The sequence below is a fragment of the Streptomyces sp. NPDC012637 genome (assembly GCF_042954805.1).
Classification (GTDB): Bacteria; Actinomycetota; Actinomycetes; order Streptomycetales; family Streptomycetaceae; genus Streptomyces.
Genome location: NZ_JBIBDS010000011.1, coordinates 1 through 112,965 on the forward strand (window position 1 = coordinate 1; position 112,965 = coordinate 112,965).

Here is a 112,965-nt window from a genome sequence, read left to right on the forward strand (position 1 = left end):
AGATCCGCCGCCATGGCCAGCACTGACACGACCGCCACCACCACCGCCACCGCCGGCACACCCGGCACCGCCACCGCGGGCAAGGCCGACGACCTCGCGGGCCTGGAGGCCGGGCTCGACGCGCTGGACAGCGTGCAGGTGCGCCGGGCCCCGGTGCGCGAGGTGCTCCTGAAGAAGGTCCTGCCCCCGGTCCTGGCGGTCGTCCTGGTCGTCGCGGTGTGGCAGCTCCTGGTGACGCTGGAGGTCGCCGACGAGGGCAAGCTGCCGTCGCCCGGTGCCGTGTGGGACAGCCTGGCCACCATGTGGCTGGAGGGAACCCTCTTCGGCATCCTGTGGACGAGCGTGTCCCGGGCGCTGCTCGGTTTCCTGCTCGCCCTCGCCATCGGTACCCCGCTCGGCCTGCTCGTCGCCCGCGTGGGCGTCGTACGCACCGCGATCGGACCCATCCTCTCCGGCCTGCAGTCCCTGCCCTCCGTCGCCTGGGTCGCCCCCGCCGTCCTGTGGCTGGGCCTGAACGACTCGATGATGTACGCCGTCATCCTCCTCGGAGCCGTCCCCTCCATCGCCAACGGCCTGGTCGCCGGCGTCGACCAGGTCCCGCCCCTGTTCCTGCGCGCCGGACGCACCCTCGGCGCCACCGGCCTCAAAGGCGCCTGGCACATCGTCATGCCCGCCGCACTCCCCGGCTACCTCGCCGGCCTCAAGCAGGGCTGGGCCTTCTCCTGGCGCTCCCTCATGGCCGCCGAGATCATCGCCTCCTCCCCCGACCTCGGCCTCGGCCTCGGCCAGCTCCTCGAAAACGGCCGCAACAACTTCGACATGCCCGGCATCTTCCTCGCGATCATCCTCATCCTCCTCGTCGGCGTCGCCATCGACCTGCTCCTCTTCAGCCCCCTCGAACGCGCCGTCCTGCGCCGCCGCGGCCTGCTGGTGAAGGGCTGATCCGCCGTGAGCGCCCCCGTCCTGCTCGTCATCGCCCACGGCAGCCGTGACCCGCGGCACGCGGCGACCGTCCAGGCCCTGGTGGCCCGGGCCGCCGCGCAGCGGCCGGGGCTGCGGGTGGAGACGGCGTTCCTGGACTTCAACCTGCCGTCCGTGACGGGGGTGCTCGACCGGCTCGCCGCCGAAGGGGTGCGCGAGGTGGTGGCCCTGCCGCTCCTCCTCACCCGCGCCTTCCACGCGAAGGCCGACATCCCCGCCGTACTGCGCCAGGCCCCGGCCTCGCTGCGGATCCGGCAGGCGGAGGTCCTGGGCCCGTCCCCGCTGCTGGTCGCGGCGGTGGAACGGCGCCTGTACGAGGCCGGGCTGCGGCCCGGCGACAAGAGCACGACCGGGGTCGTCCTGGCCTCGGCGGGCTCCACCGACCCGGAGGCGATCGCAGTGATCGCAGAAACGGCGCGGGAGCTGCGGAACACCGGTTGGTGCTCCGTGCGGCCTGCGTTCGCCTCCGCATCTCTTCCCCGCACGGACGAGGCCGTACGGGCGCTCCGCGCCGAGCCGGGCGTCCGCCGGGTGGCCGTGGCCCCGTACGTCATCGCCCCGGGCCGCCTCCCCGACCGCATCGCCGCCGGCGGGGCGGACGCCGACGTCCTCGCGGACGTCCTGGGCCCGGCACCGGAACTGGCCTGGCTGCTGGTCGAACGCTACGAGGAAGCCGTGCGTGCCCCGGAGCGGGTGGCGGTCGCCGGTTAGGGCGTGCGGCCGCTGGCCGCGAGGGCCCGGGTGAAGGCCGCGGCCCCGGCGGGGACGACGACCGGGGCGGCGAAGCCCTCGTACTCACGGTAGACGTCCGCGTACCGCTCGACGACGTCGAGCAGGTAGCCCCCGGTCCCGTCGGGGACGGTGAAGTCCTGTCCCGTGGCGCGGGCCAGGTCCCAGCCGTGGAGGGCGAGTTCGGCGACGAGCATGCCGGCGATCTCGGGGGCGGGCAGTGCGCTGCCGCCGAGGTCGACGTCGCCCTCCCACGCCTCGGGCCCGGCCCAGGCGGCGAGGGCGCGGTCGAGCTGGGCCGCGTACCGCCCGGCCCAGTCGGCGTCGGCGGTGAAGTCGCGCTGGACGGTCTCGGTGGGGAGCTCGGTGCGCAGGGCGCGGTGTTCGAGGCCGTGGGCGGTGTAGAGGACGATGTGGTTGACGAGCTCGCGGACGGTCCAGTCCGTGCAGCCGGTGGGTCCGGCGAGCTGCTCGGGAGTGATCCCGCGGGTGACGCGGGAGGCTTCGGCGGCGCAGGCGGTGAGGTGTGCGTGGATCTCGTTCATGGGGGCCACGCTAGGGATCGCCGTGGAACCGGTCTTGACGTTTCGCGACACGGGGCCGGCGCTGCGGGCGCCGGGCGGTCGGCCGTCGGTCAGCCGAAGTCGAGGGCTCCCGTGCGGGTGCGCTTGATCTCGAAGAGGTCGGGGTGGGCGGCCAGGACGCGGAAGCTGTCGAAGAGTTCGGCGGCGCGTTCGCCGCGCGGGATGGCGCGAAGTACCGGGCCGAACCAGGCGGTGCCGTCGACGTGGATCGTGGGCGTGCCGACGTACGCCTCGGCGTCGGGGTCCTTGCCGGCGTCGTGGCTGCGGCGGACGGTCTCGTCGTACGCGGGGTCCTGGGCCGCCCGGGCGAGTTCGGCGGGGAGGCCGAGTTCGGCGAGGGACTCGGCGATCACGGCGTCGAAGTCCTTGTTCTTCTGCTCGTGGATGCGGGTGCCGTAGGCGGTGTAGAGCGGGCGCAGGATCTCCTCGCCGTGCTTCTCGGCGGCCGCGGCGGCGACCCGGACCGGGCCGATGGAGTCGTCGACGAGGGTCCGGTACCAGTCGGGCAGTTCGTTGCCCTCGTTGTGGAAGTACAGGCTCATCACCCGGAAGCGCAGGTCGATCTCGCGGTGCCGTTCGACCTCCAGCATCCAGCGGGAGGTGATCCAGGCGAAGGGGCAGGCGGGGTCGAAGTAGAAGTCCACGGTGGTCACGGGTGTCGTCTCGGTCGTCATGACAGGAACTCTAGGCCCGGGATGGCCCGTCGGGGCGGGCCATTCACCTCTTGTCGGACTGGGCCACTTCGGTGAGCTCGACGAGCTTGCGGACGGTGTTCCAGTTGCGGGCGGTGACGGTGACGCCCTTGAAGAGGGCGGGCCGGGACAGGGCCTCGCCGAGCTTGGAGCGGCCGAGGCCGTCGGGCGCGTAGAGGTAGAGGACCCGGTCGCCGAGCGCGAAGGCCTCGGGGCGGAACGCCTCCCGGTCGAGCCCGGCGAAGCGCTCCTCGTCGACGGGGCCGGAGAGGTAGAAGGCGTGGAGCTGCTTGCCCTCGAGCTCCGCGGCGGGGAAGGGGCAGTCCCGCTCGACCGCGGCGAGGTAGTCGTGGTCGCGGACGAGGCAGTCGACGGTGAAGCCGAAGTGCTTCTCGATCGCCGCTTCGACGGCCTGCCGGACGGCCTCGTCGGAGTGTGCGGCGCCGGTGACGGTGAAGGCGGCGTTGCCGCTCTGGAGGTAGGTCTTCACGTCCCGGTGTCCGAGGCCTTCGAGGACGGCGCGGAGTTCCGCCATGGGGACCTTGCGGTGTCCCCCGACGTTGATGCCGCGGAGCAGCAGGGCGTAGGTCGTCGTCATGGGCACACCATAAGGCGGCCGCCGTGCCCCGTGGGGGAGGGCACGGCGGCCGCCGTTCAGGGGTTCCGCGTCGTTACTCGACGATCTTCAGGAGCTTGTTGGCGGTGCCCTCCGACGGGTTGGAGATCTTGTCGGGGGTGGCTCCGTCGACCAGCGCCTGGGCCACCTGGGCCGGCGTGGCGTCGGTGTGGCCCGCGAGGTAGACGGCGGCGGCGCCGACCACGTGCGGGGTGGCCATCGACGTGCCGGAGATGGTCTTCGTGCCGGTGTCGCTGTCGTTCCAGGCGGAGGTGATCTCCGAGCCCGGGGCGTAGAGGTCCACGACCGAGCCGAAGTTGGAGAAGCTGGACTGCTCGTCGTCCTTGGTCGAGGAGGCGACGGTGATCGCCTCGGTGACCCGGGAAGGCGAGCCCTGGCCTGCGTCGGAGGACTCGTTTCCGGCCGCGACGCCGAAGGTCACGCCGGACGCGATGGCCTTCTTGACCGCGTCGTCGAGGGCCGGGTCGGCGCCTCCGCCGAGGCTCATGTTGGCGACGGACGGGCCCTGGTGGTTCTGGGTGACCCAGTCGATGCCGGCGACGACCTGCTCGGTGGTTCCCGAGCCGTTGTCGTCGAGGACGCGGACGGCGACGATCTTCGCCTTCTTGGCGACGCCGTGCTCCGTTCCGGCGATGGTGCCGGCCACGTGGGTGCCGTGGCCGTTGCCGTCCTGGGCGGTGTCGTCGTTGTCGACGGCGTCGAAGCCGTTCGAGGCACGCCCGCCGAAGTCCTTGTGGGTGATGCGGACTCCGGTGTCGATGACGTACGCGGTGACGCCCTCGCCGCCGCTGTCGGGGTAGGTGTACTTGGAGTCGCCGGCCGTGTCGGTCTGGTCGACCCGGTCGAGGCCCCACGAAGGCGGGTTCTCCTGGGTGGCGTTGATGGTGAAGCGGCGGTTCTGGACCACCTTGGCGACGGCCGGGTCGGCGGCGAGGCGCTTGGCCTCGGTCTCGGTGAGGTTGTTGACCGAGAAGCCGTTGACGGCGGAGTCGTAGCTGCGGCGCAGGGTGCCGCCGTACTCCTTCGCCAGGTCGGCCTTGTTCGCCTGCTCGTCGAGCAGCACGACGTAGCTGCCGGCGACGGCGCCTTCGACACCGAGTCCGTAGACCGTGCCTTCGGCGGGCGCGGGTGCCGCGCCGGCGAACTGGCCGGTAAGGACGGTGACTCCGGCAGCCGCGGCGATCGCGGTCGTGACGGCGATGTAACGGGTCCGGCGGACACGCTTGTGTATGGCCATGAAGAGGGGTCTCCTCGTCAGGATTTGTGGGGGGTTGGGCCACCGGACGCAAACTTTCCGGTCGCTCGTTCGAAACCCTGACTCATTGACGAGTGCAAATCAAGGCCTTCACACACCTGTGACTTTTTCAACAAGCTTTCTTAAAGAGAAAAGGGGCGAGTCTCCCCAACTCGCCCCTTGCGCTGGGTGACTTACGCGTGCGGTAGCTCCGCCTCGATCAGGTCCGCGGCGCGCGTCGTACCGCCCTCCTTCGCCATCTGCTCCTGGATCTCCCGTGCCCTGCGGGCGACTTCGGGGTCGCCGGCGAGTGCGAGCACGGCCTCGCGCAGCCGCTCGGGGGTGACCTGATCCATCGGCAGATGGCGGGCGACGCCGAGCGACCGGAGCATGTCGGCGTTGCCGAACTGGTCGGTGGCCTGCGGCACGGCGACCATCGGCGTCGCGGTGGCGAGACCCTCCTGGCTGCCGCCCGCGCCCGCGTGGGTGACGAAGGCGTCGGCCTCGCGGAGGATCGCCTGCTGCGGCACCCACGAGTGCACCTCGATGTTGTCCGGGAGCTCGCCCAGCTCGGCGGGGTCGACGAACTTCCCGATCTGCAGCACGACATGCCAGCCGTCGAGCCCGCCGAAGGCCTCGACGCAGTCCCGGTAGAAGGCCGGCTGCTTGGTGTAGGCCGAGCCGAGCGAGACCAGGAGCACCTTGTCGGCCGTCGCGGGCCGCCGCCACTCCCCCGGGTCGGTCCGCTCGCTCCGGCACGAGCCGACGAAGGTGAAGACGGACTCGTCGACGCGGTCGGCGTGCGGCTGGAGCGCGCGCGGGATGAGCACGATGCCGCGGCGCGGTCGCCCGACGAACGGGTCGGGGTGGGTGTCGATGCCGTGGGCGCCGAGCCACTCCTCGAAGCGCGCGTAGTACGCCTTGCCGCGGGGCGAGGCCTTGAGCTCCTCGTACATCGGCTCGGCGACCTCCTCCTCGTAGCCCTCCCAGGGAACGAGGTTCGGCCAGAGCGAGACGGCGGGGACGCCCCAGGTGTGGGCGAGGACGCGGGCCGGGTACGAGGTGATGTCGTGCAGGACGAGGTCGGGACGGTCGCCGTCGAAGGCAGCGGCGAGCTGCGGCAGCGCCTGGACGGCGTCCGCCAGGAACGGCTCGAGGTTGTCGATGAGCTCGGTGCCCCAGGCGTCGGGGTCGTCGTCCGTCGGCAGGGTGGAGGTGTAGACGACGGGAGTGGCGCCGGTGGTGGCGACCTTGTCGGCGAGGGCGGCCGGGATCGCGTAGCTCACGCGGTGTCCCCGGTCCACGAGTTCGCGGATGACGTCCAGGCTGGGGTTCACATGGCCGTGGGCGGCGATGGAGAACATGGCGATGTGGCGTGGGGTGGCGTTCATGAGCACCACCGTACGTAAGACGAAACGTCTCGTCTACTTGATTTCAGTCGCGCTGGTAGCGGGCGAGCACCCGGTTGCCGTCCTCCACCAGGCGCCGTCTCAGCTCGGCGGCGCCGATCGCGCCGCTGTAGTACTCCTGGAAGGCGGGCGTGGCGACCTTGTCCTTCCACTCGGGGTAGCCGCGCACCGACTGCGCGGGCGCCGGCCGCAGCTCCCGCGCGACCGCGGCGCCGGTGGCCCAGCCGAACTCCGCGGTGTGCAGGGCGGGATCGGCGAGCGCGGCGGTGGAGGTGGGCAGCATCCAGTCGCCGAGGGCGAGCCGGACCTGGTTGCGGGGCGCGAGGAAGAAGTCCAGGAAGGCGACGGCCTCCTCCTTGTGCGGGCTGTCCTCGGCGATGGAGAGCGTCTGCGGGCTGACGCCCTGTGCCAGCCCGCCCGACCCGGCGGGCGCCGGCAGCACGATCCAGTCGAAGCCCTCGGGCGCCTGCTGGACGATCTGCTGCCGGTACGAGAAGCCCAGCGGGACCATCGCGTACTTCCCGCCGAAGAAGCCGGGCAGCGTGTCCGAACCGCCGCTGCCGAGAGTGGCCCGGGAGGCGGTCCGGTCGGTGTCGGTCATGGCCCGGACGGTGTCGGGCACGACGGCGTCTCCGTCCTCGAAGCGCAGGGCGACCTTGCCGTCGGGCGCGCGGTGGAAGAGCCGGCCGCCGGCCGACAGGCCGAGGTTGAGCGAGACGGAGACCGGTTCCTTGAGCGGCCAGGCGACCGCGTACCCGCCCTCGCCCATCGTCGCCGTCAGGTCCCGGGCCACGGCCCGGAACTCTTCCCAGGTCCAGGGCCGTTCGGCGGTCGGGACGCGGACACCCGCCTCGGCGAGCAGCTTCCGGTTCGCCATGATCATGCGCGGTTCCTGGAGGAAGGGCACCCCGTAGACACCGTCGCCGAAGGTGGTGCTGCGCCAGCTGTGCTCGGGGATGCCGGCCCGCAGCCGCTCGGGCAGCAGGCTGCGCAGATCGGCCAGATAGCCACCGTAGGCGAAGTCCGCGAGGTCGTCGGAGGCGTCGTGGACGATGTCGGGCGCCTCGCCGCCCTCGAAGGAGGTCAGCAGCTGGTCGTGGACGGAGTCCCAGCTGCCCTGGACGTAGTCGACCTGGATGCCTGGGTGGGCGGCGTTCCACTCGCGCACCAGTTCCCTGTTGGCGTCGACGGACTCCTTCTGCCAGGCCAGCGACTGGAAGCGGAGGCGTACCACCCCGTCGTCGCGGCCGTCGTCCGCGGTGCAGGCCGCGCCGCTGAGGAGCAGGGCGAGGGCGGCGAGCGAGGCCACGAACCGCCGTGCCCGGCTCATGACTTCACCGCCCCGGCCAGCATGCCGCCGGTGATCCGACGCTGGATGACGGCGAAGACCAGGAGGGAGGGCAGGGTGGCGAGGAAGGCCGCGGCGGCGAGCGGTCCGAGGTCGGCCACGCCCTCCGCGCCGAGGAAGTGGGTGAGGACCACGGGCAGGGTCTGTTTCTCGGGAGTCTTGAGCAGGACGAGGGCGAAGAAGAACTCGTTCCACGCCGTGATGAAGGCGAACAGCGCGGTGGCGACGAGGCCCGGCGCGAGCAGCGGGGCGGTGACCGAGACGAGGGTCCGCAGCCGTCCGGCGCCGTCGACGGCTGCGGCCTCCTCCAGCTCGACGGGCACGGCCCGTACGTATCCGGTGAGCATCCACAGCGCGAAGGGCAGCGACCACACCACGTACACCAGGACCAGACCCGGAAGGCTGTTGACCAGGTGGAGGTTCTTGAGGACCAGGAACAGCGGGATGATCAGGAGCACGAACGGGAAGGCCTGGCTGACCACGACCCAGCCGGTGGCGGCGGCGGTGAGCCGGGACCGGTGCCGGGCCAGGACGTAGGCCATGGGAGTGGCCACGGCGACCGCGACGAGGGCGGCGGCGAGCGCGGCGAGCAGGCTGTTCCCGGCGGCCCTGAGCAGCGGCTGTTCGTCGAAGGCCTGCCGGAAGTTGTCGAGGGTGGGGTCCCGGGGGATCCAGGTGGGGTGCAGGGAGCCCAGTTCCGTGGCCGGTTTGAAGGCGGTGGAGACCAGCCAGAGGAACGGGAAGGCGAGGAAGACCAGATACGCGAGGAGCGCGGCGTACTGGGCTGCGCGGGCGGGCCCGCGGCTGCGGAAGGCGCTCACCGGTCTCTCCCTCAACGTTCCTCCTTCAGCCGTCCGACGAGATACAGGGCGAGGAGTACCGAGACGACGGCGACGAGCACGCAGCCCATGGCGGCGGCGTAGCCGAACTGCCCGTAGCGGAATGCCTCCTCGTACGCGAAGAGCATGGGCAGCCGGGTACGGCCGCCGGGTCCGCCGTTGGTCAGCACGTAGACCAGGGCGAAGGAGTTGAGGTTCCAGATGAAGTTGAGCGCGGTGATGGCGAGGGCGACGGGTCGGAGGGCCGGCCAGGTGACGGTGCGGAAGCGGCGCCACGCGCCTGCGCCGTCGAGTGCGGCGGCCTCGTGGAGTTCGCGCGGCGTGTTCTGGACGCCGGCGAGCAGCGCGACCGTGGTCTGCGGCATCCCGGCCCACACGCCGACCACGATCACGGCCGGCAGCGCGGTGCCGAGGCCGCTGAGCCAGGCCCGCCCGTCGCCGAGGCCGAGGTCGCTCAGGGTCTCGTTGAGGATGCCCGCGTCCGGGTTGTAGACGAGCCGCCACATGATGCCGACGACGACCTCGGGCATCGCCCAGGGCACGATCGCCAGCGCGCGGGCGAGCCAGCGCAGCCGCAGGTCCTGGTTCAGCAGCAGCGCGAGGCCGAGGGCGAGCAGGAACTGCGGGACGGTGACGCCGACCGCCCACAGCAGGCCGATGCGGAAGGAGTCCCAGAAGAGGGTGTCGTGGAGGAGGTCCTGGAAGTTGAGGGTGCCGATCCAGCCGGTGGCCTGGGTGCGGCCGGACTGGGCGTCGGTGAAGGCGAGCGCGATGCCGTAGAGCAGCGGGCCGACGCTGAGCAGCAGGATCGGGAGCAGGGCGGGCAGGACCAGGAACCAGGCGCCGTGGTCGCGGCCCGGACCGCCGCAGGGCCGGCCGGGGGCGGTGCGGCCCGCGGACCGCTTCGGCGCCGTCACCACACTCGCCAATGCTCCCCCTTTGCCCGGTTTGCCACCTTGCCTGGGACTCGGTCATCGTCCTGACGTGCCGTCGGTTCGTCAAGGTGACCAGCACGGATGCGAGACTTTGGCGAAATCGCACTGCCGTGGGGAGAGAACGATGGACGAGGCGCGGGCACGGGAGATCCTGGCCGCGGCGGGACTGCGGGGCGGGGACGCGACGCTGCTCGCGTTCGGCGAGAACGCGGTCTTCGCCCTCGGCGACCTGGTCGTCAAGGTCGGCCGCGACCCGGAGCTGCTGCCTCGCGCCGAGCGGGAGCTGGCCCTGGCCGGCTGGCTCGAGGCGAGCGGCGTCCCGGCCGTACGGGCCGCGGAGGCGAAGCCACTGGTGGCCGAGGGCCACCCGGTCACCGTGTGGCACCGGCTGCCCGAGGCCGTCCGGCCCGCCGAACCGCGCGACCTGGCCCCGCTCCTGAAGGCCGTGCACGCCCTGCCGGAGCCGGAGGGCTTCACCCTTCCACGGCGGGAACTGCTCGGCGGGGTCGAGCGCTGGCTGCGGCTCGCGGGAGACGCGATCGACCCGGCCGACGCCGCGTTCCTGCGCGAGCGGCGCGACTCCTTCGCGCCGGCGGCCGCCGCGCTCACACCGCACCTCACGCCCGGACCGATCCACGGCGACGCGCTCCCGCGCAACGTCCACGTCGGCCCCGACGGGCCGGTCCTGGTGGACCTGGAGACCTTCTCCTCCGACCTGCGCGAGCACGACCTGGTGGTGCTCGCCCTCTCCCGGGACCGCTACGGCCTCGACCCGGCCGCCTACGACGCCTTCACCGCCGCGTACGGCTGGGACGTGCGCGCGTGGGAGGGCTGTGCGGTGCTGCGCGGGGCACGGGAGACCGCGAGCTGCGCCTGGGTGGCCCAGCACGCGCCGTCGAACCCGAAGGCACGGGCCGAGTTCGAGCGGCGGGTGGCGTCGCTGCGGGACGGCGATCCCGAGACGCGCTGGTATCCCTTCTGACGGCCGGCCTCCCCACAAGCCGGCCGGCCTGCCTGCAGCCGGCCCCCAGGCAGATGGCCTCCGGGCAGTCGCCCTACAGGCGGCCGGCCCACGGGCAGTCGGCCTTACAGCAGCCGGTCTGCCTGCAGCAGCGTTTGCGCCAGGCGCCTTTCACACAGCCGTCCGTCCACCGGGACCTGACATCATGAGCTCGTCGAACCGACCGGTGACGAACGGGGTGTTGGGATGCGCATGGAACTGTCGGACGTGACGCTGGACGTCGAGGTCAGCGGTGAGGGCCCGGCCGTGCTGCTCGTGCACGGCTTCCCGGACTCGCACGACCTGTGGCGCCACCAGGTCCCGGCCCTGAACGCGGCCGGGTACCGCACGATCGCGCCGACCCTGCGCGGCTTCGGCGGCTCGGACCGGCCGGAGGGCGGACCGGAGGCGTACCACCCGGCGAAGCACGTGGGCGACCTGGTGCAGGTGCTCGACCGGCTGGAGATCGAGCAGGCCCATCTCGTCGGCCACGACTGGGGCTCCGGCATCGTCCAGGGCTTCGCCCACGCGCTGCCGGACCGGGTGCGCAGCCTGAGCATCCTGTCGGTCGGGCACATCGGCGCGGTCCGCGACGCGGGCTGGGAGCAGAAGCAGCGGTCCTGGTACATGCTGCTGTTCCAGCTGCCGGAGGTGGCCGAGAACTGGCTGTCGCACGACGACCACGCCAACCTCCACGAGATGCTCGCCGAGCACCCCGACCGGGAGGCGGTCCTCAAGCCGCTGAAGGAGCCGGGCGGGCTGACGGCGGCGCTCAACATCTACCGCGCCGGCCTGCCGGCGGAGGTGCAGTTCGCCCCGGTGCTTCCGGTGCCGCCGCTGCCCGCGCCGGTACCGGTGCTGGGCGTCTGGTCCACCGGCGACCGCTTCCTCACCGAGCAGTCGATGGCGGACACCGGCAAGCACGTGGCCGGATCCTGGCGCTACGAGCGCGTCGAGGACGCGGGCCACTGGCTCCAGCTGGACCAGCCGGAGAAGGTCAACGGGCTGCTGCTCGACTTCCTCGCGGCGAACCGCTAGGTCCTGTCGTCAAACTCCCGTCGTCGCCCGGAGGGCGGCCCTGCGGCGTCAGGTGCGTGCTCTCGGCGTGCCGGGCGCAAGGCCTCGTACGGGACGTACTCGGGCTTGTGCCCGGTGCGGCGAGAGCGCGTGCATGGCGTCGCGGGGCAGGCGGGAGTTTGACGACAGGGCCTAGGGGACCACGGGCCCGGGCGATCCCTCAGCCGACGACCGGGGCCGGCTCGCGCAGCGGCCACGTCGGGTCGACGACCGCGTCCTCCTCGCCCTTGCGGCGCAGGAAGGACTGGAAGTCCTCGGCCCACGCCCGGTACCAGACGATCTGACGCTCGTGCAGCTCGGCCGGGTCGAGCGCGGCGACGGCGGCGTGCCGCTCGGCTATCGCGACGGCGACCCGGACCGCGGCCAGCGCGTCGGCGGACGCCTGGTGGGCACGGGTGAGCACGACCCCGTACTCGGCGCAGACCGCTTCCAGGGTGCGCTTGCCACGCCGGTAGCGGTCGACGGCGCGGTCGATGGTGTACGGGTCGACGACCGGGCCGGTCGGCGCGCCGCCGAGCCGCTCGCCGAGCGAGGGCAGTCCGTGCCGCCGCAGTTCGGCCGAGAGCAGGCTGAGGTCGAAGGAGGCGTTGTACGCGACGACCGGGACGCCGCGCGACCAGTAGCCGGTCAGGGTGTCGGCGATCTCGTCGGCGACCTCGCGCACCGGGCGTCCCTCGGCGGCGGCGCGCTCGCTGCTGATGCCGTGGATCGCGGACGCCTGTGCCGGGATGCGGATGCCCGGGTCGGCGAGCCAGTCCTGTTGGCGCACCACCTCGCCGCCGCGGACGCCGACGACGGAGGCGGTGACGATGCGGGCCTCCAGCGGGTCCGTACCGGTCGTCTCCAGGTCGAAGCCGGCCAGCTCTTCCCCGTACCAAGCCATCGGGTCCTCCTTACGTGATCTCCCCCGTTGGTGTGCACACCCTCGCACGCCGCACTGACAATCCGGTCGCGAGGGCGTCGGACAGGCGTCTGACGGACGGCGGACGGACGGCGGCGGAGTGCCGGAAGGGCTCCGGAAGGGCTTCGGAAAGGCGTCAGGAGACCGGGCGGGAGTCGAGCCAGACCGACTCGAACTCCTCCCGGTATGTCGCGAAAAGTCCGTGTTCGCCGGTGCTGTCGTACCCCTGCCCGGCCCGGACCACGTTCCGCCCGCCGCCCCGCAGCACGAGCACCGGTGCCTCCATGCCACGGGCCTTGCGCAGGTACGACTGGACGACGGCGACCCCGTCGGGGCCGTCGCCGTCGACGAGATAGGCGGTGAAGCGCGGCGTCTCGTCGAAGACGTGGATCTGGAAGGCGCCGGGGTCGCGCAGCTTGGAGCGGACCCGGCGCATGTGCAGGATGTTCATCTCGACCGAGCGGCTCAGCTCGCCCTTCTTCAGGCCGAGCTCCCGTTCGCGCCGCTTGACGGCGCTGCTCGCCGGGTTGAGGAAGAGGAGTCGTATCCGGCAGCCCGACTCGGCGAGCCGCACCATGCGCCGCCCGGAGAAGTTCTGCACCAGCAGGTTCAGGCCTATGCCGGTGGCGTCGAGCCGGCGGGCGCCGCCGAACAGGTCCTCGGCGGGCAGCTGCCGCTGGAGCCTGACCCGGTCGGGGTGGACGGAGACCACGTCCGCGTACCGGTCGCCGACCAGGTCCTCGACGGCGTCGACCGGCAGCCGGTCGGCCGAGGGCACCCCGGCCCCGCTCCCGAGGATCTCCAGGAGCCGGGCGGAGGCCCGCTCGGACTGGGCGAGCACGGTCAGCGAGAGGGCCCTGTTGCGGGAGACGACGTTGCGGGTCACCTCCAGCTCGTCCAGTGCGAGTTCGACCTCGCGCCGGTCGTCGAAGTACGGCTCGAAGCACGGCCAGTGCTGCACCATCAGCTCCCGCAGCTGCGGGAGGGTGAGGAAGCTGAGCACGTTGTCGTCGGCCGGGTCGAGCAGATAGCCCTTGCGGCGCGAGACCTCACGGACGGCCACCGCCCGCTGGACCCACTCCTGTCCGGCGGGCCCGGCCGCGGCCACCACCCACTCCTCGCCGTGCACCGGCTCGTACACCGGGCGCAGCACGGCGGCGACGACGGCCCGCAGCCGCTGTTCGACGAGGTTCAGCCAGATGTAGGCGCGGCCGGCCCGCTGGGCCCGGGTGCGCACCTCGCTCCACGCCTCCGCACCCCAGTCCAGCTCGGCGCCGATCTCGACGGGCCGGGCGACGGAGACCGCACCGGGCGGCGCCTCCGCGGGCTCGGCCGGTCCCCCGTCGTGACCCGCCTCGCCTGGGGGCAGCTCCAGACCTCCCGAGCTCACCCGCGCACCGCCTTCTGCTCCCGGACACCCGTTCCGGCCGACTGGGACACCGGCAGGAACACCATCTGACAATGATCGGCAACGATCAAGGAAGGGTACTCCGGTAGCGGGAGGCGGTGCAGCAGGATCGTCCGGCCCGTTGCTCAACTGCCCAGATTGGGCGCCCCGTTCTGGCCGGCGAGATCGGCCGGAGTGAGCGGATTCATAGCGGTTACGTCCCTGGGCGCGAGCTGGAATCCCTGCCAGTGGACCGGCATCGGCTGCTGGTCCTCGTCACGGGCGACGTGGTGGAACCCGATGTTGACCCAGACCGCCGGATTCTTCAGGGTCTCGCCGTTCACCCACTTGTCCACGCTGGTGGGCGCGTTGCGCCCGCAGTCCAGGATGTTGTTGCTGGCGAACTGCTCGCAGGCGCGGGCCTGGGTGAAGTAGACGTCGTGCTTGGTGTAGGGACGTCCGGCGTACGTGTTGGTGTGACCCGGCACGATCTCGTACGAGCGCGCGTGGCCGTCCTTGTTCTTGCCGGTCTCGCTGACCACCCGCCACCAGCGCATGTTCCTGGCGTCCCCGGCGAGTTCCTTGGTGACGACGGTCCGGGTGGTCTTCACCGTCGGGCTGCCGTCCCGGGCGGGCGGCGTGACCTTGGAGTCGAACTGCTCGATGCGGCCCTTGTTGCTGCCGTCGAGCCCGAAGTCCAGCTTCCAGAAGACGTTGTGGGCGTGGCTGGTGGCGTAGTCGCGGGCGCCCTTGCCGATGGGCCAGCCGCGGCCGTCGGTGGCGTTGTAGTCCACGGGCGAGAGGCTGCCGGTGGCACCGACGTTCATGCCGATGGTGCCGTCGGAGGAGAACCGCCACTCGCTGATGTACTCGTACCAGCCGACCTTGTTGACGGTGTAGACGAGCAGGTCCTTGCCCTGGGCCTGCCACACCTTGCTGCCGGTGTCGGCGGCCATCCGGTAGGCGTGGCCGCGGGCCCGGGTGGTGGTGCACAGGCCGTTGATCCTGCCGACGTCGGGGACCTTCACGGAGGTGATGGTGCCGCCGGGGCACTCGCCGGGCTTGAGGTTCTGCAGGCCCATGCCGAAGCCGGCGCCGGTGAGGTCGTCGTACTCGGCGTTGCCGTCGTCGTACGGCACGTGGATCTGGGCGAGCTTGGCGCTGTTCAGGACCCGGATCGGGGCCGGCTCGCCGGGCGGCTGGTAGGTGACCTTGTCCAGGATCAGCCCGGAGTCGGTCGAGTAGCGCCAGCACATGCGCCAGACGGTGCCGCCGTCGAGCTTCTGTTCGACGCGGTAGGCGGCGGAGCAGTCGGCGGGCGCCGGTGCGGAAGGCGCGGCGGGCGCGGCGGCGGCCGCGGTGGCGCCGGTGGTGGTGGCGACGGTGCCGAGCAGGGCACCGGCGGCGAGGACGGCACCCGCGTTGCGGGCGTGCCGAAGTCGCGAAGAGGACATGGATGCGTACTCCCTCGGTACGGGTGGAGCGCGTCGGTGGTCAGCCGACGCGGGTGACGGTCCTGGCGCTGAGGTCGACGATCAGGCCGCGGGTGTCGATCCAGGCACCGTTCAGCACCTTGGTGACGAGCCGGACGCACCGGTGCTCGCCGCACTTCTTCAGCTGCTGCGGCACGTCCTTCTCGCGGTAGGTGCGGTAGACGTCGCCGTTGAACCAGAGCTGGTCGGTGGAGGTGAGCTCCTTGCCGGTGGCGTCCTTGTAGTCCTCCTTGACGCCCTTGCCGAGCGGGCTGTCCAGGATCAGGCGCAGGGCGGCGCGGAGCTCCTCGGGATGGGCCGAGGGCTGTACGCCGCGCTGGGCGCCGGACTGCTCGACCTTGCCGGTGTCGAGGTTGACGGTGCGGGTGACGAGCTCGTCGCGGCCGTAGTCGTAGAAGCGGACCAGGGCGCGGCGCGGGCCGCCGGTCTCCTCGCCGGGCGCCGGGTCGGCGAGTTCGGTCGCCAGGTGCTGCGGTCCTCGGCCGCCCCCGGCGTTCCTCCCCCAGCCTCCGGCCGGGGGCACCCCCGGCGCGTCGGTCCGGGGGGCGGCGGCCGGCGGGGTCAGCGCCAGGGCCTCGGCCCGCTTCAGCTCGTCGTCGGTGAGCGGATCGGTGCCCACGCCCTTCGCGCCCTCGGGCGGCGGAGAGGCCAGGGTCGCGGGCCCCGGCGCCGGGCCGTCGCCCTCCCGCGCGTCCGGCGTGCCGGACGCGGTCGAGCCCGGGGCGGCCGAGCCGCCGGACGGGGCTTCGTCGGCTCCGGCGCTGCCCGGCAGGGCGACGGCGACGGCGACCGCGGTCCCGGTCACCGCCATGGCGGTGCCGGCCACCACCTTGCCCAGGTGGCGGCGCACTATTTCGTACACACTTCCCCCCAATTCCTCAATTTTTCCCCCTATGAGGTGTGGTCACCCGGTAGGACGGGTCGAAGTCCTAGGAGGTTGCCCCTCTTTCGGGCAGGATCTGGCCGAGTCACCACCCTTGCCCCCGGATCAGAAGTGGAAGAGTTTCGCCTATGCAGGTCTGGCCGGGACAGGCGTACCCCCTGGGCGCCACCTACGACGGTGCCGGTACCAATTTCGCGGTCTTCTCGGAGGCCGCCCACCGGATCGAGCTGTGTCTGCTCGACGACGACGGCACGGAGACGGCCGTCGAGCTGCGCGAGACCGACGCGTTCGTGCGGCATGCCTATCTGCCGGGCGTGATGCCCGGCCAGCGGTACGGATTCCGGGTGCACGGACCGTACGCGCCCGAGCACGGGCAGCGCTGCAACCCCGCGAAGCTGCTGCTCGATCCGTACGCGCGTGCGATCTCGGGCGAGGTGTCGTGGGGAGAGGCGGTGTACGGATATCCGTTCGGACGGCCCGACGCCCGCAACGACCTCGACTCCGGCCCGCACACCATGACCTCGGTCGTGGTCAACCCGTACTTCGACTGGGGCGACGACCGGCGTCCGCGCACCGAGTACCACCACACGGTGATCTACGAGGCCCACGTGAAGGGCCTGACGATGCTGCACCCGGACCTGCCGGAGGAGCTGCGCGGCACCTACGCGGGGCTCGCGCACCCGGCGGTCATCGGACACCTGAAGGAACTGGGCGTCACGGCACTGGAGTTGATGCCGGTCCACCAGTTCGTCAACGACCACCGGCTGGTCGACGCGGGCCTGTCGAACTACTGGGGCTACAACACCATCGGCTTCTTCGCCCCGCACAACGCCTACGCCTCGTGGGGTGACCGGGGCCAGCAGGTCCTGGAGTTCAAGTCGGCGGTGCGGGCACTGCACCAGGCCGGCATCGAGGTGATCCTCGACGTGGTCTACAACCACACCGCCGAGGGCAACCACCTGGGCCCCACGCTGTCCTTCCGGGGCCTGGACAACCCCTCGTACTACCGGCTCGGCAACGACCCGCGGTACTACACGGACACCACCGGTACCGGGAACTCGCTGCTCATGCGGTCCCCGCACGTGCTCCAGTTGATCATGGACAGTCTGCGGTACTGGGTGACCGAGATGCACGTGGACGGCTTCCGCTTCGACCTGGCGGCCACCCTGGCCCGCCAGTTCCACGAGGTGGACCGGCTGTCCTCGTTCTTCGACCTGGTGCAGCAGGACCCGGTGGTCAGCCAGGTGAAGCTGATCGCCGAGCCGTGGGACCTGGGCGAGGGCGGTTACCAGGTGGGCAACTTCCCACCGCAGTGGGCCGAGTGGAACGGCAAGTACCGGGACTGCGTGCGCGACCTGTGGCGCGGCGAGCCGCGCACGCTCGCCGAGTTCGCCTCCCGGCTCACCGGTTCCTCCGACCTGTACCAGGACGACGGGCGGCGCCCGCTCGCCTCGGTCAACTTCGTGACCTGCCACGACGGCTTCACACTGCACGACCTCGTCTCGTACAACGAGAAGCACAACGAGGCCAACGGCGAGGGCAACCGGGACGGCGAGAGCCACAACCGCTCCTGGAACTGCGGCGCCGAGGGCGACACCGACGACATCGGCATCCGCGAGCTGCGCGCCCGCCAGACGCGCAACTTCCTGGCCACGCTGATGCTGTCGCAGGGCGTGCCGATGCTCAGCCACGGCGACGAGTTCGGCCGCAGCCAGGGCGGCAACAACAACGCGTACTGCCAGGACAGCGAGATCTCCTGGGTGCGCTGGCCGAAGCCGGGGAGCGAACCGGAGGCCACGCTCCTGGAGTTCACCCGGGCGATGGTGCGGCTGCGCCGCGACCACCCGGTCTTCCGGCGCCGCCGCTTCTTCCACGGCCGTCCCGTGGAAGGCACTCACGACGAGCTGACCGACATCGCCTGGTTCACGCCGCAGGGCGAGGAGATGACGGCCCGGGACTGGCAGGCGGCGCACGCCCGGGCGCTGACCGTCTTCCTCAACGGCAACGCGATCTCCGAGCCGGGCCCGCAGGGCGAGCGGATCTCCGACGACTCCTTCCTGCTGATGTTCAACGCCTCTTCGCAGGAGCTGGAGTTCGAGGTGCCGGACAGCCACGGCGAGTGCTGGAAGGTCGTCGTGGACACCTCCCACCCGGAGGGCATGCCGCCCGAGGAGGGCCCGCGGATGGCGGCCGGCGAGCGGGTGACGCTCGCCCCGCTCACACTGACGGTGCTGCGGCGGCCGGCCTGACCCCGGCCGGCTCCGCGCCCTGGGTACGGGGGAAGCGCACGACCCAGGAGAGCACCGCGCACGCCACGGCCGCCCCGGCCGCCACTCCGAAGGCGGCCGGGGCGCCGTGCGTCTCGGCGAGCCGGCCCGAGACGGCGAGCGCGAGGGCCTGGCCGCCGACGATGCCGCTGGTGAGGAAGGCCATGCACTCGGCGAGCCGGCCGGGCGGCGCGGTCCGCTCGGTGAGACCGAACACGGTGATGAGGTGTGGGGCGTAGGCGACGCCGAGGACGACGACGCCCGCGTACAGCCACCCCAGCGTGTCGACGAGGACCAGCGGGGCGGCGAGCACCACGAGCACGGCGGTCGCCGCCCGCCAGCGGGTGGTGAGCCCGATCCGGGCCGGCACGGCGGCCGTCGCGAAGCCCGCGGCGGCGCTCGTCACACCCATCGCCGCGTACACGAGACCGGCCTGGTCGGGCACGCCGAGGCGTCCGGTGAGGGCCGTGATCCCGGCCTGCGAGGCACCGAACATGGCGCCCTGGAGCACCATCGTGCCGCGCAGGGCGTACGTCGCCGCGGGCAGGCGCGTCCGTTCGGCGGCACTCGAACGGGTGGGCTTGGGCACCGCCGCCGACCGTGCGGTCGGGTGCAGGGCGAACGCGGTGCCGCAGCTCGCCAGCAGCGCGGCGGCGGCCAGCAGGGCCGCGGCCGGGTGGGCGGCGGAGGCCGCGAGGCCGACCAGGGCGGGGCCGAGGACGAAGGAGACCTCGTCGAGGGTGCCCTCGAAGGAGAGCACGGTCGCCACCGTCCGGTCGTCGGCACCCGCCCGCCGGGCCAGGGTCACCGAGCGGGTCCTGGACAGCGGGCCGACCTGCGGGACGGTCGCGCCGGCGAGCGCGCCGAGCGGCATCAGCAGGGCCGTGGCGGCGTCGCCCAGCGCGGCGAGCACCAGGGCGGTGACGGCGCCGGCGTTGGCGAGCGAGGCCGCGAGGACGACCGGCCGCTGGCCGTGCCGGTCCGCGAGCCGCCCGACGAGCGGCCCGGCGACCGTCTGCCCCGCGGCGAGCGCCCCCGCGACCAGGCCCGCGGTGGCGAGCGAGCCGCTGGTCCGGGCGACCAGGAGGAGGCTGCCGAGCTGGCACATGGCCGTCGGCAGCCGGCCGAGGAAGGAGACGGCCGGCAGGACCGCGCCGAGCAGCGACAGCGTGTCGCGATACATCCGGAGCATCACGCGAACGTAACGCGATGCACACGAACGGGCGCATGGGGCGATGACACAGAAGCCTCCGCGCGGGGTACGTACGTTCGCATGACGTCCTTCTCACCGGGCTCGTCCTCGGAACGCGCGCTGCCCTCCGCGACCTACCGGCTCCAGCTCCAGCCGGAGTTCCCGTTCGCCGCCGCCGAGCGGGCCGTGCCGCACCTGGCCGCTCTCGGCGTCTCGCACCTCCATCTGTCGCCGGTCCTCGAAGCGGTGCCCGGCTCGACCCACGGCTACGACGTGACCGACCACCGTTCCGTACGCACGGAACTCGGCGGCGAGGAAGGGCTGCGGGCCCTCGCCGCGACGGCCCGGGCCCACGGGCTCGGCATCGTCCTCGACCTCGTGCCCAACCACATGGCCGCCTCGCCCCGGCACAACCACGCACTGCGGGAGGTGCTGCGCGAGGGCCCGGACTCGCCGTACGCCCGCTGGTTCGACGTCGACTGGGCTGCGGGCGACGGGCGGATGCTGCTGCCGGTGCTGCCCGCCCGCCTCTCCGAGGTCCGGGACCGGATGCGGGTCACGGACGGCGTGCTCACCCTCGACGGCCAGGAGTTCCCGCTGCGCCCGGGCACCGAGGGCCTGCCGCTGGACGAGCTCCTGGACGCCCAGTGGTACCGCCTCGCGTGGTGGCGGCTGGCCCGCACCGATCTCAACTACCGGCGGTTCTTCACCATCTCGGACCTGATCGGGGTCCGGGTCGAGGACCCCGAGGTGTTCGACGCGACCCACGCGAAGATCGTCGAGCTGGTGGCGGACGGCGTCGTCGACGGACTGCGGATCGACCACCCCGACGGGCTCGCCGACCCGGAGGGCTACCTGGAGCGGCTCGCCGAGGCGACCGGCGGGCGGTGCTGGACGGTCGTGGAGAAGATCCTCACCGGCACCGAACCGCTGCCCGCCTCCTGGCCCGTGGCCGGCACCACCGGCTACGACGCGCTCCGCTACGTGGACGGACTCTTCACCGACCCGGTGGGCGCCGACGAACTGGCCGACGTCTACCGGGAGTTCGCGGGACGAGCCGGGGACAGGGGCGGCTACTGGGAGGCGACCGCGCGCCGCGCCGCGTACAAGGTGGTGACGCACGAACTGGCCGCGGAGACCGCCGCGCTGACCCGGCTCGCGGACCGGATCTGCGCCACCGACCCACGGCTGCGCGACCACGCGCCCTGGGCACTGCACACCGCGATCCTCGAACTCCTCGTCCGGGTACCGGTCTACCGGACCTACCGCACCGGCGGCGAACAGGTCCTCACCCCCGAGGCCGCGCGCGGCGCCAAGGCGGCGTTCGCCGTGCCGGAGGAGGCGACGGCGGTCGACGTGGTCCGCGACCTGGCACTCGGCGCACTCGGCGACGGGCCCGGACACCGGGCGTTCCGCGCCCGGTTCGCCCAGACCTCGTCCGCACTGCGTGCCAAGTCCGTCGAGGACACCGCCTTCTACCGCTACACCCCGCTGCTCTCGGCCAACGAGGTCGGCGGCGACCCGGGCCGGCCCGCGGTCACGCCGGACGAGTTCCACGCCTTCTGCGCCCGGCTCGCCCGCGACTGGCCCGCCACCGGCACCGTCCTCACCACCCATGACACCAAGCGCAGCGCGGACGTACGGGCCGGGATCGCCGTCCTGTCCCAGTGCCCGCGGCGCTGGGCGGAGCTCCTGGAGGAGGTCGCCGGAGTCCCGGCTCCCGATCCGCACCTGGCGTGGACCGCCTGGCAGACCGCCTTCGGCTTCGGCACGCCGGACCCGGACCGGCTCGGGCCCGCCGTCCTCAAGTCCGTGCGCGAGGCGGGGCTGCACACCTGCTGGACCGAGCCGGACCCGGCGTACGAGCGGGCGGTGACCGAGTTCGTGGCGGCGGGCCCGGGCCGGATCCCGCTGCGCACCGCCTCCGAGTCGGCCTTCGCCCTGGAGCCGCACATCCGCGCCCATGTCCTCGGCGCCGCCCTCGTCCAGTTGACCATGCCGGGCGTGCCCGAGCTGTACCAGAACACCGAGCGGGAGTACCGCGCTCTCGTCGACCCGGACAACCGTGCGCCCTTCGCGCCCGGCCCGGACGACGACAAGACGGCGCTGGTACGGGCGGCCCTGCGGCTGCGCCGCGAACATCCGGACGCGTTCGGCCCCGGCGGCGGCTACCACCCGCTGGCGGCGACCGGCCCGGCCGCCCCGCACTGCCTGGCCTTCCGCCGCGCGGACCGGGTCCTGACGGCGGTGACCCGGCTGCCGCTGCGCCTCGCGGAGGCGGGCGGCTGGCAGGACACGGCGCTCTCGCTGCCGGACGGCCGCTGGCTCGATGTCCTGGACGGGGTAAGGGAGTTCACCGGCGGCACGGACACGCCGGTGAAGCTGGCCGAGCTGTTCGAGGCGCGGCCGGTGGCCCTGCTGGTGAGGGCCTGACGACGCCGTGAGGCGCCCGAGGCACCGACGGCGCGAGGCCTCCCGAAGGGGAAGGAGAAGAGTGGGTGGGGCGAGGAGAGCGAACGGACTACAGACGATGTGGATTCGTTGTGAGAAGGAAGCCCGTTCATGGCCTCGCCCCGGGAAGAACCTAACACTCAGGCCGGGACCAGGTCGCGCAGGTTTTCCGGCGTGATCACCCGCGAGCCCGCGGGCAGGCCCTCCGGCCGCTCCAGACCGATGAAGGTGACCGGCTTCTCCGGCAGGCTCCGGCCGTCCCACGCCTCGGTCCGCGCACCCGCCCGCGTCATCAGCTCCGTCAGGTGCCGGACGGTCAGCGGGGTGCGCTCGACCAGGCCACGGACCAGGACCGCGAAGGTCACCAGGTTCTCCTCGACCCGGTTCTCCGCCGGCTCGCCCCTGAGGTACAGGTGCAGCCAACGGGCGTGCCAGCGGCCCTCGTCGTCGCGCTGGAACGCGAGCGGCAGGGCGATCCGTCCCGGCCCGCGCAGGTCCGACTTCATGCGCACGGTGCGCGGTTCGAAGGGCCGGCCGCCCTGGTCGGCCTCGCGCAGCATGAAGCCGAAGAACGACTCCTCGACGGACTCGAAGTCCTCACCGCTGTAGACGTGCACCTGCGGCACGATGAAGTCGCCGCGGACCAAGCCGAGCCGCAGGTCGATGAACTCGGTGGCGCCGTCGGGAGCTTGGACGAGGTCGCCGGAGTGGCTGCCTTCGACGTCGGTCAGCGACGTGTACGACAGCCAGGTGACGGCGTCGTAGTCGGCGTCCAGGACGAGCGCGGACAGGTCGTGGTCGGTGGTCCGGCTCCGCTCCTTCCAGTACGTGAAGAAGCGCAGCAGATCGCCCTCGACCGGCGAGACGGAGCCGCGCGGCAGGACGCCGAGACCGGCCGAGGCGGTCCGGCCGCTCAGCGGCAGCGCCACGTCCAGGACGGCCGGGTCGACGAGCAGCCGCTCCGGCACGTCGAGCCGGCGCCGGGTCTCCGTGTCGAGCAGCGCGACGAGCCGCTCGCGGACGGCGGGCGGCAGCGGCCGACGGCGGTCCTCGGTGACCCACGCACCGCCGCGCCGGTTCACGAACACCCGGCGCGGCCCGCCCCGCCCCGTACGGTTCTGGACGTGCTCGCGCACGGAGAGCACGACACGGCCCGACACGCGCGGCGCCGCCCGCTCGGCGGCGGTGAGGACGGCCTCGCGCTGCTCGCCCTCCGCGGCCGTCCTCAGCAGCCGGTCCAGGGAACGGAACAGAGCGCCGGGCGCGACGCCGGCCAGCAGCTCGGCCGCCCCGGGGACGTCGTCCTCGCCGAGGAGCTCCTCCACGCGCCGGGCGAGCGAGGGTGCCTTGCGCTCGCCGCGGGCGACGGCGAACACGTCGGCCGCGTGCGGCCACTGCGGGTACTCGTGCGGGTGCAGCCGTTCCCCGAGCCGCTTCCACGCCTCCCGGTGCGGGGGCACGTCGGCGAGCTTGGCCGGGTTCGCGGCCACGACCGCGTCGAGGGCCGCGAGCAGGGCACGGCGGTCCGGCCGGGACGGCGCGCGGAACCGCGTCGGCTCACGCAGCCCGACGTCGCCGCCCGAGAGGGCGCAGGCGAGGCGCAGGACGTCGGTGACGGTGTCGACGAGCAGTCCGGCACCGGCCCGGAGGCGGGCCCGGTTGATCACCGCACGGTTCTCCCGGACCGGGATCCGCTCGGGCTGCGGGCCGTGGGCACGATGCCGGGCGAGCACGGCGAGGTCGGCGAGGTGCTCCTCGCCGAGCGGGGTGCGGCTGCCGGCGAGCGCCAGGTAGAGGGCGGTGACCTCGTCGGCCAGGGTGCCGCCGAGGTGCAGCAGCGTGACGCGGTCGCCGACCGAGGCGACCAGCTCGTCGTGGGCGGCGAGCAGCTCCTCGTAGGAGTGCTGGTAGCGGCCGTACGTCGGCAGGGTCAGCAGGTCGAGGACGCCGTCCCCGAGCCGGGCGAGCACGGTGGGGCGCGCCGCGTCGTCCGACAGTGCCTTGACGAGGCACTCGGCCCAGAAGGCGGCGGTGTCGGGCACGTTGGCGGGGAAGTCGACGAAGTACGTGTTGTGGCGGACGTGGTCGCCGACGAGCTCGCGGACGGAGAGCAGGGTGCGGGCGGCGAGTGCGGCGACCGTCTTCTCGTCGTACGACGAGAGCGCGGCGAACAGTTCGGCCGAGAGCTTGAACCCGACGGACATCAGGGCCACGTCGAACTGCCGTGCCGCGGCGGCCCCGTCACCGGCGGGTCCGGCGGGGGCGGGAAGACGGAGGGCATGCCGGACGACCAGGCGTTCGAGAGTGTGGACCATCCGCGCATGTTCCCAGGGCCGCGCGCTGCGGCGCACACGGATTTCGCCGGATACACGTCCGGCACGCATGGGTCGGCCGACAGCGGTCAGACGCAGAGAAGGCAGACGTGCAGAAGACAGCCGGACAGCCGGACAGTCAGACCAGAGACGGCACAGGCAAGAGGCAGACGGCAGTTCGCAGACGCCAGACGGCTCACAGCAGACACACGGACACACGGACAGACAGACACGCGGCCTCCGCAGGCGCAGAGAGGAGAGCGACATGTCCGAACCCCGCCGGAGCGACGGGAGGACCGGGCACGCGGCCGGACCCGGGGCGGACCCGAGGGCCGACGCGACGGCCGACGCGTGGGTCGAACCCTGGGTCGAACCCTGGCGGACGGTCGGTCGCAGGGTGCACGCCGACCTGGAGTTCCCGATCGAGGTGGCGTTCTCCTACGATCCCGACGACCCGTGGGCGGTCCTGGTCACCTTCGGCCGGTCCGACCACGCGGTCGACTGGACCCTCTCCCGCGAGCTGCTGCACCGCGGCACCCGCACGCCGTGCGGCGAGGGCGACGTCCAGCTGTGGCCACTGCGGCAGGGCGGCCGGAAGGGCCGGCTGCGGATCCGGCTCGGCGGCACGGGAGTTCCGGTGCTCGTCGACGTCGACCGCTCCGCGCTCCGCGCCTGGCTGACGACCACCTTCGATGCGGTCCCGGCCGGGACGGAGGCGACGCGCATCGACTGGACGGCGGAGGCGGCGCACATAGGCCCGGGCGTCAGGCCGGGCCGGGAGCCCGGCGCCTAGGTGTGTTGTCCGTCTCGGGCCGCGACGCCGGCAGGATCCGGAGGGCACGCCCTAGCCTCCGGGCAGGACGATCAGGGTGCGCGGGGCGCGGGTGACGACGCCCGAGCGCTCCGGCCGGAAGCCGTCGGCGAGGCGGAGGCGCGGCATGGCCTGGAAGAGGGCGCGCAGGGCGTACTCGGCCTCCAGGGCGGCGAGGGTGACGGCGGGGCACGGACCGGGACCGTAGGTGAGCTGGCCGGGGTCGTCGCGCAGGAGGTCGAAGCGGTCCGGGTCGCGGAACCGGTCCGGGTCGCGGCCCGCGGCGCCGACGAGCAGGGCGACCGGGGCCCCGGCCGGGAGGACGCCGCCGCTGACGTGGATCTCGCCGCGGGTGCGGCGCACCATGATCTGGACCGGCGGCTCGCGGCGCAGCGACTCGGCCCAGGCGCGGGCGACGAGCCCGGCGGGGGCGTCGCGCAGGGCCTCGACCAGGTCGGCGTCGCCCAGCACGTCAGCGAGGAAGCCGGCCAGGGCCTTCTCGCGCACCGAGATCTGGGCCGTGCACTGCCCGGCGAGCGCGGAGGCGGCCCGGCCGCGCACGAGCCGCATCATGTCCCGGTACGGCACGCCCACGGCGGCGGCGACGGTGCCGGCGGGCAGCCAGTGGCAGAAGTCGGCGACCAGGTCGGCGCGCGGCCGGTCGGCGATCCGGCGCGCGAGGACGAACGCGGTGCGTTCGGCCACGGCCCGCAGCTCGGCCTCGTCGACGTCCGTGTGGGTCTCGGCGCACGGCGGGTCGCCGGGCCGGTGGCCGTGGGTGAAGCGCGCGTCGGTGAGGGCGCTCGCCACGTCGGCGTACCGGCTGAGCACCCAGGCCCGCAGCAGCGGGTCATGGGTGAGCGGGAACTCCTCGCGCAGCACCCGGTAGGTGCGGTACGGGTCCCGGGTGGAGCCGGGCTCCAGCGGGCTGGGAGCGACCCGGCGGGCGGGGCGCTCGTTGGCGGCGGTGGCGGCCGCCGACCCGGCGCGCGCCATCGCGGGCAGCGCGTTCCAGTGGTCCCGCCAGGACGTCCGCCCGGCGGTCACGTACTTCGGCTCCTCGCCCTTCGGCTCACTGCTCTTCGGCTCGCTTCCCTTGGGCTCGCTTCCCTTGGGCTCGCTGCTCTTCGGCTCGCTGCCCTCGGGCTCGCTGCTCGTCGGCTCGTCGCTCATCTGGCCCCCTACGTCGGTCAGCGGCGCGCATCACCTCAGCCCACCACCGGGGGGGCCGGGTCGCAGCAGGTACACCGCCGAACGGGTGAATCGGGATGCGAGGGGGCGGGGAGGGGATGGGGAGTACGGGTCCCGATCCGCCGCTCAGCGGGGTTCCGGTCCGCCGCTCAGTTCAGCGACAGCCGGAAGGACATCTGGCCGAAGCCCACCGCGTCCCCGGCCCGGACCACCACCGCGCCCGTGACACGGCGGCCGTTGACCGTGGTGCCGTTCGTGGAGCCGAGGTCGCGCAGGATCCAGGTGCCGTCCTGCGAGGACAGCTCTGCGTGCAGCCGTGAGACCGTCTCGTGGCTGAGCCGCAGCCCGTTCACCGGGTCGCGGCCGATCCGCAGCGGGTACGGTCCGGGGTGCGGCAGCAGCAGCTTCGGCAGGCGTTCGGCCTGCCAGGCCCGGCCGATCCTGGCCGTGAACGCCGACATCTTCTCGACCACGCCGACCACCCGCCGGGTCCAGGTCGACTCGGTCGCGAGATCGGCGGTGAGCAGGGCGAGTTCGTCGGAGCGCCGGGCGACCAGCGCCCGCTCCATGCGGAAGAGGAACGTGTCGTGCGACAGACGTCCCTGCGCCGCGCCCTCGCGGAGCACCGCGAGCGCGCGCTCCCGCTCGGCGTCGGTGAGCCGAGGGGTGTCCGGCGGTCCGGCCGGCAGCTCGTAAGGGGTCGTCACATCCGTGATTGTCCGCCGCGAGGCCCCGGGGTGTCCAGAAGGGTCCCGCGCCCCGCAGGCACCCGTACCCCGGGCTCCTGTTCCGGGCCGGGTCCGGCCCCGGCCACGCGGAACCGGAGGCGGGGTGCCGGCCGGGAACTCGCATGCCTCACGGCCCGATTGTTGCTAGGGTCGGCCGCCGCATCGCACACGTCGGTCGAACCTCCGTGATCAACGACCTTGATCGGCCAGCGTCGGCCCACCCTCGTTCGACCACCGTCGGCCCACTACCTCGTTCGACACACCGTCGGCCGACCACTCCGATCGACCACCGCCGGCCGGCCACCCCGATCGACCACCGTCGGCCGGCCACCCCGATCGACCACATCTGATCGACACCCTTGATCGACAACCCCTGGGGGACCCCTTACATGACGCCTGACCCTGCGCTCGTCGTCCGGCCGCTCTCCGGACCGCAGGAGCTCGACCTCTTCGACCGCCTCGACTACGTGCTCGACCACGAGCTCGCCGACGACCTCGCCACCGGCCGCCGCCGCCCCGAGTGGATGTGGGTCGCCCTGCGCGGCGACCGGCTCGTCGGCCGGATCAGCTGGTGGACCGGACGGCCCGGCACCGAGCCGCAGGCCCTGGACTTCTTCGACCTCGCCCCGGACCTGTCGCCCGAGGAGGCCGCGACGACCGGGCTGCGCCTGCTGCGGACGGCGAGCGCCGCCGTGCTCCGGGGCGGGCCGCGACCCGAGTACGGGCGGTTCATGCCGGCCGACTGGCGCGAGGTGCCGGAGACCCGGGCGTACCTGGAGACGCTCTTCGGCATCCTCGAGTCGACCGGCGCGCGCCCGCTCGTCGAACGGCTGCGCCTGGAGTGGCGGCCGGGCACGCCCGTACCGGAGCCGACCGGCCGCCTGGCCTTCCGGCCGGTCCGCGACCGCGAGGACCTGCTGGCGCTGATGACGCCGGTGATGGAGGGCACGCTCGACGCCCACGGCCAGGCGGACCTCGCCTCGGGGCTCTCGTCGCGAGAGGCGGCCGAACTGCACTACGACGAGGAACTCGCGCACTTCACGACGCCCCGCGAGTGGTGGCGGATCGCCGAGCTGCCCGGGACGGGTGAGCCGGTCGGCTTCGTCGTCCCCGCGCGCAACAACTACCACCCGATCATCGCGTACATCGGCGTGCTGCCCGCCCACCGTGGCCGCGGCCACGTCGACGAGATCCTCGCCGAGGGCACCCAGGTGCTGGCCGCACAGGACGGCGTGGAGCGGATCAGGGCGGCCACGGACCTCGGCAACGTGCCGATGGCGAAGTCCTTCGCCCGGGCGGGGTACGTGAACTTCGAGCGCTCGGTCAACTTCGTGTGGGACGCGCCGGGCACGCAGGGCGACTGACTGCCAGGATGGTCCTGTAGCTGTACGTCCGTGGCCGTACGTCCGTGACCGTACGCCGGTGGCCGTACGACCGGCCGTACGTCCGTCGTCGACGAGGGGACCGTCGAGTGCTGTTCGAGGTGTGGGCGCCCCGCGCCCGTGACCGGGTGACGCTGGAGCTGAACGGCGTCCGGCATCCGCTGGAGCGGGACGCCGAGCGGCCCGGCTGGTGGACCGGGGTGGTCCCGGCCGCCGACGGCGACCGCTACGGCTTCGCCCTCGACGACGGACCCCTTCTGCCCGATCCCCGGGCCCGGCGCCTCCCGGACGGCCCGGACGGTCTCGCGGCGGTCGTCGACCACGACGCGTACGCCTGGCGCCACGACACGCCGAGACTGCGGATGCGCAGCGGCGTCCTGTACGAGCTGCACGTCGGCACCTTCACGCCCGAGGGCACCCTCGACGCGGCGGCCGAGCGCCTCGGGGAGCTCGCGGGCCTCGGCATCACCCATGTGGAGCTGATGCCGCTGTGCCCGTTCCCCGGCGTGAACGGCTGGGGCTACGACGGGGTCGCGCCGTGGGCGGTGCACGAGCCGTACGGTGGGCCCGAGGCGCTGAAGCGCTTCGTGGACACCGCGCACGGCCTCGGCCTCGGCGTGGTCCTGGACGTGGTGCACAACCATCTGGGGCCGTCCGGGAACCATCTGCCGTCGTTCGGACCGTACTTCACCGAGACCCACCACACGCCGTGGGGCGCGGCGGTCAACCTGGACGCGCCGGGCTCGGACGAGGTCCGGGCGTACTTCCTGGGCAGCGCGCTGGCCTGGCTGCAGGACTACCGGATCGACGGCCTGCGGCTCGACGCGGTGCACGCGCTCGCCGACACCCGGGCGCTGACGTTCCTGGAGGAGCTGTCGGCGGCGGTGGACGAACTGGCCAAGGAGCAGGGCCGGCAGCACTTCCTGATCGCCGAGTCCGACCTCGCCGACCCACGCACGACCGCACCGCGCACGGTCGGCGGGATCGGCGTCCACGCCCAGTGGAACGACGACTTCCACCACGCCCTGCACACGGCGCTGACCGGCGAGTCCCAGGGCTACTACGAGGACTTCGCGCGCGCTCCGATGGCCGCGCTCGCCAAGACCCTGACCCGGGTCTTCTTCCACGACGGCACGTACTCCTCCTTCCGCGGCCGGCACCACGGCCGCCCGGTCGACCGGGAGCGCACGCCGGCGCACCGCTTCCTCGGCTACGCGCAGACCCACGACCAGATCGGCAACCGGGCGACGGGCGACCGCCTTTCGGCCTCCTGCTCCCCCGGCCTCCTCGCCTGCGCGGCGGCGCTCGTGCTGACCGGACCGTCGGTGCCGATGCTGTTCATGGGCGAGGAGTGGGGCGCGACGACGCCGTGGATGTACTTCACCGACCACACGGATCCGGAGCTCGCGGAGGCGGTACGGCGCGGCCGGCGGCGTGAGTTCGCGACGCACGGCTGGGCCGAGGAGGACGTGCCCGACCCGCAGGAACAGGCCACCCGAGACCGCTCGGTCCTGGACCGCGCCGAACGCGAACGCGAACCCCACAAGCGCCTGCTCGCCTGGCACCGCGAACTGATCGCCCTGCGCCGCACCCTCCCCGATCTCACCGACCCGGACCTGGCCGGCGTGAAGGTGGCGTACGACGAGGAGGCCCGCTGGCTCGTGTTCCGCCGCGGGGACATCAGGGTCGCGGTCAACCTGGGCAAGCAGCCGGCGGACATCGCCCTCGGCTCCAACGGCCGCGACCGCGTGCTGGCCGCCTGGGACAGTACGGAACCCCCCGGCCGGGACGGCCTGCTGAGCCTGCCGGCGGAATCGGCGGTGGTACTGACGGACGGCTGAGGCTGCCGGTACGCGGAGCGCTGCCCTCACGAAGCGTCAGGTCATGGCCGGATCGCTCCCTTGTGTCCCGTTCGTGTACGTGTCACACAGTTGAAGGGCGAGTGATCGGGCGGAGGGGGCGCTGCATGTCCGTGTTGGGTCGCGAACCGTCGGCACCGTCGGACTGGGCCGTCAAGCGGTTCGGTCGGCATGCCGGCGCGATCGCCGCTGCGGTTCCGCTGCAACTGGCCAAGGCGCACGCCAAGGCTCATGCGGCGCACACGGCGGCGGGGCTGAAGAAGTGGAGCCCCTACGGTGTCGCTCTCGCAGGAGCTGTGCGCGAGGGGCTGGCAGATGCGGCGCGGGAGCTGGGGGAGTCCGTGCGGGACGTACGGGGATACGAGTACGCCGTGATCAACGAGCACGCGCTCTTCCCCTTCAGGTACGCGGACAAGCCGCGCCCCCTCGACCGCGCGCGGCTGCCTGCCAACGCGTCGCCCACCCGCCGGCGGCTGATCCGAGCACACGGGCCGCAGCCGCCCGAGGCACTCTTCGAGGTCGACGCCGACCTGGCGACGGATGAGTACCTGGGGCTGCACGAGACGTTCGAGGAGCTGGGGGCCTCCACAAGGCTCGTCTGCGTGTTCTTCACGGCCGATCCGGAGAACGGCGTCCACGTCATTCACTGGGGAGAGGCCCACCTGGAACCGGATCGCACGTTCACCTGGCCTGCTCGGGAGCAGCTCCCCGTCGCCGCGTTGCCGATCGAGTGACACGGCCGCTCCGACACCAGCCGGCCCAGCGGTCGAGGTGACCGGGCAGGCGTCACTCCACGATCGCCAGCTCGCGCGGGGTGTTGTTGAAGCGGTGGCCCGTGCCGGCCTCCGTCAGGGTCACGATGTCCTCGATGCGGACGCCGAAGCGGCCCGGGAGGTACACGCCCGGCTCGATCGAGAAGCACATGCCCGGGACGATCGGGCGGGCCTCGCCCTCGATCATGTACGGGGGTTCGTGGGTGGTGACGCCGATGCCGTGGCCGGTGCGGTGGATGAAGTACTCGCCGTAGCCCGCGTCCGTGATGACCTTGCGGGCCGCGCGGTCCACGTCCTGGCAGGCGGCCCCGGTGCGTACGGCCTCGAAGCCGGCCTGCTGGGCCTCGCGGACGAGGTCGTGGACGCGGCGCTCCTCGTCCGTCGGCTCGCCCACGTGGACGGTGCGGGTGGTGTCGGAGCCGTAGCCGTGCTTGAGGCCGCCGAAGTCGAGGACGACCATGTCGCCGTGCTCGATGGTGCGGTCACCGGCCTCGTGGTGCGGGTTGGCGCCGTTGGGGCCCGAGCCGACGACCGTGAAGTCGACCTGGGAGTGGCCGAAGTCCATGAGCAGTGCGGCCAGGTCGGCGGCCACCTCGGTCTCCTTGCGGCCGGCGAAGCGGACCTTCAGGATCTCGCCGTACGCCTGGTCGGCGGCGGCTCCGGCTGCGGCGATCCGGGCCAGTTCGTGCTCGTCCTTGACGGCGCGGAGCATCGGCAGTGCCTCGGTGAGGGAGACGTACGAGGTGCCGGGCAGCGTCTGCTGGAGGCCGAGCAGGTGCATGGCCCAGGCGTTGTCGCTGACGCCGAAGCGGCCGTCGATGTCGAGCAGCGGAGCCGTGACGGCGTACGGGTCCTTGCCGTCGGTCCAGTCGCGCAGGGTGAGCGCTGCGGCGCCCGGGGCCTTCTCCGCGTCCGGCGCCTCCAAGGTGGGGACGACGAGGACCGGGTCCTGGCCCGGGGCGATCACCAGCACGGTGAGCCGTTCGGTGATCGCGGTGGGCTGGTAGCCAGTGAGGTAGACCAGGTCGGGGCCCGGCGCGACCAGGACGCCGGCCAGCCCCGCCTCCGCGGCGGAGTCGGCCGCGCGGGCCATCCGGGCCCGGTAGTCGTCGGCGGTGAAGGCTGCGGGCGCGGTGCTCTCGGACATGGTGGTCTCCTCGTCGACGTACAGCATCCTGATCCTGCCGGGCGCGGGCGGGTGCCGCGACCGGGCGGAGAGGGTCTCGGCCCGGGTCTCGGATCCGGTCTCCGATCGGGTCTCGGACCGCGGCTCGGCTCGGGTCCGGGTTCGGGTCTGGGCGCGCGTCTCGGCTCTGGTCGGGGTCCGGGTCTGGGCGCGCGTCTCGGCTCGGGTCTCGGCCAGCGGCTCGGCCCGTGCCCCGGCTCGGGTCTCGGACCGCGGCTCGGCTCACGGCCCGGCTCGGGTCTCGGGCCGCGTCTCGGCCCCCGGCTCGGCTCGGCTCTGGTTTCAGCCCTGGTCCGGGTTCCGGACGATCAGGCGTTCGAGGAGGGCCTGGAACTCGTCGCCGACGACGATCCGCAGCTGGCCGTCCTCCTCGGCGTGCTCGCTAAGCTGGGTGAGCGTCCCGGCCCGCCACCAGAAGACGTACGGGCTGATCGCTCCGGGCGTGTCCTCGTAGCCGGAGGCGGCGAATGAGGCCATGGCACCGAGCGCCGGCACGATCGTGGTGTCCCTGATGGCGTGGAAGGCGAGCTGGTGCCGGAAGGGCATGGCGACCAGGGCGCCGTCCTCGCCGAGTGGGCGTCCGGTCACGCGGCGGACGACGGCGTCGAGGTCGAGGACCCGGCTCGCGGTGTAGAAGGAGTCGCCGAGGATGACCTCGAAGCGCATCCCGTCGGCGTCCTTGACGGTCTCGTGGCCCTCGACGGGCAGTCCGCGCAGGTTGTCGATGGCCCGCTCGCGCAGCCGTACGGGGTCGCCGAGGCGTTCCAGTGCCTCGTCGGTGAGTGTCATGACGCTTTCCGGCAGGTCGAGCGCGAGGACCTCGTAGAGGCCGGGCGCGACGGTCCGCGCGTACCCGAACGTGCCGGGGTCGATGCCCTCGCCACTGACGACCCGCGGGTAGAGCTGGGCGCGGATCTGTTCGGGCGGCAGCGTGTCGAGAGCGGAGGGCCCCTCCAGGGCGCGGACCACCAGCCGTACGTGACGGTCGATCAGCCGGGGCCAGATGCGGGTGCCGCGCGGGTCCTGGTGACAGACGGCGGCGAGGTTGCCGAGGCCGAAGCGCCGGCCGGCGTCGTCGGTCACGGATTCGGCGTAGACGGTGACCTCGAGCCCCAGCTCGGCGAAGGCCTCGCGGACCTGCCTCCGGAAGAGCGCGGCCTCGCGCTCGGAGAAGTACGTGAACTCGGGGTCCCGCGGCGCGTCCTCGTGGTCACGCCTGGGCCCTCGCCGGAACCACCCCACGTCGTCCCGCCTTTCGTCGCCGTTCCCGCCGTTTCGGTCCCTGCGTGGCCAGATTAGCGACCGGCCGCCGTACGGGTGCCGAGTCTCCTGGTCAACTCGGCTGCGGGCCCGCTCGGTTCGCGTCCGCCGTGCAGCAGCTCGGTGCGGTGGACCAGGCGTGGCGCGGCGAGCGGGACGAAGGCGGCACCGGGGACCCCGAGGCCCGCGGCGGAGGCGGGCAGGAGGGCGAGGCCGTGTCCCGCGGCGGCCAGCGCGGTGAGGGTGCGGGCGTCGGTGCCCTCGTAGCGCAGGGCGGTGCGGAAGCCGCGCCCGGCGGGGCCGCCGTGGGCGGCGCGCAGCCGGTCGAGCGGGAAGCCGGCGTCGGGGGCGTCGAGCCAGCGGGCGTCGGCCAGGTCGGCGAGGTCGAGGCCGGGGTGGGTGGGGTGGGTGGGGTGGGTGGGATGGAAGGGAGGTTCGGGAACTCCCGGGACTCCGAGGACTCCTGGTACTCCCGCTGCTCCTGGTACTCCCGCTGCTCCTGGTACTCCTGGTACTCCGAAGGCTCCTGGTATTCCGGGGGCTCCAGCGCCTCCGGTTGCTCCCGGGGCTCCTGAACTGCCTGGTCGGTCTGCCAGCGGATGGCCGGCGGGCAGGACCACGACCAGGTGTTCCTCTGCGACCGGCCGGGCGGTGAGCGGGGCGACATCAGGGAGCCGCAGTGGGTCGCTGGGTGCCGCGAGGCCGTCGACCAGGCCGAGGTCTGCGGCACCGGTGGCGACGGCGGCCGGCACCTCGTCGCGCGGCAGGGTGCGCAAGGTGACCCCGGTGGCCGGCAGGGCGGCGAGCACGCGCGGGTGGAGCGCGAGCGGCGCCGCGGCGAGCGTGAGCGTCTCGCGCGGCGGGGCGGCGAACCGGGCGAGGTCGGTGCGGGCCGCGTCGAGCCGCAGCAGCAGCGAACCGGCGTGTTCGAGCAGCCGCTCGCCGGCCGGCGTGGGTGCGACGGGCCGGCGGCTGAGCAGCGGCATGCCGAGGTCGGCCTCGAGCGCGGCGACGTGCTGGGAGACGGCCGACTGGGTGTAGCCGAGTTCCCGGGCCGCCGCGGAGAAGGAGGCGAGCCGGGCCACGGAGACGTACGTACGGAGCAGGTGCGGGTCCACCGGTGGAGCCGGCCCTCTCAGGAGCCCTGCCGCGTCTTCAGCAGGTCCTTGGCGTAGTGGGCGAGGGACCGGTTGTAGCGGGGCAGCAGCGGGGCGAGGGCGCCGAGCGCGAGGGACGCGGCCTCGCGCTCGCGGCCGGTGTCGGCGAGGGCGAGGGCGAGGAACGCGTCGACGGCGGCGGTCAGGGCGGTCTCGTCCGCGTCGAGCCGGTCGGCGGGGATCGCCCGTTCCTCGGTGAGGAGTTCGACGCTGACGTCGGGGCGGCCCAGGTTGCGCAGGCTGCTGGCGAGCTGGATGACGGCGCGGCGGCGGCGCAGCCCCGTGAGGCCGCCGTCGAGGGCCCGCCGGTAAAGGCGCACGGCCTGTTCCGGCTCTCCGGTGGAGTCGTGGGCGGCGCCCTGCTCGAAGAGGGCGACGGGGTCGTTCTCGGGCCGCTCGGCGGCGAGTTCGGCGATCCGCGCGCGGAAGCCGGCCGGGTCGGTCTCGTACGCGTCCGGCTCGGCCCAGAGGGCGGCGAGGCGCTGCTCCCAGCCGTTGGTGTCGTTGGCGTCGTTGGTGCCGCCGTTGCCGCCGGTGCTGCTGGCGCTGCCGTTGTCGCCGCTGTCGGTGGAGGTCATGCCCCACAGCCTATCGAGGTCGAGATAAGTGATCGTGATGGACGATGCAGTGTTCATCGTTGGACGTGAACGGCCGGAGCCGCCCAGGATGGTCGCCATGAACGAGCACACCACTCACCGTTCCCCCGTCACCTCCCCAGTCACCCACGTCCCGCGGATCGCCCTGGTCGGCGACCGTTCCCCGCACGTGAAGTCCCACGTCCGCATCCCGATGCTGCTCGACGCGCTGGCGGAGCGGGACGGGCTGGTCCTCGACGCGTACTGGATCCGCAGCGGCGACGCGGAGGCGCCGGGCGCGGTCGAGGGCTTCGACGCCGTGTGGCTGCTGCCGGGCAGCCCGTACGCGAGCGAGGCGGGCGCGCTGGCCGCGATCCGCACGGCGCGCGAGGGCGGGATCCCGTTCCTCGGGACCTGCGCGGGCTTCCAGCACGCGCTGCTCGAGTTCGCGCGGAACGTCTGCGGTCTGGAGCGTGCGGCGCACGCCGAGAACGACCCGGCTGCGGACGAGGCGGACCTGCTGCTCGCACCGCTCGCCTGCTCGCTGGTGGGTCACGAGGGCGGGGTACGGGTGACGACCGGCTCCCTCGCGGAGTCGGTCCTGGGCGCCGAGCTGACGACCGAGCGCTACCACTGCAACTACGGCCCCGACAGCCGCCATCTGGACACGCTGGAGGCGCACGGCCTGCGGTTCACGGGCGCGGACGAGGACGGCCAGGTGCGGATCGCGGAACTGCCCGGCCACCCGTTCTTCCTGGCGACCCTCTTCCAGCCGGAACTGGCGGGCGACGGCACCCGGCCGCACCCGGTCGTCCGGGCCCTGGCGCGTGCGGCGGTCACGCGGGCGGACGTCGCGCGAGCCGGTGTCACGCGGGCCGGTGTCACGCGGGCGGACGTCGCGCCCTCGGCGGCCTGAAGTCCACGTCGGCGCCCGGCAGTACGCGGATGCTGCGGCCGGGGAAGTCCAGGTTGCGGAAGATCTCGTTGTGGTGGGCGACGGACGCGTCGGGCTCGGCGTAGGGGCCACCGCCCGCCTCCCGTACGGACGTGGTGTGGCCGTCGGCGACGAGGACGAGGTCGTAGCGGCGGCTGAGGGCCTGGCGGGCGGTGGTGTCGACGCAGATCTCGGTGGCGAAGCCGGTGACCAGGAGCTCGGTGGTGCCGAGCGCCGTGAGCGTGGCGTCGAGGCCGGTGTCGAGGAAGCTGTCGGCGCTGGTCTTGGAGATGACCGACTCGCCGTCGTCGGGGGCGAGTTCGGGCACGACGCGCCAGCCGTCGGTGCCGGGTTCGAGGCCGTTGCCGTGGTGCTGGACGGTGATGACGGGAACGCCGGCGGCGCGGGCGCGGGCCTGGAGCCCGGCGATGACGGCGACGGTCTCGCGGGCCCGGTGGGCGATCGCGGCGAGGGCGTTCTGCATGTCGATGACGAGGAGCGCCGGCGCGTGCTTCATGGCGCACACGCTAGCCGCCCCGCGGCCGGCGGCGCCTCTCAGTCCATCCGTACGACGAGATGGGCGCGGTCCCGGCCGGGCGCCACGAGGCGGGCGTTGCTCTCGTCGGACCCGGCGACCCAGCGCTCGGCGTGGGCCTGCTCCTTGCCGAAGCGGACGTGCCGCGCGACCAGCCGGGGCACGCGGCGCCGGTCGTCCAGGTCCAGGTACCAGGCCTCGTCGAGGAGGGGACGGACGGCGGCCCACTGGCCCTCGTCGTGGAGCAGGTAGTTCCCCTCCGTGATCACGAGCGGGACCTCGGGCGGCACGGGTATCGCCCCGGCGACCGGCTCTTCGAGGCCGCGGTCGAAGGCGGGCGCGTAGACGGTGACGCCGGGTTCGGCGGCGCGCAGCCGCGCGAGCAGGGCGGTGTAGCCGGCGGCGTCGAAGGTGTCGGGCGCGCCTTTCCGCCCGGCGCGCCCGAGGCGTTCCAGCTCGGCCTGGGCGAGGTGGAAGCCGTCCATGGGCACGAGCGCGGCGAGCCCGTCGAGCCGCGCGACGAGCCGCGCGGCCAGCGTCGACTTCCCGGCGCCGGGAGGCCCGGCGATCCCGAGCACCCGCCGCCGCCCGTCCGCCACGAGCCCCCGCGCCCGCCCGACGAGCCGCTCCACTTCCCGCGCGTCCATGCGGGGCATTCTCCCACCGGGAGGGCGGGCCCGGCAGGTCGCCGCGCGTCCGTTGGCGCCGCTTCGTCATACGTATTACCTTGATCTCATGTCCACCACTCCCCCGCCCCGGCCCACCGAGCCCGCGCCTCCGGCGCTCCCCGCGCTCGCGCTCGTCACCCTCGTCGTCCGCGACTACGACGAGGCCGTCGACTTCTACACCCGCGCCCTCGGCTTCGAGCTCGTCGAGGACACCGACCGGGGCGACGGCAGTCGCTGGGTGGTCGTGCGGCCGCGGGGCGGGCACGGGACGGGGCTGCTGCTGGCGCGGGCCAAGGGCGACGCCCAGGCGGCGGCTGTCGGGGCGCAGACCGGGGGGCGGGTCGGGTTCTTCCTGCACACCGACGACTTCGGCCGCGACCACGCCCGGATGACCGCCGCCGGCGTGCGCTTCCTGGAGGAGCCGCGCCACGAGCCGTACGGCTCGGTCGCCGTCTTCGAGGATCTCTACGGCAACCGCTGGGACCTGCTCCAGCCCGCCTGACCCGCCTGAAATCCCGTGGCCCCGGCCCCGGGGCCACGGATACGGTCACGGCTCCACCCTCCGTACTCACGGCAAGAGAGCGAAGCCATGACCAGCCGCCGCGCGACCACCACCCTCTGGCGACCCACGGGTCCCCAGGAGCTGGAGCTCGTGCGCGCGTCGGCGTGGCGGGCCTGGCCACCGCGGCTGCCGGAGCAGCCGATCTTCTACCCGGTCCTCAACGAGGACTACGCGATCCGGATCGCCCGGGACTGGAACGTGAAGCACAGCGGCGTCGGCTACGTGACCCGCTTCGAGGTCGACACCGCCTTCCTGGCCCGCTATCCGGTCCGGCAGGCCGGCGGCAGGACGATCCTGGAGCTGTGGGTGCCCGCGGAGGAGCTGGACGAGTTCAACGCGCACATCGTCGGCACGATCGACGTCGTCCACGAGTTCCGCTAGGCGGACACCACGCGGCGCCGCGACCCCGGCGCCGCGCCCCGTGGACACCACCGGCGACACACCAGACGGTCGCCAATCCGCGGACAGCACCCGGCGTACGCGGTGGCGGCGCCCACCGCAGGGCAACCGTGTCACGGCAGCCGGTCGGCGAAGGCCGGCCCGGGCGTCGCCGCGCCCGGACGGCTCATGGGCCGTTCAGTGACGGCTCATGATCCGTTCAGTGCCTGCCTCACCTCGTCCTGGGTTCTCGCGAACCGGCCTCCGTACGCCTGCGCCTCCTCGCTCCGCCAGTTCGGGCCGCCGTTGTAGCGGGCCGCCAGTTCCCGGTACTGCTCGGGCGTCATCTGTTCCGGCGGCACCAGGGCGAACTCGCTCTCCGCCTTCAACTGCGCCAGGTACTCGGCCGCGATGTAGATGTTGGTGCCCGGGTTCTGGGTGGCGCGCTCGATCTCCGCCCGCTGGGTCTCCGTCAGGTTCTGCGGGTCGTAGCCGAGGACCTCGGCCGAACGCCGGATCTGGATGGCGATCGGCCCCATCGAGGTGGTGTCCGCGTCCCCGCTCCTCCCCATCTGCTCCGCCGCCCACTGGATCCAGGGACTGAAGTGCTCCTGGTACTGCCGGTAGGTGTCGACGAGGTCGTCCACGATCTTCGGAGCGCCCTCGACCTCCTGCCAGGCGATGCCGGCCAGCACGTCCGGCGGGATGCCGGTGAAGGCGGCGGCGTCCAGCAGATAGCCCCGGTTGGCTTCGATCCACTCGCGGCGCGCGGCGTCGGAGTCGGACGGCAACCACTTGTTGTGGTCCTTGGCCGACGGCAGCCCCAGCCCCTCGATCCGGGCCCGGATCTCCGCCAGCTTCGGGGACACCTTGTCGGTGCCCGGGAGCGAGGAGATGTCCTCCGCCTTCGGCCCGGTGCCCGCCAGCTGGACGCGGGGGTCCAGCCGGGCCTGCGCGGCCTCGGCGGCGAAGGAGGGCATCCCCGCGAGCAGGGTCGCCGGGTCGGGGACCGCGCCCCGGTAGACGGGAACGGACGTCCGCGCCTGTCCCAGGTCGGCGACGCAGACCGCCCGCGCCTCCCGCTCGATCCGCTCGGCGTCGCCGTACGCCTGCCGGGTCTGCGCGTAGTAGCTCTCCGCCTCGTCCCGTATGGAGTCCACGTCGGCGGTGAACTCGGCGATCGTGTCGAGGATTCCGGTCCGTTTCCGCAGGTCCTCCCACTGCCGCAGCGGCTCCGCCCGGCGCGCCCGGTCGGTGGCGGCCTCGGCGACCCGGGCCATCGTCTGCGAGAGCAGCCCCTCGGTGTGCCGGCCGTCCTCGTACCGCCGCTTCGCCGCGGCCACGCCGTCGGAGTACGTCACCAGCGCCTGCCAGGCCGTCTTGTACGCGCTCAGGAGCGAGACGAGCAGGTCGTGGGCCTCGTCGAGCCGTTGCCCGTAGCGCTCCGCCGCCTTGCTGTCCCAGCCGCTGCCGGACGCCTCGAACATCCCGCCGTCCACGGAGGCGATCAGCAGGTGCATCCGGCGGAACTCCTCCCCGTTCTGCTCGATCAGGGCCGGATTGCACAGCTCCAGGAACTCCACGTCCTCCCGGTACGTCACTGGGCCGGCCTCCATCTCTCGGGGGCGGGAACGTACGTGCCGAAGTCCAGGAGCGCGTCCAGCGCGGCCCTGGTCTGGAGGTCGACCTCGACGTAGGCGCCCTTGGCGACCCGGAGTTTGGTGGAGAGGGCGGCGATCAGCGAGACCGCCCTGAGGAACTGCTCGCGGCTGTCGCGCGCGAAGAACTCCACGGCGTGCCCGACCTCGTAGTGGGCCCTCGGCTTGCGGGCCAGGACCGAGAGTTCTCCGTCGGGCCTGCCTTCGTGGAGCAGGACTGCGATCTCGAAGAGGAGGTGCGAACTTCTGTCGAGCGAGGCGGGCTGAACCCCGTATCCCTCACCGTCGATTGTCATGTTTCCCCCAAGCAGACAGTCCCCCGAGCATAGGGCCGCGACCCACGCCCGCATCAGGGTGCGAACGGCGCACGAAGGCCGGGGGCCGGGCGTCCCTCTGCACGCCGACCCCCGTGCCGAACGGCGCCCGGCAGAGCCGGGGAGCGGTCAGGGAGTCGAGCGCGTCGCCAGGAAGTCCTCGAACGAGCCCCGTCCCACCGCCCGGCCGGGCGTCAGGTGGCCGCCCTCACGGAAGCCCGCGAAGGCCTTGCCCGGCAGGCGGACGGGCAGGAGGAGTCGGCGGCGGCCGGTCGTGGTCAGGTAGGTGCGGGCCAGGTCGGTGAAGGTGCGGACCTCGGGGCCGCCCATGTCCGGGACGCGGCCCGCGGGCTCGCCGGCGGCCAGCTCGCACAGCCGGTCGGCGACCTCCGCCACCTCGATCGGCTGGTCGGACATCCCGGACGGCACCGGCATCACCGGCATCTTCGCCAGGGTCTCCAGGATCCGGAGGACCAGGTCGTGGAACTGGGTGGTGCGCAGGACCGTCCAGCCGAGACCCGACTCCTCGACGATCCGCTCGACGCCGAGCTTCGCCCGGTAGTACGGGAGCGGCACCCGGTCGACGCCGACGATCGAGATGTACACCAGGTGCCGCACCCCGGCCCTGCGGGCCGCCTCGACGAGCACGTGCGCCGCCTTCTCGTCCCCGCCGCCCGGCGTGGACGCGCAGTGCACGACGGTGTCCACGCCGTCCAGGGCTGCGTCGAGCACCCGCCCGCCCTTGCGCAGGTCGACGGCGTACGGCTGGGTGCGCCGGCTCAGCACCCGCACCTGGTGCCCGTCCGCGCGCAGTCGCTCGCTGACGAGCCGGCCGAGGGTGCCGGTGCCGCCGGTCACCAGGATCGTGGTCGGGGTCGTGGTCATCGTGTGATCGCCTCTTCTCTCTCGCACCGTCGCGCAGTTCACGTCCTTGCGCAGTACGCGTCCTTGCGCAGTACGCGTCGTCGCGCAGTACGCGTCGTCGCGTCCTCGCGCAGTTCGCGTCCTCGTGCAGTTCGTGTCCTCGCGCCGTCATGCAGTCCGCGTCGTGGACTCGCCTCGTCGTGAAAGGGGACGGGTGCGACAGCCCGAACTGTGACATCGCCACGAGCGTGCCCCGGATCTTCGTGCCTTCTGCCAGTACGGGCGTCCCCCGCGCCACGTAGAGACTGCCGACACGAGTCGGACACGGCACGACGACCGAACACGGGGAGGCGGCACCATGAGCGTGCAGCAGTACGACGAGATCGGTGAGGCGTTCGAGGGCTTCAACTCCCTGCCACTGACACAGTACGGAGAGGTGCCGAGCTTCCTCGCGATGGTCGGGAACGTGCGCGGCAAGTCGGTGCTCGACCTGGCGTCCGGCACCGGCTTCTACAGCCGGGAGTTCAAGAGGCGCGGCGCCACGGAGGTGTTCGGCGTCGACATCTCCGGCGAAATGGTGGCCGCGGCACGGGCGTTCGAGCAGGAGGTGCCGCTCGGCATCACCTACGCGGTGGGCGACGTCGCCGAACTTCCGACGCTCGACCGGGCGTTCGACATCGCCCTCGCCGTCCAGTGTCTCAACTACGCGCCTGACGTCGCCGCCATGGAGCGGATGTGCCGCAACGTGCACGAGAACCTGAAGCCCGGCGGCGAGTTCTTCGTCTTCGCCCAGTCGCCCGACTTCCGTTTCGACGGGCCGCCGTTGGACAAGTACGGCTTCCGCTGCGAGCCGACCGGCGAGGCGATCGAGACCGGACCGCGCGTGCGGATCACGGCCCTCCTCGACCCGCCGATCTCGTTCGTCGGCGCCGCGCCGCGCCGCGAGGTGTACGAACACAGCCTGCGCACGGCCGGGTTCACGGATCTGACCTGGGTCCCGCTGACCATCTCCGAGGCCGGCGTGCGCGCGTTCGGCGAGGAATTCTGGGCGGACTTCCACGGCAACCCGCCCCTGGAGATGCTGCGCTGCCGCCGCGCCGCCGCCTGACGGCCCGACCTTGCGGACCCTGCGGTCGCGGGCCGGCGGAGCGGCCCGCCCCGTAGGCCGGGCGGCTCGCGGTCGGCCACCCGGTACTCGGGGGCGGGGGCCATGTCGGACCGTACCGGTAGCGTGCCCGCATGGCTGACGACGATCTGACCGCCCGCATGGCGGAGCCTGACTTCTGGCCCCTGTACCTCTTCGACGACCAGGCGTTGGAGGCGTACGAGGAGGAACGGCAGGGCGAGGAGGAGGACGAGGAAGGAGAGGGAGGAGAGGGCGAGGAGGCGGAGGACGAGGTCTTCCGGGCGGAGTTCCTGCTGGACCACGGCCTCGGGCTGCGGCTCGAGTTCGAACCGGGCGTGAGCTACGTCGACCTGGCCGTCGTGTCGCCGGAGTCCGCGGAGCCCGAGACCGTGGGCTGGGACGACATGGCGCACTTCCACCCCCACGTCATGACCTGGCCGGAACTCGACCTGCTGTGCCGCGCGGCGGCCCTGCACGACCCGGGGCTGCGGCATCCGGGCCCGATGCTGGCGTTGCTGCTGCGCTTCGCCTTCCTCTCCGAGGACGAGGACCTGGATGCGATCACCCCGCTGACGGACGCCGCCTTCGCCGCGGTGCGGCCCACGGGGGCGAGCGGCGGTGCGGTCTCCGGAACGGTGGGCGTGCGGGAGGAAACGCGGGACTGGTTCGACCTGCGGGATCTTCGCGGCGCGGGCGTCGAGTGGTCGGTCCGCCCCGACGGCTGCCGGGCGGTGACGCAGCACGACCGGGACGAGGTGCCGCTGTACTCCCTGCGGGAGCCCGCATCGGACGACTTCCCCTTCACGACGTGGTCCAGGCTGCTGGTTCGCGCGGCGGAGCTGCTGGACGCCGTACGGTCGGACCCCGCCGTCCACACCGCCGAGGTCCAGGAAGCACTCGACCGCTGCGCCGGACCGGACGGCCACCGGCATCTCGGCCCGCTCTCCGATGCGCTGTCCGAAGCGGGCTTCACCGGGAGCGTCCTGATGCGCGCGGTGTCCGAGCCGGTCGCGCCGGCGGAAGCGGCTTGGGCCGTGGAGGCCCTGGCGGGGCTGGAGCAGGGCGAGCTGACGGCCGCCTGGTTCGGCCGCAGCCCGCTGGCCGGCAGTCGTTCATGGCAGCTGTCCCTCACCCTGCCTGCCGCTGGGCGTCCGTGGCGCTTCGCTCAGGAGGTCGCCGAGGAACTCTCCACCGCGCTCCGGGAAGCCGGTCTGGGCCGCGCGGAGATCGACGGCAGCACATCCGTACAGGGCGAGCATGGCGAGTACGTCCGTCACGCCGACCACCTCGACGTGCTGGTCCGTGACGACCTGCCGCGCGGTGTGCGCGTCGTCTCGCAGGTGCTGCACCGCCATCAGGCGGCGGCGACAGCCGTACTCAAACACGCCGAGAAGCCGTACGCGGACATCCCTCTCGTTGTTCCGTCGACCTGACGGGCGGGCACCACCTCGAAAGGAAAGGTGACGCGAAGGCGGCTCGCCGAGCGGCGCGAAGCCGGGCGCCTTGTGCCGGGCGGAGGCCGGCGCCGCGTTGCCCGCCCGGCCCGGTCAGCCCGGCCGGCTCCCCCGCCACCGCCTCCGCCCCGCCTCCGGGGCCGTCCCCGCCACCAGGGCCGCCCCCGGCACCGGGCCGCCCGGCCGCCCGGGTCGGAGTCCCGTCCTCACCCGGTGAAGGACTCCGGCCCGAAGCGGCCCCACGCCACGAAGAGCAGCAGGACCAGGTACGCCAGGTCCACGACCACCAGCGTGAACTCCCGTCGGCGCAGCCGTACGACCGCCGCTCCGACCATGACCAGCGCGAGCCCGGTCGCGGCCACCGGTACGAGGCCCGGTGCGACGTCCAGCACGGCGGGGAGGATCAGGCCAAGCGCGCCCAGCACCTCCAGGGCGCCGATGCCCTTGATGCTCGCCGCGGTGAAATCCTCCACCCACGCCGAGGCGGCGCCGTGGGAGGCTATCTTCTCCTTCGTCATGATCAGCTTCAGAGCGCCGCCGGCGGCGAAGGCGGTGGCGAGCAGTCCGGTCACGATCCACAGCGCGATGTTCATGGGAGTTCACTCTCTTCCGGAGCCGTTGTCGCCCTTACAGACAGAGCGGCCCCGCGCGCTGTGACAGATCGGGCCCCGAGGTGAGGAAAAAGTGGTGGAGACGCAGGACGACACTGCCGTGGTGGCGGTGGCCGCGGGATACCGGCCGCTGCTGTTCTCCCTCGCGTACGGCATGACCGGCTCGGTCGGCGACGCCGAGGACATCGTCCAGGACGCCTTCCTCGGCATGACCCGCGCCCACAACGCGGGCACGGCCATCGCCGCGCCCAAGGCGTATCTGACGACGGCCGTGACCCGCCTCGGCATCAACCACCTCGGCTCGGCCCGTGTCCGTCGCGAGACGTACGTGGGCGACTGGCTGCCCGAGCCGGTCGTCGTGCCCGCCGACGGGCCGGACGGCCCGGGACCGGCCGAGCACGCCGAGCTGGCCGACACGCTCTCGATGGCGTTCCTCGTGCTCCTCGAAGCGCTGTCACCCGTCGAACGTGCCGTGTTCGTGCTGCGCGAGGTCTTCGGCCACGACTACGCGGACATCGCCCGCATCACCGACAAGAGCGAGGCGAACTGCCGCCAGATCTTCGCCCGCGCCCGCCGTCGCATCCCGGCTGACGCCGAGGCCCGCGCCCGGACCGGGGCCGGGGCCCACGAGGGCTCGGCGCTCTCCCGTGAACGACGTGCCGAGGGTGCCGAGCTCGCCCGCCGTTTCTTCACCGCCGCCCAGGGCGGCGACCTCGACGCGCTGCTCGGCATGCTCGCGCCCGACGTCGTCTTCCACGGCGACGGCGGCGGCAAGGCCCAGGCCATCAGCCGTACGGTGCGCGAGGCCGGGCAGGCCGCCCGGATGCTGCTCGGCGGCTTCCGCCGCATCCGCTCGCTCGGCGCGACCCTCCGGGCCGCCTGGATCAACGGCAACCCGGGCGCGGTCCTCTACGACGCCGAGGACCGCGTCCTCAGCGTCATCGAACTCCACCTCGTCGACGGCGAGATCCGGACGATCCACTCCCTCACCAACCCCGACAAGCTCACGCACCTGGGGCCGGTCTCCGACCAGGGCCTCCTGCCCGGCCGCACCACGTGATCCCAGGAGCGCCGCGCGCCGCCTACGAGGACAGCACGCCGAACCACTGCTCGGCGCCGTACTCCTCGAACCTCTCCGCCTCCGCGAACCCCAGCTTCGCCGCGAGCCGCATCGCGCGGTCGTTGGCGAGCCGGGTGGAGAGCACCAGCGGCTCGCCGGGACGCGCGGCGGCGAACCAGTCGAGCACCGCCGCGCACGCCTCGGCGGCGTACCCGTGTCCCCACGCCACCGGCAGGAACATGTAGCCGAGTTCGAACTCCCCGCCCTCCGGGCGGACGTGCCCGGGACGCCCGGGGTCGCGCCGGTCGAGCGTGATCATGCCGATCATCGCTCCGTCGAGCTCGACCACGAAGAGGCCTGGGCGCCGCCCGGGGACCTCGGGCATCGCCTGCTGGAGCTCGTCACGCGGTCGGGCGCCGCCTATGTGGGTGCCGACCTCCGGCGAGGCGAACAGCTCGACGAACGCCGCGCGGTCCCGGGCCTCGGACTCGCGGAGCACGAGCCGTTCGGTCTTCAGCGGGGCGGGCGGCCAGGCGGTGAGGGGTCCGGGTTCGGTCATGGCGGGCAACCTATCCCGTCACTTGGACATGATGAAGTCCAGGGCGGCGCCCTCGGCAGTCGTCCAGTACGTGACGAGCTGGCCGTCGTCCGCGTACAGCGTCGGGACGGGCATGGGCACGTCGACCGGCTTGCCCGCCTTGGTGCCGGGCTTGCGGCCCTGGAGGGTCAGGGTGATGCTGCGCGCCTCGTACTCGTCCCTCTTGCCGCCGGCGACGAGGAGAGCGGCATAGGCCTCCTCGCCCGGAGCGATCGTGACGGGCCTGCCCGGGTCCGGGTCGCTGTCCTTGATCACGGGGACCGTGGTCCGGGCGTCCGCGCCGAGCCGCACGTACGGGTAGGCGTGGAGGTTGCAGGACGCGTCGCCGGCGTTCTGGACGGTGATGAGGAGGTGCCTGGACTCCTTGCTGTCCGCGGGCTCCTTGACGGCGGAGACCCCGAGGTCCGCCACGGCGCAGTCGGCGACGGCGCCGCTCCCGCCACCGCTGCCGGTCGGCTTCGCCGAGGCCGTCGCGCTCGGCCCGGCCGAACCGGTCGCGCTCGGCGGCGCGCTCGTGGGGCCCGTCGGGCTCGTCGCGCTCGGCCGGTCCGAGGGCTTCCCCTCGCCCGCGCCCTCCGACCCGCCCGATCCGTTCGGTCCGCACGCCGTGGCCGTGAGCAGCCCGGCGACCACCGCGGCGCCGACTGCGTAGGACTTCCAGCCAGTGTTCATGTCCACTTCCCCCGTGGTCGAACTGCTTGTCGAGCAGAGTGTGCACGCGGAAGCGCCAGGACATGCCCGTCGTACGGGGCTGTTACCAAGGACGTACAAGGACGCGGCGGTTCCGGGGTCCATGGCCCGGAAAGGCGCTAGGTGACCGCGTGGCCGGCGCGGCCCGCCGCGCGGACCACCGCCGTCAGGGGGCCGTCCGGGCGCAGTGTGGCGGCGAAGACCGGGGCGGGAGCGGGGACGAGCAACTCCGGTACGTAGGAGGGGAGTACCGCCTCCAGCAGGGTCTCCATCTCCAGCAGGGAGAACTGGCGTCCCAGGCAGACCCGGGGACCGAGCCCGAAGGGCAGGTGCGTGTCGTGCGCCGGGCGGTCGCCGCCGAGGAACCGGGTCGGGTCGAAGGTGTCGGGGTCGGGGACGCGCTCCGGGTCGCGCTGGGTGAGGTACGGGCAGGCCAGGACGCGTGTTCCGGACTCGATGTCCACGGTGCCGAGCGGGCCGTCGGTCGCGGCGTGGCGGGGCAGGAGCCAGACGGGCGGGTAGAGCCGCAGGGTCTCGGAGACGAGGGCCTGGAGGGCCCGGCCGCGTTCCCGGGAGCCCGCCGGGCCGCTGTCGAGTGCCCAGGCGCGCCACCGCGGGTGCCGGTCGAGCAGGAGGTGGAGCCAGGTGAGGGCGGTGGCCGTGGTCTCGTACCCGGCCACGACCAGGGTGACGAGTTCGTCGCGGACCAGTCCGTCGGGGTAGGGGCCGCTCTCGTCGGCGAGGGCCGGGTCGAGCAGGTCGTGCAGGATGCCCCGGGGTGCGCCTGGTCCCGAGCCGAGTTCCCGTCGTGCCGCCGCGATCACCTCGCGGGCTACCTCCTCGATGTCGGCGAGCCGGTCCGCGAGGACGGAGTCCGTGGCGGGGTCGGTCCCCATCGTCGGGAGGGCGGCCACGACGTCGTCGATCGTGGCCAGCCTGCGCGCCGTCGTCCCGTCGAGCTCCCGGCCGGTCAGCACGCGCCAGATCGCGTCCAGGGCGAAGGAGCGCATGTCCTCGCCGATGTCCGTGGTCGCGCCGTCCTCGGCCGCGAGCGCGGCCCACCGGTCGGCGGTCCGGCGGGCGGCCGCGGTGAGGTGCGGGAGGCTGTCCCGGAGTCCGGCTCCACTGAAGTAGCCCTGGAGTCGGCGGCGTTGGCGCTTCCACCGGTCCCCCGAGACCGAGATGAGACCGTCGCCGAGGAGCACGCGGGCACGGTGCGAGTGCTTGGTGAAGCGTGCGGAGCCGTCGACGAGCAGGGCGCGGACCATCTCGGCCCCGGTGACCAGCACGACGCTCTGCCCGTCGAGTTCGAGGCGGGCGACCGGCCCGAGGCGCTGCGCCGACCCGAGCCGTTCGACGAAGGTGGGGGCTGGTTCGGGGGCCGGGCCGTCGGGTCGGGGTGGTACCCGGGTTGCGCGCAACGGAGCTCCGCGAGGCAGGGGCGGCGAGGTCGACCCCACCGCCTTTGACATTACGTTACGTATCGTATTCGATACCGAGCGTGATGAATCCGCCTGCCGGGACGGCATCGGGTGAGCTTGTGGATCATGTGGACCGGGCCGACCGTCCGGTGTCCACGGGTCTCCGTGGTCTCGCACCGGCGGGCGGACTGCTGCACCGGATCACGGCGACGGTCGTGCACGACGGGCACGGTCGCGTCCTCGTCTACCGGCGCCCCGCGTCGGCCCGCGTGCTGCCCGGCCACCACGACGTGCTGGTGGGCGGCTCCGTTCGGTCCGGTGAGACCTACCGCGACGCCGCCGTACGGGAGTTGGCCGAGGAGTTCGCCCTCACGGCCCTGCCGTACGAGGCGTGGCGGGAGCGGCGTTCCTCGCCCGACGGGCCGTGCTGGCTGGCCGTGCACCACTGGCGGCTTCCCGCCGGTGCCCGGCTGGTCGCCCTGGAGGCCGAGGTGGCGTGGCACGCGCTGGTGCCGCTCGACGACCTGCTCGGCCGTCCCCCGCAGCCGTTCAACCCGACGGGCGGGGAGGCCCTGGAGCGCCTCGCCGGCCTCATCGCCGCCGGTGATCCCGAACGACCGTGACCGACCGATAGGAACGCATGATCACCGCCGGGTTCCCTCCCGCCCTCTCCCCCTTGACCGCCTCCCCGGAGCAGCGCCGCTGCCGCGACCGGCTGAGCCGCCGGGTGACAGGGCTCTTCGGGAGCGACGGGCTGGTGCGGGCGCCGGTCGAGAGCCGGGTGCTCGAATCGTCCCTGCTGCTGGTCCTCGTCGACGACCTGGTGCCGGCCCATCGCGCCCGCGACCGGCTGGCCCGCTATCTGAAGCACACCCTGGACACCGCGCCGCCCGACGGCGTGCAGGTCGCCGTCGCGCGGGCCGCGCTGGACGGTGGTGCCGCCGGCGCGGCCGGGGTGGACGCCGAGCTCGACCGGTTCGGCCACTTCACCGCCGCACGCAAGCGCCTCATGTTCCGGACCCTGCTGGCCGCGCTCGGCGCCGTGCCCTGGCCCCGTGTGTCGTGGGATTCGTACGCGGCCCGTGGTGAACAGTCCTGGCTGCAGGTGGAGATGACGGCGCTGAAGGCGGTCGCGGCCCACGGCCGGGGGTGCCCCGAGCGCATCACCGACGCCGAGTGGTCGACGCTGGAGACGGTCGCGTGCGGTGAGCGGATCTGGGAGGGCAACCATCTGGCGCGGCTTATGGCCCTGCTGGCCCTGCGGCACCACCCGGTGCTGCGGGCGGCGGCCGTGCGCGGGACGGAGCACACGGTGCGGCATCTGCGGGCCGACGGCGGACTGCCCTTCATCACCGGCATGGACGTGTTCACCACCGCCCTCGCGGGCCTGGCCCTCACCGCCACCGGGCAGACGGAGCACCCCGTGCTCGATGCCGCCGCACGGGCGCTCGCCGCGCTGCAGCACGACGACGGCGGGTTCGGCTTCACGCGCGGCGTGCTGCAGAGCGACACCGACGACACCGCCTACTGCCTGGAGTTCCTGCGGGCCTGCGCACCCGGCCGGTACGCGGAGACCGTGCGCCGGGCCGAGGACTTCCTGCTCGCGCAGCAGAACGACGACGGCGGGTTCCCCACCTTCGCCCACGGCGTGGCCTCCGAGCGGACCATGACCGCGGCCGCGGTCAACGCACTGGCGCCGAGCCTGCGTTGCCGACCGGCCCTCACCTACGCGCTGCGCCACCTCACCGACCCCGACCGGCTCGCCCTGCCTCCGGAGAGCAGCTGGAGCCGGAACACCACCAACGCGGTGTTCCGGACGGTGCTCGCCTGCCGGGCCGTGGGTTCTCCGCCCGGAGCGACCGCCCCGCTGCGCGAGCGGATGCTCGGCCACCTGACCGCCGGGAGGCGTGGCGACGGCGGTTACGGGCACGGCGGCGCGGAGCCGAGCGATCCCATCAGCACCGCGTACGCGGCCGTCGCGCTCGCCCACATGCCCCACGGGGCACCGGGCGCGGCGACCGCCCTGCGCGGGGCCGTCGACTTCCTGGTCGCCCACCAGCGTCCGGACGGCGGCTTCACCTCGGTGCCCGACCAGGCCGGTCCCCGTCCGCTGCTGTACGACGCCCCCGCCCTCGCGGACGTGTGCGTGCTGCTCGGACTCGCTCACGCCCTCGACTGCGTGCCGTCCGAGCCGGGCGGGACGCCGGTGCCCGGCGGCGCGGGTCGGACGCCCGGGCCCGGCGGCACGGGCCGGACGCCCGGCGCGGCGGAGTGACCGAGAAGCCCGCGAGACCAAGGAACCACACCCGTATGGACGTCCTCCCTCCGGTCGCCCCCGGCGGCCTTCCCCTCATCGGCCACGCGGCACGGCTGACGCGCGACCGCCTCGGCTTCCTCGAAGAACTCCGTGCATCGGGACCGGCGGTGCGGATCCGGCTCGGCCGGCAGCAGGTGCTCGTGCTCAACGACCACCGGCCGATCCGTGAGCTCCTGACCCGGCGAGCAGGCGACTTCGGGCTCAGCCCGCACTTCCGGGTCATGAAGAGGATCATCGGCAACGGTCTCCTCGCCACGGACGGCCCCTTCCACCGCCGGCAGCGCCGGATCATGATGCCGGTCCTCGCCCAGTCGCGCATGCCGCACCACGCGCGGACCATGACCGCCCTGACCGAGCGGCGTCTCGCGCGCTGGCGTCCGGGTCAGGAGCTCGACCTGGACCGGGAGTTCACGCACCTGGCGACGGAGACCGTCGTCCGCTGCCTCTTCGGCGCCGACGTCACCGAGCGGGAGCTCGACTCGGTCGTCGACGCCCTCCCCGACCTGATGGCCTGGGCCGGCACCCACGGCATGGACCCGACCGGACTGCTGTCCCGGCTGCCCACGCCGCTCAACCGGCGCTTCCGCCGCGGCATGTCGGACCTGACCCGCCTCGTCGGCTCGCTCGTGTCACGCCGACTGGCGTGCCCGGCACCAGGGGCGGCGACGGGGACGGGGACAGCAGCGGCGTCCCAGTGGCCGTACGAGGGCGACCTGCTCACCGCCCTGCTGGAGGCCAGGGACCCGGAGAGCGGAGCACCGCTGGCGTACCAGCAGGTCCACGACGAGATCATGACCTTCCTCATCGCGGCCGTCGAGTCGGTCTCCCGCACCCTGGCCTGGACGGTCCACCGGCTCTCCGCGGACCCGGAGGTCCGGGAGGCGCTGCACCGGGAGGTGGACGACCGGCTGGCCGGCCGGTGCGCCACCGCGGAGGACCTGCCCCACCTGCCCCTCACCCGGCGGATCCTCACGGAGGTGCTGCGCCTGTACCCGCCGGGTTACCTGATCTCCCGGACCGCGCGGCGCGACACCCGGCTCGACATCCGGCTCGACGGCCGGCTCGACGGCGAGCGGAACGGCGACCGGATCGCCGTCCCCGCCGGGACGATGGTGATGTTCTCGTACTACGCCCTGCAGCGGGATCCCCGGCTGTTCCCCGAGCCCGAGGAGTTCCGCCCCGACCGCTGGGCGGGGACGCCCGAGGGACCGGCCTGCGAGGCGTACCTGCCCTTCGGTCTCGGAGCGCACGGCTGCCTGGGCGAGTCCTTCGCCTGGACGGAGATGGCCATCGTGCTGGCCTCGATCGCGGCGCGGTGGGAGCTGCGTGCCCTGACTCCCGGACCCCCGGTGCCCGTTCCCGCGTTCTCCCTGACCCTCACGGACACCCGGGTGACCGTCCGGGCCCGCTCCCGGTCCGTCGAGCGCACACCGGACACACCGGACGCTCCCCCGACCGCCGCCCCGGCCTCCGCCCCCTCCCCCGCCCTGACCACCGCGCAGAAAGCCGTGTGACCCCATGACCGTCGACGAACTGAAGGCCGTGCTCGCCACCTTGGGCACGGACGGTGACCTCCACGAGGACACCCTGCGCGAGGAGGTGGGACTCGACTCCCTGGGCCTCGCCGAACTGGCCGAGGTCCTGCGCGAGCGGCACGGCATCACCGTCTCCGACGCGGCCCTGGGCGAGGCCGTCACCCTCGGCGACCTCGCGGCGCTCGCCACGGCGGCCGGGGCAGCCCGTTGACGCCGGTACCGGGCCCCGTCGCCGTCACCGGCCTGGGGCTGTTCACCCCGGCGGGAGACGGTGCGGCCGCCACCTGGGACCGGGTGCTCAAGGCGGTGCCCACCGCCGTGGTCACCCCGGTCCCCGTCCCGCGCGACCCCGTCCCGTACGACCCCGCCCGTCCGGCGCCGACGGCGGCGGTGACGCGGGCCGCCCCGGCAGCGGAAGCCTCCCCGGCGACGGGGGCACACGAGCGGGCCTACCTCACCTGCCCGGCGCCGCCCTTCGCCCCGGAACGGCTCGGCACCGCCCGATACCGCCGCCCCGACCTCAGCGGACAGTTCGCCCTGCTCGCCGCCGTCGAGGCCGTGCGGGACGCCGGGTTCGCCGTCGACCCGGCCACCCTGTCGGCCGGGTGGGACGAGGAGCGCGCCGCCGTGCTCGTCGGGAGCGGCGCCGGCTGCGTCACCGCGTACGACACGCACCACCGGAAGCTCCGCGCGGGCGGACCGGACGCGGTGTCGCCGTACGCCGTCCCCACGACGCTGCCGAACTCCCTCGCCGCCCAGCTGTCCATCGCCCTGCGGGCCGGCGGGCCGAGCGCCATGGTCGGCACCGCCTGCGCCGCGGGCGCCACCGCCCTGTGCGTGGCCGCCGACATGATCCGCCTCGGCCGCTGCGACACCGCCGTGGTCGTCGGCACCGAGGCGCCCCTGAACGCCTTCCACCTCGCGGGCTTCGACCGCATCGGCGCGCTCTCGCACCGCCTGGACGATCCCTCCGGCGCGTCCAGGCCCTTCGACAGCGGCCGGGACGGTTTCGTCGCGGCCGAAGGAGCGGGTGCCCTGGTCCTCGAACGGGTCGAGCACGCCGCGGCCCGCGGGGCCCGCGCGCACGCGCTGCTCCTCGGCCACGGCTCCTCCAGCGACGCGTACAACGCGGTGCGCCCACGGGACGACGGACACGGCGTCGCCGCCGCGGTGCGCGCCGCCCTCGCCGACTCGGGACTCGCCGCGGCCGACATCGGGTACGTCAACGCGCACGCCACCGGGACGCCGCTGGGAGACGCGGCGGAGGCCCGGGTCCTGGCCCGGCTGCTGCCGCACCGGCCGCCGGTCTCCTCGACCAAGGGCGTCACCGGCCACCTGTTCGGAGCGGCCGGGACGGTCGAGGCGGCGCTCACCGCGCTCGCGGTCGCGCATCGCGTCGCCCCGCCGACCGCGAACCTCACGCACCCGTCCCCCGACATCGACCTCGACCTGCCGACCGCCCCGCGGGCGCTGCCGACCGGACCGGGGCAGGCGGCGCTCTCCGTCTCCGTCGGCTTCGGCGGGCACAACACCGTCCTCGTCCTCGCCCCCGCCCAGGACTCCCCTTCATGGCTCTGACGTACACCGCCGGCCCTCCCGCCGCACAGCCCTTCTCGTCACGCGACCGGCTGATCACGGAGATCGCGGGCCTCGGCCCCGACCCGCTGCTCCACCTCGGCTGCGTTCTCGTCTTCGACGGCGGCCCGCCCGCCCCGGAGCTGCTCGCGGACCACGTCCGGACCCGGCTGCCCGCCCTGCGGGAGCTGACGCTCCGGCCGGACCCCGGGCAGCGGCGGTGGGTCCCCGTGGACCGCCCCGACATCGACGCCCACGTGCACACCCTCACCGTGTCCGGGGACCTCCTCCGCGACCCCTCCCTCGCCGTCGACGCCGTCCTCGACCAGCCGCTCGACCACTCCCGGCCGTTGTGGGGCCTGTGGATCGTCGCCTCCGCCACGGGCGACGGCTTCGCCCTTGCCTACCGCGCCCACCACGCCTTCCAGGACGGGCGCGCCGCGGCCGAGACCGTCGACCGGCTCTTCGGGCCCGCCGGCACCGGTGCGGACGGACGCGGCACCGGCGCGCTCACCGCACGCGGCGGTGCCGCCGCGTCGCTCTCCGCCGCGCTCCTCCGGGACCTGCTGCCCACCGCCCGCCCTCGTGCGGTCGACTGGCCGCCCGCCCGGCACCCGGCGGCGGGCACACGCCACGCCGCCGTCGGCTCGTACGAGCTGCGCCGCCTCCACGGCCTCATCCGCGGCACCGGTGCCGGCATCAGCCACATCGCGCTGGCCGCCCTCACCGGCGCCCTGCGCGCCTGGCACCCGGACACCTGGCGCGACGCGGCCTCCCCGCTGCCCGCGACCTTCGCCCTGAGCGTCCGTACCGCCGACGACCCGTACCGGCTGCTGGGCAACCGCGGCGCGGTCGCCGTGCTTCCGCTGCCCTGTCACGACCCGTCACCGGCCGCACGTCTCGAAACGCTGCGCGCCGAGGCCTCCCCGGCCCGGCTCGCGGACCTGGCCGGGCGGCACACCGCGCTCTTCGACCGCATGCCGTACTGGTGCGCCAGGAAAGGGCTACGCCGCACCATCGACGCGCGCCGGGTCCCGCTCGCCCTCGCCGACGTACGGTTCCGCGCCGACCTGTCGTGGCAGGGACGGCGCCCCGAAGCCGTCCACCTCCTGCCGCCGTCGGTACCCGGGCAGCCGCTCTTCGCCGCGTGGACGACGCACGGGGGGCGGCTCCGGATCACCTTCGTCGCCGACACCGGCGTGCCCGGGCTGGACGCGCTGCCCGGCCACTTCGACGACGCGCTCGACCGGTTGACCGGTTGACCGGGCGTCCGGCACCGGCACCCGCGCCGTGCCCGGCCCCCTGAGCGACTTCCCTCCTCACGACCCGTTCTCCGAGGACCTCCCCGTGCCCCACTCCCTGGCGCCCCTCGCCCCGGGCGCCGTGCCGTTCGCCGGCCACGCCCTCACGCTGCTGCGCGACCCCGCCGACTGGCTGCGGCGCTGCACCGAGGCCGGGCATCCCGTGCAGCAGTTCCGGATCTGGAACCGGCCCGGCGTCCTCGTCACCGCCCCGGAACTCGCCCACGAGGTCCTCGTGACCGAGGCGGACACGTACGACAAGACCGGGCGCGTCTACGACAACACCCGCGCGATCCTCGGAGACATCTTCGGCGTCGCGGACGGCAGGCGGAACGCCGTGCTGCGCCGTCGCATCCAGCCGGCGTTCCGCCGGGCCCGGATCGTCGAGGCGGTCCCCACCATGAGCCTGGAGGCCAGGCGCCTGTCGGGGCGGTGGCGGTCCGGGACCGAGATCGACGTCGCACGGGCGACGGCCCCGTACGTCCACAGGAGCGCGGTGCGGACGATGCTGCCCGTGGTGCCGGCCGCCGAGATCGACCGGCTCGCCGCGGCCTCCAGCCGCCTGTTCTCCGGTCTCTACCTGTGCGCCCTCCTGCCCACGGCCGCCATGCCGCTGCTCGCGCGGCGGCTCAGGCCCGCCCTCGACACCCTGCGCCGGGCCCAGGCGGACGCCCTTCCCAAGTACCGTGAGGATCCCGGGTGTTCCGGGCTGCTGGCCGCTCTGACGGAGACCAGCGGCGAGGACTCCCCCGGCCCCGCCTCCGAGGGCGAGGTCGGCGACTACTTCGTCTCCCTCCTCCTGGCGAGCGGCGACAACACGCACAGCGCCGTCGCCTGGCTCCTGCACCACCTGGCCCAGGACCAGGAGATGCAGCAGCGGCTCGCCGACGAGGTCGCGGCCGTGGCCCCCGAGGGGCCTGCCACCCACGCCGAACTCGCCCGCATGCCCCTGCTCAGGAACACGATCGCGGAGACGCTGCGCGTGAGGCCACCCACGTGGATGGTCGTGCGCTCCGCGGTCCGGGCGGCGGAACTCGGCGGCCACCGCCTCCCCGCCGGCACGGACGTCTACGTCAGCCCGCACCTGTTGCACCACGACCCCGCGGCGTTCCCGGACTCCGGCGACTTCGCTCCCGGACGCTGGCCCGAGGGCGGACCGGCGGCCCGCGACCACACGTACCTGCCCTTCGGGGCGGGCCCGCGCAAGTGCCCGGGCGACCACTTCGGCATGACCTCGGTCGCCGTGGTCACCGCCACGCTCCTGGCGACATGGCGGCTCCTCCCCGCGGGCCCCGCCCCACGGACCCGCTTCCGGACGGTCCAGATGCCCGTACGGTGCCGGCTGACGGTCCTGGCACGCCGCCCGGGGAAGCCGCCCCGCTAGAGGTCGAGTTCGGCACGGACCGTCTTGCCGACGGGCAGCCGGTCCAGGACCTCCCAGCGGCTCGCGAGCGCGGCAACGAGGAGCAGACCGCGCCCGGAGTCCGGGAGCGGGACGCCCGGCGGTACGAGGGCGGGCAGGCGTTCCGTACGCGTGTCGGCGACGTCGATGCGGAGCCGGACGTCCGGGTCGCACGAGAGCGTCAGCTCGAAGTCCCGGCCGGGCACGCGGCCGTGGGTGACGGCGTTCGCGGCGAGCTCGGCGACGATCTGGCCGACCGCGTCGGAGAGCGCGCCACCGTGCCCGAATCCCCAGCGGTCGAGCTGTTACAGCGCGAACCGGCGGGCGAGGCGGGCGCCCCGCGGCGTCGAGCTGAAGCGCTGGGTGAACGCACGTACGGTCACGGTCTGTTGGCGGGTCTGCTGGGTGCTCATGGGACCAATGTGGCGGTGGTCGGGGCGGGTTCCCAGGTCAGCAACTCGTACGCTCCGTAAGCGTACGAGCTCGGAGGGTGGACAGTGATGACAGATGGTGATGCGGAACCGGAGACCTCGGACAGCCTGAAGGCCTTCGGGGAAGTGCTCAAGGCGTTCCGCAGGCGGGCTCGGCTCACACAGGAGGAGTTCGCGCCGGCGGTGGACTACTCGGTGGAGACGGGGGCGACGCGGAGATCGAGGAGAACCTGGTCGCCCGCATGAAGCGGAAGAAGTTGCTCACCGAGCGGCCCACCACCGCGTACAGCTTCATCATCGAGGAGCACGTGCTGGAGAGGGGAACGGGCGGTCCCGATACCCACCGGGCGCAGATCGAGCACATCCTGCGGATGTCCGAGCGGCGCAACATCGAGATCCAGGTGATGGGGCAGAGTCGGCGCCATCACGCGGGACTCGGCGGGCCCATGCAGTTACTGGAGACGCCCGAGAACCGCTGGTACGGCTACTGCGAAGCCCAGCGCGGTGCGCTGCTCATCAGCGACGCGAAAGAGGTCGGCATCCTCCAGATGCGGTATGCCAGGATGCGGTCACAGGCTCTTACCCTGGAAGACTCCCCGAGCCTGTTGCGGCAGATGCGAGGAGCTATATGAGCACCACAGACCTGGCCTGGTTCAAGAGCAGCTACAGCAGCAGCGGTGACGGTGACTGCGTCGAGGTCGCCCTCTCCTGGCACAAGTCCACCTACAGCAGCGGCGGCAGTGGCGACTGCGTCGAAGTCGCCGCCTGCCCCACCACCGTCCACGTCCGGGACTCCAAGCGCCCCGAGGACGCGCGGCTCGCCCTCGCGCCCGCCGCCTGGGGTGCGTTCGTCGCCGGCTGCGAGCAGCTGTAATGGCCTACCTGGACGACCTGTTCTCCCTCTCCGGGCGCACCGCCCTCGTCACCGGCGGCAGTTCCGGGATCGGAAGAGCCGTCGCCCGGGCGCTCGCCCGGGCCGGTGCGTCCGTCGTCGTCCTCGCGCGGCGCGAGGCGGAGCTGAAGGAGACGGTCGACGAGCTGACCGGGCTCGGTGCCACGGCGGCCTGGGTGAGCGGGGACCTCTCCACCCGGGACGGCGTACGGGCGGCCGCCGAGGGAGCCGTTCAGGAGCTCGGCGGCGAGCCGGACATCGTCGTCAACTCGGCCGGGATCAACCTGCGTCCGCCGATGTCCGAGCTCGCGGACGAGGTGTGGGACCGGACGATGGCCGTGAACCTGGAGGCGCCGTTCCTGCTCGGGCAGCGCTTCGGGCCCGGGATGGCCGAGCGGGGCTTCGGGCGGATCATCCACGTGACCTCCCAGCAGGCGCACCGCGCGTTCGTGCGGTCCGGGGCGTACGGGGTGTCGAAGGGCGGCCTGGAGTCCCTGGCGCGTTCGCAGGCCGAGGCCTGGTCGCCGTACGGCGTCACCGTGAACACCCTCGTGCCCGGCTTCGTTGTGACTCCGCTCAACGAGCAGCTGTCCTCCGACCCGGCCAAGGTCGCCGAGCTGGCCGCCCGCACGATGGTCGGGCGGAACGGGCTCGCCGGGGACTTCGAGGGCGCGGCCGTCTTCCTGGCGAGCCGCGCCTCGGCGTACGTCACGGGGCAGGCGGTCTTCGTGGACGGCGGGCTGTCCGTCCACTGACGGCGCCCCGCCCCGGGACCGCCGGGGGCCGGTGGCGCTACTGCTCCGGCTCTCCCGGCGTCGGCCCGCCCGAGAACCACTGCTCGCCGGCGGGGTCGACGTCCTGCGCGGCGGGGGCCGCCTCGACCGGCATCTCCTGGGGCGGTACGGCCGCCGCCGGCACCGGGGCCGGCACCGGGGCCGCCAGGCGTGCCTTGAGGTCGGCGTTCTCGGCCTCCAGGGCCACGATGCGCTTGCGCGCGAAGTAGAGCTCGACGACCGCGTCCTGGAACTCGGCTATCAGCTGGTCAGGGGTGAGCTGCACCATCGGTTGTTCTTCCTCTTCCTATGCGGGTGCGATGCGCGTGGGGGTGCCGGCGGGGCCGCGCCACCACAGTTCGCCGTTCTGCGCGTACAGGACGCCGCCGCCGGCCGCCGAGACGGTGCCGGTGGGCGGTGTGGTGGTGTTGCCGATCTCGACGGTGCCGTCGACGAGGAGCCCCGGCTTCTCCGTACGTTGCACGATGTGGACCTGGGCACGCGGGGTTGCGCCACGGTCGATGCCGATGCCGATGAGTCCGGTGCCCTTGACGGTGAGGTCCTCCAGGCCGGGGTTGTTGCGCAGGACGATCAGGGCGCCGGTGGTGGGTCCGTTGGTCGCGGTGACGTAGATGCCCTGGGAGGCGGTGCCCTGCGTCTGGAGGTCGATGGACAGGGCGGAGGCGCCGGTGTCGGACCCGTCGGCGTATCCGACGTGCGCGATCTTCAGCGTGCCGCGGCTGGTCCGCTCCGTGCCCTTGAGATACATGGCCGAGCTGTTCGGGTTGTTCGAGCGGACGTTGAGCGCGGAGCCGTCGCCCTGGGTGGCGTCCAGGAAGACGGTCGCCGCATGGTCGACGGTGTTCGTGGACTTCACGTACAAGCCCTCGCCGGTCGTCGTCGCGTAGAACCTCGGCGCGGTCACCTGGCCCTGGGCGACGACCGGGCCGGTGAACGTGGTGGTCTCCCCCGCCGCCTCGGCCTCCGGCGCCGTCGCCCCGACGGCCACGGTCACGGCCCCCGCCGTGAAGCCGCCCACGAACAGTCTTCTGCTGACGCTCATGCGTCGTCCCTCCCCGATCGACGATCTCTGGACGTCATTCAACCTGATCCGGAGATCCTCGATGGCGCGGGTCACTCCGGGCCCGTGGCACCGTTCAGGCAGTGGTCGAGGAGTGCGTGCATGCGAGGGAGGGGGAGGGACGGGTTGGCTGCGGCGCCTTCTGCGGTGCGAGGGTCGTCGAGGAGGGTTTCCAGGGTCTCCGGTGTCAGGTTCGGGTTGGCGACGGCTGCCCGGCGTACCGCGTCGTCGGGGTCTGCCACCGGAGGTTCGGGCAGGGCGGGGTCGGCCGCGGCCAGGGCGCGAACGTCGGGGTCCGGGTGGCCGACGAGGTGGGTGAGGCCGGTGCGGGGAAACGCGGGCAGGCTCAGCAGGTGCGGACGGTGGACCGGGCGGGTGACGAAGACGTCCACGAGGAGGTGTGGCGGAGCCAGCGGGTGGTGACAGGCCAGCCGGATCCGCACCTCCTCGTCGTCGTCCTGTGCGAGGGTCGCGACGAGTTCCGCGGGCAGGCCGGGCCAACTCGCCGCCACCCTGCGGAGCACCGGCTCCTCGGACACCGCGCAGGCGGCGAACCAGTCCGGGGCAGGCTGGGTGGCCGGCTCGGTGATCGGACACACGCAGTCCGGGCCGTGCCCTACGACCGCGTGGATCGCCCAGTACTCGGCCCAGGTACGGGGGAAGGGATGGAGGCGTGCGCGCATCCGCACGCCCTCGTCCGGGTCCTCCCTCAGCTCCGCGACCAGGTCCGGTCCCGGGTCAGGCCGGGCGGCGACCATCTCGCGGACCTTCGGCTCGGCGTGGCGGGCGAGCCGGGTGACGGCGTCGGCCGGGGTGTGGCGGTTCCAGGTCAGGGGATGCACCGTGCCGTCCGCGAAGCACTGCTCGACCAGCCCGGGCGACAGGGCGCACGTGCCGAGTACGTGCGGCTTGCCGTGCGAGCCGATGGACGGCAGCTTGGCCTCCACCGCTTCCGGGTCCAGCTCCCAGCTGCTCTTCTGTGCCGCTTCCCGTACCGCGGGGTCGGGGTCGTCGAGCAGTGCCTCCCGCTGCGCGGGGGTGAGCGACTGCCACCGATAGGTGGCGATCACGCGGAGTCCGGGGCGTTCGTGACCTGCCAGGGAGCGGTGGAAGGACAGCGGGATCTGCCGGGAGCAGCCGAGTTCCTGGACGATCTCGTGTTCGGTCAGCATGCCGTCCTCACCCCCGTCCCGGGCGGTCATGAGTGTGACGAGGATGTCGTCCGGCAGCGGTCGGACCGAGCGTGGGTGGGGCCGGGGGCCGCCGGCGAGCGCCCCGCGGACGATCCCCGACGGGTCCGCCGCCAAGGGGGCGAGCCGCGCGGGGTCGACGTACCCGTTACGGGCGAGCGCGCGGCGGATCCCCCTGGCCGGATGGTGGAGGGCCGCGTCGATGACGGCGTCGGGCAGGTCACGGCCCGCGCACATCAGCAGGCCGGCCTCACCGGCCGCTTCGTCCACCAGGCGTACCAGTACGTCGGAGGGCGCCGCCGGATTGAAGGCGATGCCGCGCAGCCACGGATCGTGCAGGGAGTCGGACACCGCGTCATCCTGCCACCTCGCCTCCTGCGCCGGGCCGCCTGCCGGCTCCGCGCCCGCCCCCGCCACCGCCGGTGGGCGCGGGGAGCCGCAGCCGTCAGCTGTCAGCGGTCTCTCGTCAGGATCCAGTGGGGCGTTCAAGCCCGTTCACGCAGGAGGCAGCACGGACGGGGAGTTGGCCCCGGGGACCAGCATCCTCGGGCGGCCGGTGCCGTCCGCCGCGGCGGTCCAGACGTCGTTGGTGCCGTCGCCGCGCTGGAGGGCGTAGGCGACCGTGCGGTCGTCGAGCCAGGCCGCCTGGTCGTCGACGTTCCGGGTCTCGGACAGTTCCGTACGGCGGAGGGTGGCCAGGTCCAGGACGGCGAGGCGCCAGCCCTTGGCGGGGTCGGCGTCGACGGCCTGCTTGAACGCGATCCGCCTGCCGTCGGGCGACAGTGAGGGGCACTCGACGTTGTCCGCGAGCGTCCGCAGTGTCCCGGCGGCGAAGTCGCCTTCCACCAGGGAGCGGACGCCGGCGCTGGAGACGGTCGCGTAGAAGCGGTTGTCGTCGGCGGCGAAGGTGACGCCCCAGACGTTGATGTCCGCGGCCCGGTAGCGGCGGCCCTGCTTGTAGACGGCGAACTCCTCCAGGGAGGTGACCAGTCGGCCGGTGCGCGTGTCGAGGATGCCGGTCCGGGTGGAGAAGCCGCCGCCGGCGTACGAGTCGCCGCCCACGAACAGCGTCCACGCGATCATGCGGCCGTCGGCCGAGACCCGGGTCCGGTTGGGCAGGCCGGTGAGCGGGACGGTGCGGCGGGTGCGGTGGTTCTCGTCGAGGACGAGGAGGCGGGGGCCGCTGAGCGCTCCGGTGGGCGTCAGGCAGGCGGTGGTGCCGCCCGCCGTGTAGGCGCGGTCGCAGCGCTGCTCGGTGACGGTGCGGGGGCCGGTGGGGTCGGCGAGGGACAGCGTGGACAGCAGGCCGTTGCTGAGCACCCGCAGGCGCGGCCCGGCGGCGGGCTTCCGGCCGTCAAACTCCGCCGGATCGGCGGCGGCCGTGGGTGCGCCGGTGCCGGTGTCGCCGGAGGCGGCGCGGGCCCTGACGACGGCGGTCGTCGCCAGGGCCGCGAGCAGGACGGCGGCGATCGCGGTGACGAGGATCCTGGTGCGCCGGGAGGTACCGCTGGTTTCGTTCGAACCGTTCACGAGGACGTACCGGTTCCTTCCTTGTCGAGGCCGAGCAGGAGCACCGTCGCCAGGGCCGCCGCCACCGCTATGGCCGCGGCGACCAGGACCGCCGTCCCGGAGCCCCAGAGCTGCCAGGCGACGCCGAAGAGGGCGGAGGAGCCGAGGTAGGCGAGCGCCTGGCCGCTCTGGACGAGGGCGATCCCGGTGGTGCGGAGCCGCTCGGGCAGGACGGGGCCCGCGAGGGCCATGAGGACGCCTTCGGTAGCGGCGTAGAACAGCCCGTAGAGGCCGAGGACGGCGACGAGCAGGGGCGTCCCGTGCAGCGGGCCGTCGAGGAGCACGTAGACCAGGACCAGGGCCGCGTAGCCGCCGAGCATGACGGGCACTCTGCCGATCCGGTCGGCCAGCGCGCCCAGCGGCGCCGCCAGGACGAGGTAGGCGAGGCTGGTGCCGACGGCGAGCAGCGGGAACCAGCCGACGGACAGGTCCTCGCGCCGCTGGAGCAGCAGGTAGACGAAGCCGTCGCCGATGGTGGCGAAGCCCAGGAGGCAGGCGGCGCCCACGAGCCGGCGGACGGGCGCGGTCCGCAGCAGGCCGCCGACGGCCTTCACCGAGACGCTTCCGGCGGGTGGCCGCGGGGCGCGGTGGTCGCGGACGAAGAGGAGCAGGATCACGACGCCGAGCGCCGCGACCGAGAAGCTGGTGACGAAGACGGCGTCGAAGGACTGGCCGGCGAGCGCGAGCACGGCGAGCGCCGCGAGCGGGCCCGCGAAGGCGCCGACGCTGTCCATGGCGCGGTGCACGCCGAAGGCGCGGCCGAGGGCGTGGGGGGGCGCGGACAGGGTGATCAGGGCGTCGCGGGGCGCGGTCCGCAGGCCCTTGCCGGCCCGGTCGGCGGCGAGGACCAGTGCGATCGGGGTGGCGGAGCCGCCGGCCGCGGGCAGGGCGAGCTTGGTGAGGGCCGAGAGGCCGTAGCCGACCGCGGCGACCGCCTTGCGCCGGCTGATCCGGTCCGCGACGTATCCGCCGACGATCCTGAGCAGGGCCGTGGCGCCGGTGTTGAGGCCGTCGAGGAGGCCGTAGGCCGCCGGCGACAGGCCGAGGCCGACGACGAGGTAGAGCGGGAGGACGGCGGTGACCATCTCCGCGGAGACGTCGGTGACGAGGCTGACGGTGCCGAGCGCGAGGACGTTGCCGCCCACCGCCTTCCACCGGCCCCGGCGGCCCGGCCCTTCGGGGCCGGCCGCCGAGGAGGCCTGCCTGCCGATGGTGGAGAGATACACGGGGGAACGACCTCCGGACCGAGGGGCGGGGACCGGCCCCGTACGGGCGGGTGCGCGTACGGGTACGGGGCCGGTCGGACGGGCGTGGCTCAGTGGCAGGTGCCGGTGCCGCTGTCGTTGTAGGTCTTGCCCGACTGCGGGACGAACTGCCAGTCGTAGCTGCCCGCGTGGAGGGTGAGCTTCAGGACGCCGAAGGTGTCGTTGTTGCGGGCCTCGCTGTTCGGCTGGATGGTGCCGAAGCCGTAGAGGCTCGCGCCGCCCATGCCGGCGACGAACTGCCGCAGGCCGCGCGCGGTGTCGAGCTGTCCGCTCGGGTTCTGCGGGGCGAAGCGCTCGTACTGGTGGTTGTGGCCGGTGAGGATGACCTCGGCGTTGTTGTCGTACAGCGCCTGCACCAGCGGCCCGGTGGAGCTGTCGGGGCCGTGGGCGGAGCTGGAGGTCCAGCGCGGCCGGTGCCAGTAGGCGAGGGTGCAGGACTTGCCGCTGGCGGCGAGGTCGGCGCGCAGCCACTGCTCCTGGGCCGATCCGGCGGCCATGCTGATCTCGGAGTTGAGCGCGACGACGTGCCAGGCGCCGAGGTCGTACGAGTAGTAGCCCTTGCCGGCCGTGCCGGCGTTGGCCCCGAAGTAGTTGTAGTAGGCCGAGGCGCCCGAGGTGAGGTAGTCGTGGTTGCCCGGGGCCGGCTTGGTGCGGGCCTTGTGGCGGCCCCAGGTCGGCTCGTAGTACGTGCTGAAGTCGGAGGCGCTGCCGTTCGGGTAGGCGTTGTCGCCGAGGGTGAACACGGTGCCGGGGATGCCGTCGAGCAGGTTGGCGGTGGCGCTGTCGCCGGAGCCGGAGGTGGCGACGTCGCCGGCGCCGACGAGGACCGGGTCGCCGGTCGGCGGCGGCGTGGTGGTCGTCGGGGTGGGCGTGGGCCCGGTGCCGGTCTCGAGGACGAGCTGGGGCCCGGTGGCACCGGTCTCGCGGGAGTCGTAGTCGGCGCCGTTGCTGCTGGTGGACGTGACGCCGATGGCGAACGTGCCGTTGCCCTTGACGTACGAGGTGACGTCGACCTCGTACCAGGCGTTGCGGGCGACCGAGCCGAGCGAGCCGAGGACGGCCCCGTCGATGGCCGGCTTGTTGTTGTACGTGACGGCGGTCTCGGACCAGCTGGTGTCGGACATGGCCCGGAAGGTGCCGCCGTTGCTGCTCTCCGCGCCGAGCACGTCGTCGGTGTGGAGGCGGAGCGTCGCGCGGGTCACCGGCTGGGTGACGCCGGAGACGTCGAACTTCAGCATCGTCTGCTTGACGGGGCTGTTGTCGACGCCGAGCTGCTGGGACGCGCCGTGGTTCGTCGAGGTCAGGCTGCTGTCGACGTAGGTGTCGGCGGTGGCCGTGAAGGTGGTGCTCGCGGCCGCGGCCGTGGGCGCCACGTCGGTCAGTGCCGTGGCGAGCACGGCGGCCGAGGTGAGCACACCGAGCAGGGCCACCGTGGTGGTGGCCTTCCGAGTGGGCATGAGATCCCCTTCTCATGAGGGACGAGGGCGCCACGCAAGGTAAGGGTGCCGGGGTGCCGTCGCGTGTTGCCCCGACGTGGTGGGGGTTGCGCGCCGGTGAACGTCTGGCCATGAGCACATCAAACACATGAGCGGGGACACGACGACGACATGACGAGGGCGCGACACGGGCATGGCTAAGGCATGAACACGTCAAGACGGTACCGGCCACCGCATCCTGACGATCCGTCACGCCGTCCGGAAGGCGAAATCGCGCCAGCCCCCCGGCGGAATCCCGGCGGGGGGCTGGCAGAGGGCAACTCCTGCCGGTCGGCGCGGGCGCCGACCGGGCGCATCAGCGCAGGTCGAACCGGTCCAGGTCCATGACCTTGGCCCAGGCCGCGACGAAGTCCGTCACGAACTTCTCCTTCGCGTCGTCCGAGGCGTACACCTCGGCCACGGCGCGCAGCTCGGAGTTCGAGCCGAAGACCAGGTCGGCACGGGTACCGGTCCACTTGACCGCACCGGTGGCCAGGTCGCGGCCCTCGAAGGTGGTCTGGTCCTCGGAGGTGGACGACCAGGCCGTGCCGAGGTCGAGCAGGTTGACGAAGAAGTCGTTCGTCAGCTTGCCCGGGGTCTCGGTGAACACGCCCAGCGAGGTCTGCGGCTGGGTCACGCCCAGGGCGCGCAGACCGCCGACGAGGACCGTCGTCTCGGGCGCGGAGAGGGTGAGCAGGTTCGCCTTGTCGAGCAGCAGGTACTCGGCGGGGAGGCGGTGCCCCTTGCCGAGGTGGTTGCGGAAGCCGTCGGCGGTGGGCTCCAGGGCGGCGAAGGACTCGACGTCCGTCTGCTCGGCCGTGGCGTCCACTCGGCCGGCCGAGAACGGCACCTCGACGGCGATTCCGGCGTCCTTGGCCGCCTTCTCGACGGCCGCGCTGCCCGCGAGGACGACGAGGTCGGCGAGGGAGACCTGCTTGCCGTCGGTGCGGCCCGCGTTGAAGGACTCCTGCACGCCCTCCAGGACACGGAGCACCTGGGCGAGCTCGTCCGGGTTGTTGACCTCCCAGTTGCGCTGCGGCTCCAGGCGGATGCGGCCGCCGTTGGCGCCGCCGCGCTTGTCGCTGCCGCGGAAGGAGGAGGCGGCGGCCCAGGCGGCGGAGACCAGCTGGGTGACGGTGAGGTCCGAGCCGAGGATCTGCTCCTTGAGGGAGGCGATGTCGGCGGCGTCGACCAGCTCGTACGTGCGGGCCGGCAGCGGGTCCTGCCAGATGAGCTCCTCGGAGGGGACCTCGGGACCCAGGTAGCGCACGACCGGACCGAGGTCACGGTGCGTCAGCTTGAACCAGGCGCGGGCGAAGGCGTCCGCGAACTGGTCGGGGTTCTCGTGGAAGCGGCGCGAGATCTGCTCGTAGACCGGGTCGAAGCGCAGCGCCAGGTCGGTGGTGAGCATCGTCGGGCGGTGCTTCTTCGACGCGTCGTGGGCGTCGGGGATGATCTCCTCGGAGTCCTTGGCGACCCACTGGTGGGCGCCGGCCGGGCTCTTGGTGAGCTCGTAGTCGTACTCGAAGAGGTGCTTGAAGAAGTCGTGGCTCCACCGGGCCGGCGTGGTGGTCCAGGTGACCTCGAGGCCGGAGGTGATCGTGTCGCCGCCCTTGCCGGTGCCGTACGCGTTCTTCCAGCCGAGGCCCTGCTGCTCCAGCGGGGCGGCCTCGGGGTCGGCGCCGACGTTGTCCGCCGGGCCGGCGCCGTGGGCCTTGCCGAAGGTGTGGCCACCGGCGATGAGCGCGACGGTCTCCTCGTCGTTCATCGCCATGCGGCGGAAGGTCTCGCGGATGTCGCGGGCCGCGGCGATCGGGTCCGGGTTGCCGTTGGGGCCCTCCGGGTTGACGTAGATGAGGCCCATCTGCACGGCGCCGAGCGGGTTCTCGAGCTCGCGGTCGCCGGTGTAGCGCTCGTCGCCGAGCCAGGTGGTCTCGGGGCCCCAGTAGACGTCCTCGTCCGGCTCCCACACGTCGGCACGGCCGCCGGCGAAGCCGAAGGTCTCGAAGCCCATGGTCTCCAGGGCGACGTTGCCGGTGAGGATCATGAGGTCGGCCCAGGAGATGCTCTGGCCGTACTTCTTCTTGACCGGCCACAGCAGACGGCGGGCCTTGTCGAGGTTGCCGTTGTCCGGCCAGCTGTTCAGCGGGGCGAAGCGCTGCTGACCGGCGCCGGCGCCGCCGCGGCCGTCGCTGATGCGGTAGGTGCCGGCGCTGTGCCAGGCCATGCGGACCATGAGCGGGCCGTAGTGGCCGAAGTCGGCGGGCCACCATTCCTGCGAGGTGGTGAGCACCTCGGCGATGTCCCGCTTCACGGCGGCCAGGTCGAGGGCCTCGAAGGCCGCGGCGTAGTCGAACTCCTCGCCGAGCGGGTTGGCCACGGCGGGGTTCTTGGCGAGGATCTTCAGGTTGAGCCGCTCCGGCCACCACTGGCGGTTGCCGCCGCCCTGCGTCGGGTGCGCGGCCCGGCCGTGCGCGACCGGGCAGCCGCCCTTCGCCGCCTCGTCCTCGGTGACCAGGGGATCGTGCTTCTGCTCAGACATCGGTCTTTCCTTCCGGGCCCACCCTCTTGGCTACTACTGGAGTCGATCCTATAGTGGACTCAGTCCAAGTCAATACGACAGCCGGACTCGTACGGATTACTCGCGCGGGGTACTCGCAGGACTACCCGCACAGCAAGGCTGGTGACCATGAGCGATCTGCTGGAACGGCTGCGCCGACGCGGCTGGCGGATGACCGCACAGCGGCGGGTGGTCGCCGAGGTGCTCGACGGCGAGCACATCCACCTCACGGCGGACGAGGTGCTGGCCCGGGCCACCGCGAGGCTGCCCGAGATCTCGCGGGCGACGGTCTACAACACGCTGGGCGAGCTGGTCTCGCTCGGCGAGGTGATCGAGGTGTCCAGCGTGGGCCGGGCCAAGCGCTACGACCCGAACGCCCACCGGGCCCACCAGCACCTGGTCTGCGCGGGTTGCGGCACGGTCCGTGACGTCCACCCGGAGGGCGACCCGCTGGCGGGCCTGCCGGAGGCGGAACGCTTCGGCTTCACGGTGACGGCGGTGGAGGTCACGTACCGGGGGCTTTGTCCGGTGTGCGGCGCCGAGGCGGTGGCCGGAAACGACTGAGCCGACCGGCGCTTCGGGCGCCGGTCGGCTCGGGTCGTGCGGGGTCGTGCTCAGCTCTCGTCCGGCTCCAGCCGCAGCGAGATCGAGTTGATGCAGTACCGCTGGTCGGTCGGGGTCGGGTAGCCCTCGCCCTCGAAGACATGTCCGAGGTGGGAACCGCAGCGTGCGCAGCGGACCTCGGTGCGGATCATGCCGTGGGAGGTGTCGGCGACCAGCTCGACGGCGGAGCTGTCCTTCGGGTCGTAGAAGGACGGCCAGCCGCAGTGCGACTCGAACTTCTCGCGCGACGTGAAGAGCTCGGCGCCGCACGCCCGGCACGAGTAGACACCCTTGGTCGTGGTGTCCGTGTACTCACCGCGGAAGGCGGGCTCGGTGCCGGCCAGCCGGAGCACCTGGTACTCCGAAGGCTTCAGCTCCGCCTGCCATTCCTCGTCGGTCTTCTCGACCTCGTACGCCATCGCTCGCTCCTCAGCTCGACAGGCGGGCCAGGATCTCCGGACCCAGGTCCGTGACGTCGCCCGCACCCATGGTGAGAACCAGATCGCCGGGCTTCGCCATTCCCGCGATCACGTCCGGCACCTCGGACTTGTCGTGGACGGCGGTGACGTCGGCGCCGGCCGCGCGGGCGGCGTCGATGATCAGCTCGCTGGTGACGCCCGGGACCGGGTCCTCGCGGGCCGGGTAGATGTCCAGGACCACGGAACCGTCGGCGAGCGTCAGCGCCTCGCCCATCTCGCGGCCCAGCTCCTGGGTGCGGGAGAACAGGTGCGGCTGGAAGACGACCAGGAGGCGGGAGGCCCCGGCGGCGCCGCGCATGGCCTCCAGGTCGGCCGTCATCTCGGTCGGGTGGTGCGCGTACGAGTCGATGACCTGGACGCCCGCGGCCTCGCCCTTGAGCTGGAGGCGGCGGCCGACGCCGGTGTACGCGGTGAGGGCCTGGGCCAGCTCGGCCGGGTCGACGCCCGCGCGGGAGCCGGCGGCGAGCGCGGCGGCGGCGTTGTGGGCGTAGTGGCGGCCGGGCACGGAGACGGTGAAGACGTGCTCGGCGCCGTCCATCACCACGGCGACCTCGCTGGTCATGCCCTTCGGCGTGATCCGGCGGATCCACACGTCGGCGGTCTCGTCCTCGCCGACGGTCAGCACGTGCAGGTCCTTGTTGCCCGAGACCCGCCCGGCCAGCTCGCGGGCGCCCGCGTGCTCGCCGACGACGAGGGTGCCGCCGGGGCGGATCTTGGCGGCGAAGGCCTCGAAGGACTCGTAGATCTCGTCCATGGAGGCATAGTTGGCGTGGTGGTCCAGCTCGACGTTGAGGACGATCGCCACGGCCGGGTCGTACTTCTGGAAGCTGCGGTCGCTCTCGTCGGCCTCGGCGACGAAGATCGCGCCCTCGCCGTGCCGGGCGTTGGTGCCGGGGCCCGCGAGGTCGCCGCCGATGGCGTACGAGGGGTCGAGGCCGAGCTCGGTGAGCGCGACGGCCAGCATCGAGGTCGTCGTGGTCTTGCCGTGCGTGCCGGCGACCGCGACGGCGCTCAGGCCGTCCATGAGCGAGGCGAGCGCGTCGGAGCGGTGCACGACCGGGACGCCCAGCTCGGCCGCGCGGGCCAGCTCGGGGTTGTCGGCGCGGATGGCGCTGGAGACGACGACGGCGGAGGCGTCGTCGGCGAGGTGCTCGGCGGCGTGGCCGATGTGCACGGTGACGCCCAGGGCGCGCAGGGACTCGGCGGTCGCCGACTCCTTGGCGTCGCTGCCGGCGACCTTGGCGCCGCGCTGGGCGAGGATCTTCGCGATGCCCGACATTCCGGCACCGCCGATGCCGATGAAGTGCGGCCGTTCCATGGCGGCAGGGATGGCGGGTGCCATGCGGTTCTCTCCCCTGGTACGTGACGGTGGTGAGGCTCCAGCCTAGTGGTTCGGGCCGGCCGGACCGGGCACGGCGCCCGGCCCGGCCTCGCCGCCGCCCGTCACTCGCCGTGTCCGGCGCGGGTCACCCGCCACGGGTGGCCCGCCGCGGGCGGACCCACCGCGGGCGGACCCGTGGCGGGCGGACCGACTGCGGGCGGACCCGTCGTGGGTGGACCCCCTGCGGGCGGACCCGTCGTGGGTGGACCCGTCGTGGGTGGACCCGCTGCGGGCTGCCCGTCGTGAGTGGACCACCGCGGGCGGACCCACCGCGCGTGGCCCGTCGTGGGCGGACCCACCGCGGGTCGACCCGTGGCGGGCGGACCCACCGCGCGTGGCCCGTCACGTCACTCGCTGTGAGCGAAGAGCTTCAGGACGGGCACGCCGACCTTGTGGCGGGCCCGGGACGCCCAGTCGCGGTGGAAGAACTCCTCCACGTAGTGCGGCGCGGTCAGCACGATCACCTCGTCGGCCTCCGACTCCTCGACCACGGTCTTCATCTTGTTCAGCGGATGGTCCTCGACCACCTGTCCGACGGCCTCGCAGCCGGCGTTTCTCAGCGCCTGCAGGGAGACCTCCAGGGCCTGCTCGGCGAGCGGCCTCGCCTCCTTGCCCTCGGGTTCGTCGCCCTCGTGCGCCGCTTCCTTCAGCTCGCCCATGGCGACGTCGTCGATGGCACGCAGCAGTACATCGGCCTGGTCACCGCGCGGCTGCATCAACACGATGAACGCGACCCGCTCGTCACCGTGCAGGGTGGTGACGAAATCCACGTCGACGGACGTGAGGGGCTTCTCGATCATCAGAACGCTTGTGAACACCTCAGGAGCCCTTCTGCGGAAACCATCCTTCCCCGTGGCCCCACGGGGACTGCGAGAGTAAGTGTGCCCAGCGGACGCTAAGCGGAACGACAAATTCCGCCGATTGTCAGATCCGACGGTAGCGGGTGAAGAGGAAGCCGTCCTGCTCCAGCACGGATGCCACGGCGAAGCGCTTCGGAACCCCCACCGAGGGGCCTCCGGCGATCCGCTGCGCGGTGCCCGCCGTCATGGTCGGGGAGACCGTCAGACACAACTCGTCGAGCACCCCCGCGGCCACGAACTGGCCGAGCAGCCGGGGCCCGCCCTCGGTCAGCAGGCGCCGCAGCCCCCGCTCCGCGAGCGCCGCCACCGCGCGGTCCGGGTCCACGCCCGGGCCGTCACCCGCGATCACCACCTCCGCGCCCGCCCGCTCGGCCTCGGCCCGGCGTTCCGGGGAGGACGCGGCGCCGGTGAGGACCAGGGTCGGGACGAGCGGTTCGGTGAAGAGCGGAAGCGAGAAATCCAGGTCCAGCGAGGCGGTCACGACCGCGATCACCGGAGCCGGGCCCTGCCCCGCCGCCGCCCGGCGGGCCGCGAAGACCTCCCGCGCCCGGGCCGGGCGGTAGCCCTCGAGCCGCACCGTCTCGGCGCCGACGACGACCACGTCCGCCAGCGCCCGCAGCGTCCCGAAGATCCGCATGTCGGCTTCGGAGGACAGCGGCTGCGAGCGGCCGTCGTGCTGGCCCGCCCCGTCGAGCGAGGACACCATGTTGGCCCGCAGCCAGGGCCCGGACTCGGCCTCCGACGGGTAGGCGTAGGCGTCGGCGAGCTCGTCGAGGGACCACTCCCGGTCCGGGGCGTCCGGGGCCGTGCCGGTGGTCCCGTCCGTGTTCGTGTCCGCATCCGTCTCCGTCATGCCGTGGGCACGGCCGGCAGCTGTCATGTCCGTCACAGGGAACAGGCGTCGCATCCCGGCAGTCTGACACGGCGCTTAGAGTGGATAACTGTGTCGACCCGTGCCATGACCGAAGCGGCTTACACCGAAGCCGCCCCGCTCTCGCTCTGCTCCCGAGAGCCCCACGTCCCCGCCGACCGCCTGGTGGCGGAGATGGTGCCGCCCCCGCGGTTCGACTCCGTGCGCTTCGACACGTACATACCGGACCCGAACCAGCCCAGCCAGATCGACGCCGTCAAGGTGCTCGGCGGCTTCGCCGAGACCCTGGGCGGCGCCCACGCCACCGGCGCGGGCAAGCGCCGCTGGTTCTCCAAGGCCCCGAAGAAGACCGTGCCGGCGGGCCCGCGCGGCGTCTACCTCGACGGCGGCTACGGCGTCGGCAAGACCCACCTCCTCGCCTCCCTCTGGCACGCCACTCCGGCCGAGCCCGCGCTCAAGGCCTTCGGCACCTTCGTGGAGCTGACGAACCTGGTGGGCGCCCTCGGCTTCCAGCAGACCGTGCAGACCCTGAGCGGGCACCGGCTCCTCTGCATCGACGAGTTCGAGCTGGACGACCCGGGCGACACCGTCCTGGTGTCCTCGCTGCTCAGCCGCCTGGTCGAGAACGGCGTCGCGCTCGCCGCGACCTCCAACACGCTGCCCGGCAAGCTCGGCGAGGGCCGGTTCGCCGCCGCCGACTTCCTGCGCGAGATCCAGGGCCTGTCGGCCCACTTCCGGCCGCTGCGCATCGACGGCGAGGACTACCGCCACCGCGGCCTCCCGGAGGCCCCCGCCCCGTACGACGACGAGACCGTCGCCAAGACGGCGTACGCGACGCCCGGTGCCTCCCTCGACGACTTCCCGCACCTGCTCGAACACCTGGCCAGGGTGCACCCGAGCCGGTACGGCGCGCTGACCGACGAGCTGACCGCGGTCTGCCTGACCGACGTCCAGCCGGTGCCCGACCAGTCGACGGCGCTGCGGCTCGTCGTGCTCGCCGACCGGCTCTACGACCGCGAGATACCCGTGCTCGCCTCCGGGCTGCCCTTCGACAGGCTGTTCAGCGACGAGATGCTGAACGGCGGGTACAAGAAGAAGTACTTCCGGGCGATCTCCCGGCTCACCGCCCTGGCGCGGGACGCGAAGGGACTCGTGGCGCAGTAGCTTGGGGGCCATACCCGATCGAAAGGGATGCACCATGGCCGCAACGCGTACCGCCCACAACGTCTGGCAGGGCGATCTGCTCAAGGGCTCGGGCGTCGTGTCGCTCGACTCCTCCGGCATCGGCTCGTACCCGGTCTCCTGGCCGGCCCGCACCGAGGAGCCGAACGGCGTGACCAGCCCCGAGGAGCTGATCGCCGCCGCGCACTCCTCCTGCTACAACATGGCGTTCTCGAACATCCTCGCCAAGAACGACACCCCGCCGACCCGCCTGGAGACCAAGGCGGAGGTCACCTTCGTGCCGGGCAAGGGCATCACGGGCAGCCACCTCACCGTGCGCGGCGAGGTGCCCGGCGTGGACGCGGAGCAGTTCCAGGCGCTCGCCGAGGACGCCAAGAAGAACTGCCCGGTGAGCCAGGCGCTGACGGGCACGACGATCACGCTGACGGCCGAGCTGGCTTCCTGAGCCGCTCCGCCTCATGAGGCGACGTGGACCCGCATGGTTCACGTGTCACCACTGTGCGTGGTACACACATGCGGGTCACACGTCACACCACACATGCAGTCCTGGAACGTCCGGTCCTGACACATGCACAGTCCTGTCCGCCAGCAGGAAGTGGGTTGCCTCATGTCCGCAACACGACGTCAGATCCTCGCCGCCACCGCCGGCATCGCCTTCACCGGCGCGATTTCCGAGCTCTTCACGGGAAGCGCCGCCGCGTCGGCCGCGCTCGGCCGCCACGCCGGGTACGGTCCGCTGGTCCCCGACCCGCACGGGATGCTCGACCTCCCGGCCGGCTTCACCTACAAGGTCCTGTCCCGGCAGGGCGAGCCGCTCCGCTCCGGAGAGGGCCTCGTCCCCGGCAACCACGACGGCATGGGCGCCTTCGCCGGCCGCCGTGGCCAGGTGCACCTCGTGCGGAACCACGAGAACCGCGTCACCGGGAAGATCGGCGTCCCCGTCGTCGACGGACTGACCTACGACCCGGCGGCCAAGGGCGGCTGCACCGCCCTCACGCTCGACCGCCGCGGCGACGTCCTCGACGAGCGCGTCGCCGTCGCGGGCACGGCCGTCAACTGCGCGGGCGGGCCCACCCCGTGGCGCACCTGGCTGACCTGCGAGGAGACCGAGGACAAGGCCGGCACCAACGGCTACACCAAGGACCACGGCTTCGTCTTCGAGGTCGACGGCGCCGACCCGCGCCGCACCGGCGCCGTGCCGCTCACCGCGATGGGCCGCTTCCAGCACGAGGCCGTCGCGGTCGACCCGTACAGCGGGATCGTGTACGAGACCGAGGACGCCTTCCAGCATCCCTTCGGCCTCTTCTACCGCTTCCTGCCCGAGAAGCCGCTCGGCGGCACCGGTTCGCTGCGCGCGGGCGGCGCCCTGGAGGCGATGCGGGTGCCGGGCGTGCCCGACCTGTCGGTGGTGCAGGAGACGGGCACGCGCTTCGAGGGCGTCGAGTGGGTGCCCGTGCCGGACCCGTCGGCGGCCGTGACCCCGATCAGGCTCCAGGACTTCGGCCCGAAGGGCATCACGCACGCGCAGAAGCTGGAGGGCTGTTACTGGGGCGGCTGTTCGGTGTACTTCGTGTCGTCCTTCGCCCGCGTGAAGGACGGTTCGGGCGCCACGCACTTCGGCCAGGTGTGGAAGTACGAGCCGGACCGGCGCCGCCTCACGCTCGTCGTCGTCTTCGGCCCCGGCACCGACCTCCAGCTCCCCGGCGAGTCCCCGGACAACATCTGCCTGACGCCGACCGGCGGCCTGATGGTCAGCGAGGACGGCGACGGCGCGCAGCACGTCTTCGGCGTGAGCCGGAAGGGCGAGGTGTACCCGGTCGCTCGCGGAGCACAGAACATCGGTACTCCCGAGGCGCCGGAATGGGGCGAGTTCGCGGGCGTCACCTTCTCGCCGGACGGCACGACGATGTACGTGAACTGCTACACGCCGGGCACGACGTTCGCGGTGCGGGGCCCGTGGCGCTGAGCAGGTGACCGGACGTGAGGAGAGACAGCCGGAGGCGGCCGGCGGTGGCGCACCGAGCAGCACGCCGGCCCCGCGGCCCGCGCGCCGCGGGTGGTCGAGCTGATTCTCCGTACGCCCGCCCTGCTCGCCCGCCTCCTGGAGGGCAGGCCGAGTGGCGCGAGGCCCTGGCGGCGGAGCCGGCCCGCCGGCGCGGCCTCGATCCCGCGGCCGGCCTGTATCCGCGGCGCGCGGCGGGGACGGCACCGGTCGCCTTCCACACGGCGCTGCAGCGCCGGAGCGACAGCGACGCGGCGGAGGAACCGCTCGAGCTGCTCGACCGGGCGTCCGCGGTGGTGGCACCGGCGCTGGACGCGCACGATCGTAGAGCGAGCGACACGGTCCGACGGACGGAAGGGTGGCGGGGCGGATGCCGAAGAAGATGGCCGGCCGAGGAGAGCAGTCGCTGCGCGAGCTGCTGCGGCTCCCCGTCGGAGAGCCGGTCGACCTCTCCGCGTACGAGGCCGGCGGCACGCCCGGCGGCCCGCCCGACAAGAGGACCGGCCTCGCCGCCACCGCCGCACTCGCCCCGCGCCTGGCGGACCTCCAGGAGCGGCTGTACGCGGCGAGCACGGCGGGCGACCGGCGCCGGCTGCTCCTCGTCCTCCAGGGCATGGACACCAGCGGCAAGGGCGGCACGGTCAAGCACGTCATCGGCCACTTCAACCCGTCCGGCTGCCGCATCCGCGCCTTCAAGGCGCCCACGGAGGAGGAGTCGGGCCACCCGTTCCTGTGGCGCGTCGCCCGGGCGCTCCCCGAGGCGGGCGAGATCGGCATCTTCGACCGCTCCCACTACGAGGACGTCCTGATCGCCCGGGTCCGCGAGCTGGCCCCGCGCACTGAGATCGAGACCCGCTACGGCGAGATCGCCGGCTTCGAGAAGTCCCTCGCGGACCGCGGCGTCACCCTGGTGAAGGTCTTCCTCCACATCTCCTACGAGGAGCAGCGCGCGCGGCTCCTCGAACGCCTCGACAACCCGGAGAAGCACTGGAAGTTCAACTCCGGCGACATCGAGGAGCGGGCCCTGTGGCCCGCGTACCAGCAGGCGTACGAGATCGCCCTGGAACGGTGCGCGACGGACCGGACGCCGTGGTACCTCGTCCCGGCGGACCGGAAGTGGTACCGCAACTGGGCGATCAGCCGGCTGCTGCTGGAACACCTGGAGGAGCTGGCTCCGGAGTACCCGAAGGGCAACTTCGACGTGGCGGAGTGCAGGGCGAGGCTACTCGCCTCGTGAGCGGCGCCATGTCTCGAGGGCGACCGCCAGCTTCTCGTACCCGCGCTCGGCATGAACGTCGAGGCTGTCCAGCACGCCATGGCCCTCCAGTGCCACGAACAGTCGGTCGAGCAGCGCCGGCTGGCGGGCGGCGGCCAGCTGGGCGGCGAAGCGCGTCATGACGGCGGTGTCGTCGAGGCGCGCCACCAGGCCGAAGAGGGCATCGGTCCCGTCATCGTCGAGGCGCTTGATGCCGAACCCGACGTCGGCGCAGGACGTTGCGGTGGGCGCGTTCCGTGTCGCGCCGCGAGCGGGCCAGCTCGCCCGCAGCTGCTCCAGGCGGAACTCGTCGGGGACCGCGCCGCGCACGCCCAGGCCATGGTGCGCCAGCTCACCGCGTGGACTCGGGCGCTGCTGCAGTCGAGCCGCGAACGATAGGCCTATCTGATCGGATATTTTCCGTGGGTGACCATTCCTGCACGAAAGCTGTCGGCGCTCGCCCTGCTGGGCGCCGTACTCGTCGGCTGCGGAGGGGGCGCGGCCGAGCCCCCGCCGGCGCCCGCCTCGCCCGCCTCGTCGACGAAGCCCTCCCCGGCCGCGTCCGGCGCGAAGGCCGCCCCGCCCGCCCCCGGCCACCAGGCCGCGCCCGCCCGGCCCGCCCGCAAGGCCCCGCCGACGCTCGCCCCGGCCGCCGGCGGGCTCACGGCCGTCTACAGCCACCGGGCGAAGAGCGCAGAGAAGGTCGTCGCGCTCACCTTCGACGCCGACATGACCGCCGACCAGGGCCCGCGCGCGGCCCGCGGCGAGCGCTTCGACAACCCGCAGCTCATCGCGACGCTGCGCCGGCTGAAGGTGGACGCGACCGTCTTCATGACGGGACGGTGGGCGGAGGAGTACCCGGACCAGGCGCGGTCCATCGGCAACGACCCGCGCTTCGAGATCGCCAACCACTCCTACAGCCACTACGCCTTCGCCGAGCCCTGCTACGGGCTGCCGACCGTCGCCCGGCCCGACATGGCTGCCGACGTCCAGCGGGCCTTCGACGCCTTCCGCGACGCCGGCGCCACCAACGTCGTGCCGTACTTCCGGTTCCCCGGCGGCTGCTACGACGACGACGCCCGCCGCGCCCTCGCCCCGGCCGGCGTCACGGCCGTCCAGTGGGACGTCGTCAGCGGCGACGCCTTCGCGAAGGACGCGGACGCGGTCGCCGACCAGGTCGTCGACGGCGTCAGGCCCGGCTCCCTGGTCGTCATGCACTGCACCCGCAGCGCCGCTCCGGTGACCGAACAGGCGATCCGCCGCATCGTCCCGGAGCTCCGGGCGAAGGGCTACCGCTTCGTGAAGGTCTCGGAGCTGATGTCCTGACACGCGTCGCACGTGTGATCGAAACCCGCTGTACAACGCCCGCCGCCCGGTGTGAGGGTGTGGCCTTGTCGACTTCCGAAGAACCGAGAGTTCGAAAGGCGGACCTTCACGTGCGTCGCTCCACCCGGCCCCTCTTCACGAGGGGCCTTCTGGCGACCGGGGGCGGGGTGGCGCTCCTCGCGTCACTGCTCGTCCCCTCCTCCCAGGCCGCGGTCCCCGGCGAGACCGCTCCCCCGCCGGCCGCGGTCACCGCCGCCGAGACCACCCCGGGGGTCTCGCCCATGGCGCAGACCGGTCCGCGCAACATCATCAAGCGGCTGTCGGACACGTACATCAAGAGCACGGACACGGCCGACCACTCGCAGGAACACCTCCTGCACGTCGGCACGCCCGACAACGGCGCCACGAAGTACCGCAGCTTCATGCGCTTCGACGTGGCCAAGCTCCGCGGCGCACCGATCAAGAGCGCCTCGCTGCGCGTCTACAACTCCTTCGTCTCCGACTGCGCCGCCAAGGCCGGGATGAGCGTCGAGCCGGTCAGCCAGGCGTGGGACCAGTCCACGATCACCTGGGCCAACCAGCCGGCCGTCGTCGCGGGCAGGACCTACGAGTTCGGCCTCGGCCACCCGGCCTGCCCGGACGTGCCGAACAAGACCAACCCGGCCGCGTCCAACGGCATCTACCGCATCGACGTCACCGACTGGGTCACGGGCTGGGCCGACGGCACCCTCCCCAACCACGGCGTCCGCTTCAGCGCGCAGGAGACGGGCTCGTCCGGCTACAAGGACTTCTGCTCGATGAACCCGGTGTCGACGGACTACGCGTGCCACGCCGCGTACAACGCGCCGACGCTCGAGGTCGAGTTCAACGAGGGCCACACGCCGATCGTCACCGGCAACTCCTACGGCCCCACGTACCCGAACAACTACCCCACCGCCCACGCCGCCCTGGAGTTCTTCGACTCCACCAAGCCGTCCGTCTGGCCGGGGTCCGGGCCGTACCAGCGGTGGATCCCCGACGCGTACCACTCGGTCCTCGACACGACCCTGAAGGGCGACACCTGGGCCGGCGGCACCTCCCACAAACTGCGCCCCGGCGGCGTCCACGGCGAGGGCGACGTCCTGGTCACGGGCGACGGGACCAGCGGCTTCGTCGGCGTGATCCCCTACCCGTCCCTCGCCGGCTACCACTGGGCGATCAACGTGGGCGCGGGCGACCTCCACGGCGTCGAGCTGCTGGACGACGGAAACGTCCTCGTCGCCTTCGCCTCGCGCAAGCTCAACGGATCCACCACCGTCAACGGCGGCCTGGCGCTCTACTCCAAGGCCCAGGGCACGCCCGGCTCCTGGAACGCCACGCCCGCCCAGCAGGTCTCGCTCGGCGAGGCCCACGAGGTCGTCTACGACGCGGCGGCCAAGGCCGTGTGGGCCATCGGCGGCAAGGAGCTGGTGAGGTACCCGTACGTCGCCGGCAGGCTGGACACGGCCAACGCCACGGCCTTCCCGCTGCCCAAGCAGTGGGTGAAGAACGCGGACGGGACGTACCGGGACGCGGAGGCCTGGGGTCACGACCTCACGCCGGTGTACGGGAACCCCGACCGCCTCTGGGTGGGGACGAACGGCGGCATCATCCAGTTCTCGAAGAGCGCCGCCGCCCCGTGCTACACGGACAAGGCCCGCTGGCCGCTCGGAAAGTACGTCACCGGCACGGCGGTCTCCCAGTGGTGCAACGACTTCACCAACGAGCCGACGATCAACAGCCGCCCCATGATCAAGAGCATCGGAAACGACCCGCGCACCGGAACCGCGGCCTCCATCTGCGCCCAGAGCTGCAGCGAGCAGCCCGACATCAACAACTACACGTCTCCGTACATCCGGTTCATCACCACCGCCACGGAGAACGCCGAGTCCCTGGGCAGCGCGTCCTCGGCCGACCGGCACTACCGCGCCACCTGGGCCGTACCCGCCTACCAGTAGGACGGACTCATCCGCGCCAGGCCGTGGCCCTGCACCCCAGGGCCACGGCCGCCGACGTGAGGGCCACGGCGCCCGCCAGGGCCGGCCAGGGGTACGGGACCGCCGCCGAGCCCGGGGCGGTGACCAGGGACGAGACCGCCGAGGCGGCCGGGGAGCCCGTCGTCACCAGGCTGAGCAGCGAGGCGAGGAGCAGGGCCGTCAGGGACCAGCCGCGGGCCCGGATCAGGGGACGGGTGGTCAGGGCGCCGATCGCCGTGCCCGTCAGGACGCACACGACCGCACCCAGGACGCCCGCCGCGGCGGCCGGGAGCGGCGCGACCATACGGTGGTCATCCATCCCCGTGACCACGAGGACGGCGGCGGCACCGACGAGCAGGACCGCACCGGTCGCGGTCAGGACCGCCGCCAGATGGGCCCGCGCCCGGCCGGCCGCCGCCGCGGTCACCGTACGGGCCGCCGGCGGCTCCGGGTTCAGGCAGATGTGGACCGCCCAGGCGGTCACCGGGACCAGGCCCGCCACCGCGTAACCGAGGGCACCGAGCACCGGCTCGCCCGCCTGGACGCCGATGCCGACGAAGACGGCGTAGAGGAGGAAGGGCGCGAGCCAGCGCTGGGAGCGCATCAGCAGCGCGGCCTGGTAGCGGAGCAACGCGGTCATCGCCGGACGCCTTCCGTGACGCGGGCCGTGCCGTCGGCACGGCCGGCGCTCTCGGCCCGCAGGTCCTCGACGTGCCAGCCCGCGTCGAGCAGCGACCGCAGCACCGCGTCGGAGCGGGCGGCGTCGACGGTCACGGTCACCCGGCCCTCCACCACGCGGACCGCGAGGTCAGCTGTCCCCGGAGGCGGCTCGCTGCCGCCGGACGCGGTGATGCGGACCCTGGGGCCGGGAGGTCGCGCCACCGCTCCCACCGCCTCCAACGCCGCCGGTTCGGCCCGCCGCACGCGGCCCGCCGCGACGGCGTACTCCGCGTGCGCCTCGCCCGCGAGCCGTCGCGGGTCGTGGTCGACGAAGACCACCCGGCCGCCCGCCGCGACCCGCTCGCGCACCGCGCGGTCGAGTTCGGCGCGAGCTGCGGCGTCGAGCCCGGTCCAGGCCTCGTCGAGGACGAGCAGCCCCGGCTCGGCGAGCAGCGCCTGGGCGACGGCCACCTTCTGGCTGGTGCCCTTGGACAGTTCGGCGAGCGGGGTGTCGCGGTACGCGGCGGCACCGAAGCGCTCCAGCCACTCCACCGCCCGCGCCCGGGCCTCCCGCCCGCCGAGCCCCTGGATCCGGCCGAGGTGGACGAGGTAGCCGGCCGCGGTGAGCGGCAGCGCGGCGGGGAAGCGCTCGGGGACGTACGCGGTACGGGCGGGGCGGCCGGTGATACGGCCCGCGCTGGGCGCGTCGACGCCCGCGACGAGGCGCAGCAGGGTCGACTTGCCGGTGCCGTTGCCGCCGGTGCAGCGGGCCAGGGTGCCCGCGGGCAGGGTGAACCCCACCTCGCGCAGCACCCACGGCCCGCGCGGGCCGTAGCGCCGGCCGACGCCTTCGAGGATCACGACGTGTTCCGGTGCGGGACCCGGGTCAGTTGGAGACCTTCTGCGGGACCGCCTCGCTCGGGCGGACGATGACGAAGCCCTGGCCGTCCAGGCGCAGCTGGACCGCCTCGCCCGAACCGCCCCGCATCATCGAGCCGAAGGACTGGGAGCGGTGCAGCGAGGTCTGGAGCTGGGCGCTCCAGCCGACGACGGCGTCGGTGTCGACGCACACCGGGGCCTGCGGGCTGACCGGTATGACGATCGGGCTGCCCTCGCACATCAGGGCGAGCTTGCCGTACCCGGTGAAGACGCTGTTGAACAGGCCGCCGCCGGTCATGCCGGCGCCCTTCACCGTCTTGATCTCGTAGTGCAGGGTCGGGTCGAAGCAGAGCACGTTCCGGCCGTTCACGGTCAGCGCGTCGCCCTGCTCGATCTCCACGATGAAGCAGTTCTGCGCCTCGTGCGCGAACCACGCCTCGCCCTGCCCGCGGACGGCCATCAGGGCCAGGCCCTCGCCGGTCACCGCACGCTTGAGCAGGCCGCCGAGGCCCTGGCTCTTGTGCTCGAACTGCAGGTTCCCCCGGAAGGCGATCATCGAGCCCTGTCGGGCGTGCATCTCCCCGTTCACGGTGTACTTGACCGACTTGGCGTTCTGGAGGGTCATCCCCGGTACCGGCGCCGCCTCGGCGAGGTGTTCCTTGTTGAAAAGATCGCTCTTCATGGCAGGCATCCTGGCCCGGAACCGGTGGTTCCTACAAGAAACGGGCGCGAGGGCGCCCGACGGGCGGTGGCAGACTTGCCGGGTGAGCAGCAACGACACCGACACACCGGCCGGCACCGACGTCACCAGCGCCCCCGGCAACCCCCGTGACGAGAAGCCGCAGTACGTCCTTCCGCTCGTGGTCCGCATCGAGCGGGCCGCGCCCCCGGCCCGTACCGACGCCCTGGAGACCGCCGCCCGCGCGGTCCTGGAGATCCTGGCCGACGAGCGGTCCCTCGGCGAGGGCGAGTGGGCCCGGGCCATGACGGACTGGCAGGACGCCCGCATCCGCAAGGTGGTGCGCCGGGCGCGCGGCGCGGAGTGGCGCAAGGCCTCGGCGCTCCCCGGCATCACGGTGACGAGCTCCCAGGACACGGAGGTGCGCGTCTTCCCGCCCGTCCCGCTGGACGGCTGGCCCAAGGACCTCGTCAAGCTCCAGGTGTCGGGCACCGACCTGGACGACCCGGTCGAGCCCGGACCGGTTCCGCAGGGCACGGTCGTGCTGTGGCTCAACCCGGAGCTCGACATGTCCGCGGGCAAGACGATGGCGCAGGCCGGGCACGGCGCCCAGCTGCTGTGGTGGGAGCTGTCGGACGGCGACCGCAAGACCTGGCAGGCGGCCGGCTTCCCGCTCGCGGTCCGCACGGCGGAGCCGGAGCGCTGGGCACGGCTCACGACGAGCGGGCTTCCGGTCGTACGGGACGCGGGCTTCACCGAGATCGCGCCGGGCTCGTGCACGGTCGTGGCCGAGGGGAGCGAGCGGATCGGCTCGCAGCTGCGGCTGGGGTGACCACGTCCGCGGCCGCGGCGGCGACGCCTGCGGATGCGGCGGCGTCCGCCGCTGCGACCTCGCAGCTGCGGCTGGGGTGACCACGTCCGCGGCCGCGGAAGCCACCTCTACCGCTGCGGCGGCCGCGGACGACGGAGCCGCTCGGGCCTCCTCGTCCGCCCCGATTCCCCCTCCCCTTACGGGAGTCGACCGCCCCGCCTACCGTGTCGTGCATGCGCAGACACGCGTGGTGGATCGGGCTGCTCGCCGTCCTGGCGATCGCCGTCGTGTGGAACGTGCGCTCCGACCTTCAGGAGCGCGCCGACCGGCGCCGCGAGGCCGCGCGGGCCGCGAGCCCCGGCAACCAGGACCGGTGGATGGGCCGCTTCGGGTACCGGCGCGCGCCGGTACCCACGGGTCTGCGGCCGCTGCTCCCGTCCGAGAGCTACTACGTCTACTGTCCTGACGACGGCGCCTGCCCCGCACCCGCCGCCCGGCCCGCGCACCCTCCGGTCAGCGTGTGGTCGTGGGCCGTGACGATGGTGCACGTCTGGCTGCCGGCGTCCCCGAACCGGCTCACCGTGTGCCTGCCGGGCTCCACGCTCGGACAGCTCGGCATCATGGACGAGGGCTGGGCCGAGACGGTCGGCGCGGTGGCCGAGGACGCGCGACGCCTCGCCGTGGGCACGCCCGGCCGGCCGTACGTGCCCGGTTCGATGCCGTACGGCACGTCGGCGGCGCCCGGTCCGGGGCAGGGGCTCATTCCTGTGCGCGACTGGCAGTGCGTCGTGCCTCGGACGAGCCTTCCGACGCCGGGTCAGACCTCGACGACGCCGGGTCGGACCCGTCCGACGCCGGGTCCGACCGCTCCGACGCCGGACCCGACCCGTCCGGCACCGGGCCCGACGGCCCGGCCATGACGTCCTTCGCCGTCGCCCTCGCCACCGACACCGCCCGCGTCATCGCTCCCGCCGCCGGCACGCCCACCAGGACGACCGCACAGGCCACGGCCCAGCCGCCCGACGGCCACACCCCGGCGACGTACTTCGCCATCGTCGCGGACGGCCCGCCCGCCTCGAAGTCCGGCTGCCAGCGCAGGCCGTAGGTCAGCGGAAGCCAGCCCGTCAGCAGCGCCGCACCCGCCGCCGCGCCCACGTACGGGCCCGCGGCGAGCCGCGGCGGCCAGAGCCGGGCGGACACCATCAGCCACAGGGTCAGCAGGGCGAAGCCGGCGAACAGCGCGCCCGCGTAAGCGAGGCGCACCCCGGCGGGCAGCGGGGACAGCACGGGGCCCTGGGGCGAGCCCTCGGACACGAGCAGTTCGGCCGCCGCAACTCCCCCGCCGCAGGCCAGGCCCGCCCCCGCGCAGCGCAGCCAGGCGAGCGGGCGATCGGCCGCGGCCGCCATGTGCCACAGCGTGAGGGCGAGGGCGCCGCCGAGGGGCACGGTCGCGGGGGACAGCAGCGGGACCGCCAGGGCCGGTCCGGAGGCCAGGTTGTCCCTCAGGCCCACGGCCGTCAGGGCGTCGGACACCAGGAAGGCCACCGGGACGGCGGTCAGGCCGAGGATGAGACCGGTGCCCAGCTGCCCTGACCACCTCCCGTGCGGCAGCGCGGACGGGTCGGCGAGCGCACGGGCCCGCCGGGCCGGGTGGGGGTGGAGGGCCGCGAGGTGCCGCAGCCGGTCCTTCGGACGGGTCCCGAGGGGCTGGGCTCGGGCGGCGTTGCCGGTGAGCACCCGTGCCAGGTCGTCTCCCGCTCCCCACCGGGCGACCCGCGCGTCGGCGGACAGCTCCCGCTCGCGCACGATCCCGTTGTGGCCCAGCAGCACCGCCACGGCGAGCACGGCCAGTTGGAGCCAGAAGCTCAGCTTCGCGTACGGGGTGGGGATCGCGGTCCCCAGCTGATCGAAGGCGAAGAACACGGCCGGGAGGAGGAACAGGGCGACGTACGCCCGCCACAGCAGCACCGTCAGATGGGCCACGTCGACGTCACGGTTGCGCACGTGTGCCAACTCGTGCAGCACGATGGCCCGGAACGCCGGGCGGTCGGTGTGGAAGAGCCGCACCAGACCGCGGTCGAGGAGGACGTGGCGACGGCCCGCGTGCCCGAAGGCCACCCCGCTCACCCGCGGGTTCCGGGCGTCCACCAGGAACCGGACGCGGACGCCCGCGAGCCCGGCGAGCCCGGTCAGCTCCGCGCCGATCTCCGGCAGCCCTTCGGCCCTGACGAGCCGGCGCCACCGGATCCGTACGTACGGACCGGCCAGGTAGCCGGCCAGGCAGACCGTCAGGAGCAGGAGCACGGCGAAGGTTCCCGGCGGCAGCGGGAGGGGGTTGTCGGCCTGGAAGCAGCCCGGATACCGCTCGCGCGCCGCGAGGAGGTCGGTCGGCCACGAGGGGCGGCCCGCGGCGCGGAAGACGTCCTGCAGGACCTCCCAGCACTCCGTGCCCGGCGCCGGGAACTCGGGCGGGGTCGACCTGTACCAGTGGTCGGCGAGCAGCCGCACGCTCGCGGTGACGGCGAGGAAGGTCACGAGGAAGCGCAGCAGCAGCGTCGAGGACAGGAGCGGCAGGGGCGAGACGGCCGGCCGCGGCCGGGGGCGGCCCCCGGGCTGGGATAGCCGCCCCGGCTCCGGTCGCCACGCCGGCCCCGGTCGCCGCCCCACTCCTGGTCGCCGCCCTTGCGGCTTCGCCGTCACAGCACGAGGCCGCCGACGATCGCGTCCGCGATGAGGTCGGCCGTGTCGCCGTCCACGCCCGCGGCGCGGGCCTTCTCCCTGGCCACGCGGCGGAGTCGGGTCAGCTGCTCCGGGGACAGGGCCAGGGCGGTGGCCGGTCCGTCCCCGGCGGCCTCGCCCGCGCCCCGGCCCGGGCTCTCCCCCGCGGCCCGGCCCGATGCCTCGCCCGACGCCTCGCCCGCCGCGCCGTCCGGCCGCCGCGCTGCCTCCCCGCGGGCGGCGGAAACCGTCTCCCCGCCGTCATCCGCTCCCTCGCCCTCGCCCGCGCTCTCACCCTCGCCCTCGCTCTCGCCCGCCGCGCCTCCCGAACGGGCTCCGCGGCGCCGCAGCAACCGGTCGAGCCACGTCCGCATGGCGTTCGAGGTCTCCTCGCGGGCGACGTCCGCCGCGGCGGAGCCGAGCAACGCCACGACGGCCTGTGCGGCGCCGACCGCCGCCACGGAGGCCACCGCCACCGTGCCGTCGAAGCCGAATCCGAGCAGCTCCTCCTCGCTCCGGCCGCCCGCGCGGCGCGGCCGGGCCGCCACGGTCGCCTCCAGCAGCGGCAACTCCTCCGGCGCCACGACCTCGACGGCCCGCCGGGCGAGTGTCACCACCGCCTCCTGCCGTCGCCGGCGATCTCCCATGAGCCCCCCCCTCGTCTCGGTTTCCCCACCGTAGTGTCCCCAGGACGGCCGCCGCGCGCCGTCGCGAACCTCAAATCAACCTCTGAACGTCTCCCTGTCCGGATTCGAACGACTGCTTCCGGGCCATCAGGTGAGGGACCGAAGGAGGGGGACATGGGGGACATGAAAGAGCTCGGCGTCGGCATCGGCTGGCGGCCGGAGATCGCGGACGCGGTCGAGGCGCTGCCGGGGGTCGACTGGGTCGAGGTCGTCGCGGAGAACATCTGCGCCGACCACCTGCCCGACTCCCTGGCACGGCTGCGGGCGCGCGGGGTGACCGTCGTGCCGCACGGGGTCTCGCTGGGGCTCGGCGGCGCCGACCGGCCCGACGCCGGACGGCTCGCCGCGCTCGCGGCGAAGGCGGAGATGCTCGGCGCGCCGCTGGTGACGGAGCACATCGCGTTCGTACGGGCCGGCGGGCCGCTCACCGCGACGCCGCTGCTGGAGGCCGGACACCTGCTGCCGGTGCCCCGCACGTGGGACGCCCTCGACGTGCTCTGCGAGAACGTCCGCATCGCGCAGGACGCGCTGCCGGTGCCGCTGGCCCTGGAGAACATCGCCGCCCTGGTCTCCTGGCCGGGCGAGGAGCTGACGGAGGGCCGGTTCCTTGCGGAGCTGGTGGAGCGCACGGGGGTGCGGCTCCTCATCGACGTGGCGAACCTCCACACCAACCGGGTCAACCGCGGCGAGGACCCGGCGGAGGCGCTGTCCGCGCTGCCCGTCGAGGCCCTCGCGTACGTGCACGTGGCGGGCGGCCTGGAGCGCGACGGGGTCTGGCACGACACCCACGCCCACCCGGTGCCGCGGCCGGTCCTCGACATCCTGGCGGACCTGGCCTCCCGGGTCTCGCCGCCGGGCGTGCTCCTGGAGCGGGACGACCGCTTCCCGGCTCCGGAGGAGCTGGCGGCCGAGCTCGACGCGATCCGTACGACGCTGGGCGCCGCCACGGTCGCCGCCGCGACCGACGAGCCGTCCGCCGGACCGCGGCCGCTGCTCATCGGCGCGGGCGCCCGGGTGTCGGGCGGCGCGATGCCGCTACGGACGCCGGAGCGGGTCCCCGCGCAGGCACCCGCACCCGTGTCGGCACCGGCACCCGTGTCGGCACCGGCATCGGCATCGGCCTCGGTCACGGCCTCGGCCACGCCGACCGTTCAGGCCACCCTGGTCACACCCTCGGCCGCACCCACCCCGCGCCCCTCTCCGGACGCCGCCCGCCAGCGGGTCGGCGTCGCCGAGGTGGCTCTGCTCTCCGCGCTGGTCGCCGGGACACCCGCACCGGAGGGCTTCGACGTGCGGCGGCTCGGCGTGCAGAGGCGGGCGCTCGCCGCCAAGCGGGCCGACGTGGTGGCGAAGGTGGCGCCCGAGCTGCCGGAGATCCTGGGCGAGGGCTACCGGCCCGCGTTCCTCTCGTACGCCAGGAACCGGCCCATGACGGACGGCTACCGGCACGACGCCCTCGACTTCGCCGAGGGACTGCTGATCGCCGGGCGGCCCGAGGACCCGGTGGCGCGCGGGCGGCTCACCGCCTGGTGGCGGGAGCGGGCGGGCGTCCGGCCCCCCGGCCCAGCGGCCCGGCTCGGGCACCGGATCCGCACGGCCCTCGGAAGGGGATGAGGCGGCGATGACCACCCTCGTGCTCTTCTACTACCTGATCGGCGTGCCGGCCGCGGCCGTGCTCTTCGTCAAGCTGAACCGGCTGGGGCGCGGTCCGGGCGGCCACGTCCACGACCGCTACGAAGCCGCGTTCCTGAACGGCGGCCCGGCCCGGGTCGTCGACACCGCGATCGCCTCGCTCCACGGCGACGGACGCGTGGCGGTCGGCGGCCCCGGCATCGTGCAGGTGCTGCGGCCGACCGCGCACGACCCGGTCGAGCGGGCCGTGCTCCAGGAGCTGGCGGGCGCCCCGAGCGGGGCGCTGGGCCCGCTGCGGTTCGCCGTGATGCGGCACCCGGCCGTGCAGGAGATCGGCGACGCGCTCGCGGCGCGCGGGCTGCTCGTGGAGCCCCGGCCGCGCCGCTCGGCGCTGACGTGGAGCTCGTTCCTCCTGATGGGCGGGGCCATGGCGACGCTGTTCGCCCTGATGTTCACGCTGCCGGACGTCATCGACCCGGGCCGGAACGTGCCCTTCTTCCTGCTGGTGCTGCCGGTGCTCGCCGCCTGGCTGACCGGCGCGATCATGTGCGGGGTCCGGGCGCGGCGGCGGATCACACCCGGCGCGTACGCCGCGGTGGCGGCGTACGGGCAGGCCCGGGCCCACGTGGACCCGGGGCTGCTCGTCGCCCTGCAGGGGCTGGCCTCGCTGCCGGACCCGGTGCTGCGCGAGCAACTGGCCACGGCGGCCCGGACCTACCGGCCGGCGCGGCCGGTGACCCGCTCCTCCTCGGCCCGCTCGTCGTCCTCGTCCGACTCACAGGACGCGGCCCTGCTGCCCGTCATGTGGTGCGCGGCGGCGGCCGGCGGCGAGGGCGGCGGAGGCGGCTGCGGCGGCGGCAGCTCGTGTTCCGGGAGCAGCTCGTGCTCCGGAGGCGGGGTGTCGTGCTCCTCGTCGTCGAGCTCCTGCTCCTCGTCGTCGGGCTCGTGGTCCTCGTCCAGCTCCTGTTCCTCGTCCAGCAGCAGCTCCTGCTCCTCCAGCAGCAGTTCCTGAGCCCGCCGTTCCGGTGGCGGGCGGGTTCGCCCTCCCGTACAACCGGATCATGGTGTGGGTTCCCTTGCTCCTGGTCTCGCTGGTGGTCACCGGCGTCGCCTGCGCGCGGGTGTGCCGGGCCGCGGTCCTGATCGACGCGCAGGGGCTGCGGGAGGGCGGGGAGGAGCTGACCGTCGTCGAGGCCGCGTACCTCGCGGGCGGGCCGCTGCGGGTCGCCGACCTCGCCCTGGTGAGCCTGCACCAGGCCCGCCTGGTGCTGCTCGCACACACCGGCTGGGCGACCGTCGTGGACGGGACGGGCGGCCGGGACGAGCTGGAGCGGGCGGTGCTCGGGGCGATCGGGCCCGGCGGCCAGTCCCCGATCCCGGAGGTACGGCCGCTGGTCGCCGGCACCGCGTGCGTACGGGCACTCGCGGATGGCCTGGTGGCGCGCGGGCTCGCGCTGCCGGAGGCCGAGCGGCGCACCACGGCGGCGGGCGGCCGCGCGCTGCTCGGCGCGTTCCTGCTGACCCTGGGCCTGGGTGCGGCGGCGGTGCTGCTCGTGCCGGAAGGCGTGCGCGTGCCGGTGGCGGCCTGGTTCGCGATGCCGCTGCTGGCGGGCGGGCTGTGTCTGCTCGTCGCGCGGGCCGGCGGAACGGGCTGCTGGGCCTCGCCCGCCGGACGGCGGCTGCTCGCCGGGCTCTCGCCGACCGACCCGATGACGGCGCTGGCGCGGCGGGGCACGGACGTCCTGGAACCCGGGCTTCGTGCCGCCTTTCGGGGACATGACAGCCGACACCCCTCGTAGTTCCTTTACTTGGCCGCGCCGGCCGCCAACGATCCCCTTTGTCGCCCGCCCCCGTGGCCTCGAAGGGACACGCCGATGAAGTCCGTCGCGCTGCTGCTGTCCGCCCTCGTCACCCCCACCGCCCTGCTCGGCCCCGCTTCCGCAGCCGCTCCCGCGGCCGTGGCCCCCACGGCCGACGCGCCACCAGCCGAGAGCCGGGGCGTCGCCCCCGCGGCCAGGGCCGCCGCCGCCGAGGGCATCCGCTTCGGGCCGTGCCCGGCGGTCGAGCGGCTGCCCGCGCCGGTGGAGTGCGGCACCGTGCGCGTCCCGCTGGACTACGCGCACCCCGAGGGCACCCGCATCCCGCTCACCGTGAGCCGGGTGAGGGCCTCGGGGCCGGCGGCCGGCCGGCAGGGCGCGCTGGTGCACAACCCGGGCGGCCCCGGCGCTTCCTCCACCTGGTTCCCGCTCGCGGCCGACCTGCCCGCCTGGCGGCGCGTCGCCGCCGCCTACGACCTCGTCGGCTACGCGCCGCGCGGGGTGGGCCGTTCGGCGCCGGTCTCCTGCCAGGACCCGGCCGACCGCGCCAAGGGCCCGACGCTCGCGCCGACGGTGCCGTCCGAGGTCTTCAAGCAGGAGCGGGTCGCCCGCGCCAGGACGTACGCGCAGGGCTGCGCCCGTCGCACCGGCGCGGCCCTGCGGCACTACCACTCGCTCAACAACGCCCGCGACCTGGAGGTGCTGCGGGCCGCGCTCGGCGAGCCGCGGCTCACGTACATGGGCGCCTCGTACGGCACGTACTTCGGCGCGCTGTACGCGACGCTGTTCCCGCACCGGGTGCGCCGGATGGTCTTCGACGCGCCCGTGAACCCGGCGCCGCGGCAGATCTGGTACGTCAACAACCTCGACCAGTCGCTCGCCTTCGAACGCCGCTGGACGGACTTCCGCACCTGGGCGGCCAAGCACGACAAGGTGTACGGCCTGGGCGCGACGCCCGCCGAGGTGGGCGAGAACTACGAGAAGGTGCGGGCCGAGCTGGCCGCCACGCCGGCGGGCGGGAAGGTCGGCCCCGGACAGCTGCACGGGGCGATGCTCCAGGCGCTGTACGACGACCGGTTCTGGGCCGCGCGGGCGGGCGCCCTCGGGGCGTACCTGGAGGGCGACCCGAAGCCGTTGGTCGCGCAGGCGGCGCCGGTCTCGCGGACGGACGGCGCCGCCGCGGCCGGGAACGGCGACCCGGGCAACGCGACGGCGGTCTACACGGCGGTGGAGTGCAACGACGCGCCCTGGCCCGAGGACTTCGCGCTGTGGGACCGGGACAACACCCGGCTCGCGAAGCTCGCCCCGTTCGAGACGTGGGACAACGTGTGGGCGAACCTGCCCTGCGCCTACTGGAAGGCGCCCCGGCAGAAGCCGCTTGACGTGCGGACCGGGCCGGGAGTGCTGCCGCCGGTGCTGATCCTGGCGGCCGAGCGGGACGCGGCGGCGCCGTACGAAGGGGCCCGGGAGCTGCAGCGCAGGCTGGCGGGCGCGGCGCTCGTGACCGAGCGTGACGCCGGGACGCACGGCATCGGGGGCGGGACGAACGCCTGTGTGAACGGCTACCTGGAGCGCTATCTGCTCACGGGTGCCGTGCCGCCGGCCGGGAGGGCGGGCGAGGAGGAAGGGACGCCGGTGCGGCGCGCGTCGTGCGCGCCGCACCCGGAGCCGGACCCGGTGTCGCTGGAGCGGCAGGCGGAGCTCCGCCGGCCGTCTGATCTTCCGGGTCGAGGGATCACCGCCCGGCTGGGCGCCGGACGGTGACCGGGTCGGGGGTGCCGGGCCGTCAGGCCAGGCCCGCCACCAGGTCCGCCACGCTCTTGCGGCGGCCGGTGTAGAACGGGATCTCCTCGCGGACGTGCATCCGCGCCTCGGAGGCCCGCAGGTGGCGCATGAGGTCGACGATCCGGTAGAGCTCGTCGGCCTCGAAGGCCAGGATCCACTCGTAGTCGCCGAGCGAGAAGGAGGCGACCGTGTTCGCGCGCACGTCCGGGAAGCCGCGGGCCATCTTGCCGTGGTCGGCGAGCATCCGGCGGCGGTCCTCGTCGGGCAGCAGGTACCAGTCGTAGGAGCGCACGAACGGGTAGACCGAGACGTAGTCGCGCGGGGTCTCGTCGGCCAGGAAGGCCGGGATGTGCGACTTGTTGAACTCGGCGGGGCGGTGCAGCGCCATGTTCGACCAGACCGGCTCCAGGGCGCGGCCCAGCTTCGTGCGGCGGAAGAGGTTGTACGCCTCCTGGAGCTGGTCGCTCGTCTCGGCGTGCCACCAGATCATGACGTCGGCGTCGGCGCGCAGACCGGACAGGTCGTACGTGCCGCGGATCGTGATGTCCTTGGCGGCGAGCTGGTCGAACAGCTCCTGGACCTCGTCGGCGTAGCCGGCACGGTCCTCGGGCAGGTTGTCGCGCAGCTTGAACACAGACCACAGGGTGTAGCGGATGACCTCGTTGAGGTCCTTCGCCTTCTTACCGGCGTTCGGGATCTTTTCGGGCGCACTCATACGCCTATTCTCGCCCGTCACGGACAGTGCCCCGCACCAGGGTCGGCCTTTTCCGACGTGGCGATGATCTCGTCCAGGATCTCGTCGGCCGCGCGGTGCGCGGAGGCGATGCAGGCGGGGATGCCGACGCCCTCGTAGACGGCGCCCGCGAGGGCGAGGCCGGGCAGTGCGGAGACGGCGGCGCGGATGCGCTCGACCCTGGTCAGGTGGCCGACCGGGTACTGGGGCAGGCCGCCGATCCAGCGGGTCACGGTGGTGGCGACGGGCCTGGCGGCGAGGCCGGTGGCGGCGCCCAGGTCCTTCAGCGAGACGTCGACGAGGTCGGCGTCGTCGCGGTGCACCTGCTCCTCCTCGCCGTACCGCCCGACGGACGTGCGGAGCACGAACAGGTCGGGCGCGGCGTCGGCGATCCACCGCCACTTCTGGCTCGCGAAGGTGGAGGCCTTGATGGTGTGGCCGTCGACGGGTGGCACGAGGAAGCCGGATCCGGGCAGCCCGGGCAGGTCGGCGCGCCGGAAGGCGAGGGTGATCAGGGCCATCGAGGCGTACTCGACGGCGCCGAGTCCGGCGGAGGCGGCGGGCGCGTGGCCGGCGAGGAGCGCGGCGGCGGGTCCGGCGGGCGTGGCGAGGACGACGGCGTCGGCGGCGTGGGTCCGCTGCGGCGTCACGACCTGCCAGCCGTGCGCGCCGGTGCGGTGCAGGGCGGTCACCGGGGCGCCGGTGCGGATCTCGCCGCCGGCGGCGCGGACGGCGTCGGCCACGGCGAGCGGCAGGGTGCCGACGCCGCCGCGGAGGCCGGCGAAGGCGGCACCGCCGAGGCCGGTGCCGGCGATCCCGGTGCCGGCGCCCGCGGCGTCCGCCGGGGAGGCGGCACCGGCCCGCTGGACGGCGCGGACGGCCTCGCCGAGCGTGGCGTGGGAACGGGCGGCCCGGAAGAGGGCGGGCACGGCGGCCTTCATGGAGATGCGGTACGCGTCGCCCGCGTAGACGCCGCCGAGGAGGGGCTCGACGAGCCGGTCGACGACCTCGTGGCCCATGCGCTCGGCGACGTACGCGCCGATGGCGATGTCCTCGCCGATCTCGGTGGGCGGCAGCTCGCGGTCGCGGTCGATCCGCGCGACGGCCTCGGCGGAGAGCAGCCGCTCGACGGCCCGGCCGTCGCCCGGGACGCCCATGACGTGGCCCTTCGGCATGGGCACGAGCTCGCCGCGGGACCAGACGGAGGCGGTGGTGGTGGCGGGTGCCTGGATCCGGTCGGCGAGGCCGACCCGTTCGGCGAGCGCGACGGCCTCGGGGCGGCGGGCGAGCAGGGACTCGGCGCCGAGGTCGACGGGAGCGCCGGCGATCTCCCCGGCGAGCAGCTTGCCGCCGAGCCGGTCGCCGCCTTCGAGGAGGGTGACCCGGGCGCCGGCGGTGACGAGCCGGTGGGCCGCGGCGAGGCCGGAGATGCCGCCTCCCACGACGACGACGTGCCGCGCGGTCACGTCCCGTCCGTCCGTGGTCCGGCTGTCCGTGCTCTGCGCGTTCGCGTTCATGGGGCCGCTCATGGGACCACTCTCTCAAATCGCCCGCGCGCTCCCGTTCCGAGGCCGGACCGTGACCGCTTCGCTACCGCCGGACCGAAACCCGCTCCCCCACGCTGACGTCCAACGGGCACCACGACACCGAGAACCTTGGGGGGTTACGGATGCGAAGAAGGCGCACGGCCGCCGCCACGGCGCTGCTGACGGTCTCGCTCGTCCTGACGGGCTGCGGGGCGAACGACACCGACGCGGGCGCGAGCGCGGACGGCAAGGGGGGCATGAGCGCGCAGAAGCCGGCGTACGCGGGGCCCGAGTCCGCGGCGGACGGGGCCGCCGACACCGGTTCCGCACCCGGGGACAAGGCTTCGCCCGCCTCCACCACGCCGCCGGGGAACTCCGCCCGGGCCGCGGCCCGGCAGCATGTGATCCGCACCGCCGAGCTGTACGTCGAGGTGAAGGACGCGACGAAGGGGGCGGCGGCGGCCCGGCGGGTGGTGGCCGGCGCGGGCGGCCACGTCGGGAACGAGACGACCGAGCGGATCGACGACACCCATGTCGTCTCCCGGCTGGTGCTCCGCGTGCCGCAGGAGCGGTACGACTCCGTCCTCGCCGAACTGGCGGGCGCGGGCAGGCTGCTGTCGCGCAAGGCGGACGCCAAGGACGTCACCGAGCAGGTGGTGGACGTCGAGAGCCGGATCGCGACCCAGCGGGCGAGCGTGGCGCGGGTGCGGGCGCTGATGGACCGGGCCACGCGGCTGAGCGACGTGGTGACCCTGGAGGGCGAACTGAGCCGCCGTCAGGCGGAACTGGAGTCGCTGCTCGCGCAGCAGGCCTCCCTGAAGGACCGTACGACGCTGGCGACCATCACCCTCGAGCTGTCCGAGCCCGAGGGCCCGCACGCCGTCGAGGAGGACGGGCGGCCGGGCCTCGGCGACGCCCTGCGCGGCGGCTGGGACGCGCTGGTGGCTGCCGTCGCCTGGATCCTGGTCGTCCTCGCCGCGCTCGCCCCGTGGCTCGCGGTCGCGGCGGTGCTGTACGCGGTGTGGCGGTGGGCGCTCCGCCCGCGCCTGCGGCGCCGTCCGAAGGCACGGCCGGCCCCGGACGCCCGCCCCTGGGCGCCGGGCGCCGAGCGCGTGACGAACGCGGCGGGCGTCCCCGCGGCGCGGGAAGGGGAGGAGCAGGACACGGAGAACAGCGAGGACACCGACCGAACGGCCCCGTCGTCGTAGCGTGTTCGTATGACAGAGCGACTGGTGGTCATCGGCGGCGACGCGGCGGGCATGTCCGCCGCGTCGCAGGCCCGCAGGCTCAAGGGGTCCGGGGAACTGGAGATCGTCGCCTTCGAGCGCGGGCACTTCAGCTCGTACTCGGCCTGCGGCATCCCGTACTGGGTCGGCGGCGACGTCCCGTCCCGCGACGGGCTGATCGCCCGCAGCCCGGAGGAGCACCGGGCCCGGGACATCGACCTGCGGATGCGGACCGAGGTGACCGAGCTCGACCTGGACCGGCAGCGGGTGCGGACCCGGGACCTGGAGTCCGGCGCCGAGGACTGGACGGGCTTCGACAAGCTGGTGATCGCGACGGGCGCACGGCCGCTGCGGCCGCCGCTGCCCGGGATCGACGCGCCGGGCGTGCACGGCGTGCAGACCCTGGACGACGGGCAGGCGCTGATCGACTCGCTGGACCGGGCGAAGGGCCGGCGGGCGGTGGTGGTCGGCGCCGGCTACATCGGCGTCGAGATGGCGGAGGCGCTGCTCGGGCACGGCTTCGAGGTGACCGTCCTGAACCGGGGCGAGCAGCCGATGGCGACCCTGGATCCGGACATGGGCCGGCTCGTGCACGAGGCGATGGACGGCCTGGGCATCACGACGGTCGGCTCCGCGCCGGTGACGAAGATCCTCACGGGTGAGGACGGCCGTGTGCGGGCGGTGGCGACGGACGGGGGCGAATACCCGGCGGACGTCGTGGTGCTGGGCATGGGCGTGGTGCCGGAGACCTCGCTGGCGCGGGCGGCGGGGCTGCCGCTCGGCACGTCCGACGGGCTGCTCACGGACCTGTCGATGCGGGTGCGCGGACAGGAGAACGTGTGGGCGGGCGGCGACTGCGTGGAGGTCCTGGACCTGGTGTCGGGACGGGAGCGGCACGTTCCGCTGGGCACGCACGCCAACAAGCACGGACAGGTGATCGGTTCGAACGTGGGCGGCGACTACGCCACCTTCCCCGGTGTGGTGGGGACGGCGGTGTCGAAGGTGTGCGACCTGGAGATCGCCAGGACCGGGCTGCGCGAGAAGGACGCCCGTGAGGTGGGGCTGCGCTACGTGTCGGTACGGGTGGAGTCGACGAGCCGCGCGGGCTACTACCCGGGGGCGGCGCCGATGACGGTGAAGATGCTGGCGGAGCGGCGGACGGGGCGGCTGCTCGGGGTGCAGATCGTGGGCCGTGAGGGCGCGGGCAAGCGGGTCGACGTCGCGGCGGTGGCGCTGACGGCGGGGATGACGGTGGAGCGGATGACGGCCCTCGACCTGGGGTACGCGCCGCCGTTCTCGCCGGTGTGGGATCCGGTCCTGGTGGCGGCCCGTAAGGCGCTGGCCGCCGTCCGGGCGGCGGGATGACCCGGGCGGCGCAGTGACGGGTGGTGACGGATTGCGCCCCGCGCGTCACCGTGGGTGACTGGGGGCATGATCAGACACACACTGCGCGCGCTCTGCGCCGCCACGCTCGTCATAGCCCCGCTCGCCCTCACCGCGACGCCCGCGCACGCGGAGACGAGCTGCCGGGTCAACGGCGTCCCCGTCACCGGTCAGAGCATCATCGGCACGCCGGGCGCCGACTACATCACGTGCGGCTCGGTCGCCTCCGGCGACCTGGTCCGCGGTGAGGGCGGCGCCGACTACATCGTCGTCACCGGGACCGTGACCGGCGCCGTCCGCGGCAACACCGGCGGCGACCACATCCGGGTCGACGGCGCGGTCGCACTGGGCGGCGAGGTCCACGGCGGCGACGGGAACGACTTCCTCCTCGTCGGCACGAACGCGGGCTCCGTCGACGGCGGCACCGGCGTCAACTACTGCCGGGTGGGCTCGGGCAAGCCGCCCGTCAACTGCGGGCCCTGAGCCCCGCCCGCACGCGGACGGCCGTCAGACGGCCGTCCGCGTGTGCACGTACTCCACCAGGCGGGTCAGCGCGTCCGGGTCGGTCGTCGGCAGCACCCCGTGACCGAGGTTGAACACGTGGCCCTCCAGGCCCGCCGCGGCGGCCAGGACCTCGTCCGTCTTGGCCTCCACGGCCTCCCGCGAGGAGAACAGCACGGCCGGGTCGAGGTTGCCCTGGAGCGCCTTGCCGGGGCCGACCCGGCGGGCCGCCTCGTCGAGCGGGACGCGCCAGTCGACGCCCACGACGTCCGCACCGGCCTCGCCCATGAGGCCGAGCAGCTCACCCGTGCCCACGCCGAAGTGGATGCGCGGGACGCCGTAGTGGGCGACCGCGTCGAAGACCTTCACCGAGGCCGGCATGACCGAGCGGCGGTAGTCGGCGGGGGCGAGGGCGCCGACCCAGGAGTCGAAGAGCTGGACGGCGGAGGCACCCGCCTCGATCTGCACCTTGAGGAAGGCCGAGGTGATCTCGGCGAGGCGGTCGAGCAGATCGGCCCACAGCTGCGGGTCGCCGTACATGAGCGCCTTGGTGTGCTCGTGGTTGCGCGACGGACCGCCCTCGACGAGGTAGCTCGCGAGGGTGAACGGCGCGCCGGCGAAGCCGATCAGCGGGGTCCCGCCGAGCTCGGCGGTGAGCATGCCGATGGCCTCGGTGACGTACCGGACGTCCTCCGGGGTCAGGTCGCGCAGCCGGTCCAGGTCGGCACGGGTGCGGATCGGCTCGGCGACGACCGGGCCGACTCCGGGCTTGATGTCGAGGTCGATGCCGATGGCCTTGAGCGGGACGACGATGTCGCTGAAGTAGATCGCCGCGTCGACCTTGTGGCGGCGCACCGGCTGCAGGGTGATCTCGGTGACCAGCTCGGGCCGCATGCACGACTCGAGCATGGGGATGCCCTCGCGGACCTTGAGGTACTCGGGCAGGGACCGCCCGGCCTGCCGCATGAACCAGACCGGCGCGTGGGGCACGGGCTCGCGCCGGCACGCCTTGAGGAAGGCGGAGTCGTACGTCTGCGGCTGGTGCTTCGTCTGCTGCCCCTCGGGGCCGTGGTTGGCGCTCACGCCCAGAATCTTCGCATGTGGCGAGAAGCCGCTCGCCCGGCCCGGGTGTCCCTCCCTGCGCACGGGCCCCGTTCCGCCTACTCTTCCCCGCATGGCTGCGGCTCAGGGACATTCTTCCGATCATTCCGACGGCATTCGAGGGACGAGGCAGACGGCGGGCGACAGGGTGGAACCCACGGAGAAGAACCCGGTACCGGCCGCGTTCCGGCGGGCGGTCGAGGAGCTGCGCGCGACCCGGCTGCGGCCGGAGGTCGAGGTGGACCCGACCCGGCCGCCGCAGCGGCTCGCCCCGTACGCGTACGCCCTGGAGGCGGCGGTCGTGGAGGGCGAGCAGGACCTGGCGGACGGGCGGCTCGTGCTGCTGCACGACCCGGCCGGGCACGACGCCTGGAAGGGCACCTTCCGGATGGTGACGCTGGTCCGGGCGGAGCTGGAGCCGGAGATGGCGGCGGACCCGCTGCTCCCGGAGGTCTGCTGGTCCTGGCTGACCGGGGCGTTCGAGGCGCGTGGGCTGTCGTACGGGGAGGCGAGCGGCACCGTCACCATGGCGGGCTCGCACTACTTCGGCGGGCTCGCGGAGCGCCGCCCGGCGACGCAGATCGAGATCCGGGCCTCGTGGACGCCGCAGGAGGGCCCGGCCGGGGTGCCGGACGCCGGGGCGCACCTGGCGGCCTGGTGCGACCTGCTGTGCCAGGTGGCGGGGCTGCCGCCGGCGCCGGTCGAGCCGGGCGAGGGCGGTACGGGTCCGGGCGCGGGGACGACGTCGGGCGCCGGGGTCGTCTCGCTGCCCCAGCGGCGGGGACCGCAGCAGCCTTAGGGCGCGTCTTCCGGATCCCGTCGGCGCCCCGGCGCCCGGCACGCGCGTCCGCCGCGTCGTCGTCGGTCGGCCTCGGCGGGCGGCGGGTGTCTCACAGCGTCGTTTTTCGGACACTTTCGGGTGCGGAACGCGTGAGGCTCGTACGATGATCGATCACGCGTCCGAATTGCCCCAATTGTTACTCACCAAATCGTGATCTTTCTCTAAAGGCGGGCGGCCCAGCTGCCGAAGGAGTCAGTGACCCCTTCACAGCACGGGTTCGCCCCCGGCTTCTTCCCCGAGCCGGCTCCGTCCCCCACCTTCCCCAGGAGGCCTGGTGTCCGTTCTCCTCGAGCAGCCCGCAAGCCTGGTCGCCTACCGCCCGAACAAGCCGACGGCCATGGTCGTCGTGGCCGACCCACGCGTCCGCTCCACCGTCACCCGCCACCTGTGGGCGCTCGGGGTGCGCGACGTCATCGAGGCGTCGTCCATCGCGGAGGCCCGTCCCCGCGTCGGCAACCCGCGCGACATCTGCGTGGCCGACGTCCACCTGCCCGACGGCAGCGGCCTGACCCTGCTGTCCGAGACCCGCGCGGCGGGCTGGCCCAACGGCCTCGCCCTCTCCGCCGCCGACGACATCGGCGCCGTGCGCAACGCCCTCGCCGGGGGCGTCAAGGGCTACGTCGTCACCGGAACCCGCACCAACATCGGGCACCCCACCCGGCCCGGTGCGGCCCCCATCGGTTCCGCCGCCGCCCGCCTCGGCCACCGCCGCCCCCCGGGTGCCCCGAGCCACCCGGGCGGCTACCGCGAGCTCTCCGGCCGCGAGGTCGAGGTCCTCAGGCTCGTCGCCGAAGGCCAGTCCAACAAGGCGATCGGCGTCTCCATGGGCCTCTCGGCCCTCACCGTGAAGAGCCACCTGGCCCGCATCGCCCGCAAGCTGGGCACCGGCGACCGCGCCGGCATGGTCGCCGTGGCCCTGCGCACCGGGATCATCCACTGAGCACTGGGGCCCCGCACACGGGGTGAAAGGCAGCGGACGGCTGTCGACGGAACGTTCCCTCTACATCCGGGCCGGTCTCCGACCTGTCCGGATGTTCCGTCGTTGGGCGCTTGCCATTCACAGATACCCTTGACAGGTGACCGACGCCCAAGACACCGCGAGTGACACCGCACTGCGAACCACCGGGGGCGCCCCCTCGGACGACGACGTCCCTGCGCATGGGCTGCCGATCCCGCTGCTCGAACCCCGCGAGGGCATTCCGCCCGTCGTCGAGACCGAGGACGCCCTCGCCGAGGTGACCGCCGCCTTCGCGGCCGGCCGCGGCCCCGTCGCCGTCGACGCCGAGCGCGCCTCCGGCTACCGGTACGGGCAGCGCGCCTACCTCGTCCAGCTGCGCCGCGAGGGCGCGGGCACCGCGCTGATCGACCCGGTGGGCTGTCCCGATCTGTCCGGGCTCGGCGAGGCCCTGGCCGGCACCGAGTGGATCCTGCACGCCGCGACCCAGGACCTGCCGTGCCTGCGCGACATAGGCATGGTGCCGACGCGGCTCTTCGACACCGAGCTGGCCGGGCGGCTGGCCGGCTTCCCGCGGGTCGGTCTCGGCGCGATGGTCGAGTCGGTCCTCGGCTACGCCCTGGAGAAGGGTCACTCCGCGGTCGACTGGTCCACCCGCCCGCTGCCCGAGCCCTGGCTGCGTTACGCGGCGCTGGACGTGGAACTCCTCGTCGACCTGCGCGACGAGCTGGAGAAGGAGCTCGACCGGCAGGGCAAGCTGGAGTGGGCGCTCCAGGAGTTCGACGCCATCGCCTCCGCGCCGCCCGCCCCGCCGCGCAAGGACCCCTGGCGCCGCACGTCGGGCATGCACAAGGTCCGCCGGCGCCGTCAGATGGCGGTGGTGCGGGAGCTGTGGACGGCCCGTGACCGGGTCGCCCAGCGACGCGACGTCTCGCCCGGCAAGGTGCTGAGCGACGCGGCGATCGTGGAGGCCGCGCTCGCGCTGCCGCCGAACGCGAACGCCCTGTCCGCCCTGCCCGGCTTCGGCCAGCGGATGGGCCGGCGCCAGCTGGAGCAGTGGCAGGCTGCCGTGGACCGGGCGAAGGCCCTGCCGGACGCCGAGCTGCCCCAGCCGGGCCAGCCGGTGGCGGGCCCGCCGCCGCCGCGCGCCTGGGCGGACAAGGACCCGGCCGCCGCGGCCCGCCTCGCGGCGGCGCGCACCGCGGTGTCGGCGCTCGCGGAGGAGCTGAACCTGCCGCAGGAGAACCTCATCACGCCCGACACGGTCCGCCGGGTGTGCTGGGAGCCGCCGGCGGCGACCCCGGACGCGGTCGCGGCGGCCCTCGCCGGCTACGGCGCCCGTCCGTGGCAGGTCGAGCTGGTCACGCCGCTGCTCGCGGCGGCGCTGGCGGCCCAGGCCTGAGCGGCTGCCGTACGCGTTGCGGAGCCCCCGGTGCCGGCGCACCGGGGGCTTTGTCGTGCGGTCTCCCTCACGGGGCCGGGCTGAGGTCGCCGTTCGTGCTCATGTCGAAGACGCCCTGGGTCTTGCCGTCGACCTTGAGGTGCTTGAGCCAGTGCTTCGAGAGGTTGTGCACGTTCTTGTGCTGCTGCTCCCAGACCACCGTGTGACCCGCGCAGTCGAGCTTGACCATGAGCTTGTGGGCGCCGGTGACGGCCTCGTAGAGCGCGGGGACGGAGAAGTTGAGTTCCGGGTTGGAGCTGGGCGGTGACGTGTTCACCGTGGCGTCGTGCTCTCCGTACACGATCAGCACGGGCACGGCTCCGCCGAGGACACCGTCCTGTGCCGCGGTCGTCTTGTTCCAGCCCCACCGGACGAAGTTCCGGATCCGGTTGAGGCCCTCCGGCGGTCCCCACGTGCTGCCCACGGGGTCGTTCGCCATCATCGCGGCCCAGGCCTTCTCGACGATGCCGAGTTCACGCTGGCCGTCGCAGCCCAGTTCGCTGTTCCACGCCGACTCGAGACCCCACCGCGTGCCCAGGAACATCGGGAAGCCCGGCTGCGGGAGCGTGCTCGGCGGGTTCGACGTGCCGTCGGGCGGGAAGACCGGCGCCAGCAGGAAGAGGCTCTCCACCTTGGTGGGGTTGTTCACGGCGTACGGCCCCATGGTGATCGCCCCGGCGGAGTAGGCGATGAACGCGATCTTGTCCACCTGGCGCTCTTTGCGGATGTACTCCACGACGGTGTGCAGCTCGTCCCGGTCGCTGTACGAGTTGTTCAGCTGGAACGCGTAGTGCGGCGGGCCGGCGACGAATCCCGGGGGTCGCGGCTTCAGAAGGTTCTGGTTGGCCGGGTTGGCATTGCGCGGGTCGTCCATCATGGGGCGCGGCGACCGTCCGGAGCCCTGGAGGTCCATCATGAAGACGTCGTAGCCGGCCTGGGCCAGCTGCTCCCCCCAGCTGTAGGAGCCGTGCTGGAGGTCGAAGGCCGCCAGCGCCGGGACGCTCCGGCCGTGCAGCATGAGAACGGCCTTGCGCTCCGGGAGGTGTCCCAGGGGCGTGCCGTCCCGCTCCCGCACGAAGAGCTTGACCATGTCGTCCAGGTTCGCGGGGACGGTGGACTTGTGGGGGACCTCGTGGTCCGTCGTGATGATCGCTGCCATGGGAATCCTTCCGCGCTCGGTCCGGTGCCCGGCGCCGTGACGACGCCGGACCGGTTCGATGCGTACCCGTCCGTGCGGCCGGATCGCCGGTCGGAGCCCATCAGGACGGGGAAACCCTTCGATCGGACGGGCGCATGGGGGGCGCACGCGCGTGCTCCGCCCCCGGCGCGGGAGGTGTGACGTTCGCCGCTTGGGGCGGGGGGACTGGGCAGCTTGGTTACCCGCAAGTAGCATGGGGGTAGCAAGCGCGCGCTTAGCCGCGTGCCGGGCCGCGCGCCCAGCAGCAGCAGTGCCATCCCGCACCCTGGAGGAGAGCCATCGTGCCTCGTACCGTCAGGGACGTCGTCTTCGTCGACGGCGTCCGTACCCCGTTCGGCAAGGCGGGCCCGAAGGGCATCTACCACGAGACCCGCGCCGACGACCTCGTCGTGAAGGCCATCCGGGAGCTGCTGCGCCGCAACCCCGGCCTCGACCCGAAGAAGATCGACGAGGTCGCCATCGCCGCGACCACGCAGATCGGCGACCAGGGCCTGACCCTCGGCCGCACGGCCGGCATCCTCGCCGGTCTGCCGCAGTCCGTGCCGGGCTACTCCATCGACCGCATGTGCGCCGGTGCCCTCACCGCCGTCACCTCGGTCGCCGGCTCCATCGCGTTCGGCGCGTACGACGCCGTCATCGCTGGTGGTGTCGAGCACATGGGCCGTCACCCCATGGGCGAGGGCGTGGACCCGAACCCGCGGTTCGTCAGCGAGAAGCTGGTCGACGAGTCCGCCCTCTTCATGGGCATGACCGCCGAGAACCTGCACGACCGCTACCCGACCATCACCAAGCAGCGCGCCGACGAGTACGCCGTGCGCTCGCAGGAGAAGGCCGCCAAGGCGTACGCCGACGGCAAGATCCAGCAGGACCTGGTGCCGATCTCGGTCCGCCGCACCAACGCCGAGGCCGGCGAGACCGGCTGGGGCCTGGTCACCGCCGACGAGCCGATGCGCCCGGGCACCACGCTGGAGTCGCTGGCGAACCTGAAGACGCCGTTCCGCGTCCACGGCAACGTCACCGCGGGCAACGCGGCCGGCCTCAACGACGGCGCCACCGCCTCGATCATCGCCTCCGAGGACTTCGCCCGCGAGAACAACCTCCCGGTGAAGATGCGCCTGGTCTCGTACGCCTTCGCCGGCGTCGAGCCCGAGGTCATGGGCTACGGCCCGATCCCGGCCACCGAGAAGGCCCTGGCCAAGGCCGGTCTGTCGATCGACGACATCCAGCTGTTCGAGATCAACGAGGCCTTCGCCGTCCAGGTCCTCGCCTTCCTGGAGCACTACGGCATCGCCGACGACGACGCCCGCGTCAACCAGTACGGCGGCGCGATCGCGTACGGCCACCCGCTCGCCTCCTCCGGCGTCCGTCTGATGACGCAGCTGGCCCGCCAGTTCGAGGAGCAGCCGGAGGTCCGCTACGGCCTCACCACCATGTGCGTCGGCTTCGGCATGGGCGCCACGGTCATCTGGGAGAACCCGAACCACAAGGACGCCGGAGGCAGCAAGTGAGCACCACCGCAGAGCTTCTGAAGGGCGCCGCCGAGCTCTTCCCGGACGAGGTCGTCACCTCGGCCCACGTACGTCACTTCGAACTCCCCGCGGGTGCGGGCCGGTTCGCGCTGATCACGCTGGACAACGGCTTCGACCACACCAAGCCGACCACCTTCGGCCCGCAGTCGCTCGCCAACCTGAACACGGCGATCGACCAGGTCGAGGCCGAGGCCGCGAACGGTGAGATCGTCGGCGTCGGCATCACCGGCAAGCCGTTCATCTTCGCCGTCGGCGCGGACCTCAAGGGCGTCGAGCTGCTCAAGCAGCACTCCGACGCGCTCGCCATCGGCAAGGGCGGCCACGACGTCTTCAAGCGTCTCGCCGGGCTCGCCGTGCCGACCTTCGCGTACTACAACGGTGCCGCCATGGGCGGCGGTGTCGAGGTCGGTCTGCACTGCACCTACCGCACCGTGTCGAAGGCCCTGCCGGCCTTCTCGCTGCCCGAGGTCTTCCTCGGCCTGGTGCCCGGCTGGGGCGGCTGCACGATCCTGCCGAACCTGATCGGCGCGGAGAAGGCCGTCTCGGTCATCATCGAGAACAGCCTCAACCAGAACCGTCAGCTCAAGGGCAAGCAGGTCTTCGAGCTCGGCATCGCCGACGCGATCTTCGAGGGCGCCGACTTCCTGGAGCAGTCGCTCATCTGGACCGCCGGTGTCCTGAACGGCTCCGTCACGGTCGAGCGTGCCGAGATCGACCGCGGCGAGGCCTGGGACCAGGCCGTCGCCAAGGGCCGTGCCATCGCCGACTCCAAGGTGCACGGCGCCGCCCCGGCCGCCTACCGCGCCCTCGACATCGTCGAGGCCGCCAAGGACGGCGACCTGCAGAAGGGCTTCGACGCCGAGGACCAGGCCCTCGCGGACCTGATCATGGGCGGCGAGCTGCGCTCCGGCATCTACGCCTTCAACCTGGTGCAGAAGCGCGGCAAGCGCCCGGCCGGCGCGCCGGACAAGAACCTGGCCCGCCCGGTCACCAAGGTCGGCGTCGTCGGCGCCGGTCTGATGGCCTCCCAGCTGGCCCTGCTCTTCCTGCGCCGCCTCGAGGTGCCGGTCGTCCTGACCGACATCGACCAGGAGCGCGTCGACAAGGGCGTCGGCTACGTCCACGGCGAGATCGAGAAGCTGCTCGGCAAGGGCCGCATCAACCAGGACAAGGCCAACCGTCTCAAGGGCCTGGTCTCCGGTGTCCTGGACAAGGCGGCGGGCTTCGCGGACGCGGACTTCATCATCGAGGCCGTGTTCGAGGAGATGTCCGTCAAGCAGAAGGTGTTCGCCGAGGTCGAGGCGGTCGCCCCGGCGCACGCGATCCTCGCCACCAACACCTCCTCGCTCTCGGTCTCCGAGATGGCCTCGAAGCTCAAGCACCCCGAGCGCGTGGTCGGCTTCCACTTCTTCAACCCGGTCGCGATCCTGCCGCTCCTGGAGATCGTCCGCGGCGAGAAGACCGACGACGCCTCGCTGGCCACGGCCTTCGCCGTCGCCAAGAAGCTGAAGAAGACGGGTGTGCTGACGAAGGACGCCCCGGCGTTCGTCGTGAACCGCATCCTGACCCGCTTCATGGGCGAGATCCAGAACATCATCGACGAGGGCACCCCGGTGGCCACGGCGGAGAAGGCGGTCGAGCCGCTGGGCCTGCCGATGTCCCCGCTGGTCCTCCTGGAGCTCGTCGGCCCGGCGATCGGTCTGCACGTCTCCGAGACCCTGAACCGCGCCTTCCCGGAGCGCTTCACGGTCTCCCCCAACCTGAAGGCGGTCGTCGAGGCCGGCAAGCGCGGCTTCTACGTCTACAACGCGGAGAACGGCTTCAAGCCGGAGCTCGACCCCGAGGTCGCCGCGCTCCTGAAGCAGGGCGACGTCGTGCTGACCGAGGAGCAGGCCCGTGACCGCGTCCTGGACGCGGTGGCGCAGGAGATCGGCCTGATGCTGGAGGAGGGTGTCGTCGCCGAGGCGCAGGACATCGACCTCTGCCTGATCACCGGTGCCGGCTGGCCCTTCCACCTGGGCGGCATCACGCCGTACCTGGACCGTGAGGGCGTCTCCGAGCGCGTCAACGGCAAGCGGTTCCTGGCGCAGGGCGTGGCGAGCGTCCCCGCGTAACGCAGCCGCGTAACCCGTACGTGTGACGGCCCGGCACCACGATGGTGGTGCCGGGCCGTCATGCTGTCCCCATGGACCTGCTGCCCCTGCTGATCGTCGACGGTGCCAACGTGGTCGGGTCGGTGCCCGACGGATGGTGGAAGGACCGGCGCGGGGCCGCGGAGCGGCTGCGGGACCGGCTGGCCGAGCGGGGCGGTCCGGAGGGCGGACCGTACGAGATCGTGCTCGTCGTCGAGGGCCGGGCCCGGGGCGTGGAGTCCGTGCCGGGGGTACGGGTCGAGGACGCGCCCGGGAGCGGCGACGACCTGATCGCGGAGCTGGCCCGGAACGCGGCCGGCCGGCCGTGCCTGGTGGTCACGGCCGACCGGGAGCTGCGGCGGCGGGTGGCGGAGGCGGGTGCGGACTGCGTCGGTCCGCGGAGCCTGCCCTGATCCCGGGACGTCAGTACTTCGCGTCCTGGCCCACCTTGCCGAGGCGGCTGTGGCTCCTTCCGTACAGGAAGTAGACGACGATGCCGATGAGCATCCACACCGCGAAGCGGAACCAGGTCTCGCCGGGCAGGTTGAGCATCAGCCACAGCGAGGCGGCGATGGAGAGGACCGGCAGCACCGGCACCCACGGGGTGCGGAAGGCGCGGTGCAGGTCGGGGCGGGTGCGGCGCAGGACGATCACGCCGGCGGCGACCATGACGAAGGCGAACAGGGTGCCGATGTTCACCAGGGTGGCGAGCTCGTTGATGCTGGTGAAGCCGGAGACGATCGCGATGACCACGCCGAGCAGGATGGTCGGCCGGTACGGCGTCTTGAACCTCGGGTGCGTCACCGAGAAGAAGCGGGGCAGCAGCCCGTCGCGGCTCATCGCGAAGAAGACGCGGGTCTGGCCGAGCAGCAGGATCAGACAGACCGTGGTGAGACCGACGGCGGCGCCGAAGCTGATGACGCCCGCGTAGAACGGGTGTCCGACGGCCTTGAAGGCGTCGGCGAGCGGGGCGCTGACGGACAGTTCGGTGTAGTGCTGCATGCCGGTGACGACGAGCGCGACGGCCACGTAGAGCACGGTGCAGATGAAGAGCGAGCCGAGGATGCCGCGGGGCATGTCGCGCTGCGGGAGCTTGGTCTCCTCGGCGGCGGTGGCGACGACGTCGAAGCCGATGAAGGCGAAGAAGACGACCGAGGCGGCGGTGAAGATGCCCATCACGCCGAAGTTGGTGGGCTCGTAACCGAAGATGAGCTGCACCATCGGCGAGTCCCAGTTGTTGCCGCCGCCCTCGGGGGTGACGGCCGGCGGGATGAAGGGGTCGTAGTTGTCGCCGACGATGAAGAACAGGCCCGCGATGATGACGATCATGACCACGGTCACCTTGATGGCGACGACGATCGCGGTGATCCGGGCCGACAGCTTCATGCCGACGACGAGGATCGCGGTCAGCACGAGGACCAGCAGGAACGCGAGGATGTCGAAGGTACCGCCGGCCACGTCGGGGCCTTGGAGCGAGGCCGGCAGATGCCAGTCGACGTTGTCCATCAGGGAGCGGACGTAACCGGACCAGCCGACGGCGACGACGGCGGTGCCGAGCGCGAACTCCAGGACGAGGTCCCAGCCGATGATCCAGGCCGGCAGCTCGCCGATGGAGGCGTACGCAAAGGTGTACGCCGATCCGGCGACCGGCACGGTCGAGGCGAACTCCGCGTAGCACAGGGCCGCCAGGGCGCAGACGATGCCCGCGGCCACGAACGCGAGGGCGGTGGCCGGGCCCGCGTTCTCCTTGGCGACCTTTCCGGTGAGCACGAAGATGCCGGTGCCGATGATGACACCGACACCGAACACCGTCAGATCCCAGGCGGAGAGGGATTTCTTGAGCGCGTGCTCGGGCTCCTCGGTGTCGCGGATCGACTGCTCGACCGTCTTCGTTCGGAACATCCCGGAATTCGCGCGTGGCTGCTGGTCCGTACTCACCGTCGCACCTCCTGGCAGTGGGGCTGCCCGCCCTCAGGCCAGAATGCACGCGGAAGGGCCGGTCGGCACCCGCAAGGGTGGTCCGACCGGCCCAAAGTTGACGCTGGGTGACCGAAGGTCAGTCGCCCGATCAGTCGCGCGCGGGCTCCACGGCCTGGGTGCTGCTCTCGAACCTGCCGTCGAGACGCGAGACCAGACCGGTGACCTGACGCGCGATGTCCGGGGCGGTCAGCCCGATCTCGGCCAGGACCTCGCCACGGGAGGCGTGGTCGAGGAAGCGCGGCGGGATGCCGAAGTCGCGCAGCGGCACGTCCACGCCCGCGTCGCGCAGGGCCTGGGCGACGGCGGAGCCGACGCCGCCGACGCGGCTGTTGTCCTCGACGGTGACGACCACCCGGTGCTGCTCGGCGAGCGGGGCCAGGGCCTCGTCGACCGGCTTGACCCAGCGCGGGTCGACCACGGTGGTGGAGATGCCCTGCTTGTCGAGGAGGTCGGCGATCTCCAGGCACATGGGCGCGAGCGCGCCCACGGAGACGAGCAGCACGTCGGGCCTGTCGCTGCCGGCCTCGCGCAGCACGTCCATGCCGCCGACCCGGCGCAGGGCCGGGACGGCCGGGCCGACCGCGCCCTTGGAGAAGCGGACCACGGTGGGCGCGTCGGTGACCTCGACGGCCTCGCGCAGCTGGGCGCGGACCTGGTCGGCGTCGCGCGGCGCGGCGAGCCGGAGGCCCGGCACGACCTGGAGGATCGACATGTCCCACATGCCGTTGTGGGAGGCGCCGTCGGTGCCGGTGACGCCGGCACGGTCGAGCACGAAGGTGACGCCGCACTTGTGCAGGGCCACGTCCATCAGGACCTGGTCGAAGGCGCGGTTGAGGAAGGTCGCGTAGACCGCGAAGACCGGGTGGAGGCCGCCGGTGGCGAGGCCGGCCGCGGAGACCGCGGCGTGCTGCTCGGCGATGCCGACGTCGAACACCCGCTCGGGGAAGGCCTTGGCGAACTTGTCGAGGCCGACGGGCTGGAGCATGGCGGCGGTGATGCCGACGATGTCCTCGCGCTCCTTGCCGAGCGCGACCATCTCCTCGGCGAAGACGCCGGTCCAGTCGGCGCCGGAGGAGGCGATCGGCAGACCGGTGTCGGGGTGGATCTTGCCGACGGCGTGGAAGCGGTCGGCCTCGTCCTGGAGGGCGGGCTGGTAGCCGCGGCCCTTCTCGGTGAGGCAGTGCACGATGACCGGGCCGCCGAAGCGCTTGGCGCGGGTGAGGGCGGACTCCAGGGCCTCGATGTCGTGGCCGTCGATGGGGCCGACGTACTTCAGGCCGAGGTCCTCGAACATGCCCTGCGGGGCGATGAAGTCCTTCAGGCCCTTCTTGGCGCCGTGCAGCGTCTCGTAGAGCGGCTTCCCCACGACGGGCGTGCGCTCCAGGATGTCCTTGCCGCGGGCCAGGAAGCGCTCGTAGCCGTCGGTGGTGCGCAGGGTGGCCAGGTGGTTGGCGAGGCCGCCGATGGTGGGCGCGTAGGAGCGCTCGTTGTCGTTGACGACGATGACGAGCGGGCGGTCCTTGGCGTCGGCGATGTTGTTCAGCGCCTCCCAGGCCATGCCGCCGGTGAGCGCGCCGTCACCGATGACGGCGACGACGTGGTCGTCCTTCTTCAGGATCTGGTTGGCCTTGGCGAGGCCGTCGGCCCAGCCGAGGACCGTCGAGGCGTGCGAGTTCTCGATGACGTCGTGCTCGGACTCGGCCTGGGAGGGGTAGCCGGAGAGGCCGCCCTTCATCTTCAGCTTGGAGAAGTCCTGGCGGCCGGTGAGCAGCTTGTGCACGTAGCTCTGGTGGCCGGTGTCCCACAGGACCTTGTCCTTGGGCGAGTCGAAGACGCGGTGCAGGGCGATGGTCAGCTCGACCACGCCGAGGTTGGGGCCGAGGTGCCCGCCGGTCTTGGAGACGGCGTCCACGAGGAACGACCTGATCTCTTCGGCCAGCTGGTCCAGCTGTTCCGAGGAGAGCCGGTCCAGATCTCGCGGTCCCCTGATACGGGTCAGCAGAGCCACCCGTGCCTCCTTGCGTTTGAACTGGTCGAGCTTGCCGATTTGTCGAGTCTAATGTTCCGTCTTGGATCGTGGGCATCGGGCCCGGAGTGGCGCACCACCCTGATGGCCGACACACCACTGATCCGTCTGCCCCGTCCACTGGTCCGGACGCAGCAGTGCCCGGCGACGGTTTCCCGGCGCCGGGCGGACTGGCTGTGGTGTGCGTTACGCGCGGCCCGCGGTCTTCTGCGTGCGGCGGGACACCGAGTCGATCACGACGGCGGCGAGCAGCACCGCGCCGGTGATCATGTTCTGGATCGCGTTGGACATGCCGATCATGTTCAGGCCCTGCTGGATCGACTGGATCACGATCATGCCCAGGAGTGCCGACCAGACCTTGCCGCGGCCGCCGAAGAGGCTGGTGCCGCCGATCACGGCCGCCGCGATGACCAGCATCAGCGTGTTGCCGCCGCCGAGGCTCTTGGTCGCGCCGCCGGAAAGGCTCGCGATGAACAGGCCGCCGAACGCGGCGAGGGTGCCGGAGATCGCGAAGACGGCGATCCGGACCCGGTCCACGTTGATGCCGGCGCGGCGGGCCGCCTCGGCGTTGCCGCCGACCGCGAAGACCTTGCGGCCGAAGAGGGTGCGGCGGGCGACGAAGTCGGCGAGCACCAGGACGGCCAGGAAGAGCACCAGGGCGAGCGGCAGGCCGCGGGCACCGGCGGGCTCGTTCATGACGTACGCGACGACGAGGACGAGGACCGCGACCACGGCGGTGCGCAGCACGATCTCGCTGACCGGACGGGCCGGCAGGAGGGCGGCCTTGCGGCGGCTGCTGTCGCGCAGCAGCGAGAACAGGTACGCGGCGATGGCGACCAGGGCGAGGCCGTACGCGGCGATCTTGTCGGCGAAGAAGTAGTTGGTGAGGTTCTCCACCACGCTGCCGGACGGCGTGTTGATGGATCCCTCGCCGCCCATGAGCCACTCCTGGAGGCCCATCCAGCCGAGGAAGCCGGCCAGGGTGACCACGAAGGCCGGGACGCCGATCTTCGCGAAGAAGAAGCCGTGCAGCGCGCCGATGACGGTGCCGGTGAGCACCGCGAGCAGGATGGCCAGCCACTCGTTCATGCCGTTGCTGACCTGGAGGCCGGCCCAGACGGCCGCGCCGACGCCGGCGACCGAGCCCATGGAGAGGTCGATCTCGCCGAGGACGAGGACGAAGACGATGCCGACGGCCATGATGCCGAGTCCGGAGGCGTACACGGCGACGTTGGCGACCGAGCTCGCGGACAGGAAGTTGGCGTTCTGGAGCTGGAAGACGACCGCGATGACGATCAGGCCGAGGATCACGGGGAGCGAGCCGAGCTCGCCGCCGCGGATCTTGCGGGTGAACTCGGTCCAGTAGCCCTTGATGCCTTCCTCGCGGACGAGGAGGCGGGGGTCGACGGCCGGGACCGGGGCGGCCGACTCCTCGACGGTGGTGTCGGGGGTCTCCGGGGCGGGGTTCTTCGTGAGGTCGCTCACTTGGCGTCCTCCTTCGAGGCGGTACGGGCCTGCCGGCGGGTCACGGCGTTGTCCGTGGCACCGGTGATGGCGGCGATGATCGTCTCGTGGGTGGTGTCCTTGACGTCGAAGACACCGTTGTTGCGGCCGAGGCGGAGCACGGCGACCTTGTCCGCGACGGCGCGGACGTCGGCCATGTTGTGGCTGATGAGGATGACGCCGTGGCCGCGCTCGCGCAGCCGCTCCACGAGGTCGAGCACCTGTGCGGTCTGCTCGACGCCGAGGGCGGCGGTGGGCTCGTCCAGGATGACGATCTTCGGGTCGCCGATCAGGGCGCGGGCGATCGCCACGACCTGGCGCTGGCCGCCGGAGAGGGCGGCCACGGGTATGCGGACCGACGGGATGCGGATGGACAGCGTGTCCAGGAGCTCCCGGGCGCGCTTCTCCATGGCGATCTCGTCCAGGACCCGGGCGGAGCTGAGCTCGCTGCCGAGGAAGAGGTTGGCGACCACGTCGAGGTTGTCGCAGAGCGCCAGGTCCTGGTAGACGGTCGCGACCCCGAGGTTCTGGGAGTCGTGGGGCTTGGTGATCTGGACCGGACGGCCGTCCCACTCGATGGTGCCCTCGTCGATCGGGTGGACGCCCGAGATCGTCTTGACGAGGGTGGACTTGCCGGCGCCGTTGTCGCCCACCAGGGCGACGACCTCTCCGGCATGGATCTCCAGATCGACATCGGTGAGCACCTGGACGGCGCCGAACCGCTTGGAGACCCCGCGCAACGCCAGCACGGGCGTAGCGGACACGTGAATCATCTCCTTGGCCGCCTGACCGGCGGGGATGTGGTGCGGGGGTTCCTCCCTCGGCAAGGGGAGAGGGAGGAGGAGGGGTACGAGGGGAGTCCGGCGCCCCGCCCCCGCTTGCGGGGCGTTGAGACGGGGCGGGGTGCGCCGGACCGGTTCCGTGGGACGGGAGGGTTACTTGATGCCCGCCGCGTCGCAGGCCGCCTTGTACTCGGCGGTGCAGATGTCGGCCGCCTTGTAGACGTTGTCCGCGATGATCGTGGAGGCGATGTTCTCCTTGGTCACGATCTGCGCGTCGTAGAGCTTGGCCGGGATGTCCTTGAACTCGCCGGTGAGGCTGGTGACCTTGACCGGGGTGAGGTCGTCGATCTTCTCGCCCTTGAGGAGCTTGACCGCGATCTCGGCGGTGGTCTCGGCCTCGGGCTTGATCTGCTTGTAGATCGTGAAGGACTGGTCGCCCTTCAGGATGCGCTGCAGACCGGCGAGTTCGGCGTCCTGGCCGCCGACCGGGACCTTGAGGCCCTGCTTGTTGAGGGCGGTGATGATGCCGCCGGCCATGCCGTCGTTGGCGGAGTACACGCCCTGGAAGCCGTCCTTGCCCAGGGAGTCGATGGCGGCACCCATCTTCTTGTTGGCCTCGTCCGGGGACCAGTCCGGGATGTCCTGCTCGTAGACGACCTTCTTCACGGCGCCGTCGATGACGCTGTGAGCGCCCTTCTTGAACAGCGGGGCGTTCGGGTCGGTCGGCGAGCCGTTGATCATGACAACGTTGGCTTCCTTCGCCTTGTCGCCGAGCGCCTTCACCAGGGCCTCGCCCTGCAGGCGGCCGATCTTCTCGTTGTCGTACGAGACGTAGGCGGAGATCGGGCCCTCGGCCAGACGGTCGTACGCGACGACCTTGACGCCCTTCTTCTCGGCCTGCTGCACCCAGGACTTGGTGGCCTTGTAGTCGACCGAGTCCAGGATGATGACCTTCACGCCCTGGGTGACGAGGGCG

The 112,965-nt window shown here is 73.1% G+C and carries 101 protein-coding genes and 2 pseudogenes (1 of these 103 only partly in view); 47 read left to right on the forward strand and 56 right to left on the reverse strand.

What is annotated here, in order from left to right; translation table 11 throughout:
• Positions 1-12: 12 nt before the first annotated feature.
• Positions 13-942 (forward strand): ABC transporter permease subunit, encoded by a 930-nt coding sequence (locus ACFY8W_RS34670; protein ID WP_391114643.1) that lies wholly within the window; start codon positions 13-15, stop codon positions 940-942.
• A 6-nt stretch (positions 943-948) separates the two neighbouring features.
• Entirely contained in the window at positions 949-1,692 is a 744-nt protein-coding gene (locus ACFY8W_RS34675; RefSeq protein WP_391114256.1) for a CbiX/SirB N-terminal domain-containing protein, read from the forward strand.
• Here the strand turns inward: ACFY8W_RS34675 and ACFY8W_RS34680 are convergent.
• The 8 genes and pseudogenes from ACFY8W_RS34680 to ACFY8W_RS34715 all read right to left on the reverse strand — a co-directional run bounded on the left by ACFY8W_RS34680 (position 1,689) and on the right by ACFY8W_RS34715 (position 9,373).
• The gene (locus ACFY8W_RS34680) at positions 1,689-2,255 is read right to left on the reverse strand and encodes a TIGR03086 family metal-binding protein (protein WP_391114259.1); all 567 of its coding nucleotides are present in this window, start codon (positions 2,253-2,255) and stop codon (positions 1,689-1,691) included. The two genes, ACFY8W_RS34675 and ACFY8W_RS34680, sit on opposite strands and share 4 nt — an antisense overlap.
• An 89-nt stretch (positions 2,256-2,344) precedes the next feature.
• Positions 2,345-2,968 carry a DsbA family protein gene (locus tag ACFY8W_RS34685; protein ID WP_391114262.1) on the reverse strand — a complete coding sequence of 208 codons (624 nt, stop codon included), beginning with the start codon at positions 2,966-2,968 and terminating at the stop codon, positions 2,345-2,347.
• Positions 2,969-3,011: 43 nt separating this feature from the next.
• Positions 3,012-3,584, reverse strand: a complete 573-nt coding sequence (locus ACFY8W_RS34690) for a DUF1697 domain-containing protein (protein WP_391114265.1) — start codon at positions 3,582-3,584, stop codon at positions 3,012-3,014.
• Between the two features lie 73 nt (positions 3,585-3,657).
• Complete coding sequence (locus ACFY8W_RS34695) at positions 3,658-4,860, reverse strand: S8 family serine peptidase (RefSeq protein WP_391114267.1); 1,203 nt, start codon at positions 4,858-4,860, stop codon at positions 3,658-3,660.
• Positions 4,861-5,051: 191 nt separating this feature from the next.
• Positions 5,052-6,288 (reverse strand): annotated as a pseudogene (gene mgt, locus ACFY8W_RS34700) (macrolide-inactivating glycosyltransferase); the annotation flags it as partial.
• A 3-nt stretch (positions 6,289-6,291) separates the two neighbouring features.
• Positions 6,292-7,596 carry an extracellular solute-binding protein gene (locus ACFY8W_RS34705; RefSeq protein ID WP_391114269.1) on the reverse strand — a complete coding sequence of 435 codons (1,305 nt, stop codon included), beginning with the start codon at positions 7,594-7,596 and terminating at the stop codon, positions 6,292-6,294.
• Entirely contained in the window at positions 7,593-8,435 is an 843-nt protein-coding gene (locus ACFY8W_RS34710; protein ID WP_391114272.1) for an ABC transporter permease subunit, read from the reverse strand. Before ACFY8W_RS34710 ends, ACFY8W_RS34705 begins: the two co-directional genes overlap by 4 nt.
• Before the next feature lie 11 nt (positions 8,436-8,446).
• Entirely contained in the window at positions 8,447-9,373 is a 927-nt protein-coding gene (locus ACFY8W_RS34715; protein WP_391114644.1) for an ABC transporter permease subunit, read from the reverse strand.
• Between the two features lie 139 nt (positions 9,374-9,512).
• Here ACFY8W_RS34715 and ACFY8W_RS34720 point away from each other — a divergent pair, with 139 nt between their 5' ends.
• Together ACFY8W_RS34720 and ACFY8W_RS34725 are read left to right on the forward strand one after the other, a co-directional pair.
• Entirely contained in the window at positions 9,513-10,370 is an 858-nt protein-coding gene (locus tag ACFY8W_RS34720; protein ID WP_391114275.1) for a phosphotransferase, read from the forward strand.
• Positions 10,371-10,595: 225 nt separating this feature from the next.
• On the forward strand, positions 10,596-11,426 hold the full coding sequence (locus ACFY8W_RS34725; protein WP_391114278.1) for an alpha/beta fold hydrolase: 831 nt from the start codon (positions 10,596-10,598) through the stop codon (positions 11,424-11,426).
• Positions 11,427-11,625: 199 nt separating this feature from the next.
• On the opposite strand, the gene ACFY8W_RS34730 is transcribed toward ACFY8W_RS34725, so the two are convergent.
• From ACFY8W_RS34730 to ACFY8W_RS34745, 4 genes are all read right to left on the reverse strand, one after another.
• The gene (locus tag ACFY8W_RS34730; protein WP_391114281.1) at positions 11,626-12,348 is read right to left on the reverse strand and encodes an exonuclease domain-containing protein; all 723 of its coding nucleotides are present in this window, start codon (positions 12,346-12,348) and stop codon (positions 11,626-11,628) included.
• 154 nt (positions 12,349-12,502) lie between these two features.
• Complete coding sequence (locus tag ACFY8W_RS34735; protein ID WP_391114284.1) at positions 12,503-13,756, reverse strand: SAV2148 family HEPN domain-containing protein; 1,254 nt, start codon at positions 13,754-13,756, stop codon at positions 12,503-12,505.
• Positions 13,757-13,899: 143 nt separating this feature from the next.
• Positions 13,900-15,207: a copper amine oxidase gene (locus tag ACFY8W_RS34740; RefSeq protein ID WP_391114287.1), complete on the reverse strand. Its 1,308-nt coding sequence runs from the start codon at positions 15,205-15,207 to the stop codon at positions 13,900-13,902.
• Positions 15,208-15,247: 40 nt separating this feature from the next.
• A complete protein-coding gene (locus ACFY8W_RS34745; protein WP_391114646.1) occupies positions 15,248-16,057 on the reverse strand; it encodes a Tat pathway signal sequence domain protein in 810 nt (269 codons plus the stop codon).
• A 200-nt stretch (positions 16,058-16,257) separates the two neighbouring features.
• Between ACFY8W_RS34745 and glgX the strand changes: the two genes are divergently transcribed.
• The gene (glgX, locus tag ACFY8W_RS34750) at positions 16,258-18,378 is read left to right on the forward strand and encodes a glycogen debranching protein GlgX (protein ID WP_391114289.1); all 2,121 of its coding nucleotides are present in this window, start codon (positions 16,258-16,260) and stop codon (positions 18,376-18,378) included.
• Here glgX and ACFY8W_RS34755 read toward each other — a convergent pair.
• Positions 18,347-19,579, reverse strand: coding sequence for an MFS transporter (locus ACFY8W_RS34755; protein ID WP_391114648.1), 1,233 nt, complete (start codon positions 19,577-19,579; stop codon positions 18,347-18,349). The two genes, glgX and ACFY8W_RS34755, sit on opposite strands and share 32 nt — an antisense overlap.
• A 90-nt stretch (positions 19,580-19,669) precedes the next feature.
• On the opposite strand from ACFY8W_RS34755, the gene treY reads away from it, so the two are divergent.
• Positions 19,670-22,021 carry a malto-oligosyltrehalose synthase gene (treY, locus tag ACFY8W_RS34760; protein WP_391114292.1) on the forward strand — a complete coding sequence of 784 codons (2,352 nt, stop codon included), beginning with the start codon at positions 19,670-19,672 and terminating at the stop codon, positions 22,019-22,021.
• A gap of 158 nt (positions 22,022-22,179) precedes the next feature.
• On the opposite strand, the gene ACFY8W_RS34765 is transcribed toward treY, so the two are convergent.
• Positions 22,180-24,354 (reverse strand): hypothetical protein, encoded by a 2,175-nt coding sequence (locus ACFY8W_RS34765; RefSeq protein WP_391114295.1) that lies wholly within the window; start codon positions 24,352-24,354, stop codon positions 22,180-22,182.
• A 262-nt stretch (positions 24,355-24,616) separates the two neighbouring features.
• On the opposite strand from ACFY8W_RS34765, the gene ACFY8W_RS34770 reads away from it, so the two are divergent.
• Complete coding sequence (locus tag ACFY8W_RS34770; protein WP_391114298.1) at positions 24,617-25,144, forward strand: SsgA family sporulation/cell division regulator; 528 nt, start codon at positions 24,617-24,619, stop codon at positions 25,142-25,144.
• A gap of 51 nt (positions 25,145-25,195) precedes the next feature.
• Here ACFY8W_RS34770 and ACFY8W_RS34775 read toward each other — a convergent pair whose 3' ends face one another.
• Positions 25,196-26,158, reverse strand: a complete 963-nt coding sequence (locus ACFY8W_RS34775) for a cytochrome P450 (RefSeq protein ID WP_391114650.1) — start codon at positions 26,156-26,158, stop codon at positions 25,196-25,198.
• Between the two features lie 344 nt (positions 26,159-26,502).
• Positions 26,503-27,060 carry an FHA domain-containing protein gene (locus tag ACFY8W_RS34780; RefSeq protein ID WP_391114300.1) on the reverse strand — a complete coding sequence of 186 codons (558 nt, stop codon included), beginning with the start codon at positions 27,058-27,060 and terminating at the stop codon, positions 26,503-26,505.
• 410 nt (positions 27,061-27,470) lie between these two features.
• On the opposite strand from ACFY8W_RS34780, the gene ACFY8W_RS34785 reads away from it, so the two are divergent.
• The 3 genes from ACFY8W_RS34785 to ACFY8W_RS34795 all read left to right on the forward strand — a co-directional run bounded on the left by ACFY8W_RS34785 (position 27,471) and on the right by ACFY8W_RS34795 (position 31,056).
• Complete coding sequence (locus ACFY8W_RS34785) at positions 27,471-28,445, forward strand: GNAT family N-acetyltransferase (protein ID WP_391114303.1); 975 nt, start codon at positions 27,471-27,473, stop codon at positions 28,443-28,445.
• 107 nt (positions 28,446-28,552) lie between these two features.
• Positions 28,553-30,304, forward strand: coding sequence for a malto-oligosyltrehalose trehalohydrolase (gene treZ, locus ACFY8W_RS34790; protein ID WP_391114306.1), 1,752 nt, complete (start codon positions 28,553-28,555; stop codon positions 30,302-30,304).
• 125 nt (positions 30,305-30,429) lie between these two features.
• Positions 30,430-31,056 carry a hypothetical protein gene (locus tag ACFY8W_RS34795; protein ID WP_391114309.1) on the forward strand — a complete coding sequence of 209 codons (627 nt, stop codon included), beginning with the start codon at positions 30,430-30,432 and terminating at the stop codon, positions 31,054-31,056.
• Positions 31,057-31,108: 52 nt separating this feature from the next.
• Here ACFY8W_RS34795 and ACFY8W_RS34800 read toward each other — a convergent pair whose 3' ends face one another.
• The 4 genes from ACFY8W_RS34800 to ACFY8W_RS34815 form a co-directional block, all read right to left on the reverse strand.
• Positions 31,109-32,242, reverse strand: a complete 1,134-nt coding sequence (locus ACFY8W_RS34800) for a M24 family metallopeptidase (protein ID WP_391114312.1) — start codon at positions 32,240-32,242, stop codon at positions 31,109-31,111.
• Positions 32,243-32,563: 321 nt separating this feature from the next.
• Positions 32,564-33,523 carry a hypothetical protein gene (locus tag ACFY8W_RS34805; RefSeq protein WP_391114315.1) on the reverse strand — a complete coding sequence of 320 codons (960 nt, stop codon included), beginning with the start codon at positions 33,521-33,523 and terminating at the stop codon, positions 32,564-32,566.
• 53 nt (positions 33,524-33,576) lie between these two features.
• Positions 33,577-34,659 carry a LysR family transcriptional regulator gene (locus ACFY8W_RS34810; protein WP_391114317.1) on the reverse strand — a complete coding sequence of 361 codons (1,083 nt, stop codon included), beginning with the start codon at positions 34,657-34,659 and terminating at the stop codon, positions 33,577-33,579.
• 17 nt (positions 34,660-34,676) lie between these two features.
• A complete protein-coding gene (locus ACFY8W_RS34815; protein WP_391114319.1) occupies positions 34,677-35,276 on the reverse strand; it encodes a tetratricopeptide repeat protein in 600 nt (199 codons plus the stop codon).
• Between the two features lie 97 nt (positions 35,277-35,373).
• Here ACFY8W_RS34815 and ACFY8W_RS34820 point away from each other — a divergent pair, with 97 nt between their 5' ends.
• Positions 35,374-36,189: a hypothetical protein gene (locus tag ACFY8W_RS34820; RefSeq protein WP_391114322.1), complete on the forward strand. Its 816-nt coding sequence runs from the start codon at positions 35,374-35,376 to the stop codon at positions 36,187-36,189.
• On the opposite strand, the gene ACFY8W_RS34825 is transcribed toward ACFY8W_RS34820, so the two are convergent.
• Complete coding sequence (locus tag ACFY8W_RS34825; RefSeq protein WP_391114324.1) at positions 36,155-36,724, reverse strand: isochorismatase family protein; 570 nt, start codon at positions 36,722-36,724, stop codon at positions 36,155-36,157. The two genes, ACFY8W_RS34820 and ACFY8W_RS34825, sit on opposite strands and share 35 nt — an antisense overlap.
• Before the next feature lie 38 nt (positions 36,725-36,762).
• Entirely contained in the window at positions 36,763-37,398 is a 636-nt protein-coding gene (locus ACFY8W_RS34830) for a nucleoside/nucleotide kinase family protein (protein WP_391114327.1), read from the reverse strand.
• Positions 37,399-37,477: 79 nt separating this feature from the next.
• Here ACFY8W_RS34830 and ACFY8W_RS34835 point away from each other — a divergent pair, with 79 nt between their 5' ends.
• Together ACFY8W_RS34835 and ACFY8W_RS34840 are read left to right on the forward strand one after the other, a co-directional pair.
• Positions 37,478-37,912 (forward strand): VOC family protein, encoded by a 435-nt coding sequence (locus tag ACFY8W_RS34835; RefSeq protein WP_391114329.1) that lies wholly within the window; start codon positions 37,478-37,480, stop codon positions 37,910-37,912.
• A gap of 87 nt (positions 37,913-37,999) precedes the next feature.
• Positions 38,000-38,353 (forward strand): hypothetical protein, encoded by a 354-nt coding sequence (locus tag ACFY8W_RS34840; protein ID WP_391114332.1) that lies wholly within the window; start codon positions 38,000-38,002, stop codon positions 38,351-38,353.
• 206 nt (positions 38,354-38,559) lie between these two features.
• Here the strand turns inward: ACFY8W_RS34840 and ACFY8W_RS34845 are convergent, their stop codons facing one another.
• The 3 genes from ACFY8W_RS34845 to ACFY8W_RS34855 form a co-directional block, all read right to left on the reverse strand.
• A complete protein-coding gene (locus tag ACFY8W_RS34845; protein WP_391114334.1) occupies positions 38,560-39,951 on the reverse strand; it encodes a hypothetical protein in 1,392 nt (463 codons plus the stop codon).
• Positions 39,948-40,304, reverse strand: coding sequence for a hypothetical protein (locus ACFY8W_RS34850; protein WP_391114336.1), 357 nt, complete (start codon positions 40,302-40,304; stop codon positions 39,948-39,950). Before ACFY8W_RS34850 ends, ACFY8W_RS34845 begins: the two co-directional genes overlap by 4 nt.
• 147 nt (positions 40,305-40,451) lie before the next feature.
• The gene (locus tag ACFY8W_RS34855) at positions 40,452-41,207 is read right to left on the reverse strand and encodes an NAD(P)H-binding protein (protein WP_391114339.1); all 756 of its coding nucleotides are present in this window, start codon (positions 41,205-41,207) and stop codon (positions 40,452-40,454) included.
• A 337-nt stretch (positions 41,208-41,544) separates the two neighbouring features.
• Here ACFY8W_RS34855 and ACFY8W_RS34860 point away from each other — a divergent pair, with 337 nt between their 5' ends.
• The gene (locus ACFY8W_RS34860; RefSeq protein WP_391114342.1) at positions 41,545-42,294 is read left to right on the forward strand and encodes a methyltransferase domain-containing protein; all 750 of its coding nucleotides are present in this window, start codon (positions 41,545-41,547) and stop codon (positions 42,292-42,294) included.
• Between the two features lie 131 nt (positions 42,295-42,425).
• Positions 42,426-43,745, forward strand: coding sequence for a hypothetical protein (locus ACFY8W_RS34865; protein ID WP_391114344.1), 1,320 nt, complete (start codon positions 42,426-42,428; stop codon positions 43,743-43,745).
• Positions 43,746-43,972: 227 nt separating this feature from the next.
• Here the strand turns inward: ACFY8W_RS34865 and ACFY8W_RS34870 are convergent, their stop codons facing one another.
• Positions 43,973-44,359, reverse strand: a complete 387-nt coding sequence (locus tag ACFY8W_RS34870; protein WP_391114347.1) for a DoxX family protein — start codon at positions 44,357-44,359, stop codon at positions 43,973-43,975.
• Positions 44,360-44,453: 94 nt separating this feature from the next.
• Between ACFY8W_RS34870 and sigJ the strand changes: the two genes are divergently transcribed.
• Complete coding sequence (gene sigJ, locus ACFY8W_RS34875) at positions 44,454-45,437, forward strand: RNA polymerase sigma factor SigJ (RefSeq protein WP_391114350.1); 984 nt, start codon at positions 44,454-44,456, stop codon at positions 45,435-45,437.
• A gap of 22 nt (positions 45,438-45,459) precedes the next feature.
• Here the strand turns inward: sigJ and ACFY8W_RS34880 are convergent, their stop codons facing one another.
• The 3 genes from ACFY8W_RS34880 to ACFY8W_RS34890 all read right to left on the reverse strand — a co-directional run bounded on the left by ACFY8W_RS34880 (position 45,460) and on the right by ACFY8W_RS34890 (position 48,146).
• Entirely contained in the window at positions 45,460-45,996 is a 537-nt protein-coding gene (locus ACFY8W_RS34880; RefSeq protein WP_391114353.1) for a GNAT family N-acetyltransferase, read from the reverse strand.
• A gap of 18 nt (positions 45,997-46,014) precedes the next feature.
• The gene (locus ACFY8W_RS34885) at positions 46,015-46,707 is read right to left on the reverse strand and encodes a DUF4232 domain-containing protein (RefSeq protein WP_391114356.1); all 693 of its coding nucleotides are present in this window, start codon (positions 46,705-46,707) and stop codon (positions 46,015-46,017) included.
• A 137-nt stretch (positions 46,708-46,844) separates the two neighbouring features.
• Positions 46,845-48,146: a cytochrome P450 gene (locus ACFY8W_RS34890; RefSeq protein WP_391114359.1), complete on the reverse strand. Its 1,302-nt coding sequence runs from the start codon at positions 48,144-48,146 to the stop codon at positions 46,845-46,847.
• Between the two features lie 119 nt (positions 48,147-48,265).
• Between ACFY8W_RS34890 and ACFY8W_RS34895 the strand changes: the two genes are divergently transcribed.
• From ACFY8W_RS34895 to ACFY8W_RS34925, 7 genes are all read left to right on the forward strand, one after another.
• Entirely contained in the window at positions 48,266-48,769 is a 504-nt protein-coding gene (locus tag ACFY8W_RS34895) for an NUDIX domain-containing protein (RefSeq protein ID WP_391114361.1), read from the forward strand.
• Positions 48,770-48,822: 53 nt separating this feature from the next.
• The gene (locus ACFY8W_RS34900; RefSeq protein ID WP_391114364.1) at positions 48,823-50,421 is read left to right on the forward strand and encodes a prenyltransferase/squalene oxidase repeat-containing protein; all 1,599 of its coding nucleotides are present in this window, start codon (positions 48,823-48,825) and stop codon (positions 50,419-50,421) included.
• 35 nt (positions 50,422-50,456) lie between these two features.
• A complete protein-coding gene (locus tag ACFY8W_RS34905) occupies positions 50,457-51,977 on the forward strand; it encodes a cytochrome P450 (protein WP_391114367.1) in 1,521 nt (506 codons plus the stop codon).
• Positions 51,978-51,981: 4 nt separating this feature from the next.
• Positions 51,982-52,209: a phosphopantetheine-binding protein gene (locus tag ACFY8W_RS34910; protein ID WP_391114370.1), complete on the forward strand. Its 228-nt coding sequence runs from the start codon at positions 51,982-51,984 to the stop codon at positions 52,207-52,209.
• Entirely contained in the window at positions 52,206-53,576 is a 1,371-nt protein-coding gene (locus ACFY8W_RS34915; RefSeq protein ID WP_391114373.1) for a beta-ketoacyl synthase N-terminal-like domain-containing protein, read from the forward strand. Before ACFY8W_RS34910 ends, ACFY8W_RS34915 begins: the two co-directional genes overlap by 4 nt.
• Positions 53,567-54,835: a wax ester/triacylglycerol synthase domain-containing protein gene (locus ACFY8W_RS34920; RefSeq protein WP_391114375.1), complete on the forward strand. Its 1,269-nt coding sequence runs from the start codon at positions 53,567-53,569 to the stop codon at positions 54,833-54,835. Before ACFY8W_RS34915 ends, ACFY8W_RS34920 begins: the two co-directional genes overlap by 10 nt.
• Positions 54,836-54,920: 85 nt before the next feature.
• Entirely contained in the window at positions 54,921-56,258 is a 1,338-nt protein-coding gene (locus ACFY8W_RS34925; protein WP_391114378.1) for a cytochrome P450, read from the forward strand.
• Here the strand turns inward: ACFY8W_RS34925 and ACFY8W_RS34930 are convergent.
• Positions 56,255-56,689, reverse strand: a pseudogene (locus ACFY8W_RS34930) (ATP-binding protein). The gene ACFY8W_RS34925 and the pseudogene ACFY8W_RS34930 overlap by 4 nt on opposite strands.
• A 260-nt stretch (positions 56,690-56,949) precedes the next feature.
• On the opposite strand from ACFY8W_RS34930, the gene ACFY8W_RS34935 reads away from it, so the two are divergent.
• Genes ACFY8W_RS34935 through ACFY8W_RS34945 form a run of 3 tightly spaced genes read left to right on the forward strand, consistent with a single transcriptional unit; the run spans position 56,950 to position 58,354 of the window.
• Positions 56,950-57,339, forward strand: a complete 390-nt coding sequence (locus ACFY8W_RS34935) for a Scr1 family TA system antitoxin-like transcriptional regulator (RefSeq protein WP_391114381.1) — start codon at positions 56,950-56,952, stop codon at positions 57,337-57,339.
• Entirely contained in the window at positions 57,336-57,581 is a 246-nt protein-coding gene (locus ACFY8W_RS34940) for a DUF397 domain-containing protein (protein ID WP_391114383.1), read from the forward strand. Before ACFY8W_RS34935 ends, ACFY8W_RS34940 begins: the two co-directional genes overlap by 4 nt.
• On the forward strand, positions 57,581-58,354 hold the full coding sequence (locus ACFY8W_RS34945; protein ID WP_391114386.1) for an SDR family oxidoreductase: 774 nt from the start codon (positions 57,581-57,583) through the stop codon (positions 58,352-58,354). The genes ACFY8W_RS34940 and ACFY8W_RS34945 overlap by 1 nt, the downstream gene beginning before the upstream one ends.
• Before the next feature lie 37 nt (positions 58,355-58,391).
• On the opposite strand, the gene ACFY8W_RS34950 is transcribed toward ACFY8W_RS34945, so the two are convergent.
• The 7 genes from ACFY8W_RS34950 to katG all read right to left on the reverse strand — a co-directional run bounded on the left by ACFY8W_RS34950 (position 58,392) and on the right by katG (position 67,494).
• Positions 58,392-58,661: a hypothetical protein gene (locus tag ACFY8W_RS34950; protein WP_391114389.1), complete on the reverse strand. Its 270-nt coding sequence runs from the start codon at positions 58,659-58,661 to the stop codon at positions 58,392-58,394.
• Positions 58,662-58,679: 18 nt separating this feature from the next.
• Positions 58,680-59,435 carry a hyaluronoglucosaminidase gene (locus tag ACFY8W_RS34955; protein ID WP_391114391.1) on the reverse strand — a complete coding sequence of 252 codons (756 nt, stop codon included), beginning with the start codon at positions 59,433-59,435 and terminating at the stop codon, positions 58,680-58,682.
• A 71-nt stretch (positions 59,436-59,506) separates the two neighbouring features.
• Positions 59,507-60,994: a hypothetical protein gene (locus tag ACFY8W_RS34960; RefSeq protein ID WP_391114394.1), complete on the reverse strand. Its 1,488-nt coding sequence runs from the start codon at positions 60,992-60,994 to the stop codon at positions 59,507-59,509.
• 144 nt (positions 60,995-61,138) lie between these two features.
• Positions 61,139-62,173: a TolB family protein gene (locus ACFY8W_RS34965; protein WP_391114397.1), complete on the reverse strand. Its 1,035-nt coding sequence runs from the start codon at positions 62,171-62,173 to the stop codon at positions 61,139-61,141.
• Entirely contained in the window at positions 62,170-63,438 is a 1,269-nt protein-coding gene (locus ACFY8W_RS34970; protein ID WP_391114399.1) for an MFS transporter, read from the reverse strand. The genes ACFY8W_RS34965 and ACFY8W_RS34970 overlap by 4 nt, the downstream gene beginning before the upstream one ends.
• Positions 63,439-63,527: 89 nt before the next feature.
• The gene (locus ACFY8W_RS34975) at positions 63,528-64,934 is read right to left on the reverse strand and encodes a DNRLRE domain-containing protein (protein ID WP_391114402.1); all 1,407 of its coding nucleotides are present in this window, start codon (positions 64,932-64,934) and stop codon (positions 63,528-63,530) included.
• Between the two features lie 334 nt (positions 64,935-65,268).
• Positions 65,269-67,494 (reverse strand): catalase/peroxidase HPI, encoded by a 2,226-nt coding sequence (gene katG / locus ACFY8W_RS34980; RefSeq protein WP_391114403.1) that lies wholly within the window; start codon positions 67,492-67,494, stop codon positions 65,269-65,271.
• A 147-nt stretch (positions 67,495-67,641) separates the two neighbouring features.
• Here katG and ACFY8W_RS34985 point away from each other — a divergent pair, with 147 nt between their 5' ends.
• The gene (locus ACFY8W_RS34985; protein ID WP_391114406.1) at positions 67,642-68,076 is read left to right on the forward strand and encodes a transcriptional repressor; all 435 of its coding nucleotides are present in this window, start codon (positions 67,642-67,644) and stop codon (positions 68,074-68,076) included.
• Positions 68,077-68,126: 50 nt separating this feature from the next.
• On the opposite strand, the gene msrB is transcribed toward ACFY8W_RS34985, so the two are convergent.
• From msrB to ACFY8W_RS35005, 4 genes are all read right to left on the reverse strand, one after another.
• Complete coding sequence (msrB, locus tag ACFY8W_RS34990) at positions 68,127-68,534, reverse strand: peptide-methionine (R)-S-oxide reductase MsrB (RefSeq protein WP_391114409.1); 408 nt, start codon at positions 68,532-68,534, stop codon at positions 68,127-68,129.
• Between the two features lie 10 nt (positions 68,535-68,544).
• On the reverse strand, positions 68,545-69,936 hold the full coding sequence (murC, locus tag ACFY8W_RS34995; RefSeq protein WP_391114412.1) for a UDP-N-acetylmuramate--L-alanine ligase: 1,392 nt from the start codon (positions 69,934-69,936) through the stop codon (positions 68,545-68,547).
• A gap of 386 nt (positions 69,937-70,322) precedes the next feature.
• The gene (locus ACFY8W_RS35000) at positions 70,323-70,793 is read right to left on the reverse strand and encodes an indole-3-glycerol phosphate synthase (protein WP_391114414.1); all 471 of its coding nucleotides are present in this window, start codon (positions 70,791-70,793) and stop codon (positions 70,323-70,325) included.
• Positions 70,794-70,899: 106 nt separating this feature from the next.
• The gene (locus ACFY8W_RS35005; protein ID WP_391114417.1) at positions 70,900-71,742 is read right to left on the reverse strand and encodes a dihydrofolate reductase family protein; all 843 of its coding nucleotides are present in this window, start codon (positions 71,740-71,742) and stop codon (positions 70,900-70,902) included.
• Between the two features lie 51 nt (positions 71,743-71,793).
• Between ACFY8W_RS35005 and zapE the strand changes: the two genes are divergently transcribed.
• The 4 genes from zapE (at position 71,794) to ACFY8W_RS35025 (ending at position 76,127) form a co-directional block, all read left to right on the forward strand.
• Complete coding sequence (zapE, locus tag ACFY8W_RS35010) at positions 71,794-72,870, forward strand: cell division protein ZapE (RefSeq protein WP_391114420.1); 1,077 nt, start codon at positions 71,794-71,796, stop codon at positions 72,868-72,870.
• Between the two features lie 34 nt (positions 72,871-72,904).
• Positions 72,905-73,333 carry an OsmC family peroxiredoxin gene (locus ACFY8W_RS35015; protein ID WP_391114423.1) on the forward strand — a complete coding sequence of 143 codons (429 nt, stop codon included), beginning with the start codon at positions 72,905-72,907 and terminating at the stop codon, positions 73,331-73,333.
• Positions 73,334-73,495: 162 nt separating this feature from the next.
• Entirely contained in the window at positions 73,496-74,854 is a 1,359-nt protein-coding gene (locus ACFY8W_RS35020; protein WP_391114426.1) for an alkaline phosphatase PhoX, read from the forward strand.
• 406 nt (positions 74,855-75,260) lie between these two features.
• Positions 75,261-76,127, forward strand: coding sequence for a PPK2 family polyphosphate kinase (locus tag ACFY8W_RS35025; RefSeq protein WP_391114429.1), 867 nt, complete (start codon positions 75,261-75,263; stop codon positions 76,125-76,127).
• Here ACFY8W_RS35025 and ACFY8W_RS35030 read toward each other — a convergent pair.
• Positions 76,113-76,475 (reverse strand): hypothetical protein, encoded by a 363-nt coding sequence (locus ACFY8W_RS35030; protein ID WP_391114432.1) that lies wholly within the window; start codon positions 76,473-76,475, stop codon positions 76,113-76,115. The two genes, ACFY8W_RS35025 and ACFY8W_RS35030, sit on opposite strands and share 15 nt — an antisense overlap.
• Before the next feature lie 96 nt (positions 76,476-76,571).
• Between ACFY8W_RS35030 and ACFY8W_RS35035 the strand changes: the two genes are divergently transcribed.
• Both ACFY8W_RS35035 and ACFY8W_RS35040 read left to right on the forward strand, forming a co-directional pair.
• The gene (locus ACFY8W_RS35035) at positions 76,572-77,471 is read left to right on the forward strand and encodes a polysaccharide deacetylase family protein (RefSeq protein WP_391114434.1); all 900 of its coding nucleotides are present in this window, start codon (positions 76,572-76,574) and stop codon (positions 77,469-77,471) included.
• 110 nt (positions 77,472-77,581) lie between these two features.
• On the forward strand, positions 77,582-79,447 hold the full coding sequence (locus ACFY8W_RS35040) for a DUF6528 family protein (RefSeq protein ID WP_391114436.1): 1,866 nt from the start codon (positions 77,582-77,584) through the stop codon (positions 79,445-79,447).
• Positions 79,448-79,454: 7 nt separating this feature from the next.
• On the opposite strand, the gene ACFY8W_RS35045 is transcribed toward ACFY8W_RS35040, so the two are convergent.
• Genes ACFY8W_RS35045 through ACFY8W_RS35055 form a run of 3 tightly spaced genes read right to left on the reverse strand, consistent with a single transcriptional unit; the run spans position 79,455 to position 81,686 of the window.
• On the reverse strand, positions 79,455-80,105 hold the full coding sequence (locus ACFY8W_RS35045; protein ID WP_391114439.1) for an ABC transporter: 651 nt from the start codon (positions 80,103-80,105) through the stop codon (positions 79,455-79,457).
• On the reverse strand, positions 80,102-80,986 hold the full coding sequence (locus ACFY8W_RS35050) for an ATP-binding cassette domain-containing protein (RefSeq protein ID WP_391114442.1): 885 nt from the start codon (positions 80,984-80,986) through the stop codon (positions 80,102-80,104). The genes ACFY8W_RS35045 and ACFY8W_RS35050 overlap by 4 nt, the downstream gene beginning before the upstream one ends.
• A gap of 25 nt (positions 80,987-81,011) precedes the next feature.
• Positions 81,012-81,686: an AIM24 family protein gene (locus ACFY8W_RS35055; RefSeq protein ID WP_391114445.1), complete on the reverse strand. Its 675-nt coding sequence runs from the start codon at positions 81,684-81,686 to the stop codon at positions 81,012-81,014.
• Positions 81,687-81,768: 82 nt separating this feature from the next.
• Here ACFY8W_RS35055 and ACFY8W_RS35060 point away from each other — a divergent pair, with 82 nt between their 5' ends.
• A complete protein-coding gene (locus tag ACFY8W_RS35060) occupies positions 81,769-82,515 on the forward strand; it encodes a peptidyl-tRNA hydrolase (protein WP_391114448.1) in 747 nt (248 codons plus the stop codon).
• A 738-nt stretch (positions 82,516-83,253) separates the two neighbouring features.
• On the opposite strand, the gene ACFY8W_RS35065 is transcribed toward ACFY8W_RS35060, so the two are convergent.
• Together ACFY8W_RS35065 and ACFY8W_RS35070 are read right to left on the reverse strand one after the other, a co-directional pair.
• Positions 83,254-85,029, reverse strand: a complete 1,776-nt coding sequence (locus ACFY8W_RS35065; RefSeq protein ID WP_391114451.1) for a M48 family metalloprotease — start codon at positions 85,027-85,029, stop codon at positions 83,254-83,256.
• A gap of 161 nt (positions 85,030-85,190) precedes the next feature.
• Positions 85,191-85,826: a hypothetical protein gene (locus ACFY8W_RS35070; RefSeq protein ID WP_391114454.1), complete on the reverse strand. Its 636-nt coding sequence runs from the start codon at positions 85,824-85,826 to the stop codon at positions 85,191-85,193.
• A 186-nt stretch (positions 85,827-86,012) separates the two neighbouring features.
• Here ACFY8W_RS35070 and ACFY8W_RS35075 point away from each other — a divergent pair, with 186 nt between their 5' ends.
• From ACFY8W_RS35075 to ACFY8W_RS35090, 4 genes are all read left to right on the forward strand, one after another.
• Positions 86,013-87,512, forward strand: coding sequence for a DUF692 family multinuclear iron-containing protein (locus ACFY8W_RS35075; RefSeq protein ID WP_391114456.1), 1,500 nt, complete (start codon positions 86,013-86,015; stop codon positions 87,510-87,512).
• Positions 87,513-87,519: 7 nt separating this feature from the next.
• Entirely contained in the window at positions 87,520-88,542 is a 1,023-nt protein-coding gene (locus ACFY8W_RS35080) for a TIGR04222 domain-containing membrane protein (RefSeq protein WP_391114458.1), read from the forward strand.
• 49 nt (positions 88,543-88,591) lie between these two features.
• Positions 88,592-89,329, forward strand: a complete 738-nt coding sequence (locus ACFY8W_RS35085; protein ID WP_391114461.1) for a TIGR04222 domain-containing membrane protein — start codon at positions 88,592-88,594, stop codon at positions 89,327-89,329.
• Positions 89,330-89,404: 75 nt separating this feature from the next.
• Positions 89,405-91,111, forward strand: coding sequence for an alpha/beta fold hydrolase (locus tag ACFY8W_RS35090; RefSeq protein ID WP_391114464.1), 1,707 nt, complete (start codon positions 89,405-89,407; stop codon positions 91,109-91,111).
• A 22-nt stretch (positions 91,112-91,133) separates the two neighbouring features.
• Here the strand turns inward: ACFY8W_RS35090 and hemQ are convergent, their stop codons facing one another.
• Positions 91,134-91,847 (reverse strand): hydrogen peroxide-dependent heme synthase, encoded by a 714-nt coding sequence (gene hemQ, locus ACFY8W_RS35095; RefSeq protein WP_384421958.1) that lies wholly within the window; start codon positions 91,845-91,847, stop codon positions 91,134-91,136.
• A 17-nt stretch (positions 91,848-91,864) separates the two neighbouring features.
• A complete protein-coding gene (gene hemG / locus ACFY8W_RS35100) occupies positions 91,865-93,394 on the reverse strand; it encodes a protoporphyrinogen oxidase (RefSeq protein ID WP_391114466.1) in 1,530 nt (509 codons plus the stop codon).
• Between the two features lie 140 nt (positions 93,395-93,534).
• Here hemG and ACFY8W_RS35105 point away from each other — a divergent pair, with 140 nt between their 5' ends.
• From ACFY8W_RS35105 to ACFY8W_RS35115, 3 genes are all read left to right on the forward strand, one after another.
• Positions 93,535-94,599, forward strand: a complete 1,065-nt coding sequence (locus ACFY8W_RS35105) for a DUF4349 domain-containing protein (RefSeq protein ID WP_391114469.1) — start codon at positions 93,535-93,537, stop codon at positions 94,597-94,599.
• A gap of 9 nt (positions 94,600-94,608) precedes the next feature.
• Positions 94,609-95,982, forward strand: coding sequence for an FAD-dependent oxidoreductase (locus ACFY8W_RS35110; RefSeq protein ID WP_391114471.1), 1,374 nt, complete (start codon positions 94,609-94,611; stop codon positions 95,980-95,982).
• A gap of 66 nt (positions 95,983-96,048) precedes the next feature.
• The gene (locus ACFY8W_RS35115) at positions 96,049-96,483 is read left to right on the forward strand and encodes a hypothetical protein (protein ID WP_391114473.1); all 435 of its coding nucleotides are present in this window, start codon (positions 96,049-96,051) and stop codon (positions 96,481-96,483) included.
• Between the two features lie 24 nt (positions 96,484-96,507).
• On the opposite strand, the gene hemE is transcribed toward ACFY8W_RS35115, so the two are convergent.
• Entirely contained in the window at positions 96,508-97,584 is a 1,077-nt protein-coding gene (hemE, locus tag ACFY8W_RS35120) for a uroporphyrinogen decarboxylase (protein ID WP_391114475.1), read from the reverse strand.
• Positions 97,585-97,675: 91 nt separating this feature from the next.
• Here hemE and ACFY8W_RS35125 point away from each other — a divergent pair, with 91 nt between their 5' ends.
• The 3 genes from ACFY8W_RS35125 to ACFY8W_RS35135 all read left to right on the forward strand — a co-directional run bounded on the left by ACFY8W_RS35125 (position 97,676) and on the right by ACFY8W_RS35135 (position 100,800).
• Positions 97,676-98,401 carry a DUF3000 family protein gene (locus tag ACFY8W_RS35125; RefSeq protein WP_391114478.1) on the forward strand — a complete coding sequence of 242 codons (726 nt, stop codon included), beginning with the start codon at positions 97,676-97,678 and terminating at the stop codon, positions 98,399-98,401.
• Between the two features lie 316 nt (positions 98,402-98,717).
• Positions 98,718-99,383, forward strand: coding sequence for a response regulator transcription factor (locus tag ACFY8W_RS35130; RefSeq protein ID WP_017242457.1), 666 nt, complete (start codon positions 98,718-98,720; stop codon positions 99,381-99,383).
• A gap of 136 nt (positions 99,384-99,519) precedes the next feature.
• Positions 99,520-100,800: an HRDC domain-containing protein gene (locus ACFY8W_RS35135; protein WP_391114481.1), complete on the forward strand. Its 1,281-nt coding sequence runs from the start codon at positions 99,520-99,522 to the stop codon at positions 100,798-100,800.
• A 67-nt stretch (positions 100,801-100,867) separates the two neighbouring features.
• Here ACFY8W_RS35135 and ACFY8W_RS35140 read toward each other — a convergent pair whose 3' ends face one another.
• Positions 100,868-101,998: an alpha/beta fold hydrolase gene (locus tag ACFY8W_RS35140; protein WP_391114483.1), complete on the reverse strand. Its 1,131-nt coding sequence runs from the start codon at positions 101,996-101,998 to the stop codon at positions 100,868-100,870.
• Between the two features lie 320 nt (positions 101,999-102,318).
• Here ACFY8W_RS35140 and ACFY8W_RS35145 point away from each other — a divergent pair, with 320 nt between their 5' ends.
• The 3 genes from ACFY8W_RS35145 (at position 102,319) to ACFY8W_RS35155 (ending at position 106,111) form a co-directional block, all read left to right on the forward strand.
• Positions 102,319-103,545, forward strand: a complete 1,227-nt coding sequence (locus ACFY8W_RS35145) for an acetyl-CoA C-acyltransferase (RefSeq protein WP_391114486.1) — start codon at positions 102,319-102,321, stop codon at positions 103,543-103,545.
• A complete protein-coding gene (locus ACFY8W_RS35150) occupies positions 103,542-105,680 on the forward strand; it encodes a 3-hydroxyacyl-CoA dehydrogenase NAD-binding domain-containing protein (RefSeq protein ID WP_391114488.1) in 2,139 nt (712 codons plus the stop codon). The genes ACFY8W_RS35145 and ACFY8W_RS35150 overlap by 4 nt, the downstream gene beginning before the upstream one ends.
• 71 nt (positions 105,681-105,751) lie before the next feature.
• Entirely contained in the window at positions 105,752-106,111 is a 360-nt protein-coding gene (locus ACFY8W_RS35155) for an NTP pyrophosphohydrolase (protein ID WP_391114490.1), read from the forward strand.
• A gap of 10 nt (positions 106,112-106,121) precedes the next feature.
• On the opposite strand, the gene ACFY8W_RS35160 is transcribed toward ACFY8W_RS35155, so the two are convergent.
• The 5 genes from ACFY8W_RS35160 to ACFY8W_RS35180 all read right to left on the reverse strand — a co-directional run.
• Complete coding sequence (locus ACFY8W_RS35160) at positions 106,122-107,600, reverse strand: amino acid permease (protein ID WP_391114493.1); 1,479 nt, start codon at positions 107,598-107,600, stop codon at positions 106,122-106,124.
• A 166-nt stretch (positions 107,601-107,766) separates the two neighbouring features.
• Complete coding sequence (gene dxs, locus ACFY8W_RS35165; protein ID WP_391114496.1) at positions 107,767-109,686, reverse strand: 1-deoxy-D-xylulose-5-phosphate synthase; 1,920 nt, start codon at positions 109,684-109,686, stop codon at positions 107,767-107,769.
• Between the two features lie 204 nt (positions 109,687-109,890).
• Positions 109,891-111,189, reverse strand: a complete 1,299-nt coding sequence (locus ACFY8W_RS35170; RefSeq protein ID WP_391114498.1) for a sugar ABC transporter permease — start codon at positions 111,187-111,189, stop codon at positions 109,891-109,893.
• Positions 111,186-111,980, reverse strand: coding sequence for an ATP-binding cassette domain-containing protein (locus tag ACFY8W_RS35175; RefSeq protein ID WP_128981030.1), 795 nt, complete (start codon positions 111,978-111,980; stop codon positions 111,186-111,188). The genes ACFY8W_RS35170 and ACFY8W_RS35175 overlap by 4 nt, the downstream gene beginning before the upstream one ends.
• A gap of 162 nt (positions 111,981-112,142) precedes the next feature.
• Positions 112,143-112,965, reverse strand: the 3' portion of a protein-coding gene (locus tag ACFY8W_RS35180; protein ID WP_391114502.1) for a substrate-binding domain-containing protein. It continues 278 nt past the right edge of the window; 823 of the gene's 1,101 nt are visible here — the last part of the coding sequence; its start codon lies beyond the right edge, outside the window — the gene reads right to left on this strand; it ends in the stop codon at positions 112,143-112,145.

Coding starts and splice junctions, on each gene's coding strand:
- ACFY8W_RS34670 (WP_391114643.1), top strand. CDS start 13: ATGGCCAGCACTGACACGACCGCCACCACCACCGCCACCGCCGGCACA.
- ACFY8W_RS34680 (WP_391114259.1), bottom strand. CDS start 2,255: ATGAACGAGATCCACGCACACCTCACCGCCTGCGCCGCCGAAGCCTCC.
- ACFY8W_RS34685 (WP_391114262.1), bottom strand. CDS start 2,968: ATGACGACCGAGACGACACCCGTGACCACCGTGGACTTCTACTTCGAC.
- ACFY8W_RS34690 (WP_391114265.1), bottom strand. CDS start 3,584: ATGACGACGACCTACGCCCTGCTGCTCCGCGGCATCAACGTCGGGGGA.
- ACFY8W_RS34695 (WP_391114267.1), bottom strand. CDS start 4,860: ATGGCCATACACAAGCGTGTCCGCCGGACCCGTTACATCGCCGTCACG.
- ACFY8W_RS34705 (WP_391114269.1), bottom strand. CDS start 7,596: ATGAGCCGGGCACGGCGGTTCGTGGCCTCGCTCGCCGCCCTCGCCCTG.
- ACFY8W_RS34720 (WP_391114275.1), top strand. CDS start 9,513: ATGGACGAGGCGCGGGCACGGGAGATCCTGGCCGCGGCGGGACTGCGG.
- ACFY8W_RS34725 (WP_391114278.1), top strand. CDS start 10,596: ATGCGCATGGAACTGTCGGACGTGACGCTGGACGTCGAGGTCAGCGGT.
- ACFY8W_RS34730 (WP_391114281.1), bottom strand. CDS start 12,348: ATGGCTTGGTACGGGGAAGAGCTGGCCGGCTTCGACCTGGAGACGACC.
- ACFY8W_RS34740 (WP_391114287.1), bottom strand. CDS start 15,207: ATGTCCTCTTCGCGACTTCGGCACGCCCGCAACGCGGGTGCCGTCCTC.
- ACFY8W_RS34745 (WP_391114646.1), bottom strand. CDS start 16,057: ATGGCGGTGACCGGGACCGCGGTCGCCGTCGCCGTCGCCCTGCCGGGC.
- glgX (WP_391114289.1), top strand. CDS start 16,258: ATGCAGGTCTGGCCGGGACAGGCGTACCCCCTGGGCGCCACCTACGAC.
- ACFY8W_RS34755 (WP_391114648.1), bottom strand. CDS start 19,579: ATGTATCGCGACACGCTGTCGCTGCTCGGCGCGGTCCTGCCGGCCGTC.
- treY (WP_391114292.1), top strand. CDS start 19,670: ATGACGTCCTTCTCACCGGGCTCGTCCTCGGAACGCGCGCTGCCCTCC.
- ACFY8W_RS34765 (WP_391114295.1), bottom strand. CDS start 24,354: ATGGTCCACACTCTCGAACGCCTGGTCGTCCGGCATGCCCTCCGTCTT.
- ACFY8W_RS34770 (WP_391114298.1), top strand. CDS start 24,617: ATGTCCGAACCCCGCCGGAGCGACGGGAGGACCGGGCACGCGGCCGGA.
- ACFY8W_RS34775 (WP_391114650.1), bottom strand. CDS start 26,158: ATGGCGCGCGCCGGGTCGGCGGCCGCCACCGCCGCCAACGAGCGCCCC.
- ACFY8W_RS34785 (WP_391114303.1), top strand. CDS start 27,471: ATGACGCCTGACCCTGCGCTCGTCGTCCGGCCGCTCTCCGGACCGCAG.
- ACFY8W_RS34795 (WP_391114309.1), top strand. CDS start 30,430: ATGTCCGTGTTGGGTCGCGAACCGTCGGCACCGTCGGACTGGGCCGTC.
- ACFY8W_RS34800 (WP_391114312.1), bottom strand. CDS start 32,242: ATGTCCGAGAGCACCGCGCCCGCAGCCTTCACCGCCGACGACTACCGG.
- ACFY8W_RS34815 (WP_391114319.1), bottom strand. CDS start 35,276: ATGACCTCCACCGACAGCGGCGACAACGGCAGCGCCAGCAGCACCGGC.
- ACFY8W_RS34820 (WP_391114322.1), top strand. CDS start 35,374: ATGAACGAGCACACCACTCACCGTTCCCCCGTCACCTCCCCAGTCACC.
- ACFY8W_RS34825 (WP_391114324.1), bottom strand. CDS start 36,724: ATGAAGCACGCGCCGGCGCTCCTCGTCATCGACATGCAGAACGCCCTC.
- ACFY8W_RS34830 (WP_391114327.1), bottom strand. CDS start 37,398: ATGCCCCGCATGGACGCGCGGGAAGTGGAGCGGCTCGTCGGGCGGGCG.
- ACFY8W_RS34835 (WP_391114329.1), top strand. CDS start 37,478: ATGTCCACCACTCCCCCGCCCCGGCCCACCGAGCCCGCGCCTCCGGCG.
- ACFY8W_RS34840 (WP_391114332.1), top strand. CDS start 38,000: ATGACCAGCCGCCGCGCGACCACCACCCTCTGGCGACCCACGGGTCCC.
- ACFY8W_RS34850 (WP_391114336.1), bottom strand. CDS start 40,304: ATGACAATCGACGGTGAGGGATACGGGGTTCAGCCCGCCTCGCTCGAC.
- ACFY8W_RS34855 (WP_391114339.1), bottom strand. CDS start 41,207: ATGACCACGACCCCGACCACGATCCTGGTGACCGGCGGCACCGGCACC.
- ACFY8W_RS34860 (WP_391114342.1), top strand. CDS start 41,545: ATGAGCGTGCAGCAGTACGACGAGATCGGTGAGGCGTTCGAGGGCTTC.
- ACFY8W_RS34865 (WP_391114344.1), top strand. CDS start 42,426: ATGGCTGACGACGATCTGACCGCCCGCATGGCGGAGCCTGACTTCTGG.
- ACFY8W_RS34870 (WP_391114347.1), bottom strand. CDS start 44,359: ATGAACATCGCGCTGTGGATCGTGACCGGACTGCTCGCCACCGCCTTC.
- ACFY8W_RS34880 (WP_391114353.1), bottom strand. CDS start 45,996: ATGACCGAACCCGGACCCCTCACCGCCTGGCCGCCCGCCCCGCTGAAG.
- ACFY8W_RS34885 (WP_391114356.1), bottom strand. CDS start 46,707: ATGAACACTGGCTGGAAGTCCTACGCAGTCGGCGCCGCGGTGGTCGCC.
- ACFY8W_RS34905 (WP_391114367.1), top strand. CDS start 50,457: ATGGACGTCCTCCCTCCGGTCGCCCCCGGCGGCCTTCCCCTCATCGGC.
- ACFY8W_RS34910 (WP_391114370.1), top strand. CDS start 51,982: ATGACCGTCGACGAACTGAAGGCCGTGCTCGCCACCTTGGGCACGGAC.
- ACFY8W_RS34920 (WP_391114375.1), top strand. CDS start 53,567: ATGGCTCTGACGTACACCGCCGGCCCTCCCGCCGCACAGCCCTTCTCG.
- ACFY8W_RS34935 (WP_391114381.1), top strand. CDS start 56,950: ATGAAGCGGAAGAAGTTGCTCACCGAGCGGCCCACCACCGCGTACAGC.
- ACFY8W_RS34940 (WP_391114383.1), top strand. CDS start 57,336: ATGAGCACCACAGACCTGGCCTGGTTCAAGAGCAGCTACAGCAGCAGC.
- ACFY8W_RS34945 (WP_391114386.1), top strand. CDS start 57,581: ATGGCCTACCTGGACGACCTGTTCTCCCTCTCCGGGCGCACCGCCCTC.
- ACFY8W_RS34950 (WP_391114389.1), bottom strand. CDS start 58,661: ATGGTGCAGCTCACCCCTGACCAGCTGATAGCCGAGTTCCAGGACGCG.
- ACFY8W_RS34955 (WP_391114391.1), bottom strand. CDS start 59,435: ATGAGCGTCAGCAGAAGACTGTTCGTGGGCGGCTTCACGGCGGGGGCC.
- ACFY8W_RS34975 (WP_391114402.1), bottom strand. CDS start 64,934: ATGCCCACTCGGAAGGCCACCACCACGGTGGCCCTGCTCGGTGTGCTC.
- katG (WP_391114403.1), bottom strand. CDS start 67,494: ATGTCTGAGCAGAAGCACGATCCCCTGGTCACCGAGGACGAGGCGGCG.
- ACFY8W_RS34985 (WP_391114406.1), top strand. CDS start 67,642: ATGAGCGATCTGCTGGAACGGCTGCGCCGACGCGGCTGGCGGATGACC.
- msrB (WP_391114409.1), bottom strand. CDS start 68,534: ATGGCGTACGAGGTCGAGAAGACCGACGAGGAATGGCAGGCGGAGCTG.
- murC (WP_391114412.1), bottom strand. CDS start 69,936: ATGGCACCCGCCATCCCTGCCGCCATGGAACGGCCGCACTTCATCGGC.
- ACFY8W_RS35005 (WP_391114417.1), bottom strand. CDS start 71,742: ATGCGACGCCTGTTCCCTGTGACGGACATGACAGCTGCCGGCCGTGCC.
- zapE (WP_391114420.1), top strand. CDS start 71,794: ATGACCGAAGCGGCTTACACCGAAGCCGCCCCGCTCTCGCTCTGCTCC.
- ACFY8W_RS35015 (WP_391114423.1), top strand. CDS start 72,905: ATGGCCGCAACGCGTACCGCCCACAACGTCTGGCAGGGCGATCTGCTC.
- ACFY8W_RS35020 (WP_391114426.1), top strand. CDS start 73,496: ATGTCCGCAACACGACGTCAGATCCTCGCCGCCACCGCCGGCATCGCC.
- ACFY8W_RS35025 (WP_391114429.1), top strand. CDS start 75,261: ATGCCGAAGAAGATGGCCGGCCGAGGAGAGCAGTCGCTGCGCGAGCTG.
- ACFY8W_RS35045 (WP_391114439.1), bottom strand. CDS start 80,105: ATGACCGCGTTGCTCCGCTACCAGGCCGCGCTGCTGATGCGCTCCCAG.
- ACFY8W_RS35055 (WP_391114445.1), bottom strand. CDS start 81,686: ATGAAGAGCGATCTTTTCAACAAGGAACACCTCGCCGAGGCGGCGCCG.
- ACFY8W_RS35075 (WP_391114456.1), top strand. CDS start 86,013: ATGGGGGACATGAAAGAGCTCGGCGTCGGCATCGGCTGGCGGCCGGAG.
- ACFY8W_RS35080 (WP_391114458.1), top strand. CDS start 87,520: ATGACCACCCTCGTGCTCTTCTACTACCTGATCGGCGTGCCGGCCGCG.
- ACFY8W_RS35085 (WP_391114461.1), top strand. CDS start 88,592: ATGGTGTGGGTTCCCTTGCTCCTGGTCTCGCTGGTGGTCACCGGCGTC.
- ACFY8W_RS35090 (WP_391114464.1), top strand. CDS start 89,405: ATGAAGTCCGTCGCGCTGCTGCTGTCCGCCCTCGTCACCCCCACCGCC.
- hemQ (WP_384421958.1), bottom strand. CDS start 91,847: ATGAGTGCGCCCGAAAAGATCCCGAACGCCGGTAAGAAGGCGAAGGAC.
- hemG (WP_391114466.1), bottom strand. CDS start 93,394: ATGAGCGGCCCCATGAACGCGAACGCGCAGAGCACGGACAGCCGGACC.
- ACFY8W_RS35105 (WP_391114469.1), top strand. CDS start 93,535: ATGCGAAGAAGGCGCACGGCCGCCGCCACGGCGCTGCTGACGGTCTCG.
- ACFY8W_RS35110 (WP_391114471.1), top strand. CDS start 94,609: ATGACAGAGCGACTGGTGGTCATCGGCGGCGACGCGGCGGGCATGTCC.
- ACFY8W_RS35115 (WP_391114473.1), top strand. CDS start 96,049: ATGATCAGACACACACTGCGCGCGCTCTGCGCCGCCACGCTCGTCATA.
- ACFY8W_RS35125 (WP_391114478.1), top strand. CDS start 97,676: ATGGCTGCGGCTCAGGGACATTCTTCCGATCATTCCGACGGCATTCGA.
- ACFY8W_RS35140 (WP_391114483.1), bottom strand. CDS start 101,998: ATGGCAGCGATCATCACGACGGACCACGAGGTCCCCCACAAGTCCACC.
- ACFY8W_RS35155 (WP_391114490.1), top strand. CDS start 105,752: ATGGACCTGCTGCCCCTGCTGATCGTCGACGGTGCCAACGTGGTCGGG.
- ACFY8W_RS35160 (WP_391114493.1), bottom strand. CDS start 107,600: ATGTTCCGAACGAAGACGGTCGAGCAGTCGATCCGCGACACCGAGGAG.
- ACFY8W_RS35175 (WP_128981030.1), bottom strand. CDS start 111,980: ATGATTCACGTGTCCGCTACGCCCGTGCTGGCGTTGCGCGGGGTCTCC.